Here is a 115,343-nt window from a genome sequence, read left to right as displayed (position 1 = left end):
AGCGGTTAGTATCCATGACTTTGTCAATACCGTTCATCGGTTGACGGCTTCGCAAACCAAGCTGGACTTCGGCGCCTATCCTTATAGAGAGCACGAACTCATGCATTCAGAGGCAAATTTGTCCGGCTTATTGGAACTGGGGTGGCGACGCCGTTATGACCTTGAAACGGGATTAAAACAAGTAATCGAGCTTGAAAGAAAATAATTATGAAACTTCTAATTACAGGCGGCTGCGGTTTCCTAGGTAGCAATCTGGCTGAAGACGCACTGTCTAACGGCAATGAATTGATCATATTTGACAGTCTTTATCGCGATGGCTCACGAGAAAATCTTGCTTGGTTGCAAGGTCAAGGCAACTTTCGGTTTGAACATGGCGATATTCGTAATCAAAATGACATTACCAGAGTAGTTCAGTTGTTTAAGCCGGATGTGATTTTTCATCTGGCTGGGCAGGTGGCGATGACTACATCAATAGCAAACCCGCGCATGGACTTTGAGGTAAACGTAATAGGTACGCATAACTTGCTGGAAGCGGTGCGCTTGTATGCGCCCGATGCGACCGTAGTTTATTCATCGACTAATAAAGTGTATGGCGATTTGGAGCAATACACTTATCAAGAAACCGATACACGCTATGAATGCATCGACAGGCCGAACGGTTTTGATGAAAAAACGCCGCTTGAGTTTCATTCCCCTTACGGGTGCTCAAAAGGAGCCGCTGATCAATACATGCTCGATTATGCACGTATTTTTGGTCTTAAAACCGTCGTTTTCCGACATTCATCCATGTACGGCGGTCGCCAATTTGCAACTTACGATCAAGGCTGGGTCGGTTGGTTTTGCCAGAAAACGATTGAAGCTAAACAGGCTGTAGCTAAGGAACCTTTCACCATATCCGGAACAGGCAAACAAGTGCGCGATGTGCTTCATGCGGATGATATGAAGCGCCTCTACATGGCAGCCGTTGGCAATATAGACCAAGTCAAAGGTCATGCTTTCAATATTGGCGGCGGCATCGAAAACAGCCTATCCCTGTTAGAACTGTTCTCATTGCTCGAAAAAATATCGAACATAAAATTGGACTATACCAACCTGCCTGTGCGCGAAAGCGACCAGCGTGTATTTGTTGCGGACTTCGCTAAAGCCAAACAACTGCTTAATTGGCAGCCAGTGATCTCAGCGCAAGAGGGAGTCGCGCGCATGGTTGAGTGGGTGAGTCAAGCACAATGAGTGAGGCTGTCTCAAAGGAGCGAACCCATAACTATGTGCGCCAGATAAAGGGTGCGGTCGTGTATAAAGCGGTCGCTATGGCGGCATCGTTCCTCGCTATCCCTTTGATGATTCGTTATCTTGGCCAAGAACAATTTGGTGTGTGGTCAACACTGCTGACAGTCATGTCGTGGATCGTATTTTTTGATCTAGGTGTCGGCAATGGTTTGCGTAACAAGGTGGCCGAAGCCTTGGCAAAAAATGATAAGGCGGAAGCCGCAAGTTACATTGCGTCCGGCTACAGCCTGATTGGGTTGATTGCTCTTATGCTGTGGGTATTGGTCACTGCTGCTTCATTTTTTGTACCTTGGCAAATAGTCTTTAATACTCACGCGATTCCGGAGGCGACATTGTGCCTGACGGTGCAGATTGCAACTTTCTTCGTGGTACTGAATTTCTGGATTGGCTTGATCGGTGCGCTACTTGGAGCGATGCAAAAAACCTCGCTGACTGCACTGGGCCAATTGATCTCAAACGTCCTAGCTTTGATGCTCGTTTTTGTTTTGACCAAAACAACTGATGCATCAATAAGTAATCTGGCCTTTGCCTATGGCATCTCGCTGGTAATCGCAAACGTTCTGTTGAGTCTGTGGCTCTACCAACGAAATCCAGAATTACGACCCAAAGCTTATTTGGACAAACAACATGTGCATCCATTGTTATCTGTAGGCATGCAGTTTTTTATCATCCAGATTGCCGTACTGATTATTTTTACAACCGACAAGATGTTAATCACGCAGTTATTTGGTCCGCAGTACGTCGCTCAATACGAGGTTGTATTCAAGCTCTTTAGTGTGATTACATTCGCGCACACACTCATCTCAGCGCCGCTCTGGTCTGCCTATACCGACGCCTATCATAGAAAAGACATCGTCTGGATTAAACGAATGCTTCACAAGCAGATAGCTATTTATTGTAGCGTTGTACTTGCCGTTATCTTCATGGGTCTATTGGCGAGATCCATAATTGCCGTGTGGGTAGGTCGTGAACTGGAAGTGACGTTGCCGTTGGTAATTACGATCGGGCTGTTTGTGTTGGTTTCTATTTGGAATAACATCTATGCCATGTTCGTGAATGGGATAGGTAGAATCAAAGCACAGCTCTATACAGCAGTGATTGCAATGCTGCTAAATATTCCCCTGGCTTTGCTTTTTACAAAACATTTTGGCTTCGGGTTAAGTGGCGTTGTGCTGGCGACTTGTGTAAGTTTGTTGATTGCAGCCGTAGTTCTTCCGATTCAAGTTCATTGTATAGTTCGTGACGGGATGAGAGGAATATTTAAGTGACAGAAGTTCAAGCATGCATGCCCAAAGTCAGCATCCTGATCCCGGTTTTCAATCGTAAGGACTACATCGCCGAATGCATTCAGTCCGCATTAGATCAAACATTTACAGATTTCGAAGTCGTGGTAGTGGATAACGCCAGTGAAGATGGGACATGGGAGATTTGCCAGCAGTTTGCCGCGAACGATCAACGGGTACGAATATTCCAAAACGACACTAATATCGGTCCGGTACGGAATTGGTTAGCCTGCGTGGAGAAGGCGCAAGGGGAGTTTGGAAAAATACTGTTTAGTGATGATTTGATGTTCCCCAGGTTTCTTGAGCACACGCTTCCGCATTTTGAATGTCCCGAAGTAGGTTTTGTTTCTACTGCGGCACTGATTGGAACGATCATCGAGAATGGGGTGATTAGATACTCAGATGCGAGCGAGGTACAACGCCTATCCAGTGAACGCTATTTTGAGTTGTTGCTGACAGCAAGAGTACCTTTTTCACCAGGAGCGGCTATTTTCCGCATGGCAGATATACGTGTAAATCTACGACCTTCATTTTCTACCTGTATGCCTCAAGATTTCACAAAAACCGGGGCGGGACCCGATGTGTTGTTGTATGCATTAACCGCGATAAATTACAAGTCCGTGGTCGTGCTTCCTATAGCTGATGTATTTTTTCGAGGACACGCTGATTCGTTCACTACAGCTAACAGCGACGAAGTCGCAAAAGGATACCGCGCCGCGCTTGCTTGGTTTTGTAAAACCAAATTAAGCAAAGATCATTGGACTAAATATGTTGCGCGAGCCTGGCTATCCAAAGCGATGAACACACATCGATTGACCTCTCTGACTAGGCACTGCTTAGCGCTTGAGGGAAGAGGAGACATCGTTGAAGCATCGGCGTTGTTAATGGCAATAGCGCGTATCGCCATCCTTGAATTATTTAAATTCGCATACAAAATCAAACGTAAGGGCGTTAAGAAATGAGCCTCTTTCGAACATTGAGATCATCTTCAGCCGCCCGCTCACGCACAACCAAAGATTTTCTGCATATAAACTCCACCATTTGCTCATTTTTTCCAGCGGTTCGTAAGATTCAAAAATTCAATATATAGTGTTTTCTTGGTTGGGAATAAAACAAGTCATCGCCCAGCGACAATTTGGTGTTAGAAACTTTAAATTCCCGGTCTAAAAAAATGATATACGAAACTGAGAATCGGCGTTTCCGGTCTGGTTTTTTCTATAAAACAGTATGAATCTATCGAATCGCTCTAAAAAATGAGACAGTCATGAGATAAACTGTAGCATTAAGACTCAATTGCCCTTAAAAACTTGTCCATCTCTCTTGCTGTCGGTTAAAATGAACGGCTATGTGGTCAGTCAGTGTGTCAATGTTTCTGTTCGCCAACAGGCATAGCGTTAACGTTGTTGATTGGCAGCAGGCTTCTCGGCAGGCCATAAAAAGGCGCAATTGCGCCATTAATATGTATTGTTTTGGCATGTATTATTGCTGAGAAAACAAATGTTTCAGGTATATTGAATGATTTTAGTAACGGGCGGTGCCGGGTTTATCGGTGCGAATTTTGTATTGGACTGGCTGGCACAATTCGACGAAACGGTCATTAATCTCGATGTGCTCACCTACGCAGGTAATCGCGAGAACCTTGCCTCAGTGGCAGGGGATGAGCGCCATCATTTCGTGCAGGGCGACATCGGTGATTCCACCCTGGTGGCCGGTCTCCTCGCCCAGTATCAGCCCCGTGCCATCATCAATTTCGCCGCAGAGAGCCATGTGGATCGTTCCATTCACGGCCCGGAAGATTTTATTCAAACCAACATCGTCGGCACTTTTCGACTGCTGGAAGCGGTGCGCGCCTACTGGGGCAATCTGCAAGGCGAAGCCAGGCAAAACTTTCGCTTCCTGCACGTTTCCACCGATGAAGTCTACGGCTCTCTCGCTAAAGACGATCCGGCTTTTACCGAAACCTACCGTTATGAGCCTAATAGTCCGTATTCGGCGAGTAAAGCCGCCAGCGATCACTTGGTGCGAGCTTATCACCATACCTATGGATTGCCTGTGCTCACCACTAACTGTTCCAACAACTACGGCCCTTATCACTTCCCGGAAAAGCTCATCCCGCTGATGATCGTCAATGCGCTTGCGGGCAAACCCCTGCCGGTATATGGCGATGGACAGCAAATCCGTGACTGGCTCTATGTCAAAGACCATTGCAGCGCCATTCGTCGGGTACTGGAAGCAGGCAAAGTCGGCGAGGTTTACAACATCGGCGGCTGGAACGAAAAACCCAATATCGACATCGTCCACACTGTTTGCACGCTGCTTGATGAACTCCGGTCTCAAGAAGACGGTAAGAGCTATCGCGAACAAATTACCTACGTTACCGATCGCCCCGGTCACGATCGCCGTTACGCTATTGACGCGAGCAAAATAGAGCGCGAGCTCGGCTGGAAGCCGGCCGAAACTTTCGACACCGGCATTCGCAAAACCGTCCAGTGGTATTTGGAAAACCAGAGTTGGGTTGCCAACGTCCAATCCGGCGCCTACCGCGAATGGGTGGAAAAAAACTATACAGGTCGTGCTGCATGATAAATATGCCGAGAGCGGGTTTGGTCGTATTCGCCGGAAAAATGTTGGGCATGGGTAGACTGGCATGACAAAAGCGTTGGGGCTGTATTTGCACGGAGTAGCCGCCCGAAGGGTGTCGAGCATGGATAGCCCGACATGAAAATCCTCCTGTTCGGTAAAGGCGGTCAAGTCGGTTGGGAATTGCAACGTAGCCTTGCGCCGTTGGGTGAGCTGGTGGCTTTGGGTACTGACAGTCAGACATTGTGCGGTGACTTCACCAATCCGGAAGGTATCGCTCAAGTCGTGCGCGCGGTCGCTCCGGATATCATCGTCAATGCCGCTGCGCATACTGCGGTCGATAAAGCCGAAAGCGAGTTAGAACTATGCCGAACCATCAATGCAACGACCCCCTGTGTGCTGGCTCAAGAAGCTAAACGTAGCGGGGCGTGGCTTGTTCATTACTCCACCGATTACGTGTTTGACGGCAGTGGCGACAAGCCATGGCTGGAAACCGACGCTACCGGCCCTCTGAGTGTATATGGTAAAACCAAGCTGGAAGGGGAAGAGGCCATTCGCGCTACAGGCTGCCAACACCTTATTTTCCGTACCAGCTGGGTTTATGCCGCGCGCGGCGGCAATTTTGCCAAAACCATGCTGCGGCTGGCGCGGGAGCGAGACAGCCTTACTGTCATCGACGACCAGATCGGCGCACCCACCGGTGCCGATTTGCTCGCGGATGTAACCGCCCACGCTATTCGCTCGGCTTTGCAGCGTCCTGATGTCAGTGGTTTGTATCATCTTGTGTCTGGAGGACAAACCTCTTGGTACGATTATGCCGGATTTGTAATTGAATCTGCTCGCCAAGCCGGTATCGACATCAAGGTTGCGCCGGAGGCAATTCAGCCCGTGCCTACCAGTGCATTCCCTTTGCCCGCTCCACGCCCCAAAAATTCGCGCCTGGATACCCGCAAATTGCAAAACACCTTCGGCTTGAATCTGCCCCATTGGCACAGCGGTATCACTCGAATGCTTACCGAAACTCTTGAAAGGCCATTATGACCCAACGCAAAGGCATTATTCTCGCAGGTGGCTCCGGCACCCGGCTCTACCCGGTGACCAAAGTAGTCTCCAAACAGCTGCTACCCATTTACGATAAGCCGATGATCTACTACCCGCTCAGCACCCTGATGCTGGCGGGTATTCGAGACATTCTCATCATCTCCACCCCGCAAGATACGCCGCGCTTTGAGCAGCTGCTTGGCGACGGCAGCGAGTGGGGTCTTAACCTGCAATACGCCGTGCAACCCAGTCCGGACGGCCTTGCCCAAGCCTTTATTATTGGCAAAGACTTCATTGGCAATGCCCCAAGCGCCTTGGTGCTGGGCGACAACATCTTCTACGGCCATGACCTGCAAACCCAGCTTGAGCAAGCCATGGTGCGCAAGCAAGGCGCAACCGTTTTTGCCTACCACGTGCAAGACCCCGAGCGATACGGCGTAGTCGCTTTCGACAAGCAAGGCCGTGCCACCAGCCTGGAAGAAAAGCCCTCCAATCCCAAGAGCAATTATGCGGTCACGGGCCTGTATTTCTACGACAACCAAGTCGTCGATATTACCGCCGATCTTAAGCCGTCTGCTCGGGGCGAGTTGGAGATTACCGACCTGAACCGCATTTACCTTGAGCGAGATCAACTCAATGTGGAAATCATGGGACGAGGTTACGCTTGGCTTGATACCGGCACTCATGAGAGTCTGATTGAAGCCAGCAATTTCATCGAAACCATCGAACACCGGCAGGGCTTGAAAGTGGCTTGCCCGGAAGAAATCGCCTACCGCAAAGGCTTCATCAATGCCGGTCAACTGGAAAAACTGGTGCAGCCGCTCGCTAAAAACGGCTATGGGCAATACCTGCAACGCTTGTTGACAGAAGGGGGGCAGTCGTGAAAGTTATCACCACAGCCATTCCCGACGTACTGATCATCGAACCCAACGTATTCGGCGACGAGCGCGGCTTCTTTTTTGAAAGCTTTAACCGCCGTCGATTCGCTGAGCTTACCGGGTGTGATGTCGATTTCGTGCAAGACAATCACAGCCGTTCGGTTAAAAATGTACTGCGCGGCCTGCATTACCAAATCCGGCAGCCGCAAGGCAAGCTGGTGCGCGTGGTGCAAGGCGCGGTCTTTGACGTGGCCGTGGACATACGGCGCAGCTCGCCCAGCTTCGGGCAATCTGTTGGGCTGGAACTGTCCGCCGAAAACAAACGCATGTTGTGGATACCTGAAGGCTTCGCGCATGGCTTTGTGGTTATTTCGGAAACCGCAGAGTTTCTCTACAAAACCACCGACTACTGGGCACCCGAATTCGAGCGCAGCATTGCCTGGAACGACCCCGCCATCGGCATCCAATGGCCCCTTCAAGGCGAGCCCGCGTTGTCCGTAAAAGATCAGCAAGCCACATCATTGGCGGAAGCGGAGCACTTCGCATGACCCACTCGGCAACAGCGATCAACCCCCACGCCGCCCACTCTATATCACTTGTGGTGCTATGCAAAAATTTCTGGCGCAACCGTCAACTTATCGTGCAAATGACCAAGCGCGAAGTGGTCGGTCGCTACAAAGGTTCTGTCATGGGCTTGGCTTGGTCGTTTTTCAATCCGGTGTTCATGCTGGTGGTATACACCTTCGTGTTTTCCGAGATTTTCAAATCTCGTTGGGGCGGGGTTGGTGGCGACGATAGCAAAACGCAATTTGCCGTGGTTCTTTTTGTGGGCATGATCGTGCTTAACCTGTTTAGCGAAGTACTTAACCGTGCCCCCGGATTGATTCTTTCCAACATCAATTATGTCAAGAAAGTGGTGTTTCCTATTGAAATACTGCCAGTCACTGCTATGGGGGCAGCGCTCTTCCACAGTCTCGTCAGTCTAGGTGTGCTGCTGGCGGCCTTTATGCTCTTTAACGGTTACTTGAACTGGACGGCAGTTTTTATTCCGCTTGTATTGCTGCCACTCGTCATTCTCACGCTTGGCTTGGCTTGGATGCTCGCATCCCTAGGCGTATTTCTGCGGGACGTCGGGCAAACCATCGGTATCATTACCACCGTGCTGATGTTCCTTTCCCCTGTCTTTTATCCGGTGACCGCAGTTCCGGAAAGGTTTCGTCCGTTTATCATGGCCAATCCGCTCACCTTCATTATTGAACAGGCGCGTGAAGTGCTGATCTGGGGATCCCAGCCCGATTGGGCGGGATTGGGCATTTACACTCTAGCTGCCACTGTGATCGCGTGGGTAGGCTATGCCTGGTTCCAAAAAACCAGAAAAGGTTTTGCCGATGTTCTCTAACGATATCGCTATCTGCGTCAACAATCGCAACAAATGTTAGGAAATCTACGACATTCCGTACGCTGGCTTAAGCCGTATGGTATAAAGTCCAGAAACGCTGTCTCAGCGAATTTGCTGCACCCAAAGATGTTTCGTTTGACGTCATAAAGGGACGGAATGCTGCATCATTGGGTGCAATGGTGAAGGCAAATCACTCGTGCAAAAATTTTCTGCGATACCTTGGTCTCAACCAGGGGAACGATCGAGGTCAATGGACGAGTGATAAGCCTTTCCCGAATTGGGCTGAAATATATCTATCCAAAAACATTGCTGTTTTTTCATCAATAAATATCGCATCACAATACTAAATATCCAAGGTTAAAAAAATGACAATCAAAGCTCAAGCCAGATCAGTATCTTTCTGTTGACTTACAACCATGAAAGTTATATTCGTCAAACTCTTAATGCTTTTTTTGGGCAAGTGATCTTTATGTCCAACTTTACTCATATTGCTGATTACCTACTTCCAATATTTTGGGGGGTAGCTAGTGCCTTGATTCCACTTAAACTCAAGCGTTTTATCGTCAGAGTTCTTCACCGAGATGCTGCATGAAATTGCCAACAGTTTCCGTCATTATGACGACTTACAATCATGCCGGTTTCGTCAAGCAAGCAATGGAGAGCGTGCTGGCGCAAAAGGAGGTGGATTTTGAGTTTTTGATTGCGGATGATGGATCTACTGATCGAACGAGAGAGATTGTTTCTTCAATTAAGGATGAAAGGATTCAGTTCTTTCCGAATATGAATAATCGGGGGGCATGTGTTGTCATAAACGAGTTAATTGAGCACGCTTTGGGCGAATTTATTGCATTAATTAACCCGGACGACTATTGGATCGATCAAGACAAACTAGCCTATCAGGTTCAGGTTATGCGAGAAAAGCCTAGTGTTGGCGCCTGCTTCGGCAGGGCAAGACTGGTCGATAAAGACGGACTGGATATTGATAAGGAATTACTTTCTCTCGCCTCTGTTGTTGATCAGGAAAACTGTTCGCAGGGGCAGTGGTTAAGACGATTTTTTGATTTAGGTCATTGTATTTACTATCCCGCAACGCTGATTCGTAAATCTTGCTATGTGGAGCTAGGTGGATATAACAATCGGCTTAAGCAATTAGCTGACTTTGATATGTGGATTCGCTTTGTTAAGCATTACGAAATCTTTATTTCCGATCGCGAGTTGATTAGCCTCAGATTTATACCAAGTGAAAACACAAGTAGAGAAACAAGAGCAAGCTGGATAAAAACTATTAACGAGCACTTTCTAATCGCAGAAAGCTTCTTTGAGAACGTCACTCGTGAGCAACTTATTGAAAGTTTTTCGGATTTGCTGGAGATTAAAGATATACCGAGCGAGCAGCATCTTGATATTGAAAAAGTGAGACTTCTTTTTGTTGAGAATCAGTATTTAGGAGCGGCCTATAAAATTGTCGGCTTGTTAAAGATGTATGAGTTATTACATAGCCCAATTCACCAAGATTTAATGATTAGTCAGTACGGGATAGATGACACCTGGTTTCAGCAGCAAATGAGTGAAGTTGATGTATGGATCCAAACTAAGGTCGAGCGCGATGGGCCGATTGCTGGATTGGTTCAAGCCGGGGGTGACAGGGAGGCCTATATTGGTAACCTCAAGCGTGTTTTAATTGAGCACGAAGAACAGATTGGCGGTCATATTCAGGCTTCCGAGATTCGTGGATCAAGCCGTTGGCGATTGACGAGTCCCATTAAATTCGTTGGCAGTCAGTTATTACGAATCAAGATAGTGCTAAGAGCCTCGCCTTATGCGTTGTCGACGTGCGGTGGGTATCGAGGATTAGTTAAGCATGCGTGGCGTACCTACAAAAGCGAAGGCATCAACGGTATCAAACGACGTATACTTTTCTCAGCTTCGCCTGGCGCAGCATCCCCCGTAATTGACTATGCGCAACCTAAGCACAACGATTATAGCGAGTGGGTGCGTCGTTACGACTTACTGACAGATCAAGATCGGAAGAAAATTAAAACTCAAATACGTCAGTTACACAAACCCCCGCTCATTTCGGTGGTGATGCCTGTGTATAACCCGCCCCTGAATATGCTTGAGGATGCAATTCGTTCAGTTCAAGGCCAGCTTTACCCGAACTGGGAGTTGTGCATTGCCGACGACGCATCGACCGATGTGGAAGTGCATAAGTTACTTCAGCGCTACATGGATAATGATTCGCGTATTAAAGTAGTGTTCAGGGAAAAAAATGGCCATATATCTGCGGCATCAAACTCTGCACTGGATCTGGTCAATGGTGAATATGTTGCGCTGCTTGATAATGATGACCTGTTGTGCGAACACGCTTTGTTTTGGGTTGCAGACGCGATTGTTACTAATCCTGATGCCGGGCTGATTTACTCCGACGAAGATAAGATAGATCAAGCAGGGCTGCGCTATGATCCGTATTTCAAGCCGGACTGGAACCCCGATCTGTTTCTTTCCCATAACATGATTTGCCATTTGGGTGCGTACCGCACTGATTTGGTCAAAAAGCTTGGCGGTTTTAGGGAGGGTTACGAAGGGGCTCAGGATTACGATTTGGCTTTGCGCTGTAGCGAACAACTTGCGCCACTGCAAATCGTGCATATTCCCAGAGTGCTTTATCACTGGCGCAGTCATCCGGGTAGCACCGCGCTAGCAGGAAACGAAAAGAACTATGCGCTGTTGGCCGGCGAGCACGCCTTGAACGATCATTTTGCGAGGACTCAAATTTCTGCAAAGATTGAGTTGCTGGATTTTGGCATGTACCGTGCGCGATATGCTATTCCAGAATCTGCTCCTTTGGTCAGTCTGATTATTCCCACACGTAATGGACTTAGTCTGGTTAAACAGTGTGTCGAAAGTCTGTTTGCCAAAACTACCTATAAGAATTTTGAAGTTCTTATAGTTGATAACAACTCAGACGATCCCAAGGCGTTGGACTATTTTGCCAGTCTTGCTAAAGATAATCGAATTCGGGTTCTTCGCGATGAACGTTCCTTTAATTACTCAGCTTTAAACAACATGGCTGTTCAGCAAGCACGAGGGGAATATATTGGACTAATCAACAATGACATCGAAGTGATTTCACCAGAGTGGCTGGACGAAATGATAGGCTTGGCTATCCAGCCTGGCATCGGAGCGGTGGGTGCTCGGCTTTGGTATCCAAACGATACTTTACAGCATGGTGGCTGCATTACCGGGGTCGGGGGAGTGGCTGGGCATTCCCATAAACATCTACCACGAGGTTGCTTCGGTTATTTTGCGCGTGCACAACTTATCCAAACTTTGTCCGTCGTTACGGCGGCATGCTTAGTCGTAAAGAAAAGCATCTTCCAAGAAGTGGGTGGGCTGGATGAAGTTAATCTGAAGGTGGCTTTCAATGATGTGGATTTTTGTCTGCGTGTTCGAGAAGCAGGCTACCGTAATGTCTGGACTCCCTATGCCGAGCTTTATCATCACGAATCTGCTACACGGGGGTATGAAGACACCCCGGAAAAACAATTGCGGTTCAGGAATGAGGTGCTTTACATGCAAAAGCGTTGGGGAAATTTGCTCAGGAATGATCCTGCTTACAGTCCTAACTTGTCATTGGATCACGAAGATTTTTCTTATGCATGGCCACCGCGAATTCCTAGAATTTAGCACGAATAATTTTTGTATATATTCAACATGATTTACCGAAAAAAATAAATCATAAGAGCCACTTGCAAAATACCACATGATGTAGGAATAAATTTGTAAACAACTATATATAGTGGTTTATCATTCAAAAAACCATGATATTGCAAGTTGCTCATAAGCTTTAAAATAATATAGGGCTACCAACATGACCAAAAACATACCAGCGCTTAAAGCCATCAACGACCTAAATCGACATATACAACCCTTACAATCTGAGCTGAATGCCGCCGTTTCTCGTGTTATTGCTAGTGGCTGGTTTGTGCTTGGTTCGGAAGTTAAAGCGTTTGAACAGGAATTTGCAAGCTATTGTGGAGTTCAGCATTGTGTGACATTAGCTAACGGTACGGATGCCTTAGAGCTTGCCTTACGCTCACTTAATATAAGCAAGAACAGCAAGGTGCTAACCGTTGCAAATGCAGGGATGTACAGTACAGCGGCGATACTAGCAACTAGGGCTACCCCAGTTTATGCCGATATAGACGCTGGCAGTTTATTGATAGATGTCGCTGATGCGACTCGTTTAATTACCAGTCAACACATTGATACCATCATTGTTACACATTTATATGGCTTATTGGCGGACGTGCAGCAACTTGTACAGCTAGCTAACAGTAAAAACATTCCTGTCATAGAAGATTGCGCCCAAGCACATGGTGCAATGTTTAATGAAAAAAAAGCAGGCTCATTTGGTGATATTGCTTGTTTTAGTTTTTACCCTACCAAAAATTTGGGTGCATTAGGCGATGGCGGAGCAGTTGTTACGCATCGTGATGATTTAGCACAACGGGTTCGCCAACTACGTCAATATGGCTGGGAATCTAAATACTGTGCCACCTTAGCGGGAGGACGTAATAGTCGCTTAGATGAAATGCAGGCAGCAATACTTAGGATTATGTTACCTTTATTGGATGGGTGGAATGCACGTCGGCGCGAGATTGCTACACAATATTCTAAGGGTATCAGTCATGAAAAAATCGTGACTCCAACTGTACACGGTGAAGAATATGTTGCACATTTGTACGTTATTAAAACAACGGATAGAGACAGTCTAAAACGGCATCTTTCTGAAGCGGGGATCCCAAGCGATATTCATTACCCCATTCCTGATTATCGTCAACCGGCTTATGCACATTTGTTTCCAGAGGTAAGCGAGCCAGTGACAGAACAGCAATGCACTCAGGTGTTAACTTTGCCCTGCTTTCCAGAAATGACAGATGCTGAGGTAGATATGGTTATCAACTGCATCAATACCTGGAAATAATAATGCTCTCTATCGTTATTCCTGTCTATCGCAACGCTGAATCCATCCCTGATTTACTTGCCGCATTGAGCAATATTGCAAACATCACACAGCGTGATTTTAATCAAGCAACAGAAGTAGTGTTTGTAGTGGATGGCAGTCCGGATAATTGTCATGACTTATTGAAACAAACATTACCTACTGCTTCATTTGCTTCCAAGTTGTTGCTACATTCGCGCAATTTTGGCTCTTTTGCGGCAATACGCACAGGGCTAATAGCGGCAACGGGCGATTATTTTGCTGTCATAGCGGCAGATTTGCAAGAACCACCAGAATTAGTATTACAGTTTCTTGAAAAATTGGTGTCTAGCGGTTGTGATGTGGTGGTTGGGCATCGTGAAGATCGTGATGACCCTGTGCTGTCACGGTTTGCTTCAAATACTTTTTGGAAGCTGTATAAAAAATTCGTCATTTCTGACATTCCTGAAAAAGGTGTGGATATATTCGGCTGTAATCAAGTGTTCCGTAATCAATTAGTTAGCCTTGAAGAAGCTAATTCTTCGCTGGTGGGGCTAATATTTTGGTTAGGTTTCAAGCGTGAAGAAGTTAGCTATACCAGAGTCGCTAGAAAACATGGTAAAAGTGCTTGGACATTTAAGAAGAAAATAAATTATTTGTTTGATAGTATTTTTTCTTTCACTGATTTACCTATTCGCTTGCTTACCTTATTCGGTTTTTTTGGGGTAGGTATTTCCATTTTGATGACCATCATTATTTTGCTGGCTAAGTTTTACGGCAGTATTGAGATACCAGGCTATGCGGCAACAGTTTTAACGGTTATTTTCTTTGGTGGAATTAATACGCTTGGACTGGGCATAGTAGGAGATTATGCGTGGCGTACCTATGAAAATACTAAGCGGAGACCATTAGCGGTAGTAATGAAAATACAGTCATTTGATGCTTTACCTGATTTTCAACTGGATAGAGGAAAATAGATGTTTGGCTTTAAACAATGTTGTGATGCGGGTGGTTATATTGAATTGGGAAAGCTTTGCAGTAGCAATTTGGATTATTGCTGGAATGCAATCAGACCAGTAGGTGCAATTCATCTCAGTGCAGCTATGCCGTATGGTCTCGCTCCCTTCAGTAATTTTTTACTGTTAATTTTATCCTTATTTTTAATTGCCTCTGAGTTAGATTTTAAACCAAGTCGCAAATCACTCATAGCCTTAATATTTAAAGCTTGTGGTTTGTTTGTTTGTTTTGCTTGAATTAATGTTCATCGGCTTGGCATCAGTAGATCTTACTGATGTTCCAGCGGGTGTTTTTGCGGCATTTTCTATACTGGGTTTTGCTAGAAAAAATGCTTTATTGTTTGCTCTTGCTGGTGGACTGAGTGCATTAATCAGGGCGGCTTATTTGTATCCAATGATAGTATTAGCCATCTATTTTTTAGTTGAATGTTTATATCAAAAACAGTATTGGAAGTCTCTGCTAACTAGTTTGTTTTTTGTCTGTATCGCACCACAATTTTTGTTGACATATCAACATACGGGTGTATTTTCTTTCTTTGAACCAACGCGTACAGCCTACTGGACAAACTATCATCTCACAACGCCTTGGTACGGTTACGACACTATTCTCATTCCTGAACTTGGATGGCATTATGCATCTCAACACCCCCACTACTTGACTTGGTAACCGCCTACAAACAAGAACAATGGGGAGACATCATTCATCTATTAATAGGTAAAATGGAATTTTATTTTTCCAGTTTTACCCTGTGGAGTAAGGCATATCTTGATTCCCCAAGTGAAAGGATATTTTCGCCTATAATATTTATTTTATATTTTGTGATGCTTGTTTTATCAAGTTTATGTTTGAGGCAGCGAAAAATATTATGGAGGGTAGGATTACCTTTGTGTTTAATTCTTGGACAAAGCTTGCTAATTATTCCTGAGCAAAGATTCGTTTTTATAATACAGTTATTTTTAATCGCATTTACTTATCTTTATTTTATTGAGATAGGAAATAATAAATTTATTTTTAAGCGTAAAAATATATGACAAAGCCCAAAGAAACAACACGTATTGTATTTTTAGATTATCTTCGTGTTTTTGCTTTTATCAGTGTATTGATTGGACATAAGTTTACTGTCGATATTGCTACTGCTATGGGAAATGACAAATTGCACGCAACACAAAATTATGGCTCTTCCCGATTTCGTGGGGTCATGACTGCATATAGATATTTAGATGCGGAGCTATAAAAGAAAGCGAGTCGCAATGCATTGACTTAATAACACAAAAAGTCATCTCAATGTCGTTTATGGTGACGCATGAAATCTACATATAGTGGCTACCCCACGAAATCGGGAAGAGCCAACAAATTGTGGCGAGTTATATCGTTAAAAGTAACTGAATTTAGGTTAGGGAAGTAAAAATGAAAAATTATTATGTTCATCCACAAGCTATTTGTGAATCTAATAATATTGGCACAAACACCCGTATTTGGGCTTTTGCACATATACTGCCTAACGCTAAAATTGGCGAAGAATGCAATATTTGTGATGGCGTCTTTGTAGAGAATGATGTTGTTGTTGGCAATCGAGTTACCATTAAGTGCGGCGTGCAATTATGGGATGGTGTTGAGCTTGAAGATGATGTTTTTGTCGGTCCCAATGTGACATTTACTAATGATAAATTTCCTAGAAGCAAAGTTTATCCTGAGAATTTTGCTCGTATTGTAATAAGTAAAGGGGCATCTATCGGTGCTAACGCAACTCTTTTGCCAAATATCACTGTAGGGGTAAATGCAATGATTGGTGCGGGTGCGGTAGTCACCCGATCTGTTCCGCCTAATGCGATTGTAGTGGGTAATCCAGCTAAAATCGTGGGTTATGTCGATGCAAAAAATGACAAAATTGCGAGTAGCGAAAAATTAAATCATCAAAAGCAGGGCAAGCTAGAAACAACAGTTTCTGGTGTGACGCTTCATAATTTCCGTGCAGTACCTGATATGCGCGGCAGCCTTTCTGTTGGTGAGTTTGAGCGAGAAATTCCTTTTAGACCACTGCGTTATTTTCTAGTCTTTGATGTCCCTACCGCTGAAACACGCGGTGAGCATGCCCATATAAAATGCCAGCAGTTTCTCATTGCGGTTAAGGGTTCAGTGCGGGTGGTTGCCGATGATGGTAAAAATCGTGAAGAGTTTTTGTTAGACCGCAATAATAGTGGACTCTATTTGCCAGCCATGACCTGGGGAATTCAATATCATTATTCCCCTGATGCAGTGTTGTTGGTATTTGCATCAGAATATTATGAATCAAGCGATTATATTCGAAATTATTCAGACTTTATTGAAGCGGCTAAAAATAATGAGCCTCTCTGAAAAGAAAGTAATAATACATCGATGGTTGCGATTTATTTTGGGTGGCGGCATTAATACGGCTTTTACCTATGGAATATATATAGCCTTAAATATGGTAATTAATTATCAATTGGCATATCTGATAGCTTATTCAACGGGGATTATATTCGCTTATTGGTTTAACGCGGTAATAGTATTTAAAACCCCTTTGTCATGGAAAGGGCTTTTTTTCTATCCGTTAGTCTATGTTATCCAGTATTTTGCATCTGCACTGATGTTAGGTGTTTTAGTGGAAACTTGGCATCTGAGCGAAGTTTTAGCACCTTTGATAGTAACAGTTGGAATGATTCCTATCACTTATGTGATGAGCAAGTTGATACTTACGCAAACGGGTCGTGGACATATTCTCTCAAAAATAATGAAAGCTTATTTTGATAAGTCCAAACAAAACCATAGGATAATAAAGTATATTATGTGTCATGAAAGCGAGTATTTGAATAACGCACCATTGAGTATTAATAGAGACAGGCCTCGCTCTGACAAGACCTGTCAGATTTTATTAGCTGTCACATATTTTTTTGTCGTAGCTATGTGGTCATCTATTATTAATTTTAACGGCGCACCTGATGAGTCCACTCATTTTTTTTTATTAGAGTATCTTCATGCGTTTAAAACAATGCCAACATCAGAACATCCATTGCTTGCCTTTACAGGATTGATATCTCACTATACATGGCCCCCTAAAATTTTTTGGTACTACGGCTTACCGTTTCCTCATGTAGTGGGTGGTCTTTTTACAGCATCTATAGGCTCGATGGTTTTACCTGAATCTTTTCTCTATATGGGGGTTCGTGCTTTCAATTGGATGCTGGCATCCTTGTTTGTGATTGCTCTGTTCCGCATAGCCCGTCAGGTAGGCCTGTCACAATCAACTTCGGTTATTTCAGTCATTATTGTTGCAATGATCCCTCAAGTATCTTTTATTTTTTCCTATTTTAATAGCGATGCCTATGGGCTAACCACTATCGCTTGGGCGTTGAGTTCTTTGCTACTCTATTGTGCATCGCCTACTTGTATGCGTTCAATTATTCTTGGTGCCAGCATTGGGCTTTTAATGCTTGCAAAAATATATTTTCTTCCAGCCTTAGTATTTTTAGGTGTCACTTTATTGATTGGTTCACTTACAGGGCGTATTAAATCACCTAGACATTACTTGGTGATGAGTGTCACTTGCACACTTTTTGCAGCTCCTATGCTTATTTTTATATACAGCCATTTTGGTGAAATATCAGGACTTTCTGGACAAATTGATTTTGTCAAACTGCACAAATCAAATCCCACTACCCTTTATGGAACCTGTTATTACTTATGTGAGCAAGGCTTAGTAGTCTGGGGTAATTTATCACCTTGGCTAGAAAGTACTGCGAAAAGTTATTTTTCAGTGACTGGTTGGATGAGTGTTTTGATTCCAAATTATTATTACTGGACAGCTTTATTATTAATATTAACCTTAATGATGTCATCTGTGATTTTGGCTATTTATATATGGAGAGCTGAAAGACGCTTTTCTTTTGACTATCATCTTCCGTTGATTATGATTTTAGGGCTTTTTCCATCAATTACTATGGTTTCTATTATGACTTCCCAAAATGGATTGCCACAAGCTCAAGGACGTTATCTTTTTGTAACGATTCCATTTGTACTGTATTTAATTGCTTTAGTTGTCAAAAGAGCAGAGATTGCTTTGAAAATTAAAATAAGTAATGATTAAGTTGATGGGAAAAATACATAAATTAATCTTATTACTAATTGCTATTTGGATGATTTTGACTAACTTTGTTTCATGGAAAACAACGTTTTTGGCAAGTTCTAATATAGAATCAACAATGCTGGTTCGTGCAGTTGATGATATATTTGACTCTACACTATTAACTTCGTATAGATTAAAAAATAGATTGAAAAAGGAAGATTTCATTCATCGTCTAACTATTCGTAAAGGTGAAGCATTATTAACAATTCCGTTAGATACAAAATCTGTACATTCAGCCATCGATATGGTTAGTCCTGTATTAGATGGGCTTTTAATTTCAGGTTGGGTTTTCATACCCTCAAAAATTGAAACAGTACAGTTTGTTGTTGCGATGTTAGGCGAGTCCATCGTGGGTGCTGGAGAAGTTGATAAATTACGTTCAGATGTTGCTGTTTCTTTAGGTGAGAAAAGAGCTGTATTGTCGGGTTTTTCTTTCTCCATTCCAGATATAACGGATTCACATAAATGTGATTTAAAGATATTTGCACTTACCCAGACAATGCACCTTTATCAGATTCCCTTTAATTGCGTGGTAACAAATACCGAAAAAGGGGGGAGACCCTTTTTAAAATAAGCATATTTACATTGATTCTGGTTTTTCTGTTAAGAGTCTATGGGGGGCAGGTCTTGCAATCATACATTTGATGCATCTGGACCAATGGTGGGTCAGGTTTGATTGAAAGCTCCTTCCTTGTAAGCGCAATATAGTAATGTCCTGTTTTAGCAAAGTAGAAATGTCCTCTCCGGTGTAAATTTACAGTTTTTTGTAAATTTACACCATGGATAACGACAGCTATGCAGGACATCATTACTATGAGCAACAAAGAATTACATCGCATAGAAATTCTACAAAAATTGATTGATAAACGGCTATTCGAACATGAAGCTGCCAAGCAATTAGGTTTGAGCGTTCGCCAGATCAGGCGGTTAAGAAAAGCGTATAAAGCTAATGGAGCCATAGGTGTTGTCAGCAAGAAACGCGGTAATCCAAGTAATCACAAGTATCCAGACTCGATTAAAGAATTGGCCATAGCTTATGTCAAACAATACTACGTTGATTTTAAGCCAACTTTTGCCTGTGAAAAATTAAGTGAAAACCATGAGCTAACTATTTCTCGGGAAACGTTACGAAAATGGATGATTGATGCGGAATTATGGATACCCCAAAGTAGTCGGTTAAAACGCGTCCACCAGCCTCGTAATAGACGTGAATGCTTTGGTGAGCTAATACAGATTGACGGCTCGCCACATGACTGGTTTGAAGGCAGAGCGCCTAAATGCACACTTCTTGTTTATATCGATGATGCAACGGGGAAACTCATGGAATGCCAATTTGTAAAATCAGAGTCAACGTTCACTTATTTTGATTCCACTCGCCGATATTTAGAGAAGCATGGCAAGCCCGTTGCGTTTTATAGTGATAAACACTGCGTATTTCGTGTTAATAAAACAGGTGAATTAGGTGGTGATGGTGTCACTCAATTTGGAAGAGCCTTAACCGAATTGAACATTGATATTATTTGCGCCAATACGCCGCAGGCCAAAGGCCGCGTTGAACGTGTCAATAGAACCCTGCAAGATCGTTTGATTAAAGAAATGCGGCTTATGAATATTTCTGGTGCCGAACAAGGAAATCAATTCTTGCCGGAATTTATGGATAAATTTAACAAACAGTTTGGAGTGGAATCAGTTGATTCCAAGAATATGCACCGTGAATTGCTGCCTCATGAAGAATTAAATGAAATTTTTTCATGGCAGGAAAATAGAACTTTGTCTAAAAATCTAACCCTGCAATACGACAAGGCACTCTACCTGATTGAGGATTCAATTGATAACAGAAGCCTGGCCCGGAATAAAGTGACCGTTTATGAATACTTCGATGGCACAATAAAAATCAAATGTGACAATCGCGAGCTCCCCTACCGCATATTCGATAAAATCAAAAAAATCGATCAAGGGGAAATAGTAAGTAATAAGCGATTGGGAGCGGTTCTAAATTTCATCAAAGAAAAACAGGATAAAAATGATGAAAAACGCAGTGCGGGCGCTCCATCAAGACAACACTTGGGCGAAGTGAGCACCACAATAATTAGAAATGGATGAAAACCCCACCTCCTCCTGATCGTGAGTAAAATTGGGTAGTGGAAAAAGAAAACCAATACAGGGGACACTTCTACTTTGCAGCATAGAGGACATTTCTAAATTGCGTTTACATGAAAGCTCCTTCCTCTTTCCACAATGGCTGGTTATGTTAAATCATGAAGACTTCTGTAGTTTCTCATTGATTTGAACTAAAATCGCAATTCTTAATTTGTTAGAGGTTCTCTATGCCAACTATCAGCATGTTTTACGGAATTCTTGTCTTGATGTACTTTCGAGATAATAGGCGTCACCATCTTCCACTCATTCATGTTCGCTACCAAGGCGAAGAGGCCGCAATATCCATTGCTGATGGCTCTGTCTTTGACGGACGTCTTCCTCCTAAGCAACTCAAAATGGTACAAGCGTGGATTGAGATTCATAAGGAAGATTTGAGGATACCTCAGAAGATACCTCAGGGTCTGACCCCTATTTAAAATAGACCCCTTTTAAAATAAACACATTTACATCAATTTTAATTCGATCATGTTTTGCCATTAAGTCACTTGTCTTGCAAAGAGGCTTTTGAAAAAGCGGGATTTATAGTCGAAGAAGTAATTCCCAAATTCGTTCCATTCTCAACGGCTAGTCAATTGCCGCAATGGCCTATTTTAGTGAGGCTTTATTTGACATTTCCACCAATATGGTGGTTTCTTGGAGGACAATTTGTAATTGTTGCGAGAAAAAATTAAATGCTTGGCAAGGATCGTGAGGTGAGGAACAAATCGCACCGATCGCGATGAGGTTTTGACATGGGCTATTTCGCCTTTTTTAAATTTTGAGAGGGTAATGATAAAAAAAAATTATTGCCACGATGTGTCGGCAGTGTTGGTTACCTATAATCCCGACACCGAAGCTCTTCGTGCTGCAATTCAAGCCGTTTCTGGTCAAGTATCTGATATTTTTATTGTAGATAATGCTTCGTCAAACTTTTCATCTGGCTGGTTCGATAAACTTGAAGATCAGGCAAATGCAAAATTTCACCTGCTCCGGCAGCAAGAAAATTTGGGAATCGGCGCTGCCCATAATATTGGGATTAGGCGCGCAATTGAGCAAGGCTCAAAATTTGTATTGTTGCTGGACCAGGACAGTCAGGTAGGGCCGGATATGGTGATTCGATTGCGATCCGCCTGTGCCGCATTGAATGAAAAAGGTTTTCAGGTAGCGGCAATTGGTCCTCAATACCGCGATGCAGAGAATGGTGTGTTATCTCGATTTGTAAAAGTCGGGATGTTTCGTTTTATTCATTGTGGATGCGAGAATAATACATCCTTTGTGGATGCGGATTTTTTAGTTTCTTCCGGGTCATTACTTTCAATTGCAGTGCTGGAAGTTGTTGGGCTAATGGATGAAAGCCTGTTTATTGATCATGTGGATACGGAATGGTGCTTTCGTGCAAAATCCAAAGGATTCCAAATATTCGGGCTATGTGGCGCGGTGATGATGCATGCGCTCGGAGAGCAGCGAAAGGAAGTTTGGTTTTTGCGTAAGCGGACGGTGCCTTTTCACAAGCCTTTTCGGTATTACTATATGTTTCGCAATAGCGTATTACTGTACCGTCGGAGGTATATGCCGTTGAGCTGGAAATTTGCCGATATTGCCAGATGTTTAAAAATCGCGGTTTTCTTTAGCTGGGCAGCAGAGAATCGTTTAACATGTCTTAAAATGATGTGCCTTGGTGTGATTGATGGCTTGAAGGGCAAAAACGGTATACGTAATGGCTTATGAATTACATAAGTATTGAGGCTTAGTTTTTGGATAACGGTCCCATTGCTTAACGGGTGAAAAAACTGGCCGGCTACAATTGCCAGAGAAGCCTGTTTTTCAGAAATCGCCGTTAGCATGAACCTCGCAATCTGGTGTAGAACTTTGCGAAAGACATGTCAAGTGTCTGTTTTGGTTGCTGTTGTTGAGGCAAGTGACGCAGAATCTGGCGAATACTATCTGCAAAGAAACGCCGATTTAATCAGCACCACCCCAATGAATACAACAAAACTTTGTAGAAAATATATATGAATGCCGTCATTTCGACAATCATCGTCAATTATAACGCTGGTGAGCTGTTGCGTAGCTGTGTCGATTCGTTGCTGAATTGTCCTTTGGAAATTGAAATTATCGTGGTTGATAACGCATCGACGGATGGCAGTTTGGATGCTTTGCAAGGCTTGCCATGCGTACAGATAATTAAAAATCCAACCAACGTTGGTTTTGCTGCGGCTTGTAATAGTGGGTCACGTGTTGCCTCTGCTCCGTTCCTGCTGTTTCTTAATCCGGACTGTTGCTTCAAACCGGGTACGTTGGCCAAGTTGTTGGAAGCTATACACGTGGATGAGCGCGTGGGTATGGTCGGGGGCTTGCTTGCTAATTCGGACGGAACCGAACAAGCAGGTGGCCGCCGGGCTATACCCACGCCTTGGCGTTCTTTTGTGCGCGCATTTTGGCTGGCACGTTTTTCGGATCATTGGCCGCATTTGTTCTTTGATTTTCACTTGCATAAACAACCGTTGCCGGATCACGCCATTGAGGTGGAGGCAATTTCTGGTGCCTGCATGATGGTCAGACGTGCGGCAATGCAGGATGTCGGAGAATGGGATGAGGGCTATTTTTTACATTGTGAAGATCTGGATTGGTGTATGCGCTTTGGACAACAAGGGTGGAGGATTCTGTTCGTTCCATCGGCGCAAATCACTCATGCGTTAGGAGTTTGCGGGAGAAGTCGGCCGGTGTTTGTCGAATGGCACAAGCATAAAGGGATGATTCGTTTTTACAAGAAGTTCTTTCGACACCAGTATCCGGGGGCGCTGATGGGGTTGGTTGTGGTAGGCGTGTGGCTGCGGTTTGGCCTCGTGGCTACTTACTATTCAGCCAAACGTGCCGGACAGGCGTTGGGGTTTGGGCATGGTTGATAATGCGACTCCCATGACCTCTCTCCCAGAGGGTGATGGATTACCGCTAAACCTTGTAGGTGTTCTTGGTGCGACCAGTTCGGTGGGGACCTGTTTGCTGCCGATGCTGACTGAGGCAGGGTGGCAGGTGACGGCGTTCTCGCGGTCGGCGGTCGGGCAGAGCGGAGATAGGGTGGCGTGGCGGCAGCTTGGCTTTTCTTCTCCAGCTCCCCTGATGGAATCATTAGCCATTCAGTCAGGCCATCAAGCGGCAACGACCCTGTCGCCGGCCCTTTCGCGTGCGGGTGAGGAGAGCATTTCGTTTTGGATTTGTGTCGCTCCTATTTGGGTGTTGCCGGATTATTTTGCCTTGCTTGATGCGCAGGGCGCGAAGCGTGTGGTGGTGCTGTCCTCCACCAGTCGGTTCACCAAGGAGGATTCCACCGACCCGGAGGAACAGGCCATAGCACTTCGGCTTACTGATGCGGAAGCGCGGGTGCGGGAGTGGGCGGAAAGCCGCGGGGTGGAATGGGTGATTCTGCGTCCTACGCTGATTTATGGCTTGGGGCGGGACAAAAATATTGCCGAGATTGCGCGATTCATCCGGCGGTTTGGCTTCTTTCCCTTGTTTGGCGAGGCAAACGGCCTGCGCCAGCCTATTCACGTAGCGGATGTAGCAGGTGCATGTCTGGCCGCTTTGCGGGCGCCTTGCGCAGCGAACAAGGCGTATAACATTTCCGGTGGCGAGACGCTCACTTATCGCAACATGGTCGCACGTGTGTTTTCTGCTCTCTGTCGTCGTCTGCGCTTGCTGACTGTCCCGCTCTGGACTTTCCGCTTGGCGGTGACTATGTTGCGCCGCTTGCGGCGTTATCGGCAGTGGTCGGCTGCCATGGCCGAGCGTATGAACCGTGATTTGGTGTTTGATCATGCTGACGCATCGCGAGACTTAGGATTCAAGCCCAGGGCGTTCGTGCTGTCGGCGGAGGATGTGGCACATGACACATTTTGAGGGTTACCATGTATAGAGATGTAGTGTCAGATTGTTGTGATTATGTGAACTCAGACCCCGCACTGTTTCGTTCGGTCGACCTGGTTTGGGGTAAGGGTGTGTTGACGATGCCTTCAGTAAATTAGTCTGACAGGCGAGTTTAAAATGCGTCATGTTGTGCGTAAAATGATAGAGTATACGCACATAGATTCTTTATTGCTAAATCCATGAGTCATAAGTCCGCATCTTTAATTTCCATTGTCGTTACCCCGTTTCCAAAAGCGCTAATATGATGTAAGAATGTATCGGTAGTGCCGTATAGCGGTATGGTACAGAAGGTATTGGTTAAAGCTGGCAATATTAAAATAAAAATCTTAAATTGCATGATGAAGTTAAGAAATGAACACTCTTCAAATATCCAAATCGATTTTAAACCATGGTGTTAAGTAGACGAAAATTTTCTACAGATGGCCGTCGGTTGGGCTTTCAACAAGGGAAAAGCATAAGTTCATTGAAAAGCGTGGTCGAATTGGTATGTGGCTTTTCAGTTTGTTATGGCTATAAAAATGCTTAGACATTTACTAAACTTTCTGCTGCTTATATTGCCGCCATCGCGGTGCTTTTGGTTTAGACGGCTATGCCTTAAATTAAGTCATGTTGAGATTGGCGAAAATGTCTCTGTATGTGGCCGAGGTTGGATATATGGTCGCGGCCAACTTCGTATTGGCCGTGATACGTGGCTGAGTCCTGGTGTGATTTTTTACACACACATGGAAGTTCCTATTTTGATCGGTGAGCGCTGTGACATAGGTCCGGCCGTTGAGTTTATTACGGGGGGGCATATCATTGGTACAGCATCGCGTCGGGCGGGTACTGGAACGGCAAAGCCTATAGTGATTAACAATGGCTGTTGGATTGGTGCGGGCTCCCGAATATTGGGAGGAGTCAATATCGGGCCTGGAGCGGTCGTTGCCGCCGGTTCGGTTGTAACACGTGATGTGCCGGCAGACGTACTCGTGGGTGGCGTGCCCGCCGTATTCAAAAAAAAGCTTACTTAAACGATGCGTAATCTTTTTTTTATTTGCAATGCTCTTGATGATGTAACGCGCCTCGAAAGAGGCATTGTAACGGATAGCCCCGCGGCCTCACGTAAGGTCTTTCTTTTATCTAAAGCTATGCGTAAAGCAGGGGTGCGTGCATTAGTCATTAGCTTGGGACGCGGCAAACAGAATAACTCTGGTCGTTATTTTCGCGGTAAGGTGTATCGGTTGGATGGTGTGCCTGTTATTTACTTACCTTTTTTTCATTTCCCGGTTCTTTCCGAGTTGCTGACATTATTTTCGTCCGTTCCAATACTCTGGGGTTTGCATAGAAAAAAGGTGAAGAAAACAGCTCTTTTTTATAATCGCATGTCGGCCTACTTGCCCATTTTGATTTTCGCAAAAATTTTTCGGATTGAGACGGCATTGGATTTGGAAGATGGCGCGATTGATTTAAACCTTTGGTCTGTATCCGGTATAAGGTCACGTATTTTAAGCCGGCTCTTCGATAAACTATGTTCACGAGGTGCGCTACTTGCGTGCCGGGCGCTTGAAAGCACGACCAAGCTGCGGCCCACCCAATGTTGTTACGGGACTACAGAAGCCCTGTCTACAATAGCAAGCTGGGATTTGTCGCCAATCACCGTTCTTTTGGGAGGAACAGTTTCATACGACACCGGCGCACCACTGCTAATCAACGCCATTAATATGTTGCGAGAGGAATCCCCGTCATGGGCGAAAAACATAAGCTTTAGGATTACCGGCAAGGGCGACTGTCTTGAGCAGTTTAAAGCGTTGGCGGACAGCCCCGGAGATCCCGAAGTCATTGTATACGGCCGCACAACAGACGAAGAATACAAGCAGATACTCGCGGGGACTCATGTTGGCCTTGCCCTTAAACCAAACTCAGGCGCACTTGCAGATACGACATTCCCATCGAAAGTCATTGAATTTGCCAGCCAAGGCATACTCGTCGTCACGACGGACATTAGCGATGTTCGAAAAGTGCTTGCTGAGGGCGCTATCTATTTGGAGGCTGACGATTCGGAACTGCTGATCGAGAAGCTGCGTTGGATTGTCGAGAATCGCGATGCCGCAAACGCTTTATCGCTAAGTGGTGTGCAGGCCGTATCGGCAGTATGCGCACCGGAAAGAGTGGGTCAAATGCTGAGCGAGTTCCTGTTTGAGTCTTCAACTGGAGCGCAACATTGAAAGTGGTCAGTTGGCATCCTATTTTAACGGATCATCAGTCATATACGTTGGAAGCGCTGCAACAGGCGGCAAAATGCCCTCTAACAGTGTATGTCGCCAAGACTGAACATCCATCGCGGCAATTACAAGGCTGGGTGAATCGACATGCGGCATCGCTTTCCCCCCAGCTGATTCCGCAAAAAGGGTGGGTCAAGTATATTATTCAGCAGCTTCTGGCGCATCGAGATGCTGTCCATCTTTTTGGCAGTCCATTTGAACAACCGAGGTTGATTGTTACGTTATTGCTGGCCATAGCAATGGGGCTAAGAGTGTTTCTAATCTCGGAGTCTTATTCTCCAATTTCTGCCGGTTATCTAACTGATAAGCATAAACTCATTAATTGGGCTAAAGCATTACTGCGCCCAATTTTATACCGTTTTTATGGTGCGATGCTGAGCCGCCGTATCGCCGGCGTCTTCGCTATTTCACCACTTGCGGCATCGCAATATCGAAGTATCGGCATAGCCAAGGAAAAAATCTTTCCCTTTGGGTACTTTGTGCCGCGTTCTGAACGCCTTCGTTCAGAACCGCCGGCGACCGATTCGAAAAAGACCGGTTTAAGACTGATTTTCATCGGGACATTGATTACAACCAAGGGATTGGATGTATTGATCGAGGCGGTTAGAAACCTGAATGGAAATGGAGCCGCGGTCACAGTTGATGCTTACGGTTATGGCGATTCCCATCAATTCGATTTCGACCAGTCTACCGTTCGGTATTGCGGCTTGATTCCTTTCGGAGAATCGCAAGCCGTTATTGCCGATTATGACGCTCTCGTGCTGCCGAGCCGATATGATGGTTGGGGAGTCGTCGTTAATGAGGCACTGATGGCGGGAGTTCCGGTTATTTGCAGCGACCGGGTGGGCGCGGGAGCAGTCATTGAAAAGTGGCGATGCGGCGTGATTTTCACCAGTGAAGATGTGTCTGATCTGGAGCATAAAGTGAATGCGTTTGCAAACGCACCAGAACATTTGGAAAAAATGCGTCTTGCGGCCCGGAATGCTGGTGCGGCGCTTGAGCCTGACGTGGCCGGTCGTTATATGTTCGATGTGCTCAGAGATGACTTGTCTAACGCAATGCAACCGAAGCCTTCTTGTCCTTGGTATGATTATGACTGAGCACGTCAGGGAAAGAAAGGCGGTTCGTCTTCATCTTACCAATATTGCAGGGCTTGGCGCTGTTCAATTAATTCAGTCCTTGCTGCCGAATTTTGAGCGGCTTTTGGATTATAAATTGGAAGCGGTTTACCTGCCGTCTCGGGGCGAGCTTTCCAATTACGAAACCGCTTGTCATGAAACCAAATTGATATGCTACAAACGATATTTACCCAATTCAATTTCAAGATTACTGGAATGTACGCTATTCGGCAGCAAGTTTGATGGCACTACTCCGTTGCTGGTGCTAGGCGATATACCTGTCAGGAGTAAAACGAAACAAACGGTCTTCGTTCAAACTCCCCTGCTGGCGCAAGGTGCAAGTACAGGCAGGCAACTTGGCGCTATCAAGTATTGGATAGCACGTTGGCTGTTCAAGCTCAACATAGGCTATGTTTCAACCTTCATTGTTCAAACTGAGGCCATGAAAGCGGCTCTTATTGATACCTACCCAGAAATAATAGGTCGCGTACATGTCATTGCGCAGCCCGCTCCACTCTGGCTACTTGAATCTCAACTTAAACGGACTCAAAGGAATATTCGGACAGACTCTGGTTTGCGGCTTTTTTATCCGGCTGCAGTTTACCCACACAAAAATCATCGCTTCTTAAGAGCGATTCAGGCTGATCGAGCAAACGTATGGCCTGTATCTGAATTATTACTTACAATTCCAGAAAACTTGAATCCAAACCCTGCAATAGCATGGATACATTGCGTCGATAGGCTTGCCCCGGATAAAGTTATAAAGGCATATGAAAATGCAGATGCACTTTTATTTCTTTCTCTTTCCGAGAGTTTCGGGTTTCCGCTTGTCGAAGCAATGTGGATAGGCCTGCCGATTATTTGCCCTGACCTGCCTTACGCTCGAACGCTTTGTGGGAATCAGGCGATTTACTTTAATCCTGAGGATTTGAATTCGCTGTATGTCGCTGTAGTAAATTTAAGCGAGCGTCTTGATTCAGGGTGGTGGCCGGAGTGGTCAGAAAACCTTAAGGTAATACCGCGAAACTGGGAAGAAGTTGCTGCTGCGATGTTGGGTCTTGCGACTGATGAAGGAGAGGCCGCTTGAAAGCAATAATTGCAGCCTCAGTGCATTCCGCGATAAAAAATGATCCTGACTGCAAACTTAACTGTTCATCCCAAACGCATAAGGTGGAGGGCGGATTACGTTCTCAAGGCATCTATAAGCATTCATTGCCGGGTAAGCCGTTAATCACGGTAATTACCGTAGTATTTAATGGTGCGGAAACAATACGGGACACAATAGAAAGCGTTATAAAGCAGAGTTATGAGAACATTGAACATATCATTGTTGACGGCGGCTCTAGCGATGCAACGGTTGATATTTTGAGACAGTACGATCATATCATCGATTATTGGAGTAGCGAAAAGGATGGCGGAATCTACGATGCGATGAACAAAGGTATATCCCTTTGTTCAGGAGAGTATGTTGGTATGTTAAATTCAGATGATATGTTTTCTGATGAAAATGTATTGCAAGACATAGCGGACAGGTTTTACATGGCGAAAGTAGATGCAGTTTTTTCCTGTCTCAATATTGTCGACAAAAATAATCTTAAAAAAATTCTACGGAAGTATCGGGTTGCCAAATTTAATTCTGCGTTACTGCGGATCGGAGTAATGCCCCCCCACCCTACCTTTTATTGCAAAAAATCTTGTTATGAAGAAGGTGGGATGTATAAAACGAATTATAAAATAGCTGCCGATTTTGAGATGCTGGTCAGGTTGCTGATCAGGCAAAAAATATCGTGGTCATTTATTGATAAGGTCACAGTGACTATGCGTTCCGGTGGATTGAGTAATAGCGGATTTATGTCGAGTGTTAAGCTGAATTGGGAAATTGTCAGGGCGTGCAAAGAGAATGGGTTATATACCAATATGTTATTTCTGGCGTTGAAACTCCCGATCCGCTTGTTTGAGTTAATACGGTGAGTTCGAGTATATGAAAATGTTGGTCTCGGGAGCTTCAGGTTTTATAGGTAAATCGCTCTGTGCTGAATTGTTTCGCCAAGGGCAATCCGTTCGTGCGGCATTGCGCCTTGAGAATTCACAAGTCGAAAATATTGAGACCGTGTCAATCGGCGAGATAAACGGCGAAACGGATTGGACGAATGCATTGCTCGGTATAAAAGTGGTTATTCATCTTGCTGCGCATGTGCATGTAATGAAGGATAGCGCAGCCGATCCGCTGGATGAGTTGCGTAAGATAAATATTGAGGGTGCCTGGAATCTTGCTCGACAGGCGGCCGATGCAGGCGTGCAGCGCTTCATTTTTATCAGTTCGATCAAGGTAAATGGTGAAGGTACGCTGTTGGGACGGCCTTATACCGTTGAGGATCAACCCGCACCAGTTGACCCTTACGGTATTTCCAAGCTCGAAGCCGAAGAGGCGTTACGACAATTGGCTGATGAAACCGGTATGGAAGTAGTGATCATTCGCCCGCCTCTGGTCTATGGGCCGGGCGTGAAGGCCAATTTTTACAGTATGATGCATTGGCTTGAGAAGGGTATCCCGTTACCTTTGGGCGCCATTCATAATAAGCGCAGTTTTGTTGCATTGGATAATTTGGTCGATTTGATCATAACCTGCATTGATCATCCGGCAGCGGCTAACCGGACATTTTTGGCGGCGGACGGTGAGGATCTGTCTACTACCGAACTGTTGCAACGCATGGGCAACGCATTGGGCAAGCCCGTCAAACTGTTTCCTATGCCTATCTGGATATTAAAAGCCGCCGCTATGTTGGTGGGTAAGCGTGATATGGCGCAGCGTTTGTGTAATTCACTTCAAGTTGATATTAGCGAAGCGCGTGATCTGCTGGGCTGGCAGCCTCCTGTGAGTGTGGATGATGCTTTGAAGAAAACGGCAACGGATTTTTTACAAAAATCATAGCCTGTTTGATTTTGGTAATATTCAAGTTAAGGCATTCGGTTTTTTACGCCGACGATTTTCTACGGGACCCGTTTTCAGTAAGTTCACGGAAATAATCTGCATTATCGGAGTTCTGGCTTCGGCAACTACTCCTGTGTCGCTCTACCTCCTCTATCCGTGGCGTCGTACCCCCCGCGTCCATATCCATACAGTCGTCAATGACTAAGTGAGGCACAAATGATTTTTTGGTGGTTTATTTTGCTAACGAGTGTAGCGTCTTGGGCGCTCACCGGTTTTTTGCGCCGGTACGCCTTGGCGAAGAACTTAATCGATATTCCCAATGAGCGCAGCTCGCACTCGGTGCCGACGCCCAGAGGCGGCGGTGTTGCTGTTGTGGTGTCGTTTCTGGCTGTTTTGCCCATTTTAAACACGTTTGATTTGCTTTCTACCCCTGTGTTTTTGGCTTTATGGGGCGCCGGGTTCGCCGTTGCGGTAACTGGTTTTCTGGATGATCACGGACACATTGCCGCGCGCTGGCGCTTATTGGTGCATTTCGGTGCGGCGGTTTGGGGGCTTTATTGGCTGGGCGGCTTTCCTCCGCTCGCGGCTTTTGGATATTCGCTGAATTTGGGATGGCTTGGGTATCTGTGTGCGGCGGTTTATATAGTTTGGTTGCTCAATCTTTACAATTTCATGGATGGCATCGATGGCCTTGCCGGTATTGAGGCGATTACGGTTTGTTGCAGCGGCGCGTTGATGGTCTGGCTTGTTGCGCCGGATTCAACGGCTTGGATGCTGACGGCCTTTCTGGCTACAGCCGTTTTGGGGTTTCTTTTTTGGAATCTTCCGCCCGCCCGTATTTTTATGGGGGATGCCGGTAGCGGTTTTTTGGGTATTATGCTGGCGCTGCTTTCGGTGCAAGCGGCGTGGATTGACCCCCGGTTATTTTGGGTATGGTTGATTTTGCTGGGCGTATTCATTGTTGATGCAACCGTTACCTTGTCTCGCCGCGTATTGCGGGGGGAGAAGTTTTATGAGGCGCATCGTAGCCATGCCTATCAATATGCATCACGCATCTTGGGCGCTCATCGCCCGGTTACGTTGGCAGTAGCCGCTATTAATGTTTTTTGGTTGATGCCTGCTGCCGGACTGGTTGCATTGGATAAATTGGACGGCATTGTGGGGCTCATGGTGGCGTATTTGCCGTTATTATTGTTGGCATATCGTTATAAAGCGGGTGATCGTCAGGCTCAAGCCAGGCAGGCCAAGTGAACTTATTTAATCGAGTATAATAAAACGGGTTATTGCGATAAATAAGTAGGACTAATTCATGAGATCACACACGCGCACTTGGTTTATTCTCCTTCCACGACAAAAGAAGGCCTTTATCCTCATTAGTGCTGATGTATTTTTTGCCATATTTGCTCTTTGGGCTGCTCTTTCTTTGCGCTGGGGAGAGCTGTATGTCCCCAAAAGCGACGAGTGGTATCTGTTTGCTGCTGCGCCTGTTATTGCTGTGCCTATTTTTATTAAGATGGGCTTGTACCGGGCGATTATTCGCTACATAGAGGTTAGGGCGTTATGGACCATTATTCAGGCGACTACGCTGTATGCACTGGTTTTTGCGTTTGTCCTGTATGAGTCCGGCATCAAGGGTGTTCCTCGGACGGTGTTGCCGTTAAATTGGTTGAATATGATGCTGCTGGTGGGTAGTAGTCGTTTTTTTGCACGTTGGTGGCTGGGAGAGCTTTATTTAAACTTGGGGGGAGGCCGGGGGGTAAAAAGTCATAGCAAAAAAAATGTAGTGATTTACGGCGCGGGAAACGCCGGGGTGCAGCTGGCTTCCGCATTAGGCTATGGGCGCGAATTCAGGCCCATAGCGTTCATTGACGATGACGTGTTGTTACAAAAACAAAAGGTCAACGGCCTGCGGATTTATCCGCTCAGTTCCTTAAGGTACTTGATAGAAAGGCATCAGGTTTCAGATATTCTGTTGGCTATGCCATCGGCTAACCGGGCGCGTAAAAGTGAAATTATTCGTTTATTAGAGCCTTTTGCCGTTCATGTCATGTCCATGCCTGGCTTGTCTGATATTGCCCAAGGCAAAGTCACCGTTGATGCGCTACAGGAGGTTGATATTGCCGATCTCTTGGGACGCGACGCAGTAGCGCCCGATCAGTCGCTACTGCATGCCAATATTGCCGGAAAAGTGGTGATGGTAACCGGCGCAGGCGGTTCTATCGGCTCCGAACTTTGTCGGCAAATTATCCGGTTGCAGCCGAATTCGCTGATTCTTTTTGAAATAAGCGAGTTTGCGCTTTATGCCATAGAAAAAGAGTTGCAGCATCTGTTAACCAAACGCCGCGCCGGTTCACGACTGGCCGACGGCACACCCGCCATCCCCGGCGATATAAACAATGCTGAGGAAATAAAGCTTATTCCCGTGTTGGGTTCGGTCACGAACGCCAAGCGCTGCGAAAAAATATGCAATACTTTCAAGGTGCAAACAATCTATCATGCGGCCGCTTATAAGCATGTGCCGATGGTCGAAAGAAATCCGGGCGAAGCGGTCTGGAACAATATCTTTGGCACTTTGCATGTGGCACAGGCAGCGATAAAGGCGGACGTTGAAACCTTTGTGCTTATTTCAACGGATAAGGCCGTCAGGCCAACTAATACCATGGGAGCGACCAAGCGCTTTGCTGAATTGATTTTGCAGGCGCTCAGTTTAAATGCCGTTAATAATCTTCGGACCCGTTTTACGATGGTGCGGTTTGGTAATGTATTAGGTTCTTCCGGATCCGTTGTGCCGTTGTTTAAAGAGCAGATCGCAAGAGGCGGGCCGGTAACGGTGACTGATGAAAGAATCATTCGCTATTTTATGACCATACCTGAAGCGTCGCAGTTGGTTATTCAGGCGGGTGCAATGGGCCATGGCGGCGATGTGTTTGTGCTGGATATGGGCGAGCCTATTCGTATTGTTGACTTAGCCAAGAGAATGATTCATTTGAGTGGTTTGGAAATCAAGGATGCTGAGCATCCCGACGGCGATATTGAGATTAGCTATACGGGTCTAAGGCCTGGAGAAAAACTGTATGAAGAGCTGTTGATTGGCGATAATGTTTCCAAGACCGATCACGCAAGAATTATGCGCGCACAAGAGCACGTTATTCCCTGGGCCGAGCTGGAGAAAATGCTGGCAACCTTGGAGCAGGCAACAGAAGACGATGATTTTGAGCGGGTCAGGGGCGTTTTGGCCGATGCCGTTACCGGTTTTATACCGCAGTGTGAAATTGAAGACGTGTTATGGAAAGAAGATAGGCGGCTGGTGAATGGATAAAAGCGATTTAGGCAGTCAACTATGCAAGGATATTTGTTGGATACAATATAACGTATAATGAAGCTATTATTTTGATTATAAGAAACAATTGGCTTTGTTAAACCGGTCACCCTTTTCAGGATTTAAAGAGATAACCCCATGGATAAATTAACCAGCATGAACGTTTTCGTTCGCGTGGCAAAGGCCGGAAGCTTTGCTGGTGGTGCGCGTGACCTGGATATTTCCAGGGCCATGGCAACCAAACATATCATGCATCTTGAGGGTGTGCTGGGTACGCGATTATTCAACCGGACCACACGCAGCTTAAGCCTGACCGACGTGGGCGCATCCTATCTGGAACGATGTCAGCAAGTGTTGCTTGAGGTTGAGGAAATGGAAGCCGCGGTAACGCATCTACAGACGGAGCCGAGAGGCGTTTTAAGGATCAGTGCGCCGCCGGTAATCGGCTCGACGCATATCGCTCATGCCGTATCTGAATTTCTGAAAATACACTCCGATTTAACCATTGAAATGATTATACAGAGCAGCCCCGGCGATTTGATAGATGAGGGGATCGATGTCGCTATTTTTCTGGGCGCTTTGGATGATACCAGTATGTTTGCCCGGAAATTAGCCAGTTCGTCGCTGGTTGTTTGCGGATCACCGGATTATTTTGAGCAATACGGTATCCCCGAGACGCCGGAAGATTTGGAAAATCACAGCTGTCTGGTTAATTGGGCCATTGCACCGAGAAATAAATGGCTCTTTAAAGGCGAAGCCGGATATACAGGAATCAATGTTTCCGGAAGAATGCAGGCCAATGTCGCCGATCCGATACGAATCGCTGCAATTAGCGGCTTGGGGCTGGTGATGTTACCCACTTATATTGTCGGTCGGGACATTGAAAAGGGCAGGTTGAAAGTTGTTCTGGAAGATTATACGTCGCCGCCTTTGGACGTTCATGCGGTATATCCGCATCGAAAGTATTTGTCAGCTAAAGTAAGAAGCTTTATGGACTTTTTGCAGGAATGGCTGGAGCATCGGGTGAGTGTTATCCCGCCGGTAATGGAATAAGAATGGTGATCAGCAGGGCATTTTGGCGGTGATTGCCTGATATTTTGTTTGTTGTGATGAGTTATATAGCGGCTTATGCGGATTAGCCAAAGCCTCTGCTGATGACCTAGCCGTATCCCTGTCGGTAAGGGCTAAACACTAATACTTGGCAAGAAAAACGTAGCCATTCTGAATGTATAAAGCGGCTTTGATGGCATTGTCATGAGTTGGTTTCTTGACCGTGGCCTAAGGGATGAGATAATAGGCAGTCATAAACCATGGATTTGGGCTTTTATGCGAGAAAAAGCAGTGGCGTAGGACAAACGTAGTGATGTTGAGCTTATTACAGCGATGCGCTTCGTGCCCGTAACCTGATAGCCCTGACGCATGGACGCAAAAAGTACGATTGCCGGGAGCAATTGCCGAGAGCGTCAAAAACGCACATAGAGATTAAACACGATGATAGAAAATTTAGATCCGCAACAGGCATGGGATTTGTTACAAAATAATTCCGATGCCGTGTTAGTGGATGTAAGAACAAAAGTTGAACATTCCTTTGTAGGACACCCTCCCGGCGCAATATCAATTCCCTGGAAGGAAGCGCCCGATTGGCAGGTTAACCCACAGTTTGTTGCCGAAGTTAAAAAAATTGTACTTGATCGCAATGCGCCGATTTTATTGCTTTGCCGTAGCGGCCAACGTTCGCTGGATGCGGCAAAAGCGTTGGAAGAGGCCGGTTATCAGTTGTTGATTAACATTGTCGACGGTTTTGAAGGCGCCTTGGATGAGCACAAGCATCGAGGCAATCTTGGCGGCTGGCGCTTTCAGGGCTTGCCTTGGGAGCAGAGTTAACCTTATCTCCAAATTGGACCAAGCAGGGTGCGTCCAACAAAATCTAAACAGCAGTCATGACGGCATGTCGTCCTTTCTTTCCCCGCAATTAACCCATTAGGGTGCTTCCGCACTCATCATGCTTAAAAGAATGCGCACAACGCCTTCTACATTTGTTTATTTAAACCTTAGAGACCATAAAAGTGATCGAAAAATTAAGAAATATTGCAATTATTGCGCACGTTGACCATGGTAAAACGACCCTGGTTGATAAATTATTGCAACAGTCCGGCACGTTTGCCGCTCATGCAAAAGTAACTGAGCGCATTATGGACTCTAACGATATTGAAAAAGAACGCGGTATCACCATTCTGGCCAAGAATACGGCGCTGGATTGGAACGGCTATCATATCAATATCGTCGACACCCCAGGCCATGCCGATTTTGGCGGCGAAGTAGAGCGGGTATTATCGATGGTCGACTCGGTATTGTTACTGGTTGATGCGGTGGACGGCCCAATGCCGCAAACCCGATTCGTTACCCAAAAAGCGTTTGCTTTGGGCCTGAAACCGATTGTGGTCATCAATAAAATCGACCGCCCGGGCGCACGTCCGGATTGGGTTGTCGATCAAACTTTCGATTTATTCGATCGCTTGGGCGCAACCGATGAACAATTGGATTTTCCTATTGTTTATGCTTCGGCAATCAATGGCTATGCCGGATTGGAACACACTATCACCGGCGGCGATATGACTCCGCTGTTTGAAACGATTATTTCCAAAGTTAGCCCTCCGCCGGTTGATATAGACGGACCTTTCCAAATGCAGGTTACCAGCCTGGATTACAACACTTACACCGGCGTTATCGGTATCGGTCGGATTCAGCGCGGCACTATCAAGCCGAACATGCCGTTGGTTATTGTTAATCGCGAAGGTGTTGAGCGTAAAGGTCGTATGCTGCAAGTCTACGGCTTTCATGGTTTGGATCGCGTTGAAGTTCAAGAGGCCCGCGCCGGCGATATTATTGCCTTTGCCGGTATCGAAAAGCTGGAAATATCGGACACCATCTGCCATCCCGATAGCGTAGAAGCCATGACACCCTTGTCGGTTGATGAACCGACGGTAACCATGACTTTTCAGGTCAATAACTCGCCGTTTGCCGGACGCGAAGGCAAATTTGTCACTACGCGCCAAATTCGCGACCGGTTAGACAAAGAACTGCAACATAACGTCGCGCTAAAAGTTGAAGATACCGGAGACCCGGATAAATTCAAAGTATCAGGTCGTGGTGAGTTGCATTTATCGGTATTGATTGAAAACATGCGCCGCGAAGGCTTTGAAATGGGCGTATCGCGTCCTGAAGTTATTCTGAAAGAAATTGACGGTAAAAAGTGCGAACCGTTCGAAATGGTCACCATTGAAGTGGAAGAAATCCACCAAGGTACGATCATGGAAAAATTGGGCGAGCGTAAAGGCGACTTAACCAATATGGTTCCTGACGGCAAGGGACGTATCCGTTTGGAATACATGATGCCGTCGCGTGGTTTGATCGGTTTCCAAACCGAGTTTATGACCGCTACTTCCGGTTCCGGTTTGCTGTACCATGTATTCGACCATTACGGTCCGATGAAACCGGGCGAAGTGGGCAGTCGTCAGCGTGGTGTGATGATTTCAATGGTTGCTGGTAAAGCCGTCACGTATTCATTGCATCCGCTACAGGAGCGTGGTGAGTTGTTGTTGGTGAATGGCGATGAAGTTTATGAAGGCATGTTAGTGGGCTTGCATTCACGCAGTAATGATCTAACCGTCAACCCCTGCAAACCGAAGCAATTAACCAATGTTCGCGCATCGGGTACGGATGAAAGTTTGGTGTTAGCCAGAATTCAGAAAATGACTTTAGAGCAAGCATTGGAATTTATTGCTGAAGATGAATTGGTTGAAGTCACGCCAAAATCAATACGCTTACGCAAGAAATACTTAACTGAAAATGAGCGCAAGAGAGCGTCCAAGGGATAAGTCAGGGAAATAATGTTGTTGGCTTGCTCGATCATCGGGCAAGCCAACGCTTAATTCTTGTATTAAAAACTATCGCTAAATCAGGAGTGCCCGGTCGGCGCACCCTTTATGCCTGCCTTTGATTGTAAAGGTAGTGTTGAATGCCAAATCAGCCTGAATTCTTTGGGCGAATTCAATCCATAAACCGTTGGGTTAATCCCGCCCTGCAAACGTTCAGTATAAACGTGCGAAGCTTTCGATTTTGCCCATTCCCGCTCCTCTATCCCTGCAAGCGCAGTATTTTGATAATTTTTAATGCTCAAAATCCATCAAAGCAGGAAGATTTCTGTCGTTACACGCATAACGAGCCGGTTCGCATAGGTATATAATCGCGTGGAATTATACGCATAAGGTTTTACACATGAATCGATACGATCAGGTTAAAGATAAAAAAATCGGCGGGGGCGTGATCTTGGTGGCGATTATTTTGATCGCTTTGACGGGGGGAGGATGGTTTTACTTTGAGCATCTGCAAAGCAATGCCGTAACAGGACCTGAAACACGAATTTTGGCGCTTCCTCCAGGTTCCAAAGAGACAGGGACGGTTGATCCGCTGTCGCTCAGTGAAGCGATAGACGGAGTGACTACGACAGAAGCGGTTCCCGGAGCAGCGACTGACACTCTTGTAGAGCTACAGCAGGATGCCTCGTTTATTTTGCCTGATCTTGATCACAGTGACGCGCTGTTGCGAGAGGAAATGACGGGTATTTCTCCCATGCTTTCCGGGTGGCTGAATACTGACCAGTTAGTCAGAAAATATGTGGTTATCGCAAACGATTTTTCGCAGGGATTGCGTCTTGAAAAGAATTTGCGCTTTCTTGAGTTGGATCAGCCGTTTGCAGTCGATCAGGATAATGAAAACCTGTTTATCGCCACGAAAAGTTATCAGCGCTATGACCGGCTGGCTGCGGCAATAAATGCGCTGGATGTACAGGCAACGTTGGCAGTGTATAAAAAATTCAGGCCGTTATTGGTGCAGGTTTTTAGGGAGTTTAGTTATCCGGACGAGTACAGTCTGGAAGATATTTTCACAAAAGCGGCGGCGGTAATCCTTGCCGCGCCGGCTAGAGACGGGCAAATTGCATTGGAAAGACAATCGGCACGCTATAAATTTGCCGATCAGCAACTTGAGGCATTAAACCCGGTACATAAACAGATGCTGCGCATGGGGCCTGATAATACCCGCATCATCCAAAATAAATTGCGCTTGTTTGTTGCAGGTTTGGCTAACTTAAAAGAATAGTTTTATCGTTCGGGTAGTTACGCCGTAAGGTGGATCGCCAGATACGATCCGGAAGGGCGGGAGAGCGCAATTCAGGCGAGATGAATGTGGGCTTGGCACTCCCGAGTACTGGCTGATTTCAGACGTTATCTCGTGCCAAACACCACAATGGTTTTGCCGTGCGCGGTAATCAGTTTTTTATTTTCCAGTTCTTTTAAAACGCGCCCGGCCATTTCTCTTGAGCAGCTGACCATGCGACCGATTTCTTGTCTGGAGATATGCAGTTGCATGCCGTCAGGGTGTGTTATCGCTTCGGGACTTTTACACAAATCAAGCAAGGTTCGGGCAATCCGCCCTTCTACATCCATAAACGCCAGATCACTTAAATTGCGGCTGGTGTTTAATAACCGTGTCGATAATTGCTCACCGAGCATGAACAATATGTCATGTCCATGCTCCATGAGATCTTTTTTCAAGACCTGTCGGAGTCGTTCGTAGCTTATTTCGGCCAAATGGCACTCGCCACGTGTTTTAACGCTGACTTTTCGCGTTTCGGCGACCTTAAAAATGCCGATTTCACCGATAAATTCATTTTTATTTAAGTAGGCGAGAATCAGTTCATGCCCGCCTTCGGCATCTTCCACGCAAACACTGACGGATCCGTCTATGATAAAATACAGCCGGTCGCCTGTGTCGCCAGGACGAATAATGGTAGTCTTGGGAGGGTATTTTTTTATATGGCAAAAACGAAGGAAATGTTCCAGCGCTTCTTTATAGGGGGTTTCTTGGTATTTCAGTATCATAGCAACAAGTTATCTATCATCAGTGCCGGGTTAAATTCCACTCACAATGCCGGATTTTAACAAAAAAATCAACATTGTTACTCTGGCAATAAGCGTTTTTATGCTACTCTATGCGTCATTTTTAACCGGGAAAAAAAATGCAAGTAACAGTTAAATGGGTCGATGGTGTGATGTTCGTCGGCGAAACCGGCAGCGGACATGCCGTAGTTATGGATGGCCCTCCCGACCACGGCGGTCGTAATATAGGCATGCGCCCCATGGAAATGCTTCTGCTGGGCGTGGGTGGTTGTTCGTCTTTTGATGTGGTGCAGATTTTGCAAAAAGGCAGGAATAACATTGTAAACTGTGTGACTGAGGTCACCGCCGAACGAGTTGATGCCATCCCGAGCGTGTTTAGCAAGATTCATCTGCATTTTATCGTCACCGGTCATGATTTAAAGGCGTCGGCTGTTGAAAGGGCGGTAAAATTATCCGCAGAAAAATATTGCTCCGCATCCATCATGCTCAGCAAAGTGGTGGAAATCACCCATGATTTTGAAGTTATCGAGGTTTAACTATTTTGAATAAATTGCAATTACACGGCTTTAATAATTTAACAAAGTCGCTCAGTTTCAATATCTATGACATCTGTTATGCGCCAGCTGAACAGCAACAGGCTTATATCGAGTATATCGACGAAGCTTATAATGCCGATAAACTGACCCAAATTCTTAAAGATGTTGCCGAAATCATCGGCGCACAAGTTCTTAATATCGCCCGCCAGGACTATGAGCCGCAAGGCGCCAGCGTTACCATGCTGATCTCCGAGGGCGAAGCGCCGCCGCCGCCGAGCATGAACAGCCAATCGCCCGGTCCCTTGCCTGAAACGGTGTTGGCGCATCTGGATAAAAGCCACATTACTGTGCATACTTATCCTGAAAGTCATCCCGATAACGGCATCAGCACCTTTCGCGCGGATATTGACGTTTCCACCTGCGGCAGGATTTCGCCGTTGAAAGCGCTCAATTACCTGATTCACAGCTTTGAGTCCGATGTGGTGACCATGGATTATAAAGTGCGCGGTTTTACCCGCGACATTTCAGGCAAAAAGCATTATATCGATCATAAGATCACGTCTATTCAGGACTATATTGCCATCGATACGCAAGAAAGTTATCAGATGATTGATGTGAATGTGTATCAGGAAAATATTTTTCATACCAAAATGATGCTCAAGGAAACCGAGCTGGAAAACTATTTGTTCGAAAAGGAATGCGACTTGTCCGCCGATCAAAAAGCGGCAATAGAAAGTAAGCTGCATAAGGAAGTGACTGAGATTTTTTACGGCCACAATTACCGTCAGCGTTATGAGGAAGTTAAGGCCTAACTCTTGGGACGGCCCGGATAGGCCGTCCTCTGTCTACCTTAGTTATTCGACACCTCGCAGGTTGGGCTAAAATCTGACCTGCGAGGGTTTCTTGGTCGGTTACTTTAATTGCCGCGCAATTAAAGTAACCGGATGAAGCACTTCCAGCGCAATTCCCCGTTCCCTGAGTCCCGCCGATATATGCAAAGCACAGCCTATATTGGAGCTGACCAGATATTCAGGCTGGTCTTTTAAAGCAACACCCAACAGGTCGCTTAACAACGCTTGCGCCATTTGCGGATGATCCAGCATATAACTGCCCGCCGAACCGCAGCATTGTATCGATGCAGGCAGCGGCGTCATTTTAATCTCAGGGATTTGTTGCAGCAGCTTTACCGCCCCTTGCTCCTCGCGCATGACGTTTTTTAACGAACACGGCGTATGCAGACATACCGATGCCGCCAATGGCTGTAGTTGCTCGCTGAGATCGCAGCCTGATTTGATTAAAAACTGGCTAATATCAACCACCTTTCCGGCAAACTCAGCCTGCTGGTATTCCTGCATCTGACTGCCGCAACCGCTGGCGATGGTGATTATCGCATCCAGGTTTTTATCCGCAAAAGCGCTGCAATTGGTTGCGGCCAACTGTCCCGACGTTTCATTATCGCCGTCATGCAAATCCAGTGCGCCGCAACAGGTCTGCTGTTCGGGTATGGATACATTGAATCCCGCCGCAGTTAACACCTTGATTGCCGCATTGACGGTCTCATGATCCAGCAAAGAACCCATGCAGCCGATAAACAAGCCTACATTGCCTCTCACTTCGGCAGTCGTCGGGTAATGCGGCGCCAACGGTGTTGAGTCATGATAATCGGGTAATAGGCGATCGATTTTATCGAGTCTTAATAATTCGGGTAATCTTAGGAATCGTGCTGTTTTTTGCAAGGCAGTGGTTTGATAAAACTTTAAACCCGATTGTGCCAAGCGACCGGCGGTTTTATTGTGGGACACTCTTTTCAGCAGCGACACCGACAGCGTAGTATCGCGCTCGCCCTTTATTTGTTCGCGGAAATCATTAATCAACCGCCCGTACGGCACTACCGCAGGACAAACCCGCTCGCAGGAGCGGCATAACAGGCAGTTGTCGATATGCTCAACCAGCTTTTTCGATGTTTCCAGGTGCTTGCCCGCCCAGGCTTGAATTAACGCAATACGGCCGCGGGGCGACTCATTTTCGTTTTGGGTTTTATTGTAGGTGGGGCAGTGCGGCAGACATAAACCGCATTTGACGCAGAGGTCAGCGTCGGCTAATAAGTTATTCATGGCTTTGTGCAGAGATTGCGTCAATTATTTCGGAGTATTCACTGACTTTCGGCTGGTATAAAAACAGCCCCAGCGCCGATAGCCCGGTGAATATGTACAAGGTGTTGAAACCATCGCCCAGCATGAACATGACCAGGCCGAAAATTCCGACAACTTCAACCAGCGACATCGAAACGATGACGGTCACCAGATAGCGGCTTTTTGCCGTAGCAACGGCTCCCTGTGTCGCCGGGGAACAAGGCATGGTTTGATTCAAGCGAAGCTGAATGTGCCGGATCAGGTTGGTCAGCGGAAAAGTTACGATAGCAATAACATAAAGTATTGTTCTGACCAGCACCCGCTGGGCTTCCGGCAACGGCTGTTGCAACTGCTCGCCCACGGTATGACAGATAATGATATAAGCCGCCAGCATCGCAAGCATCATGCCTACAATGACCCAAGGCAGGATAAGATCGGACTTTAAATGTTCGCGTTCAACCTGGTTTCCCATGTTGTTTCCTGTTAAGTGGATGTAGCTGGGTATGATACCAAAACCGGTTGCTATGGAGTTTGAATTTGTTGGTCTGCGAAAATATTCAAAAGAAATATCAAGTTGTCGGTTGTAACGTGAAAGACGAAAGACGAAAGACGAAAGACGAAAGACGAAAGGCGAAAGGCGAAAGGCGAAAGGCGAAAGGCGAAAGGCGAAAGGCGAAAGGCGAAAGGCGAAAGGCGAAAGGCGAAAGGCGAAAGGCGAAAAAAATCAGGCTTCAAATTCCGGCACCTTTAGCCCTGAGCCTATAGCCCCTTTTTTAAACATAAAACCTTTTGACAATATGAGACAACCGGTCGTATTATTTAGCCATGCATGAAACTACAAAAAAACAAATTAACCGGGAAAACCTGTTAAATCAGGGTGTAACCTTGCTTATGGAGCAGGGCTACCACGGCACTGGGCTGAAAGAGATTCTGGATGCGGTGCAGATTCCCAAAGGCTCTTTTTATAATTACTTCGGCAGCAAAGAAAATTTCGGCGCGGAAGTCATTCAGCACTATATCGAACCGTTTATTAAACAATTGACCGGGCACTTGCAACGGTCCGAAGGTGACGCGCTCGGCGCGCTACGGCGTTATTTTGATGAGGGAATTGCCGATCTTGAGAAGGCGGACTTTAAAGGCGGCTGTCTGTTGGGCAATTTAATCGGCGAAATCGGCGATACCAGCGATATTTGTCAAAAGTCCCTGCAATCCGCCCTCAATCGTTACCGGGATTTATTGCAATCAGGCCTTGCCAAAGCACAGCAACAAGGTACGGTAAGAACCGACAAATCGGCTGAAGATATGGCCGACCTGCTGGTGAACACTTGGCAGGGAGCCTTATTAAGAATGAAAATAGAAAAATCCTCCGCGCCGCTTAAACAGTGTTGCCAAGAGTTATTAGGGGATTTTTTTAAAGCGTAACATTGATTGCGCTTTAAAAAGCCACCCCATCGTTTTTACCATCAACCAGGAGACCAACATGCCAAAATATATTATCGAACGCGAAATTCCCGGCGCAGGTTCATTAGCTTATCGCGAGTTACAAGACATCTCGCAGAAATCATGCGGCATCCTTAGCGAAATGGGCCCCAAAATCCAGTGGGTGGAAAGCTATGTGACCGACGATAAAGTCTATTGCGTCTACATCGCACCGGATGAAGAAACGGTTAGAGAACACGCCGAAAAAGGCGGATTCCCGGCCAACCGTATTTCCCAAATCAGATCCATGATCGACCCCACCACTGGAGAATGATCCAATCCCTACCGTAACGCCTAGAAGACCGGCCGGACCGCACAGGTGTCCGGCTCGTCAGCTAATCAATAATCAGAGACACTACGATGAAAACAAGACAACTAATAAAAGCAGCTTGTTCCGTGCTTGCCTGCTCCGCACTGCTTAGCCCGGTGCCGGGATACGCAGAAATATTGGCGATGGTGAATTATGAAAGCAAACCGGGCCAAACCCCGAGACGCGAAGGCATCGCGATTATCGACGTCGATCCTGCATCGAAAAGCTTTGCCAAAATCCTCAATGACATCCCGCTGCCGGATGATTTAGTCGCCCATCATATCTTCTACAACAAAGACCTCAGCAAGGCTTACATCACCTCGTTGGGCAACGGCGCGCTGCATGTGATGGACATGACGCATGTTCCTTATCGCCCCAAAAAAGTCGATATGCCTGACTGTAAAGTTGCTGAAGACGTGGTCTTCTCCAAAGACAACAAGACTTGGTACATGACCTGCATGGGCTCAAGTAACGTGATTGTCGGCGATGCGCAAACCGACAAACAGATCAAAGTGATTGCCGCCGATTCGGAAAACGCTTTTATCCGTTATCCGCACGGCATCAGCATCAATGACGACATCGACCGCATCATGGTCACCAGCACAGTGCGTCCGTCGGACCTTGGCGATGCTGGAGAAACCGTAACCGTTATCGAAGCGTCGAGCGGCAAAGTGCTATCCAGCCATAAATTGTCCGATAAACCTTCTCCTTCCGGCGTGTCGCCCGTTGAGGCGGTTTTCCTGCCCGAATCGAATCCGCCGATGGCTTATATAGACACCATGTTTGGCGGCGCGCTTTGGACGGGTACATGGAATGCGGGTAACAAGAACTTTGATTTTCAGCAGGTGTTCGATTTTAATGCCGTTAAACAGGGCGTGCCGTTGGAAATCTACTTCAATGACAAGCATGACCGCATGTACATCACCACAGCCAACCCCGGTTATCTCAATATCTTCGACATCAGCCAATCCGCCCAGAAACCGGCCTTGATGAAAGCCATACCGACTGCGGGCGGCGCTCACCATGTGGTGCTTACACCCGATGAGCAGTATGCCATTGTGCAGAACAGTTTTTTAAACTTGCCGGATATGAGCGATGGTTCAATTACCGTGATCGACCTGAATAAACAGGAAGTGAAGGCCACTATCGATACGTTTAAGAAACAGGGACTTAACCCTAACTGTATTATCATGATGCCGAAATGGCATCATGATGTTGCGCATTAAAAACTGCGTAGGCCGGAATAAGGCTACCCAAGCGTAGCGCGAGGTCGCGTTTCCGGCTTGTTGAGCAGCGTATTGCCGGAAACGCCCGTTCTTGCTGACGCTCGAACAGGCTTATTCCGGCCTACATGACTGAATATTTTTCAGCGCGGTATCTTTGGCTTTTCCTTCGAGTTCTTCGTAGTAAAAACTCTTAACTTACAAATGCCGCTGCTTAATAGCCAGCGCCAACTGATGCACCGCCATCGCATACTTGTCGCTGTTATTGTATTTCTTGATCACCTTAAAATTGGGATGGACGCGCCAGTATTCACTGCCGTTAGTTGCGCCCAGTTCAATAGTCGATTCGCCGCTATAGCCTCTGGTCGGTTCCGCTACCGGCATGTTGCGTTGCCAACCGTTACGCGCAAAATAATGCGCTACGCTGCCGACCGCATCGCATTGATCCCAAAGGTTGCGATGGCCGTCGTTGTTGAAATCGACCGCCAAGCGGCGGAAACTGCTGGGCATGAACTGGCCTAAACCCATTGCGCCCGCCCAGGAGCCCACCGGTTGCAGCGGCTCGTAACCTTCTTCGCGGGTCATCAGCAAATAATTTTCCAGTTCTGTAGTAAAAAACTTGGCGCGCCGTTGGGTGTCGAATGCCAGCGTAGTCAGGGCATCTAAAATGCGCGTTTTCCCGACATTGCGGCCGAAAAAAGTTTCCACGCCGATAATCGCAACGATATATTCGGGATCGACGCCGTAAGTCACGCTGGCTTTTTGGATAGCGTCCGCATTGTTGCTCCAAAAGGCTACGCCATTATTGATATGCGCCTCGGTAATGAATTGCTGGCGGTAGCGCGTCCAGCCTCCCGACTTGGGGTGAGCAGGCTTGGGGCCGAAGTCTGGTGGTGGGTTTTCCAGACGGATGACGTAATCCAAACGCTTAGCCTTGGAAAACAAGCTGTTTAAATAGCTTTCCGAAAAGTGGTGTTCAAGCACCATGTGTCGGATAAAGTTCTGCACAGCCAACGAGTTGGCGTAAGTTCCGGTTAAACCTAAACTCTGTGTTTGATATTCAGGGGCATGATCGTGGATAGTGGCGGTATTATTGGGATACGGCGCGTCGGTTTTGACCGCCGGATTGCCGGCGCAGCCGGTAAGCGCTAATGCCAAAGCCAGTTTAAATAAGCGTTTATAGCCTGTGTTTTTCACGGTTGTCTCTTGTTATTAAACGTACATCGATTATTCGGAAGTTAATATGCGCTCTGCACCACGAGCATCTATTTCATTTGCATCTTTAAGCCTGCACTGCAAAAAAACACCTGATCGCAATGCCGGCCCATCAATTGAGCGGCTTTGCCGGACAGGTCGACAAACTGCCTAGCCAAGCGATTGTCGGCGATTACACTCAGACCGACTTCATTATGCACCAGCACCATGTCGCAAGATAACTGTAGCACCGCTTCCAGTTCTTGCAAAATGTCCGTTTCGGGGATTTGGTGATAAAGCTGGTTGTTTAGCCACATCGATATGCATTCAACCAATACCGGCCCCCGGCATTTCTGCAACGCTTCAAATAGTTTAACGGGTTCTTCGATAGTGACAAATAAATCTTGGCGGCGTTGTTGATGAATCAGGATGCGCGTCTGCATCTCGTCATCAAAAAACTCGGTAGTCGCCAGATAGTACGGCTTATCCGTTGCCGCTTGCTCTAAAATATACGCTTCCGCCAGCCGGGATTTGCCGCTTTTGATGCCGCCTATAAACAGTGTTTTCATGACAATACGGCTCCGATTGTTAATAGACCCAGAACGATCAGGTTAATGCCTGTTTTCATTTGCAATGCTCGGGTTAATGTCGATTTATCGACCGGATTGAGAGGCAAGCCCAGTGTCGGTTTATGTTTGATTTGTCCGTGGTAACTGGCGTCGCCGCCCAACGCAACGCCCAAGGCACCGGCCATTGCCGCAATCGGGAAGCCGGCGTTGGGGCTTTCCAGTTTATTACCGTCGCGCCATAGGCACTGCCAGGCGCGTTGCTTGTCTTTTGCCAATGCGACAATCAGCAAGGCGGTCAGTCGGGCAGGAATGTAATTGGCAATATCATCGACTATTGCAGCGGTTTTGCCGAAATAAAAATAGCGCTCGGTTTTATAGGCAATCATCGAATCCATGGTGTTGATGGCTTTATACACGGCAATCCCCGGCAAGCCGAACAGCAGCAGGTAAAACAGCGGCGCGATAACGCCGTCGCTGAGATTTTCCGCCCAGGTTTCAAGGCCTGCTTTATAGACTTCGGTTTCGGTCATGTCTTTGGTATCGCGGCTGACCAGATAGCTTAACGCCTGCTTGGGTTGCTCTGCGGTTAACAGTGCGGCGACGCTGTCGTGCAACATATTCATGGCCAGCCCGGTGGAAGCGAATATCGCCAAAACTATCAGCGACAGCCACGTCGGCAAAAGGCCGCACAGGTAAACCAGGGTGGTGCTGACCAATAAGGCCAATGTGATTAAACCGACCACCAATAGCGCGCCGGGCAATATCCGGTCGCTGTAAAACCGCCGTTCAAACCCATTAATGAAATCGCCCATCAATACTACCGGGTGTTTGCAGGGGAATTCGCCAAAAATCATATCGACAAGATATGCCAAAGCTGCCAATTCAAAAAACATTGTAACTATTCAGTCCTTCTCATGCTGTGTAGCTGTCCATACCGTTAAACCGTAAAGCCGGATTTAAACGACCAAAGCAAGCTTTGGACTCCAAAAAACACAGAGTCAGGAGTTCAAAGCTTGCTTTGAAGTTTGTGATTCTAAACATCAGCTCGCCTGTAACGCTTGCAAAATGGCGGCTATATCCAGATTTTCCGCGACCATATCGGCAAAGCCCTGAATTTCGGCTTCGCGATAATGCGCATAGGCATAGCCCTGATACTGCGGATTGATGGTTTTAAAGTAATCGGTGCGGAACTCATCGTGATCGAAAACCCCATGCACATGGGTTCCGGCGACTGCCAGGGATGGCGGAAGTGTCGCAATCGATAGGGAATCGATGCGACCGAACAGGCCGCCCTGATAATACAGCGGGTATTTGTCCATGCGGCCGCAATGGATTTCATAGCCGCTGATCCCGGCGTATGTAAACAGTTGGTAATGTCCTCGCGCCAGTATTTTTGGGCTTTGGTAAAGCACCGTATCGTCGATAAAACTCAAGCCGGTTTCCACAATCGCGGATTCATGTTCAATCGCATCAGGATCGTGCAAACTTTGGCAGAGCATTTGATAGCCGCCGCAGATACCGAACACCGGCTTGTTGAATTGCAAAATCTCCTCGAACAAGCCCTGATTTTTCAGCCATTGCAAATCGCGAATCACGGTCTTGCTGCCCGGCAACAGCACCATATCGAAGCTTTCCAGCGGACGGTAATCGTGGATCAGCTCGACATAAAGTTCGGGGTCGCCCATCAACACATCGAGGTCGTTATAATTGCTGAGGCCCGGATAGGCGATCACCGCAACGCGGATTTTGGCATCAATCAGTCGTTGCCGGTAATTGCGCAACGACTGGGAATCTTCCATGTCGATATTCAACGGCTTAAACGGCAGAACGCCTAAGACAGGAACGCCGAAACGCTCGGCGATGATTTTTTCGCCTTCGTCAAAAAAACGCCGGTCGCCGCGAAATTTGTTGATCACTACCCCGATCAGGTTGCTGCGCATGACCGGATCCATCAGTTCCAATGTGCCGTAAATCGATGCAAACACGCCGCCCCGCTCGATGTCCGCGACCAGGATATTTTTGGTATTGAAACTGTTGGCGACAAAGGTATTGGACAAATCCTTGTTCAGCAAATTCAACTCGACCGGCGAGCCTGCGCCTTCCGCAACTATCAGGTCATAGTCCTGTTGTAATAATGAAAACGCCTGTTTGACCTGCTGTTTCAACCGGTCGATTTCAGCGTAATAGACCGCAATCGACTGGTTTTGATAAACCAGCCCGTTCACAATCACCTGCACCGAACCGTTGCCATGCGATTTAAGCAATACCGGATTGAACAGGTAACTCGGCTCGACGCGCGCGGCTTCGGCTTGCAGGCATTGCGCCCTGGAAATCTCCCGGCCTTCTTTGGTGACCGCAGAATTATTGGAGACGTTTTGCGCCTTAAACGGTGCGACCTTCAAGCCTTGGTCGGCAAAAATCCGGCACAAGGCCATGACCAGCGTGGTTTTTCCGGCATCTGAACTGGTGCCGAATACGGCTAATGGTTTCATTTTTTTAGTTTCATTTAGATATATGCACCACGAAGGCACGAAGGACACGAAGAAAAGATATAAAAACTTCGTGTCCTTCGTGCCTTCGTGGTGAATTTTTTATTTTTTAACGTTTTTAAAGCTGTGAGCAAGTTGGGAAATGGTTAATTCATCCTTGACCGCAAAACGCACATGGCTTTTATCCAGGCCCTCGAAATTGTCGCAGACGCGGATTAAAATCCGCGACGGTTCCAATTGCGCTTGTAACCGGTAACCATCACCGCCGTTTGCCATGCGAGCCAGCAAAAAATTGGCCTGTCCCGGATAAATCTTATCGAACAAACCGGAACCTTGCAGCGATTGATACAGCAAATCGCGTAAATACGCGGTCTGCTCGAGGGTCTGTTCGATGAACGCGTTATTTGCCAACGCCTGCTGCATATAGGCCATGTCCAGGCTGGATAATTTCCATGCCGGTTCAAAACGATGCAGCTCCTTTATCGCCGCTGTTGCCGCCAGAATAAAGCCGATGCGGATACCGGCGCAGCCGTAAAACTTGCTTAACGATTTGATCACATAAAGTTTATCGTAATGCGCGATGCGTTCTGCAACCGAATCGGCTGAGCAGAAGTCCAGGAACGATTCATCGATGATAATAGTGCAATCTGCCGCCTGCCATGCTGCCAACAACTCTTGCAGGTCATAAAGCCGGCCGTCCGGCGTGGACGGATTAACAAAAACCACCGTGCTGCGTTCGGGAACATCCGCCAGTAAGTGATTAAACCGGTTGATGTTATGTACCGCGCAACCCAGCTCCCCGGCAATATGCGCATATTCGCCGTACAAAGGCGTATACAAAACCAGGTCTTTCGGCTGCAAGCCGCGCAACAGGGCGAAGATAGCCGCACTTGCACCATTAAACAGTTCAATATCAACGCCCGCAGGAATCGGGTAGCGCCGATCGAGCGCCTGTTTTAACAAGCCATAATCGGGATCGGCATACGGTGTAAGCTGAACGCCTTGCAGGCAATTTAAATCGACCGCCTGCTTCGGGTTGATGTTGGCCGAAAAATCCAGCACCTGTTCCGGCAGGCAGCCGAGCCGTCGGGCGAACTGGTAAATATTGCCGCCGTGGTTCATTTATAGATTGATGTATTCGATGTAAAGGTAATCGTCAGCCTGCCGCAGTTTATGCACGGAGCCTGAATCGATCCGCAGTTGAAACGAATTGGCTAAGGGCAGATTCAACGCACGCGCCAGCAAAGCGCGGATGACGCCTGCATGAGTTATCACCAAAACCTGCTCGGCTTCGGTAGCCAACAAGTCCTGCCAAAAATTGCCCGCACGCTGGTACAAATCCTCAAAATTTTCGCCTTTGGGCGGCGCGGCGGTCACAAAGTTGTTCGTCCAATGCTGCAAAACAGCGGCGTCGATGTCGTCAAAACGCTTGCCTTCCCACTCGCCGAAATCAAGTTCCTGCAAGCGGGTATCGGTAGTCACCGTGTCTGAAAAGGTCTCGGCCAATTGCAAACAGCGCGTTAACGGGCTGCTGAAAACGGTGCAGTCGTCGTCGAACTCGGGCAGTTTGTCGTGCAGGTTTGCCATCTCGTTGGGAAAACTGTCCGCCAGGGCAATATCGCTTTGCCCGTAACACAGCCCCGGATCGGTAGCGGTTTGGGTGTGGCGAATTAAATAAATATCCATAAGGCACTCACGCTTAAATAAAAAATAGTCTCGGCAACTTGCTGGCTTGCGCCCAGGCAATCGCCGGTATAGCCGTCGATACGGCGGTAAAAATAATGTCCCAGAAGCAGGGTTGCAACCAATACGGGGATGATTGCCAACATACACAAGGCGGGCAACAAGGCCAACGGCAACAACGCTATCACTGTAGCAAAAGCCAATTCCCGGAAACTGGGTTGATAAACCGCGCCCGAGGCTTTGCTGTCATTGCCACGCGCATAAGTATAGCGCTGCATCAGCAACAGCGGCGACAAGCGGCTGATGCTGTGCCCGGACAGTAACACTAAAGGTATGGCGGTAGGCATTTCGGCTAGCATGCTGATCTTCAACAACAGCATCAACAGCAGCCCGAGCAATCCGTAAACCCCGATATGGGAGTCTTTCATGATTTCCAGGATGCGCTGTTTATTCATGCCGCCGCCGAAACCGTCGCAGACATCGGCAAAGCCGTCTTCATGCAATGCGCCGGTCAGCAAAATGCCGGTGATTAGCGCGAGGATCACCGCCGTAGCCTGCGGCCAAACTAAATCCGCCAGATAAAATACTAAGGCGCAGATGCCGCCAACCAGCCAGCCGATCAACGGCAAATAGATAGCCGCCTGAGGCAACCGTTTGTAATCCAATGCTTGAGGGTGGGGCAGGCGGTCGCATCGGTTCCCTACCGCTTGCGACACTTCCGCCATCCCTGGCAGTCGGGTGTAAAAGCTGAGGGCTAGAAAAAATAGCATCTTATCGTTCCCACGCTCCGGCGTGGGAACGCATCCGGCAACGCTCCAGCGTTGCCAAACGCGACGCCGGAGCGTCGCTAACTGCATTCCCACGCTGGAGCGTGGGAACGATGGTATTTTCATTTTGCTCTCCCGAGCGAGACGGGGTTTGCACCCCCGTCCCTACTATTTTCGATAATTACTGCCATATCTTCATTCGTCAAACGTTTCGGACGGGGTTGCAAACCCCGTCCAGCCACAGAGAATGCACCACGAAGACACGAAGAAAAACAATCTGTTTAATTCAATACATTGAAAACTTCGTGTTCTTCGTGCCTTCGTGGTGAAAAATGTTTTTAGCCTAATTTGGATAATACTTTCACAGTCTCCGGAGCGTGGGAACGATGGTATTTTCATAGGTATTTTTGCATAACCGCTTCATAACTTACCGTTTTGAGTTCACCCGCCTTATAGGCTTGCCATCTTTCTTGCGCTTCTTCACGCCAGATGGCATCAATTCCAGGATTAGGTGTATCTAAATCGGCAAATGATTTTAAAGCAGGCGAAAGATTCAAGGTAAAAAGCCTTGCGTCTTTCGCCTTGAGCCCTTCGCCTGCTTTTTTAATGATCAACCCCAGCCTCAGCAAACGTAGCCATCTCGTTCAAAAACACGACTGCCGATTGCAGCAGCGGGTAGGCCAAGGCAATGCCCGAACCTTCGCCCAAGCGCAATTCCAGATTCAGCAAGGGTTTGGCGTTGAACTGGTTTAACAACGCCTGATGCCCCTGCTCGCTGGAAACATGGCTGAATACGCAATAATCCAGCACGTGAGGATGCAGTTTGCTAGCGACTAACAGTGCCGTGCCGGCAATAAAGCCGTCGACTAAAATAAGCATGCCCAGTTCGGCGGCTTTAAGATAAGCGCCGACCATCATCGCGATTTCAAAACCGCCGAATGTGGCCAGCACGTCTAAAGGCTCTGTTGCGTCTTTATGCTTATTTAGCGCCCGCTGCAATACGACCAGCTTATGTTGCAACTGCCCGTCATTTAAGCCGGTGCCGCGGCCTACGCAGCGGACTAACGACAGGCCGGTTAAACGATGCATCAGCATTGCTGCGGATGAGGTGTTACCGATACCCATTTCGCCAAAGCCGATGCAGTTACAGCCGCTTTCATATTGCCGAAAAACCTGATCTGCACCGGCTTGCATGGCTTTGGTGCATTCTTCGGCGGTCATCGCAGGCTGGGTTAAGAAGTTCCGAGTGCCTTTGTCGATCTTTGCATCAATCAGCTTTGGATGACTGCTCAAATCAGCGTTGACTCCCGCATCGACAATCAATAATTCTATGTCGTGTTGACGGGCGAAAACGCTGATCGCCGCGCCGCCATCCAAAAAATTGGCGACCATTTGCGCGGTCACGGTTTGCGGATAAGCGCTGACCCCGGATTCAACAATGCCGTGGTCTCCGGCAAAAATAAGGACGCACGGCTTGTTTAAACGCGGGGTCAGGCTGTTTTGGCACAATCCAACCTGTAAAGCCAGGGATTCCAATTGCCCCAGAGAACCCAGCGGCTTGGTTTTCTGGTCGATTTTGGTTTGTAAAGCAGCGCGGAGTGTTGAGTTGAGCTGAGGGATGACAAAATTTAGCGGCACGGTGTATTCCAAACGTTTTCAAATAACAAATCTTTAAGGTCTTTACGATCCGCCCATTGCTCTTGTTCCAGCATCGGCTTGTCGTAGAATTTATCGACATGTCCGAGACATAAAACCGCGAACGGCTGGCTATCTTCGGGCATGTTTAACAGGGTTTTCAAGGCTTCCGGCTCGAACATCGACACCCAGCCCAGGCCGATGCCTTCCGCTCTTGCCGCCAGCCACATGTTTTGTATCGCGCAGGCCAGTGAGGCCAAATCCATTTCCGGCAAGGTGCGACGGCCGAATATATACTGTTCCCGCTGCTCGCACAAGGCGGCAACCAGCACTTCCGGGCATTCCAGTATGCCTTCCACTTTCAGCTTCATAAACTCGTCTTTGCGTTCATCTAAAGCCTCGGCGGTGCGGATACGCTCCTGTTCGACCAACAGGTGTATGGCTTTGCGAAGATCCGGGCAGCTGATGCGCATAAATCGCCACGGCTGCATAAAGCCGACGCTGGGAGCGTGATGCGCGGCATTAAGCAGGCGGAGTAACAGCTCGGGATCGATGGGATCGGGCAAAAAATGGCGCATATCACGACGCTCAAAAATGGCGCGATAGACGGCGGCGCATTCCGCATCAGAGTAGCGATTTTGGGTCATGTTATAGATAAAAGGCGAAAGGCGAAGGGCAAAAAGCGTTTTTTTCGCCCTTCGCCTTTCGCCTGATGGTATCAAACATTATACGGATGAACAGCCTCAAAACCATGCACTTTGGCTTTGGTGGTAAAGACCGGCGGCGTCCAGCTGTCCTGTTTTTGTCCGGACAGGAATTCCGCCAGCCACAAGGCCTGATTACGTATCGGCAAAATGAAGGCGTACAGTTTTCCGTTCGGCAATTCGGCCACATCGCCCAGCGCGTAAATGGATTCGTCACTGGTCTGCAAATAGGGGTTAACCTTGATGCCGCGACCTATTTCGAGGCCGGCCAGTTCCGCCAACTCGGTGCGCGGTTTAAATCCGCAAGCGACTATCAGTCCGTCAAACTCGGCCGTCACTTCGGTTCTTACGCAAACCTTGTCCCCGGCAACTGCTCCCTGCGTTGCTCTACCTCCTGCATCCATGCAGTCGTCTTCCTTGATAAATTCCTGTACCGCCTGATTTAGCAGTACCTTAACGCCGGAGTCCTGCAATACCTTAAGCAACAAAGCCGAATCCTCGGCCACCAGTTGACGCTCCATTAACCGGTCCATGGCATGAAACAGGGTCACGTTATCGCCCGCCGCGGCTAAATCGGACGCTACTTCGCAACCGATTAAACCGCCGCCGACAATCGCCCAGTTAGGCTGTTGGTTTTGGCTTAAAAAATCTTGCCGAAATTGTCGCAAGGCTTTCAAATCGACAAGGCTGTTCAGACTAAAAAACAGCTTGTCATAGGGCCTGAAGGGCGGCGGAATGAACGCGGAAGAACCTTGTGCAATGATCAGTTTATCGTATTGCAGCTCTTTTTCCTGGCAGGAACCGTTGATCGCAATGGATTTGTCTGCACAATTAATAGCCGTTACTTCGGCGCCGCAGAGCACATTGATATTGTTTTCGCGCAGCTTATCAAAGGGCTTGAGGATGATGGATTGTTCAATATCGGTCTTGGTAAAACCGCGGGACAGCAGCGGCCGCGAATAATAGCCGTCATGTTCCCGAGTTACCAGCGTAATCTCGTCATCATCGGCCGATAATGCGCGGTATTTTTCGGCAAAGCTGACTCCGGCTATGCCTGAGCCGATTATAACAGTCTGCATATTGTTCCCCGGTAAGGATTGATTAAGCCATTAAATCATATTCGCTTTTTTCTACGCCGCACTCGGGGCAACGCCAATCATCGGGAATATCTTTCCATAAAGTGCCCGGCGCAATACCGGCATCCAGGTCGCCTTCCGCTTCATCATAAATATGGCCGCAAGTGCCGCACTGGTATTTTTTGTAATCAGGCATGATTATTCCTTATTTGGTGTTAAAAGCACGCCTGACTTTAACAGGTCTGGTTTTATTTTCAATCCGAATCTACAGCTTTCCGTCGATAGTTTTTAGTCGATAGCTTTCAATCTATATAGCGCCGAAATATCCTCATCGCCGTAACCTTCCGCCATTAACCGCTCGTAATCGGCAAGGGTCATGTCGATCAGCGTAGCCGATGCGCCGGATTGTTTCGCCATACGTTGGCAGATTTTCAGGTCCTTATGGTGCAGTGCAAGTTTAAAGCCCGGAGCAAAGACGCCTCCTGTCATCGTGGAGCCGCGATGCTGTAAAAACCAGTTGCCCGATGCGCCGCCGGAGATGACCTCGATCACCTTATCCATCGGCAAACCCTGGGCCTGTGCGAAAGCCAGCGCTTCAGTCACCGCCTGATTGATGCCCGCGCCCATGATTTGATTGACCGCCTTGGTGGCTTGACCTGAGCCGGTTGCGCCCATGTGCATGATGCAGCGGGTCATGGTTTCCAGCACCGGGCGGGCTTGTTCCAGTGCCGCTGAATTTCCACCGACCATCATCGCCAGCGTGCCGTTTTTAGCGCCCTCAATGCCGCCGGATACCGGGGCATCGAGAAAAGCGACCTGTTTTTCGGCCAATATAGCCGCGGCTTGCTTGGCGGTATCGCTGCTGACCGTGGACATATCGACGACGATGGAACCGGGCTTGATGGTAAGAGCTATCGCCTCAACCATTGCCAGCACATCCTGATCGGCGGAGACGCAAATCAGCACTATATCGACGTTCGCGGCGAGCTCTTCCGGCTGAGCGAAGGCTGTGACATTCAATTCTTCGGCCAGACTTTGCGCCTTTGCCGTCGTGCGGTTATAAACGCCGGTTAAGTATCCGGCCTTGGTGATATTGCTCGCCATGCCGATGCCCATTGCACCCAAACCGATCATGCCTGTTTTCATAATTATTTCTCCAAGGTTATTTAATACGATCAGTTTAACTGACTCGCATTACTTGGGGCATCCTTCCATTTTATAAATGGCGTAACCCTTCTTGTCGATGTCCGCTCTCATATCGGCCGGGGCTTCGAGGCTGTGATAGAAGTAACAGTTTTCCGGGGTCACGACGGCATCTTCCAGATCAATGCTGACCAGCCATTGTTTGGCACAGCTAAGCGCTTTTTGTTGGTCCTCTTCATCCAATATCACATTAAAATGCAGTTTTTTGCCTTGTGCGGTTTTTGCGTAAGTGTCGAATACATGTGAGAGGGGCATCAGTTTTCTCCCTTGTTGTTGGACCGGATAGGGTTGAGCAGGGCACGTTCGCGCAACATGTAAAAGTAAGAAATCTTCTATTTAGCCAAATAAGTATAAGACGTCAACCCCGCAATCAGCTCCTGCTCATAGTCCTGCCGCTGTTGCTCGCTAAGATCGCTGTTAGCCAGTTTTTCCCGGTAGGCGGTTTTCAAATCTTCGCTGTTGATATGCACATAGTCCAGCAGGTCATCGACATGTTCGCCTTCATGCAGGTCGTAAAAATGGTAGCCCTGATCGTCTAGCTCTATGTTGATCGAATGGGTGTCGCCGAACAGGTTGTGCATGTCGCCCAATATTTCCTGGTACGCGCCGAGCATAAAAAAGCCGATCAGATACGGCTCATTGCTGTCGATTTCATGCACCGGCAGGGTTTTTTCAATATTTTGCCCGTCGATATATTGGTCGATGCGGCCGTCGGAATCGCAGGTTAAATCCTGGATCACGGCGCGGCGCGTGGGCTGTTCGTCCAGCCGGTGTATCGGCATGATCGGGAAAATTTGATCGATGCCCCAGACGTCGGGCATGGACTGGAACAGCGAGAAATTGCAAAACACCTTGTCGGCCAGTTTCTCGTTCAGCTCCTGCAATATCGCGGCCTCGCTTTGATTGTTGGGATTCAGCTTAAGGACCAGCTGGCGGCACAGCAGCGCATAGTTATTCTCCGCCTCGGCCAGTCCGGTAATGCTCAGTTTGTCCTGGGTAAATTGAGCCCGTGCTTCCGATAAATCGAACTGCGCATCGTGGTAATGCTCGACCAGATTGTGCGGTTCCGGCAAGGCTTGCAGCTCGGCGTGGTTGGCGTAAACCGATTCAATATCGGTCACATTGGTGATCAATACCGCATGATGAGCGGTCAGCGCACGGCCCGATTCGGTGATGATGTCCGGCTGCGGAACCTGTTTTTCGGCGCAAATATCGGCAAAACTGCGCACGATATTCTGGGCGTATTCATCCAGGCTGTAGTTGATCGACGATTCGCGCCGCGAATGGCTGCCGTCGTAATCCACGCCCAGCCCGCCGCCGGCATCGACGATTTTCACGTTAGCGCCCAGACGATGCAGCTCGACGTAAAACTGCCCGGCTTCTTTTAATGCTATTTTGATGTCGTGAATGTTGGCGATTTGCGAGCCCATGTGAAAGTGCATCAGTTTCAAGGTATCCAGCAAACCGGCTTGCTTAAGGCGCTCGATTAATTGCAGCACTTCAGGGGCATGAAGACCGAATTTGGATTTTTCGCCGCCGCTGTTTTGCCATTTCCCGGCGCTGATGCTGGACAGCCTGATCCTGACGCCCAGTTGCGGCTTGATGTTAAGGCGCGCCGCTTCCTCGATAATCAGTTCCAGTTCCAAGGGCTTTTCAATGACCAGATACAGATTCAGCCCCATTTTCAGGCCGATCAGCGCCAGACGGATGTAAGCGCGATCCTTGTAGCCGTTGCAGACCACCACGCCTTTATTGGACAGGGCCATAATCGCCAGCAATTCCGGCTTGCTGCCCGCTTCGAGGCCGATGTTGTCGGCCGCCAGAATGCCTTCGACCACCTTGCGTTGCTGGTTAACCTTGATCGGATAAACCGGCGTGTAGTTGCCCTGATAATCGTTATTGACGCAGGCTTTTTGGAAAGCGTTGGATAGCTGGGTAACGCGGTCTTTTAAAATATCGGTAAAACGCACCAGCACCGGCAAGGATAGCTTTTTGTCGTTCAGCGATTGGGCGATTTCGTACAAATCCAGTTGCACATCCTTATCGGAACTGGGCTTTACGCTGACATGCCCGGCGGCGTTGATCGAAAAATAGCCTTGTCCCCAACTGTCTATCGCGTAGGTTTGGGCGGATTGACTGGTCGTCCAGGTATTATTCACTGCTTATCTCCGTTTGGGTAAATACTATGAAATTCACAAAAAACATCGGCTAAAAAATTAAAAGATCATCACCACGAAGAGCAAAACATAAACTTCGTGTCTTAATGTAGGGTCAAATTCCACGGACTTATGGAATTCAAACGAGAAAGTAAATGCCCGCGGCCAGCCATGTCAGCAGCAGTAGCAGCCAAGGAAGCCAGTGCTGTCGATAAACTATACTCTGTTGTATTTCAGTATCATCCGACTCTATCGATTGCTGCTTTTGAGTTGATACTTTCTTGAGCTTTCTGCTCAAGTCCCTGGCTTTTTCTTTTTGCTGTTTTTTATAGAGATCAATGCCTTTTTGAATGCCTTGAGCAATCAGCCTGGTTTGCTCTTTGGTTTGAGCGGGACGCTGAGTTCCTCGGGCTATTTTCAGCGCGTCCTCTTGAGTCTGCGGTGAGGGTTTTTGATAACTGTTTTTGGTCATGATGGTATTTTGATAATGAATGCTTCATTAAATTATACTGTGTACGGTCACGGATGAGGATAATCAAATTCCCCATGTCGCTGTTCAACGCGAAACACAACATTCCTTTCTAACAAGCTTCCAGCGATGCGTTGACTAACCCGCCTACAAAAGAAGCATTACTTCCTCGGCAGCGTAAATTTAATGGGACAATAGAACACATTTTCATTACCACAGTAAGTACAATGCTACAAACTCAAAGGACAACATGATAAGGGCGAACTTAGAAGCCAGGTTGATAAAATAGGGGGCAGTTAAGGTGATTAAGCTGATTGATGGGGTTAATCGGAATGCGTTGGTTGCTGGTAAAGCGGCTTAATGAGGGGCGTTGAAAAGCCGGAAACGGGGCAAGCTGCTAATCAACTACTTCACATTCATGTAACTTGATTCCGGCATAATGAAACATGGCGCTGTGAATATGCGCTGCGGCCAATAGCCGCAATCCGTTGTGCCGTGGCTTGCCAAATCTAATATAATGCCCAAATCTTTATTTTTCCAGGAACCTATACCATGAACCCAACCGAATGGTTTACCGAGCAACACGCAGACGCCGGCTCGGCCTTTTCGCTAAAAATTAAACAAAAGCTGCACGAGGAGCAATCCGAGTTTCAACACCTTGAAATCTATGAAACCGAAACCTTCGGTAATTTGATGATTATTGACGGTTGCACGATGGTATCAACCCGCGACAACTTTTTTTATCATGAAATGATGAGCCATCCGGCGTTATTCACTCACCCCGATCCAAAAAGGGTGTGGATTATCGGCGGCGGCGACTGCGGCACGTTAAGAGAGGTGTTAAAGCATCCATCGGTAGAACAAGCCGTGCAGATTGACATCGACGAGCGGGTCACGCGTCTGGCGGAAATTTATTTCCCCGAATTATGCGAATCCAACAACGACCCCAGAGCCGACTTGAAATTTATCGACGGCATTAAATGGGTAAAGGATGCCGAGCCGAATTCGGTGGATATTATCATCGTCGACAGCACCGACCCGGTCGGTCCGGCTTTAGGCTTGTTCAGCGAAGAGTTTTACCGCGACTGTTTTGCCTGTCTGTCTGAAAACGGCATGGTCGTGCAGCAAAGCGAGTCGCCTCTGTATCACATGAAACTGATCGGCGAAATGCGCGACGCGATGAGCAATGCCGGTTTAAGTCATCTGCAAACCTTGTTCTTCCCGCAATGCCTATATCCGTCAGGCTGGTGGAGCGCTACGATTGCCAGCAAAGGCGATCTGAGCAAGTTCAGGGAATCGGACAGTGCGAACAAGCCGTTCGACACGACTTACTACAACGTTGATATACACAAAGCAGCTTTGGCTCAGCCTGAGTTTGTTAAAAAAGCGTTTAATTTATAAGTAGATTTTTTCACCACGAAGAACACGGAGAAAAGCAAAGTAAAAAACTTCGTGTTCTTCGTGTCTTCGTGGTGATGCTTTTATTAGGTTACTCGGTTACCCCTTTTACTATGAGATTGCCATAATGTTTGATCCTAAATCCCTTGATGATATTGCCAACCGTTTGGCGGGCGCCATACCTCCCGGCTTGAGCAGCCTGAAAGACGATCTTGAAAAAAGTTTCCATGCCATTTTGCAGGGTGCGTTAAGCAAACTCGATTTGGTGACCCGCGAAGAGTTTGAAGTGCAAAAGCTGGTGTTGGCAAAAACCCGCTCAAAGCTCGAAGACCTGGAAAAGCGCGTCGCCGAGATGGAACAGCAGCAGATAAGCAAAGAAGATATGTAGGCTTTAGGATAAAGCCGCCATGTCTTCTTTAGCGGTTGTTTACAGCCGCGGTCGCTCCGGTATAGAAGCGCCTTTAGTGACCGTTGAGGTTCACATTTCCAATGGCTTGCCTGCACTCAATATTGTCGGCCTGCCGGAAACGGCGGTTAAGGAAAGCAAGGATCGCGTTCGCGGAGCGATATTAAACTCCAAGTTTGAGTTTCCGATGCAGCGCATCACCGTCAATCTGGCACCTGCTGACTTACCCAAAGAAGGCGGGCGATTCGATTTGGCTATCGCGTTGGGCATTTTGGCCGCATCCGGCCAGATTCCGATCGCTCACCTTCATCACTACGAGTGTGTCGGCGAGCTGTCGCTGGGCGGCGAACTGCGGTCTATCAACGGCGTTTTGCCGATCGCCATACAAGCCCGGAACAACCACCGAAAACTGATACTGCCCAAGGAAAATACCGCCGAAGCGGCGCTGGTCAAGGATATTGAAATCATCCCGGCCATGCATTTGCTGGAAGTCTGCGCCCATCTGACTGGCCAGCACCTGATACAGATCGAGTTTCAGCAGGAAGAGCAGGCCGTACCGATTGCCGATATAGACTTTGCCGATGTCCACGGCCAATATCACGTCAAACGGGCTTTCGAGATTGCCGCCGCCGGTGCGCATAACCTGATCATGCTGGGGCCGCCCGGCACCGGCAAATCGATGATTGCATCGCGCTTGCCGACCATCCTGCCGCAGTTGACCGAGCAACAGGCGCAGGAAACTGCCGCGATTGCATCGATCAGCGATCAGGGGCTGGATGTCGCCAATTGGCTCAAGCCGCCGTATCGCGCGCCGCATCATACCGCCTCGGCAGCGGCTCTGGTCGGTGGAGGCAGCAATCCAAGACCCGGCGAAATTTCGCTGGCGCATAACGGCACCCTGTTTCTCGACGAACTTCCGGAATTCGACCGTAAGGTTTTGGAAGTGTTAAGGGAACCGCTGGAGACCGGGCACATCACCATTTCCCGCGCTGCAAGGCAAGTTGATTTCCCGGCGCGCTTTCAGTTGATTGCTGCGATGAATCCATGCCCTTGCGGCTTTCTGGGCGATGCTTCGGGTCGTTGTCATTGCACGTCAGAGCAAGTGATGCGCTACCGGGCCAGAGTATCCGGGCCATTGCTGGACCGTATCGACATGCATCTGGAAGTACCCAGAATATCGCATGAAGTGTTGCGCAAAGGTTCGCCGGATGGCGAAGAAAGCAGCGAGCAAATCAGGGCGCGCGTGGTCGCGGCCCGCAACTTGGCCGTCGCGCGTAGCGGTAAGGCCAATTCGGCGTTGACGGCCAAGGAAGTTAAGCAGCTGTGCGTACTGTCCGAACCCAGCCATCAGATTTTAGAGCTGGCGATGGATAAATTCGGTTTGTCGCATCGGGCTTATCACCGGATTTTAAAACTGGCGCGCACCATTGCCGATCTTGCCCAATCGGAAAATATTGAAACCGCGCATTTAAGCGAAGCGATTAGTTATCGCAAGCTGGATCGTAGTGTTTAAAATACTCGCAGGGACTGTGGATTCGTACATAAAACTTTTCAGTTAGGCAGATATATAAATGACTATTGTCGTTGCTATGAAATTTGACGAACGCATCTTAGTGATGTCAGACACTATGATTTCTGATCCAACAGATCGTGCTGATAATATACTTCCGGGCAGACTTAAATCTATCGTAATCAATAAGTGGTTAACTATTTCGTATGCTGGACTGTCTAATCAAGCAATCCATATAATTCGAGGTATAAAAAAACTTTCTAATATCTCTACAGAATTAGTTGTAAACATACTTGCTGAGGCTTCTCGTAACCATGGCGATGATCTAGATTTTATACTTTGTTCCCATGAAAACGCCGCCAGACTAATTAAAATTTCCAGCGGGGAAATATTTGAAGGAGCAGAATTCCACTGGATTGGTAACCGACAAGCCGTTTCGGAGTTATCTAAATTAGAAATTCCAAAAGTGGAAATCAATGATCTGCCGGAATACATGAGTCAAAATGAAATTATTTTTACAAATACTTTTTTAAACTACATAAGGGATGGACGGTGCAAGGGTGTTGGTGGTGTGGTTATCAACTGTTTGTGTTCCGAGTTTGGGCATTGCTATCAAGATCATGCAGGGGCGTTTTCATGGGATACGATTATCATAGGACAAGATGACTATGTTAAACGGCAGGAACTGAATCAAACAGGAATGTATTGCTATACATACAATGTCTGCGCACCAGCTGAGCGAGGGCAAGCAATAATCGGTTTTTACCTCGCTCAATCTAATGTTGGTTATATATACGACCCATTGAATTATAATGACGCTCGGAAGATCAAAAACATGGATCTTCAAGCTTTCTCACAATTAGTGCAGGATGCAGGGGAAGTGCTGGCTCGTAGGGAACAGTGAGGTACCAACTAAATTCGCAAACTCCCAAGCGGGGTGGGGTTTGCAACCCCACCCCTAACGTTTCGCGATATTTCGGTACAGCAGTCTCACCTAGCCAACGAAAAACATCTAGGACGGGGGCAACATGCCCCGTCCAGCTTGGAGATAAAGGAAAATATAAAACTTCGTGCTCTTCGTGTCTTCGTGGTGAACTTTTTTATAGGCATCAATGTCCAAACTAAACCCCCAACAACAAGCCGCTGTTAAAGCGATTGATCATCCCTTATTGGTGCTGGCCGGAGCCGGCAGCGGCAAGACGCGGGTGATTACCGAAAAAATCGCCTACCTGGTTAAGCAAGGCCTGCCTGCGCGTCATATCGCGGCGGTGACTTTCACCAACAAAGCCGCGCGGGAAATGAAAAATCGGGTATCCAAACTATTGGATAACAATCAACAGCGCGGCCTACGAGTCTCTACCTTCCATTCGTTGGGCCTGGATATATTGCGGGCAGAGTCCAAGACGCTGGGCTACAAAGCCGGAATTACGCTGTTCGACGAGCAGGACAAGTACACGCTGCTGCGTAACCTGATCAGCCACGGCGCAAAAGATTGCGACATCGACAACATCGATAGCTATTCCCGGCAAATCGGGCAATGGAAAAATGCCTTTGTCACGCCGGAACAATCCATAGCGATTGCGGCAGCCACCGAATACCCGGCGGCGCATCTTTACGTGGACTACACCCGCAGCCTAAAAGCCTACAATGCCGTCGATTTCGACGACCTGATTCTGTTGCCGGTGCTGCTGTTTCAACAACATCCGGCCATTCTGGAAAAGTGGCAAAACAAGATCCGCTATTTACTGGTCGATGAATACCAGGACACCAATATCACCCAATACCAGCTGGTGCGCTTGATCGCCGGTAACCTGGGCCGGTTTACCGTGGTCGGCGACGACGACCAATCCATTTATGCCTGGCGCGGCGCACAGCCGGAAAACTTGGCGCAACTGCAAAAAGACTATGCCCGTCTGCAAGTCATCAAACTGGAGCAGAATTACCGCTCCACTGGGCGCATCCTGAAAGTCGCTAACCAGCTGATCGCCAACAATCCCCATGCCTTTGAAAAACGCCTGTGGAGCGAGCTGGGTTACGGCGATCCGCTCCGGGTTTTAAGCCATAAAGACGAGCAGATAGAAGCCCAGCAGATTGTGTCCGAGATCATCCATCACAAGTTCAAGACCGGCAGCAATTATCAGGACTATGCGATTTTATATCGCGGCAACCATCAGTCCCGGTTATTCGAGAAGGGCCTTCGGGAAAACAACATCCCGTATTTCATCAGCGGCAGCACCTCGTTTTTTGCCTATTCGGAAATCAAGGACATCCTCGGCTACCTGCGCCTGTTTGTTAACCAGGACGACGACGCGGCGTTTTTGCGCGTCATCAACACGCCCAAGCGCGAAATCGGCCCGAGCACTTTGGAAAAGCTCGGCGCGTATGCCAACGAGCGACATATCAGCCTGTTTGCGGCCAGCACCGAGTTCGGCCTGAGCCAAAAGCTGTCCGAAAAAGCCATGCACCGGCTGGAAAAATTCCGCGACTGGGTCATCGACACCGCAGACCGCATCGATCGGGGCGATACCTTCGCGGTCATCGAACAGTTCATCGATCAAATCGGTTATTCGCAGCATTTGCAGGAAGAAAGCAAAACCAAGGAATCCGCCGACCGCAAACTAAAAAATGTCTACGAACTGGTTGAATGGCTGAGACGCATCGCCGACAAGGAAACCGACGGTCAAAAACCGCTGGCGGAAATCGTCGCCAAAATCATGCTGATGGACATCATGGAACGCAACCAGGAAGACGAGGCCAGCGACCAGGTCAGCCTGATGACTCTGCATGCCGCCAAGGGACTGGAGTTTCCGCATGTGTTTTTGATCGGCATCGAAGAAAACATCCTGCCCCATCAAAACAGCATCGAAACCGACAACATCGAAGAAGAGCGCCGTCTGGCCTACGTCGGCATCACCCGCGCCCAGCGCACCTGCACGTTCAGCTACTGCACCCATCGCAAACGCTACGGTGAAGTCGCCGAATGCGAGCCCAGTCGGTTTTTAAGCGAACTGCCCGCCGATGATCTGGAATGGGTCAACAAAAAACAGCTGGACCCGGAAGTCATCAAAGAGCGCGGCAAGGCGAGCCTGGCGCACTTGAAAACAATGTTGTCGTAATTGCAGCGCCGATCGGTTAGAATACACCCCACGCGCCCGTAGCTCAGCTGGATAGAGTACAGCCCTCCGAAGGCTGTGGTCAGAGGTTCGAATCCCCTCGGGCGCACCATTCTTCCCCACTTCCCCCGCCTTATATTTGCCTAATCTAAGTTTGGTGACCAAGCGTTATTAGATGCATTTTCTTCAATGAAGAATCTGACCTCAGTCCTTGGCGACTAAAGACAGGCTTCATTTAGCTATTCTCTGTTCTTCAATTTTGCATTCAAAATAAGTACGCAACTTGTCCAAGTTGTCTGTCGCTGTGCAGTGTCCCCAATGATTAATCATTAGTTCCAGTTGAATCCGCTAATTCATTAATTGTGATTCGGCTGTTCTCACTAAACTCCTTTTTTTCTATCAATTCTTTAATCTTAAATCGCAACATTTCTTAAACTCTCAAAAGTATTTTTAATTTTGGATAGAGCATCCGGCACGTAAATTCCCGAAAAATCCTTAATTTAATGGCAGTGACGCGCTACGTGGGAGCGATATAATTTATCTTGAATTAGTGCTTCGCAATGGTAGATAGTAACAGCGCAGCAGTATGTAGATATGACGGGGAGTTCACATCATTTATTGGGCTCTGCTAATATTCTGAATTTGTACTCGATCTTGATTACAACCATTGTTAATGGAACTTTACCTTGAAAAATATCGTGCGTGTCCGTTTTTTGGTTTCTTTGCTGCTGTGGATGTGTGCAGCCGATGTTTACAGTGATGAAAATCACCTCATAGCGTGCGGCTCCTTCTATAGGACATTGGGCGACTTGAAGGTGCAGCAACCGCCGCGGCGAGTACTGCTTGTGCCTTTACTGAGCAGGGATCCGCATACGACGGAGAGCCCAAGGTGGTCTGAGCAACCCGCCCGTACTCTGGAAGCCTTTTACCGGAACCGGTTCAATGCGGACGTTACGCAACTGCGGGATGTCTGGAGCTGGACGGATTATTACCGGCAGGTCGATCAACTGGTGCGGCAGTCGCCCACTTTCGATCGGGTTATGTTTATCAGTCATGGCGGTTTCGACGGCCCGGTACTCAAAAATGCCGTGTTTTGGCAAAACTTTCGAGTAACGGGGAGCAAAGGCGAATTGCTTCAGTACTCCGAGGCGCAACCCGGACTCAAGAACGTGTTGTCCATCACCTATGATGTCGAAAAAAACCGCGTATTCAGCGGTTATATGGCCTCGCACTGGCCGGAGCTGACGCCGATGAAATCGGACGATATCAGGCATCTGCTTAAGGGGCTGGAAAAACAGATACAGCCGCTGGATCATGCTTGTTTTCAAAATTATTGTTCGCAGGAGAGTTTGGCTACCAGCCCTGAACAGCAGCGCGGATACCGGCTCGATCTCTGCGAACTCATTTGCCGCGAACCGCTGTTCGAGCAAAAGACATCGGTTGAGATCTCTGCGGAACGGTTCTTCCATTTCACAAAATCCCTGAGTTCGCTGGTAACGGCAGACGGCTTGATTTTTTTCGGCGCCTGCAATCCGGGCAGTGCGGCACCGGTAAAAACGCTGGAGAAGGATGAAACCGAGTTGTTAATCAACTCAACCCTTGCGGGCGGGCCGCACAATAGTTACGTGCATTTGGTTGGCGCAGTTACCGATCGGGTCACCGCCGGTCCGATAGGACAAAGCAGCGCCGATGACATTGTAAATCGAATTATCATGTTTGAGACCAGTCGTCCTCAGCACAATTTATGCGTGGTCGTCCCTGAAACGAAGTGATTTTGTAAGAAAGCCACAATCATTTGGGGAATGAATAGCTCTCTCAACCATGAACAAGGGGCGCTTTGCCAGTGGGCCTGAAGGATATGTTGTCCGGCTTATTCAAACAATAAGTGCTAATACCTAAAACGGCTTTATGTGCGCCACCGTACCGACTGCCTCTGGTTTTGTAGTTAGCCTAGACATTGGCGGATGAAAAAGCACAGCAATACCTTAAGATCAGCCGCCTAATCCTAGGGGAATATCATAAGCACACAGCCTATTCGCCGTTGCAATATCTTGCCGCGGCGTTTTTTTATATTGTCGGTCTCACTGCCGACAGATGCGCAACCTGCGGAAAAAGCGCTAATTAGGGATTTCATGACTACATCTCCAGTTAAGCGGCCGTTTCAGCAGGCTTCAGGGAAAACGTTCTACAGAGATAGGACTTAAATACAAAAAACAAGCCGACTAAGATTCCAAAAACCTCAAAGCTACTTTAGCCGCAAAATTTGCTGCAGGCCGGTACGGTAGAGCGCATGCTGGAAGTGAGGATACCTTAAGCTGTAACAGGGAACCCTGCTGAAAAACAGCATCGAATGTTTTCTACATTCAGCGTCAGTAATAAGATAAAAATAAGTGATGGAAACCTTTGGCGCCCTGTACTGACAAAACAGGCAAATTTTCAATGCTTTTTGATACTCTCGACTTCATTTTTGATGCGTAACAGCAGCGTCTCCAGATCTTTTTCCTTTTCGCTATACAAATAAGTTAGCGCTATCAGGCTCAGGCAATGTATGCCGATGGTTTGGGCAAGGGTCTGGAGTTTATCCAGCGTGGGACTTTTTTGACCTCTCTCCAGTGAACTCAGATAAGTCCGGCTGGAAACGCCGGAGAAGTCTTCTTGGGTTAATTCACGCGATTTTCTGGCGTTTTTCAATGCCTTGGCAAATGCAACTCTCATTATTATCGATCCTTCTTATTGTAAAGCGGCTGCATATCTAGCCAAAATGAACCCTATAAGGCTACAATCTATAGTATTCATTTTCATTTTTGAATTACAGAGTTAAGGGGTAGCTCATGCCGGAGATGCCCCTTAATCTGAAATCCAGAAGGTAACCGGCTGTGGGGTCAGAATCGCCGCAGACCCTATGTGGAGACGGTATACAGTCGGTTCAGTATAATCGCCGCTGTGGTTTTTTGCCGGAATCACCCTTATAACCGGTCACAGTGACCGACAAAGTGCCGCCTTCAAGCGGGATTAAAACATTTATTAATGCAGACAAGACTGAAACATTTATCGCGGCTAGGTGTTTGGGCTTTGATTGTCGCCGAGTCGGCGTCGTCATTTGCCCGAACTGATAATTCCGGCGTCGATGCGGAAACTGTCGCTCTCGATGACATTCTGGTCGTCGGCAAGCGCGCCAGCCTTGTCTCAGCACAAGAGATCAAGCGCGACAAGATGGAAATCGTCGATTCGGTGGTCGCCGACGACATCAACAAACTTCCCGACATTAACGTCACCGACGCACTGTCCCGGATTACCGGGGTACAGATTCTTCGCGACCGCGGCGAGGGCGCCGGTGTGGCGATTCGCGGCCTTACCCAGATGGAAACACTGTTGAACGGACGGGAAGTCTTTACCGCCGGTTCGGGGCGCACGCTCGATTTTGCCGACATCCCTTCCGAAATGCTGGGCGGCATTGATGTTTATAAAACCTCATCGGCCAACCACATCGAAGGCGGCGTCGGCGGCACCATCGATTTGCGGACGCACCGGCCTTTTGACTTTGACGGTCGTCAGCTACTAGGTTCCGCACGGGTAATCCACGGCGATCTGGTGGACAAAGAGGAACCGCAATTCTCTACCTTGCTGAGCGACCGCTGGAAAACGGAAAGCGTCGGCGAATTCGGTGCGCTGGTGAATTTTGCGTATCAGCGGCGCGCCTGGCGGGAAGATCAGAAAAGCGCGGGTAATCCCATTGCCCGTAGCAACATTATTCCCGGACAGTCTGTCATCGTGCCCAACGGCACCTCGGAAACGACCAGTCTCGGTCATCGCGAACGCAGCGCCGGCAGCCTGGTATTGCAATGGCGGCCGTCGGATGCGCTTGAGCTCTATGCCGAAGGCAACTATGCCGAGTTAAAGACCCTTCAGGATTCTTACCAGATTAACGTCACGCCGTCTTCGAGCTTTGTCGCCGGTAGCCCACGGTTGTTTCCGGGCACCAACGATCTGCAAAGCATCAGTTGGACCAACGCGCCTATCTCCATTCTCAGCTTTGCCCGCGACACGGTGGACAGGACCCAGCAGGCGGCGGTCGGCGGCAGCTGGAACAACGGCGCACTGACGCTTAAAACCGACCTGAGTTATACCAAAAGCTTTAACAGCCTGTTTTTCTCAGGACCGGTATTTAGCGGCAGAGCCGCGCAATTTAACCAGGATCTGTCCGGTCAGGTTCCGACTACCAGCGTTAGCGGAACCGATTTGCTCAATCCCGCCAATTTTCAATATGCGAGCATGGCTTACCGCACCCGGCCGTTTAACGGCGAATTGTCTACGGCCCGGCTCGACGGCGATTACCAACTGTCCAGTGGCTTCATCAAATCGGTTTCCGCCGGGTTCCGTTACGCCAAGCGTAGAGCGGGCAACGCTCCCGGCCTGATTTTTGCCGATGCCGCAGTGACCGGTATTTCGGCGGCAGACAGGCCAAGCTATATCATGGCCAATCCCGCCGATAATTTCCTGGGCGGGGAAGGCGGCAGCATCGGCAGCTATAGCGTCGGCAACCTCGATTCCGCCCGCGGCGCGGCCGGATTGCGCAATGCTTTCGGCATTACCGCGCCGATTCCCTCCGCCGGCAGCCCGCTGGGTATTTGGGGTATCAGCGAGGAAACCCAAGCCGGCTACTTGATGAGCAAATTCGAAGCTACAGGCTTTCCCCTGGACGGCAACATCGGCCTGCGCGCAGTGCAAACGTCGGAGTCGGTAACCGGCAGCCAGTCAGCGCCAAGCACCGGTGCGGTTCTTCCCATTAACATCGACAGCACCGACATCGACTATCTGCCCAGCCTGAATCTGCGTTATCAGCTGATGAAAGGCTTGTATCTGCGCGGCGGCATATCCAAATCCATCACTCGGCAGAATTTCGATCAGCTGTCGCCGTCGCTGACCTTGATCCGCAATACCGTCACCCCGTCGTTGAATCAGGGGGGCGCCGGTAATCCTCAGTTGAAGCCGATCCGCTCCGACAATTTCGATCTGGCGGTGGAAAAATACTTCAATCCGACTACCTCGGTTTATATCACCGGCTTTCTGAAACAGGTCGACGGTTTTGTCAGCAACGTCAGCAACGCGGAAGTCCACGACGGTTTTACCTATCAGGTCAGCCGCCCGCAAAACGACACGACCGCGACCATCAACGGCTTCGAGGTCGGCTACCAGCAGTTTTACGATTTCCTGCCGAGCTGGCTGAGCGGTTTCGGCACACAGGCCAATTACACCTATATCGACAGCGAAACGCCGAGCAGCATTTTGGGCCAGAAAGTCCCGCTGCAAAACCTCTCCAAACACAGCTACAACCTGATCGGCATGTACGAGAAAGGCCCATTTTCGGCCCGGGTCGCCTACAATTGGCGCGACACCTTCCTGAGCGGCGTTACCAATATCGTCGGGGTCGGCGCATTACCGATTTATACGAATAGCTACGGCTGGCTGGATGCCTCGGTGGGCTATCGCATCAACGAGCATTTTTCCTTCACGATTGAAGGCATGAATCTGCTAAATACGTTGCGAAGCTCCTATTACGGCGTGGAAACCCGGCCGCAGAGCGTTTGGGTCAACGATACCCAGGTCGGCGCGACGATGACAGTACGGTTGTGATGGCGACGGTGGGCAATTCTTATCGTTCCCACGCTCTGCGTGGGAATGCCGTGCAGGACGCTCCAGCGTCACGCAACGCTGGAGCGTTGCTGACTGAATTCCCACGCCGGAGCGTGGGAACTATAGTGATACTGATTTTCGCACTGTGCGGATTGGCGCATGCCGACAATGCACTGGAACAATGGCGCAGCAAAGCGGGCGAGATACGTATGCTGGCGGAAAATGATACGCAACGCGCCTATGCCGAAGCCGAGCGTTTGCAGGCCGATTTCCCCGCCTACGCTAGTCCTGCCGATCGGGCGCGGCTGTTGAATCTGTTGGCGCGCATCGAAATTTATCAGGCGCAAACCGAAAAAGCGGCAGCGCATATCCAGCATGCCATGGAGCTCGCCAAGCAACATAACGACCCGGTCGGGCAGGCCGAAGCCGACCTCAATACCACCTTAAACGCGATCAATCAGGCCCGGGTCGACGATGCCATCGCCGCCTCGATTCACGGTTTGGCCGTGCTGGACGGCGTGGACCGGCCGGATCTGCTCGGCGAAGCGCTGTTAAGAATGGCAATGATGTACCGCCGCACCGACCAGCTCGACGAATCGATCACCATGTCGATGCAATCGTTGGATATTGCCCGGCAAAGCAACAATCCGCTGGCGCTGGTCTACGCCTATCATGGCTTGGCAATTGCCTACGAACTGAGCGACCACTTTAGCGAAGCGGGCGAATATTATCAGCGAATGCTGGAGCAAGCCCGGATCGCCGGTTCCAGACTGATGGAAGCCTATGCGCTGTTAGGGCTTGGCTATACCCATAACAATCGTGGCGATTTGAAAAGCGCGGAGCCGTTGATTCGCGAGGCGGTTGCGGTGTTCCACGCCATCGACGTCCCTTTCAGCGTCAATTTTAGTCAGTTCGCTCTCGCCGATAACTTGCGCAAGCAGCAACGTTATGCCGAAACCTTGCCGATATTCGACGAAGTAATCGAGCGTTATCAGCGCTATCCCAACAAGATCGGCCTGTGGTGGGTGCTGAACGCTCGCAGCACCCACCAAATGGCGTTGGGTCATATTGCCGACGCGCACCGCGATGTCGAACAGGCTTATAAACTGGCCAAGGAAATCGGTGTTCCCTTGTATCTGACCGACAGTGCGAAACGGCTGGCGGAAATCGCCGCCGCCAAAGGCGATTACCGCCAAGCCTACCGGTTTATGTTCGATGCGAGCGACACGGCGGCCAAGGCGGCAAAAGACACCGCCGCCACGCGGATGTTGCAGCTGACGCGCCGCTACCAAACCGAAAGCAAGCAACGCGAGATCGATAAACTCAACCGCCGTAACCAGCAACAGGCTGCGGAACTGAAGCATCGCACCCTCGAACAACGGTGGCTATGGACCGTGCTTGGCGGCAGCGTCATCATGTTGACCGGCGCCGCTTTTTTCCTAGTGCGCCTGCGGCGTTCCCACCGACGGCTGGAAGCGCTCAATACGCAAGTGCTGCAAGCCAAGAACAAACTGCAAGCCACGCTGGATACGATCCCTGATCTATTGTTCGAAATAGGGTTGGACGGACGCTATTATGATTATCATTCGCCGTGTACCGAGCTATTATTAGTCCCAGCCGAAGACCTACTCGGCAAAACAGTGTCGGATGTAATGCCCGCCGAGGCGGCAAAAATCGTCATGTCAGCTTTGCGCGAAGCGCATGACCAAGGCATTTCAACCGGCAAACAGTTTCAATTGCCGCTACCGCACGGCGACTTCTGGTTTGAGCTTTCCGTAGCGATCAAGCCTACCCTCGATAAGGAAGAAGCACACCTTATCGTGCTGTCCCGCAATATCACCGAGCGCAAGCACATGGAAGCGCAAGTGCTGCAACGGGAACAGGAGTTTCGCGTGCTGGTCGAAAACTCGCCGGACTTGATCTTCCGTTACGACAAAGAGTGCCGCCGTATTTATACCAACCCGGCCGTGGCGCGGCTCGTTGGCCGGCGGGCTGACGCCCTGCTGAACATGTCGCCGTCGGAAGCGAAAATACTCAGCGCCGGTGAAGCCGACAAGCTGATGCAGATGATTCGGCAAGTGCAGGCGACAGGCCGGCCTGCCGAGAGCGAGGTGGAATGTCTGGGCGCCGACGGGCAGCTGCATTATTTCCATAACCGTTATGCGCCCGAGTTCAATGCGCATGGCGAAGTGGTTGGCGTGATTTCCATTGCCCGCGACGTCACCGAACGCAAGCAGGCCGCGGAAGCGCTGGCTGCCAGCGAGCGTGAATTCCGCACGCTCGCGGAAAGTTTACCGGACAATATTGTCCGTTACGACCTGGAGGGACGAGTCATTTACGTCAACCCGGTGCTCGAAAAAACCTTAGGCACCATCGTTTCAAAAATGCTGGGCACGACAGTCCGCGAACGGTTCCCCAATGGCGAGTACGACGATTATGCACAGCTTTTGGATGCCGTTCTCACCAGCGGGGAGATCGGCGAAATCGAAAAAATAGTCACACCTCCGTATAGCAACTTGCATTTGGTTCACAGCATCCGCATGATTGCCGAGTGCGATGAGAACGGCGAAGTCATTGGAGTGCTAGCTATCGGCCGCGACATCACCGAGCGCAAATTGGCGGAACAAGCCTTGCGGGAGAGTGAAGAGAAATACCGAACTTTGATCCAGAAGATCCAGGCCGCAGTGGTTGTGCATGGAGCCGATACGCAAATCCTCACATTCAATCTAGTGGCACAAGAAATACTTGGACTTTCGGAAGACCAATTGTATGGAAAAACGGCGATTGATCCGGTCTGGCATTTTTTCCACGAAAATGGCTGCGCTGCATCTCCGGACGAGTATCCGGTAAACAAAGTTTTGGCATCGGGCAAAGCGCTCAAAAATTATGTTTTAGGTGTGCATCGCCCCGGCCGTCAACAAGATGTATGGGTGCTGGTCAATGCCGACCCGGTGTTCGGAAAAGACGGCAAAATAACTCAGGTCATAATCACTTTTATCGATATTACCCAACGCAAACAAGCCGAGCAGCGCCTGTGGCTGGTGGATTTTGCGCTGAACCAGGTCCGCGAAGCGGTATATATCATCAACCTGCAAGATCATCGCTTCCTGAACGTCAACGCCGAAGCCAGCAGGGCTCTGGGTTACAGCACCGAAGAATTGCTGGATCTCACAATCTATGACATAGATCCCGATGCCGACTCCGAAGGCATGGAGAACCTCCAACGCGAGATAGACGCCGGCAGTCTGTCGGTGTTCGAGCGCCGCCATAAAACCAAGGACGGACGCATCTTCCCGGTGGAAATCAATGCCCAAGTTTTCGAATACGAAGGCCGACCGACCAGTATCGCGTTGGTTCGAGACATTACCGAACGCAAGCGTGTCGAGGATGAAGTTCGCGCACTCAATGCCGATCTGGAGCTACGGGTGCTGGAACGTACCGAAGCGCTACGGCTCCAGACGCGCTATCTGCGCACTCTCATCGACACGCTGCCGATGTTGGCTTGGCTCAAAGACAAGGAAAGCCGGTTCCTGGTCGTCAATCAGACGATGGCATTGGCTTGCACTCTTAGTGTGGACGAAATGGTCGGTAAGTCTGACCTGGATTGTTGGCCGCGCGAATATGCCGAGTCTTACCGTGCCGTCGATTCGGAGGTGATGGCTACCGGTCGGCGCAAGACCGTGGAAGGACCCTTTTTCGATGCGCATGACGGCGTCATCTGGGTAGAAACCTTCAAGGCGCCGGTCTTGGATGTGGACGGCAGCGTGTTGGGAACGGTGGGTATTGCCCTCGACATCAGCGATCGTAGAGCCCTGGAAATGGCACGGGAAGCGGCTTTGGCCGAGGCGGAACGGCTGGCTCGACTGCGTAGCGAATTTATGGCGCGGATGAGCCACGAACTGCGTACGCCGCTAAACGGCATTTTGGGTTACGCCCAGATATTGTTGGGAGAAAGCCGGGGGAACGAACGCCAGAGCGCGATGCTGAACGTCATACAGCAAAGCGGCGAATATTTGCTAAACCTGATCAACGATATTCTGGATTTTGCCAAGATTGAGGCGGGCAAGCAGGAATTGAGCTTGAGCGATATTCAGTTGCCGAGCTTCCTGCGTAATCTCGCCAGTATCATCACTATCAAGGCGGAACAGAAGGCGTTGGTTTTTGTTTGCGATATTGCAGCCGATGTGCCTGCGGGAATACGCGCCGACGAGACGCGGCTAAGGCAGGTACTGCTCAATTTACTGTCCAACGCCATCAAATACAGCGAACGAGGCCAGATTAGCCTGAAGGTAACCGTATTGGAACCGGGGCGATTACGCTTTGAAGTTCAGGATAGCGGTCTTGGTATCGATACCGGGCAGCTGGACACTATTTTCCAAGCTTTTGAGCAAGCCGGAGACTGGCAGCATCGCACCGGCGGCACCGGTCTTGGATTGCCGATCAGCCGCGAGCTTGTTCGAATGATGGATAGCGATATTCATGTCACCAGTCGAGTTGACGAGGGCAGTACCTTTTGGTTCGATCTTGATGTCACGGTTGTTGAAGTCTGTGACGACATCATGGTTGCCGAACAGCATATAGTCGGATACCAAGGCTTGCGACGGCGTGTGCTGGTGGTGGATGACGCCAATGAAAACAGGACATTGCTGATTGATATACTCGGTCGATTGGGCTTTGAAACCTTCGAGGCGGCAAACGGCAGGGCGTGTCTGGATAGCGTTGAGGCCCAAACGCCGGATCTTATTTTGCTGGATATGGTCATGCCCGAGATGGATGGATTGGAAACCACGCGCCGTCTGCGGTGTATGCAGGGGTTCGGGCAAACGCCGATTATCGCTGTTTCGGCCAGCGCCTCCGGTAGCGATGTTACCGAAGCCATGAAAGCCGGGGTCAACGTCTTTCTGTCCAAGCCTATCGATATAAAAAGACTGATGGTGCAAATCGCCGTTCTGTTAAAGCTCGACTGGATTTACGCGCTGCCTGAAGCCGATGCACCACTGCGACAGCGGCTTAACGAGGCTCTGGTTGTGCCGCCGCTTGAGGAAATGGCTATTTTGCATCGTCTGGCACAGGAAGGCAGTATGCGCGATATTATCCTCCAAACCACGTATCTGGAGGGGCTGGATCAGAGCTATCGCCCGTTTGCCGCGCAGTTACGCGCTTTAGCTCAAGACTATCAATCCAAAGCTATCCTGGATTTGGTGGAAGGTTATATCGACAGTATCGTAACTACTCAGCGTTCTCAATGGAACGCAGATGCCAAAAGTAGGCGCCTCTAGGCGACGCAGATGATTATGATAAACACGGATAATCCATTTATAGTTCCCACGCCGGAGCGTGGGAACGATGCAACGATTCAGCCGCAGATTGATACGGATGCACGCTGAGAGCAAAATTTTTTTAATCGATTTTTTATGGATATACCTGTGAGCAATGAAGCGTTACTCAATAACCCCACCATTTTAATTGTCGACGATACCCCGACCAACCTGGGCGTTGTCGTGGAAAGCCTGGAGAGCCGCGGCTACCGGTTGGTGGTTGCCCAGGACGGCATGGAAGGCCTGCAACGCGCCGCCTTCGTAAAGCCGGATTTAATCCTGCTGGATGTGATGATGCCGGGGATGGACGGCTTTGAAGTCTGCCGTCACTTAAAGGCTAATGCCGACACGGCCGAGATACCGGTGATTTTTATGACGGCCCTTGCGGAGACCGAACATAAAATCACCGGCTTCAAAGTAGGCGGCGTCGATTACATTACCAAACCCATGCAGATAGATGAAGTCATCGCGCGGGTGGGCACGCATCTCAACTTGAAAACCATGCAACGCCAACTGCAAGTACAGAACGCGCAATTGCAACAGCATCAGGCAGAACTGGAACAGCGGGTTATGCAGCGTACCGCCGAACTGAGCATCAGTAACCGCTTGCTGCACGAGGAAATCGACGAGCGCAAACGGACGGAAGAGGCGCTGGCGTTACGCGAGCGCGAATTTCGTACCCTGGCTGAAAATTCTCCTGACGTGATCGTGCGTTATGACCGGGAATACCGGCGGATTTACTTCAACCGGGCTTACATGAGAGCGGCGGGCATAGAGGCGGTCGATGCACTGGGCAAGACGCCGCAGGACTGCTGGTGGCTGGCATTGCCTTCCGCCGAGGAGTATATCGCGCGTTTACAGCAGGCGATGGATTCGGGCGAAACGGACGAACTGCTGACGGAAATGGTTGATCCAGAGGGTAAGCCGGTTTACCGCATCATGTTTCTGGTGCCGGAATTCGACAAGGATAACCGCGCAGTGAGCGTACTTTCGATCAGTCACGACGTTACCGGCATCAAGCGCATGGAGGCCATGCTGCGCAAAAGCGAACTGGAATTTCGCACGCTGGCGGAAAATTCGCCGGGTATGATCCTGCGTTACGACCGGGACTGTCGTCGTATCTATATCAACCCGGCCTACGAGCGTCAAACCGGGATCCCGCTGGAAACGGCATGGAACAAGAAGCCGAGCGAGATTTGGAAACCGCTGATGTCGTCCGATGAATATATGGCTCGCCTTAATCGCGTGATGGCGAGCGGAGAGCCGGATCGTATCCTGCTTGAATGGCATGATCCGGACGGCAACCTGGTCAGTCATGACATGCATGCGGTGGCGGAATACGACGAAGAGCGGCAAGTCATCGGCGCGCTGGTCATCGGCCACAACATTACCGAACTCAAGGCGACCGAACGGCGATTGGAAGAGTCGCGTGCCCAGTTGCGCACGCTGACCGCCAAGCGCGAAGAGGCCCGCGAAGAAGAGCGAAAACGCATCGCCCGTGAAATTCACGACGAGTTGGGCCAACTGCTTAACGTGCTGCGGCTTAACGTCACCACTCTCGATTTCCGCTTTGGCGACGCTAACGCCGATTTGCGCGATAAGACCCATAAAATGGTCGGCACCATAGATCAAGCTATCCTGATGGTACGCAACCTTGCCACCCGCCTGCGACCTGCGGTGTTGAGCGCCGGAATCGTTTATGCCCTGGAATGGTTGGTGCAGGAATATGCCGAAAGCACCGGCATTGTTTGCGATTTACATTTGCCTGTCGACGAAATTTCCCTTGATGAAGACCGGGCAATGATGGTATTCCGCATCGTTCAGGAATCGCTGACCAATGTACTGCGTCACTCCGGGGCGGATCGCGTCGATATTACCTTATGCAGTACAGCGGATAGCTGCGAAGTGGAAGTGCGCGATAACGGCAAGGGTTTTGATCCAGACCGTGTCGACAAGCCCAATTCCTTCGGTATTGTCGGCATGCGCGAACGCGCGCTGATATTGAAAGGGACTATGGATATTGAGAACGCGAAAGCGGGCGGTACGGTATTGAAATTGTGCATACCGATTGAATAAAAGCTAAAGGCCAAGAGCCGGGCGTAGGCCGGAATAAGACCATCCAAGCGCGTAGCGCGAGGTGGCGTTTCCGGCGAAATTGGATAATGTAGGTAGGAAACAGGCCGATAGGCAGACCTTCCAGGTTTTTAAAACCTGGAAGGTCTAATTTCATGCACGTTCCTTAGGCATTTTTTATAAACAAGAAAAACAGATGGAGCAAACAATTATGATACGGTTATTGATCGTCGACGATCATGCGCTGATGCGCGAAGGGCTTAAACAGCTTTTCGAGGGTGAAGGCGATATTGCGGTCAGCGCGGAGGCCGGTAACGGCGAAGAAGCGTTAACAATGCTGCAAAATGAAACGGTTGACTTGGTTTTGCTCGACATTACCATTCCCGGTATTCATGGCGTAGAGCTGATAACGAAAATCAGGGAGCGTCCAAGTAGTCCGCCGATTCTGGTGTTGAGTATGCACAATGAACCGCAGATCGCCAAACGCAAGCTCAAAGCAGGCGCTTCCGGCTACATCACCAAGGACAGCTCGCCAAAGAATCTGCTGGAGGCGATACGCAAGGTCGCTTCCGGGGGGCGATACATCGCGGCCGATATTGCCGAAAAAATCGCTTTTGAAGTCAGCACTGCTGCGCCGCTGGTTCTGCATGAACTATTGTCCGGCCGGGAACTGGTCATCCTGCGCATGCTGGCTAAAGGCAAAAAGGTCTGCGAAATTGCTTTGGAACTCGACATCAGCAGCAAGACCGTCAGTACCCACAAGGCGCGTTTAATGCAAAAAATGCATATCGACAGCGATGTCAAACTCATGAAATACACCATCGCCCATGGTATGACGGTATAAATTTTGTTGCCACAGATTCACATATTAACTTTATGAAATATTCAGAAGTAATAAAAAGAGTCATTTTTATAATATGTGAATCTGTGGCGTTTTATTTTTGCTGCTGAGTAGTTACATTTTTTCTATCATTTAATAACTTCACTCATATAATCCCTAAGCAAGCTATTTACCAATACCTGATATTTGATGTGTTTTTCACTCGCTTGTTTTTTTAAAAACAACAAAATATCGTTATCCAATTGTAGCGTCGTGCGAATTTTTTTGGGTTTGTAAAAACGCCCCCGAATGCCATCGCTAAAATCATAATTATCTTCTAGTTCATAATCATCAAATTCAGCTCTTTGTTCAACATTTTTCATAATTTGCCCTCTCTTTTGGATTCGCATATCGTGCTGAGATAATTCTGATTATTTCTTCGCCATCATCAGTAAAAAACAAATTAGCAACAACCAAAATGTGTGCATTTTGAGTTGCCCCAATGGTTATCCATCTTTCTTCAAAATAGCTAAATTTGTGATCTAATTTCGAGATTTGCAGTGGATCATCGAAGACGTTTTTGCATCTTCAAAAGCGACACCGTGCTTTTGTTGATTTAGCTTATTTTTATTTTCGTCCCATTCAAATTGCATGAACTTTTCCGTTGTAAATTCTTGGTCAAAAGTATATCACAATAAAAAATCGGCCCAGTTTCCCAAAGGCGGTTTGTTCAACCGATGTTTAACCGTGAAACGGTTGGCAAAAAAGCCTGCTTATCCTCCTGGGCTGGGACAATAAAATGTAAGTGTGCTTGACAGCCGGAAGGAGCACATTATTGTGTTCAAAAATGCAAAAATGCAAAAATGCAAAAATGCAAAAATGCAAAAATGCAAAAATGCAAAAATGCAAAAATGCAAAAATGCAAAAATGCAAAAATGCAAAAATGCAAAAATGCAAAAATGCAAAAATGCAAAAATGCAAAAATGCAAAAATGCAAAATGCAAAATGCCAAGACCTGGAACTTTTTGCGCTACACGTACGGGTTTTACACGGCGTAGCGCGCCATTCTAGCTATAAAAATCATCTTATTGTAGTCCATTCCTGATAAGCATTGAGGCGTTTCAATGTAGGCCAATCCTTATTCAAATTCGGTATCCGCCGATTGCGACTGCCGACGCTATCGTTCAAATTAAACGCGCCTAAATCGACCGGTTCAACCGGGAACGCTTTAGGTTTTGGGCGATAAGTGTTCGGGCAAATCGAACAGGGTTTAATGGATCTGCACATGATTGCATGTAGTGGGTTCGAATCCCCCTGTTCTGTTTTTCCTGCCCCTTGCTAAAGCATGGCACTGGCATCGTCCGGTTAATAATCCTTACTCGTCAGGAATTACCATGTGCATTTGTCTATGTTTTGATGTTTCCAAGTCAGAAATAAAAAAGGCCATTAGAGACGGTTACGATTCAATAGAAAAGCTGTCTGAACAACTACAGGTTGGCAGTCATTGCGGCGGCTGTATTGGGCGTATCGAGGAAATCCTGGAGAAGCAAAAAAACCGCAGTTTCTTGTGGTCATTACACACATTGTAATCAGCGCCTGGCAGCGTTAAAAAACTCCCCGGTAACCATCGAAGAAAATGTTTAATCGATCCGATTAGCAAGCTGTTTCACGGCGACATAAAGTCCGTTATTCCTGCTGGGAAGCCGGGCACATTAGAGCGTGAAGCAAATCCATCCGCAGGAATGAGCAAGCTTACAGGGGGCATCCGGCGTTTCGAATCCATGCGCCCACTGCAGCGGCCTGCTTGGGCTGTGCCTGAAAGTAAAGCGTAAGTTCCGGGTTCACTGCCCAACGCTTCGCTGTGCAAATTATTGCTTCAATGTAGTCCATTTCCTATAAGGCTCTCTGTCATTATTGTAGGGCAATTCCTATTCAAATTCGGGACGCGCCGATTGTGGGCTAAGCCTGATAAGTTCAGGCTTAGCTATCCATTGGATAGCTAAGCCGGATTGGCAGACCCGATAGGGGTGCTAGAATTTTTCTCAAGATTTCCGACTGGCGGCGGTTGTATCGACCGCTCATAAATGAACATTGTTAATCAAGGATCACTGAGAAAATTGCAATATGAAAGAACCGATAAAAATTAATCGGAATGACGATTGGTCGGCGTTTCCATTATGGGTATCCGGCCTGGCCGGCGTATTAGGCATCGTCATTTCCAGCGGCTTTGCACTGATTGGCTTGGTCATGGCGGCCGTCTTGAGCGTTGTGACTGCCGGATTGTATTTCTGGAACAGGAACCGCTATCGGATGTCGTTGCAGGCTATCGAACAGGGTTTAATTGAAGGATTGCAACAGAAAAACGAGGAAACCATCAAAGCCTTGCAGGATGCGCATCATGAAGCCGTTTTGCAGGCCGGTGCCCATCAAGTCGAGGCGGAGCGCAAGCATCTCAAGACCTTAATCACCGATCTGGCGCACCGTTTCGACGCATTACCCAAACGTCTCGGCGGGCAGGAAGAAACTAAGCCAGCCGAGACTATGTCTTTATCGGTCGAAGCGCAGATTACCGGTTTGGCGCAGCGTTTCGATGCCTTGCTCAACCATCTCGACCAGCAGCCGAGCGGCGATGAACAACAGGAACACGGCATCAATGGACTGGACTCGCTCTGCCAAAAAGTGCTGCCGATCTGGTCAAGCCAGGTCCAGATGGCCCGCGTGCATACCGAAGACTCCATCGCCGATCTGGCGCAGCGTTTCGACGCCCTGTCAAAGCGTCTCGATGCCGCCGTTATGGCGTCCCAAAACACCGTCGGCGGCGATAACGGATCGACGGGCGGCATCGTTGAGCTGTTGCGGGACAGCCAGCTGGAGTTGGGCAGCATCACCCAAGCGCTGGGCGCCTCGCTGGAAGAAAAGGAAAAACTGCTGCACGCCATCGAGGGCTTGTCCGGCTTTACCGAACAACTGGGCAAAATGGCCTCGGAAGTCAGCAGCATTGCCGCCCAGACCAACCTGCTGGCGCTGAACGCCGCCATCCAGTCGGCACGGGCCGGCGATGCCGGGCGCGGCTTTTCCGTGGTGGCCGACGAAGTGCGGAAATTATCGCGCTCGTCCGGCGATGTCGGCAAAAAGATTACCGAGACCATCGACTCGGTCAGCGAAGCGATTGAAGACACCCTAACCATCTCCCGGAAATTCGCCAAACAAGACGAACAGACCCTGAACAACGCCGAGCAGATCATCGCCTCGGTATTGAGACGCTTCAGCCGGGCCGCGTCCGGATTGTCCGACTCCGAAGAACTGCTGCGCACCGAAAACAACGCCATCAACTACGAAATATCCGACGTATTTGTCGCCCTGCAGTTTCAGGACCGGGTCAGCCAGATACTGGCGCTGGTCTGCGACGACTTGAACAAACTCGAACAGCATCTGAACGCACTTAACAACGAACAAAGCGACGAGGGGACGCCCCGCTCAGTCAATGTAGAGCAATGGCTGGAAGAACTGGCCATGACCTACACCATGGAAGAACAGCTTACCGCCCACGATGGCGCGAAGGCCGAGATCAAGACCCCGCAAACCAACATTACATTTTTTTGAGGAACACAACATGGCCAAAACAATATTATTTGTAGAAGACTCCGCCTCCGTCAGGCAAGTGATGAACAGCACCCTGACCCGCGAAGGCTACGACGTGGTCCTGGCCAGCGACGGCCAGGACGCCTTGAGCAAACTGGACGGCACCAAAATACACCTGATCATCAGCGACGTGAACATGCCCAACATGGACGGCCTCACCTTCGTCAAAAAGGCCAAACAACTGCCCGCCTACAAATTCACCCCGATCATCATGCTGACCACCGAAACCCAGGAAGACAAAATGAACGAAGGCAAAGCGGCCGGCGTCAAAGCCTGGATCGTCAAGCCCTTTCAGCCCGCGCAACTGCTGGCTGCGGTTTCGCAGCTTATCCAGGCGTAAACCTAAAAACAGCATAACGACTCAGCCGTTAAGAACCAGAAAAAATGGAACGCGGATAACGCAGATGAATAGGATGAACCTACTGCCGGACGGGGTTGCAAACCCCGTCCCGCTCGAATTGTAGAGCGACCAAAGCTTGCTTTGGAGTTCAAAACAGGGGGCGGGAACCTGCGAGAGTGAGTAGTTACGATTTTTTCAGCATAAACAACAGGAGCCATCGATGGCGAACGTGAAAAACAAAAAACAGCAGCCCGGCCGCATCGCCATAACCGGCGAACTGACCATCTATACCGCCCTGGAATTGAAAGACCAATTGCTTACAGGACTGGCGGAGGCCGAAGAGCTGGAGCTGGACTTATCCGAAGTGGGCGAAATCGATGCCGCCGGATTGCAACTGCTGGTGATGATCAAACAGCAGGCGGCAGTGTCCGGCAAAGCCCTCAGCTTCACCGGCCACAGCCCGGTGGTACTGGATCTGCTGGATTTGTCCGGCCTGGCCGGATTTTTCGGCGATCCGCTGCTGATCGTCCGCAAGCCCCTATAACCCGGTAACTCGACATGATCCCAGACGAATATCTACAAACCTTTGTTGTCGAATGCAAAGAACTGCTCGAACAAATGGAAGAAGCCCTGCTCATCGTAGAACAGGCCGAACAAGACCCGGAAATCATCAACGCCATCTTTCGGGCCGCGCATACTATCAAAGGCTCGGCGGGCATGTTCGGCCTCGACCCCGTCGTCGAATTCACCCATGCCGCGGAAAGCGTGCTGGACCGGGTGCGTAGCGGCGAGGTAGCAATGACTTCGGTATTGGCGGCCTTATTCATCGAAGCGCACGACCATTTGAAAGAATTGATCGGCCATGTTGCCGAAGGCAGCCACCCGGCCGAAGCAACCGACAACCACGGTAAAACCTTGATAGCCCGGCTGGAAGCCTATCTGGGCGAGACCCCGGCGGAGCAACCGGGCAACTCGGGAAGCTCGGACAACTCCGGCGAAATGCCCGTCATCCAGACCGCCAACGTCGAGCGCGAACACAGCGACGCCGTGGTCGGCACCGACCTGTGGCACCTATCGTTACGCTTTGGCCCCGAGGTGTTCAGGAACGGCATGGACCCGTTTTCGTTCGTACGCTGCCTGGCCTCGCTGGGCAGCATCGAAGAACTGGTGACCGTCATCGACGCCATCCCGGCCGCCGCACAGATGGACCCGGAATCCTGCTACCTGGGCTTTGAAATCAGCTTCAGCAGCGATGCCGACAAACTCGCCATCGACAGCCTCTTCAACTTCGTCCGCAGCGACTGCTTCATCCGCATCCTGCCGCCGCGCAGCAAAGCCTCCGAATACCAGCGCCTGATTCAGGAATTGCCGGAACAGGAAATGCGCCTCGGCGAAATCCTGGTCAAGTGCGGTACCTTAACTCCGGAAGAGCTGGACAACATCCTGCGCCTTCAATCCCAGCACGGCGACGCCCCGCAACGGCCGATCGGCGAAGTGCTGGTCGAACAGCAGATGGTCAGCTCGCCGGTGGTCGAAGCCGCACTGGCAAAACAACAACAGGTCAAAGACAACAAAAAAAGCGAAGCCAGCCTGATCCGCGTCGATGCCGAAAAACTCGACGAACTGATCAACTTGGTCGGCGAACTGATCATCGCCGGAGCCGGCACCAACCTGATCGCCCGGCGCGCGGGCATGGCCGAGCTGATGGAATCTACCGCCACGCTGTCCAGGCTGGTCGAAGACGTGCGCGATTCGGCACTGGCGTTGCGCATGGTGCAGATCGGCGGCACCTTCAACCGCTTCACCCGCGTGGTGCGCGACGTCAGCAAAGAACTGGGCAAAGACATCGACCTGGTGATCAGCGGCGGGGATACCGAACTCGACAAAACCGTCGTCGAAAAAATCGGCGACCCGCTGACCCACCTGGTGCGCAACTCCATGGACCACGGCATCGAAGCCGCCGAACTGCGTCTTGCCAGAGGCAAGTCCGCCAAAGGCACCCTCAGACTCAACGCCTACCACGACGCGGGCAGCATCGTGATCGAAGTCAGCGACGACGGCGGCGGCCTGAACAAAGAAAAAATCCTCAACAAAGCCATCGAACGCGGCTTGGTCGCCGAGGGCGCAAACCTGAGCGACAAAGAAATCTACAACCTGATCTTCGAAGCCGGCTTCTCCACCGCCGATGCGGTCAGCAACCTGTCCGGCCGGGGCGTCGGCATGGACGTGGTGAAACGCAACATCCAGGCCCTGCGCGGCAGCGTCGACCTGGACAGCATCGAAGGCCAGGGCAGCACCATCCGTATCCGCCTGCCGCTGACCCTGGCCATCATCGACGGCTTCATGGTCGGCGTCGGCAACGCATCTTACGTCATCCCGCTGGATATGGTGGTCGAATGCGTCGAATTAAACGCCTGGGCCAGCGACGAAGGGGATGGCCAATACCTGAACCTGCGCGGCGAAGTGCTGCCGTATCGACGTTTGCGTGACCACTTTGTCATAGACGGCGACATGGTGCAGCGCGAGAACGTCGTCGTAGTGCGCTACGGCGAGCACAAAGCCGGCTTGGTCGTGGACAAACTGATGGGCGAATTCCAAACCGTGATCAAACCGCTGGGCAAGTTGTTCAGCAGCGAAAAGAGCATCGGCGGATTTACTATTTTGGGTAGTGGAGAGGTCGCGCTGATTGTTGATGTGCCGGGGTTGATGGGTCAGATAGAACATGAAAGGGAGGCGGGGGAGGTCGTACCGTTCACACGCTCCGGCGTGGTAATGCATTAGTTCCGGGAACGCCAAGCCCTAGCTTGGCGCGAAACAATCAGAAAGTTGAAAATTAAAAGCCGAGCTGGGGCTCTGCGTTCCCAGGACTGGGGCGGGACGGGGTTTGCAACCCCCGTCCCGCTCGAGAATAAGCGTTGCTTACATGACTGAATTTGGAGAGATAAACTGAGATGACTTATTACTTTGTAGGCGATGAGCTTATCGCGCCCACGCCGGGGTGTCGGAATGATGGGCGCATTGCTCCTGCGGCACGAGAGGAGCCCATTCCGGGCAAGACTGTACGGCGATCTGTCATGACAAATCGATTTTTAGCCGTTGCCGGGCTGTTCATGGCGACAGGTGTTGCCGGAGCGGAAGAACCGCAAGTCACGCCTTACCGGTCAACCGTTTCCAATCCGGCGGTTTTGCCGGTACCGGGTATGCCGGAAATCGAATTGGGCGGGATGCATAGTGCCGGCGGCTCCGAGCAACAGCGCGATCCCGTGCCGTTTCTTGCCAAGTACGCGTTTAATTCCGATTGGGGCGTAATGGTCGGCGCCGATCTTTTATGCCCGCGCCATTTCGTTGGAGGACGGCATCGAAGCGAACGGCTTTGGCGACACCCTGCTGCGGTGAAAAATAGCGGTAAATTTTGAAAATCCATAAGAGGAATAAAAATGTTTAAAAATATGAAAGTCGGGATGCGTCTCGGATTAGGTTTTGGCGTGGTGTTGCTGTTAATGATTACCGTGATTTACAGCGGCATCAGTGCCATGTCGTCTCAGAATGACAAGATGGATCAAATCGTTAACGAAAACGCCTATAAAACCGCGTTAAGTAATACCATGTCCGAAAATGTCCACATTGTTTCACGTATTTTACGTACCATCACTTTGTTGGATGATCAGGCTGCCATGCAGGTGGAAAAGGCGAAGATGGATAAGGCGCGAGCCGCCTATAACAAGGCTTGGGACGATCTGGAAAAGACCCCGGCCAGTGAAAAAGGCAAGGCGATTCGCAAAGCTATCGAGGAAGGGGCGGCAGCAGCCCGTGATGTGAACAACAAGGTCCTCGAATTGGCGCTTGAGAACAAAGATGCAGAAGCTGTGCATTTGCTGATGGGCACGGCTGCGCCACTGGTGGCTAAATGGCAGGAGGCTCTTGATGAAAACCTGGAGCGTCAGGCGGAGAATAACAAAGATGATGCCAAGGATGCAGCGGAGGCTTATATCGAGTCGCGCAACTTGATGTTCACGCTGGGCGGAATAGCCATCGTTTTGGGGATAGGTATCGCTTTTTGGGTGACCCGCTCCATCACGCTACCGCTGAACATGGCGAGGGATGTCGCCCAAAAAATCGCCGAGGGCGACCTGACATCGAATATTCAGGTTGCCAGTACGGATGAAACCGGCCAATTGCTCGCTGCGATGAAAAACATGAGCGACACCCTGAAAGGCTTGCTGACAGACACAGACGTCCTGGTCAGGGCGGCGGCAGAAGGCGAGCTCGACGCCCGTGCCGATGCCAACAAATACCAAGGCGACTTCCGTAAGCTGGTGCAAGGCATCAACGACACGCTGGACGGCGTGGTTAATCCTGTCAACGAAGCGGTCGACGTCCTCAAGGAGATGGAACAAGGCAACCTGACCCAAACCGTCAACGGCGACTACAAAGGCCAGCTCAAGGACTTCAAGGACACCGTCAACAACACCATCGCCAAACTGTCGCAAGTCATCGGCGAAGTCAACGCTGCCGCCTCCAACATCGCCGGGGCCAGCGAGGAAGTCAGCGCCACCGCCCAGAGCATGAGCCAGGCAACCAGCGAGCAGGCCGCATCGGTTGAAGAAACCAGCGCTTCCGTCGAACAGATGTCGGCGTCGATCAACCAGAACACCGAAAACGCCAAAGTCACCGACGGCATGGCGGCCCAAGCCAGCGGTGAAGCGGTGCAAGGCGGCGAAGCGGTTAAAGAGACGGTCAGCGCGATGAAGAGCATCGCCGGAAAAATCGGTATCATCGACGACATCGCCTACCAAACCAATTTGCTGGCCTTGAACGCGGCGATTGAAGCGGCACGGGCGGGCGAGCACGGCCGGGGCTTTGCGGTGGTCGCCGCCGAAGTGCGGAAATTAGCCGAACGCAGCCAGATCGCCGCGCAGGAAATCGGCGAACTGGCCGAAAGCAGCGTCGATATGGCCGAAAGCGCCGGTAAGCTGCTGGATACCATCGTGCCATCAATCAAGAAAACCTCCGACTTGGTGCAGGAAATCGCTGCGGCCTCCGAAGAACAGTCGGCAGGCGTAGGTCAAATCAATACGGCGATGGATCAGCTCAACCAAATCACCCAGCAGAACGCCAGCTCGTCGGAAGAGTTGGCCGCCACCTCGGAAGAGATGAGCGGACAGGCCGCGCAACTACAGGAACTGATCGCGTTCTTTACCGTGAGTGGCGGCGGCGCTACATCGGCGTCTTTCACTGACAAGTCTTCCAAACCGGCGGTTAAAAAAACGGCGGCGGCAAAACGGGCGACTAACGAAGTCGAATTCGTCAGGTTTTAGGAGACGGACATGAATGCAATCGTACAAGCAGCACAGGCGCTCCCGGCTATGGACGGAAGTCAGGGACTTGAGGAACAGCAGCAATACCTGACCTTTATGTTGAGCGGTGAAACTTACGCGATCAGCATCCTGCGCATCAAGGAGATCATCCAATACGGCCAACTGACCGAAGTGCCGCGGATGCCGGATTTTATCCGCGGGGTTATCAACCTGAGAGGGGCGGTGGTGCCGGTGATCGACCTGAGCGCGCGTTTCGGCAAACAGCCCACGGCGATTGGGCGGCGCAACTGCATCATCATCATCGAAGTGGCGCTAGGGGCTGAAACCCAGAGTGTCGGGGTGATGGTGGATGCGGTCAACGCGGTGATGGAGATTCCGGCTAGCGAGATCGAACCGGCGCCCACGTTCGGCACCAACATCCGCGCCGACTTTATTGCCGGCATGGGCAAAATCAACGGCAAGTTCGTGATCATCCTGAACATCCAGCATGTGCTGTCGATGGACGACATGGCTGCATTGGCTACGGCGGGTTCTGCGCCGTCTGCCGAGCTGGTGCAGGCGGGGTGATGTCAACACGGTTGATTTGTGTCTACGCGGGTTCCCAAGCTTCAGCGCTTATCGTTATACTCATCTTGAGCCGGTTCCTAAATCTCCAGTCTGGGAATCAGCGCAAAGGGTTTGCGCTAGTTCCCAAGCAGGAGCTTGGGAACTAGCGTAAGGTCTAGCTTACGCCGGTTCTTGGAGCCGGACGGGGTCGCTCGCATTCCCACGGGCTCCGTGGGAATGAGAAAAAACGATGGGGACGGGGTGCAACTCCCGTCCTGCTCAGTTTCGATGCGTTCTTCATCGGCGGTTCCGGTTGCCGATTTGGTGTAGGCGGAGTAATTGTAGGGCGCGCCGAGCGACTTTTTTTGGGTTTTTATGCGTTGCGTAGAAACGAGGTAAATTAAATTAAATGACTGTAACAAAAAAGATGGCATTGTTGGTTTGTACGGCTTTATTCGGTTTAGCCGGGCTAACTGTTTTTAGTTATTCCCAGATAGAACGAGTATTCACGGCAGCTAATTTCGCCAGCGAAAACAGCGTTCCGGCTTTGATTGCTGTAGACAAGGCAGTAAAAAACTTCGGGCAAGTGCGAGTTCGGTTGTATCGGCACGTACTCAATTCGGACGCTACTAAAATTGCTTCGTATGAAAAAGAGCTTGATGCATCGCGCACTGCCTTAGCGGCAGCGTTGAAAGAGTATGAGCCGACCATTACAGATGCCGAGGACCGGCGTTTATTCAATGCAAACAAGGCAGCCTTGGCCGCTTACGAGCCGGGCATCGAGCCGGTGTTGGCGCTATCTCGCGCCAATAAGAAAGACCAAGCGAAGGATGCCTTGAATGGACTCACCGCTACCGGAAGAGTGCTGCAAGATGCACTGGATGCACAGGTGAAATACAACATTGATCTTGCCCGGAAGAGCGTCGACGATGCCGTTGAGATCAAACGCAAGGCCTTGATCCAATCGGCGGCGATTGCCGTAACTGCATTCTTGATGACTGCGGTAATGGGCTTTTTTATTACCCGCAACTTGATGAACCAGTTGGGCGGCGAACCGGATGAGGCCGCAGATATTGCCAATAAAATCGCAGTCGGCGACCTTTCTAGCCAAATCCACCTGAAACCCGGCGACACCGCCAGCGTATTTGCCGCAATGAAAAACATGAGCGACACCCTGAAAGGCTTGTTGGCCGACACCGACGTCCTGGTCAAGGCCGCAGCCGAGGGCGCGCTTGATACCCGTGCCGATGCAAGCAAATACCAAGGCGACTTCCGCAAACTGGTTCAAGGCATCAACGACACCCTGGACGGCGTGATCGACCCCGTCAACGAAGCGGTTGAAGTGCTGAAAGAAATGGAGCAGGGCAACCTGACCCAAACCGTCAACGGCGACTACAAAGGCCAGCTCAAAGACTTCAAGGACACCGTCAACAACACCATCGCCAAACTGTCGCAAGTCATCGGCGAAGTCAACGCTGCCGCCTCCAACATCGCCGGAGCCAGCGAGGAAGTCAGCGCCACCGCCCAAAACATGAGCCATGCAACCAGCGAGCAGGCCGCATCGGTTGAAGAAACCAGCGCTTCGGTCGAACAGATGTCGGCGTCGATCAACCAGAACACCGAAAACGCCAAAGTCACCGACGGCATGGCGACCCAAGCCAGTGGCGAAGCGGTGCAAGGCGGCGAAGCGGTAAGAGAAACCGTGGGCGCGATGAAGAGCATCGCCGGAAAAATCGGCATCATCGACGACATCGCCTACCAAACCAATTTGCTGGCCTTGAACGCGGCGATTGAAGCCGCCCGGGCCGGTGAACACGGCAGGGGCTTTGCGGTAGTCGCCGCCGAAGTGCGCAAACTGGCGGAACGCAGCCAAATAGCCGCCCAGGAAATCGGTGAGCTTGCGGAAAGCAGTGTCGATATGGCCGAAAGTGCCGGTAAGCTGCTGGATACTATCGTGCCTTCGATCAAGAAAACCTCCGACCTGGTGCAGGAAATTGCCGCGGCCTCTGAAGAGCAGTCGGCAGGTGTCGGCCAAATCAATACCGCGATGGATCAGCTCAACCAGATCACCCAGCAGAATGCCAGTTCATCGGAAGAGTTGGCCGCCACCTCGGAAGAGATGAGCGGACAAGCGGCGCAACTACAGGAGCTGATGGCGTTCTTTACCGTGGGCGATAGTGCCGGTGCGCTATTTAAGGCGCCCAATGTCAAGCCTTTCAAGCCTGCGATTAAAAAAGCAGTGATCGCAAAACAGGCGCCTAACGAAGCCGAATTCGTAAGATTCTAGGGGGCGGGCATGAAGGCAATCACACAAACGGCACAAACCTTGTCGGCCACGGCCGACAGTCAGGCGCTTGAGGAACAACAGCAATATCTCACCTTTATGTTGAGCGGTGAAACCTATGCTATCGGCATCCTGCGCATCAAGGAGATCATCCAATACGGCCAACTGACCGAAGTGCCGAGGATGCCGGATTTCATCCGCGGCGTCATTAACCTGAGGGGAGCGGTGGTGCCGGTGATCGACCTGAGCGCCCGTTTCGGCAAGCAGCCCACTGCGATAGGTCGGCGCAACTGCATCATCATTATCGAAGTAATGATGGGAGAGGAAACCCAGAATATCGGGGTGATGGTGGATGCTGTCAACGCAGTGCTGGAGATTCCGGCCGACGAGATCGAACCGGCCCCGACTTTCGGCACCAACATCCGCGCCGACTTTATTGCCGGCATGGGCAAAATCAACGGCAAGTTCGTGATCATCCTGAACATCCAGCATGTGCTGTCGATGGACGACATGGCTGCATTGGCTACGGCGGGTTCTGCGCCGTCTGCCGAGCTGGTGCAGGTGGGATGATGTCAACACGGTTGATTTGTGTCTACGCGGATTCCCAAGCTATAGCGCTCATCGTTATACACATCTTGCTCCGGTTCCTAAATCTCCAGTCTGGGAATCAGCACAAAGGATTGTCAAGGAAGTTGCCGAGCGTTGGAGTGCAGGCTTCGCCTGCAAGCGCAAGCAAAGCTTGCACTCCCGTTGCAATCAGTCGTAACGATGAACATAGGCTTACACAGGAACGGAGACGTCTCGGTCATTCTTACCGGATGACGGCATCCCATAGGCACTTATATATAAAGATGAGAGCTCCAGCGAGGGAACCCGGAAAACGAAGCTTCGGCTTCGCGAGACGGGAAGCCGAATTCCCGGCAACTAGCGCAAATCGATTTTTAATCGCTGCCGGACTGTTGATGGCGGCAGGTGTTGCCGGAGCCGAAGAACCGGAAGCCACGCCTTACCGGCCTACGGTTTCCAACCCGGCGGCCTTGCCGGTGCCGGGTATGCCGGAAATCGAACTGGGCGGGTTGCATACCAGCGGCGGCTCCGAACAGCAACGCGACGGCGTGCCGTTTCTTGCCAAGTACGCTTTTAATGCCGATTGGGGCGTCATGGCCGGAGCCGACCTTTACGATCGCGCCATTTCGTTGGACGGCATAGAAGCGAATGGCTTTGGCGACACCCTGCTGACCGTCAAACACCATCATGACGTGTTCGAAAATCTTGAGTTGGGGTTTGAAGCAAGCGTCAAACTGCCTTCTGCCAAGTATGCCTTGGGTAGCGGCAGAACCGATGAAACACTCAACGGCATCGTCAGTACGCGTTTAGGATCGGCGGCAGTGGATATTAACTTGGGCGTGACTCGGCTGGGAGCGTATGGCGAAGGCGAAAGCCGTTATCAAGTGACGTGGGCAGCCGCAATAGCGCAGCCGGTGACCGAACGCTGGACGGTGTCGGCCGAGATGTCGGGTGCGGATCGCCAGGGCACGCGCGGTACCGCGCAGTTTCTGGCCGCGCTGAGTTATGCGTTAAACACGCGAATCGTGCTGGATGGCGGCTTTGCGCTGGGCGTTGGCTCTACCGCGCAGAACTTGAGTTTGTTTACAGGGATGACGATGTTGTTGGGGGACTGAGTTTTTCGCTTCTGTATTCCTGCTGGGGAATACGGCCATTACCCATTGCCTGACGGCATTGCACAGGTTTTTTTACAGTGACGTTCAACTTACTTAAACATAAAGCGCCCATGAACGAATTAAAAGCTATCGCGGCAATCAATGAGGAAATCAAGAGCATTGTTTACGCGGCGGAAAACATCAGCCTGACTGCGACCAATGCAATGCTGGTCGCGAGGCAAGCGGGCACCAATGCCGTGGGCTTCAGCGTGGTCGCGCGCGAACTGCGAACGTTTAGCGAGAATATGGCGACGGCCATGCAAAGCCTATCCGGGTTGATTGACTGGCAGGTAGAAGTAAGCGCAGGCTCGGAGCGGAATAAGGATTTTTTCGCTCCGGCATGTGTTGACGCCCAGGCTGATAGAGATGAAATCGAGCAACTTATTGTGAGTCAAGTGTGCGAGTTGCAGATCAGGGTGATGCGCACCGCAAAGCAATGCGCAACCGGCTTGCTGATTGCGCAATCGGTCGACATGGAGACATCTCCCGGCGGCACGATGACACTGGAATTGCGCCGGATTACGCAAGAGGTGGAAGAGCGCGTCGGGAATATTGCCCTGAGTGTCAGGAAGCTTGAATCGCGACTGGCAGAGGCGGGGTTATGGAAAAACAACGATTATTTATTAATCCGGTTAACGCCGATGAATACCGGATGATCGACGGTACTGCGGCGTTGTTGACTGACCCTCTGGATGGCTAGGAAGTTTTTGCAGATATTACCGCAATCTGTGAGGCGTTCGATGTTGACGCAGGAGGGGCGTATCGTTTTGCAGACATTGCTGATGTTATGTGGGAATGAACGGGGCTATTACAAATTACCTGAGGGCATTAAACCGGTGTTTTTACAGTGATATTTTTAAATTAAATCGTTAAGTGGACATATGAACGAATTAAAAGCTATTGCGGCAATCAATGAGGAAATCAAGAGCATTGTTTACGCGGCGGAAAACATCAGCCTGACTGCGACCAATGGAATGCTGGTCGCGAGGCAAGCGGGTATCAATGCCGTGGGCTTCAGCGTGGTCGCGCGCGAACTGAGGATGTTCAGCGAGAAGATGGCGGCCGCCATGCAAGAGCTAGCGAAGCTGATTTACCGGCAGGTGGTGGTCACCGCAAGCAAGCGTCACCGCTCGCGCAGCGTGGTTCTGTTCGCCCGGACCGGAGCTTATGGCGAGTTGGCGCAGGCCCGTATCGCCCCGGCCTATGCACGCAGCCAAGCCGATGTGGATGAAATGGAGCGACTTATCGCGGGCATGCTGCGCGAGTTGCAGATTACGATGAGGCGCACCGCAAAGCAATGCGCAACCGGCTTGGTGATCGCCCGTTCGGCCGGTATTGAGGCGGCTCACGGCGGCGCCATGACGCCGGTGTTACGCCAGATTGCGCAGGGTGTGGAGGACGTTGTCGGCAATATCGCCGAGCGCGTAAGGAAACTTGAATCACGACTGACAGAGACCTGATTATGAAAAAAGCGACGATTATTTATCAATCAGGGCAACACCAGTGGATTGCCGTAGCGCGGGACCCGGAGCGGCCTAATTATTTGATCGACACCAACGAATACCTGATTACCGACGGCAATACCGCACTGTTGACCGATCCGGGCGGTTCGGAAATCTTTTCAATGGTGTTTGCAGCTATTTGTGAAGCGTTCGATCCGGCGGACATCGGCGTGCTGTTTGCGTCCCATCAGGACCCGGACATTATCTCATCGCTGTCGCTGTGGCTGGATTTTAATCCGGAACTCAAATGTCATCTCAGTCGTTTGTGGACAACCTTTGTCCCGCATTTTGGCGGCACTGACGAAACCTTTATAGGGATTCCTGACGAGGGCTCGACGATTGCGGTCGGCAAGTTGAAGTTGCAAGCCGTGCCTGCGCATTACCTGCATTCTTCCGGAAATTTTCATCTATATGATGAAGCCGCGCGGCTATTGTTCTCGGGCGATATTGGCGCGGCGATGCTGCCGGACGACATGAATGATTTATTCGTTAAGGATTTTGATCGACACATTCAGTATGCGGAGGGCTTTCATCGCCGCTTTATGGGCTCGCCGGAAGCCAAGCGCCTGTGGTGCGAGCGCGCCGCCGCCATGGAAATCGACATGCTCTGCCCGCAGCACGGCGCGGTTTATCAGGGCGCGGATGTCGAGCGTTTCATCAATTGGTTTTCGGAGTTGCAAGTGGGTTCCGGGTTGATATGAAGCAACGCAACGGTGATTTCGCCTTGTTCCTACGTGCCATTAATTAGTGAGTGCTAGTTCCCAAGCTCCAGCTTGGGAATTCGGTGTGGGAAGCTCCAGCTTCCCGTCTCGCGAAGCTGGAGCCTGGGAACCAGAGCGAAGAATTTTTAAGGAAGTCGCCGACAGCGGGAGTGCAGGCACCCAAAGTAGGCGCTTTAGGCGAAGCTTGCACTCCCGTTGCAATAAGTCGTCTTCAATACATAACGATGAACATAAGCTTGCACTTGATGAGCGCCGCAGCGCGGGAACGATAAAAGGAGTGAACAAAATGACTGGATACGCAAGTAACAAACCCAATCTTCTCGCCGTGGTGTTGCACGAAAAGGAATTCGCACAGTTCCGCGACCTGATCTACCGCATCGCCGGCATCAGCATGTCGCCCGCCAAGAAGCCGCTGGTGACCAGTCGCTTGGCGAAACGCCTTAAACATCATGGCTTGGGAAGCTACGGCGAGTATTTCCAGATGATTACCGCAGCCAACGGCAAAACGGAATTGCAAATGGCGGTGGATTTGCTGACCACCAACGAAACGCACTTCTTCCGGGAACCCAAGCATTTCGAGTTCCTGCGCCAAAGCGTTTTGTCGGCGCGGAAACCCGGCAAACCCCTGCGCATTTGGAGCGCCGCCTGCTCCAGCGGCGAGGAACCCTACAGCATTGCGATGCTGCTGGATGAGGTGTTAGGCACAGCGCCGTGGGAAATCGTTGCCTCCGACCTCAGCACGCGGGTGTTGGAAAAGGCGCGCACCGGCCTTTATCCTATCGGGCGGATGCCGGAAATCCCCCGGCATTACTTGTCAAACTACTGCCTTAAAGGCACCGGCACCCAGGAAGGAACGTTGCTGATCGAGCGCAAGCTGCGCGAACGGGTGCAGTTCATGCACTATAACCTCACCGAAGCGCCGCCGAAACTGGGCGAATTCGATGTGATATTCCTGCGCAACGTCATGATCTATTTCGACCTGGATACCAAACGCCAGGTAGTCTCACGCCTGCTGTCGCTGCTGCGCCCCGGCGGACATTTCCTGGTCGGCCATTCCGAGACGCTGAACGGCATAAGCGAAGACGTACGCCTGGTGCAACCGGCGGTTTACCGGAAACCCTGAAATGATAAGGCCTTTGCATCCTGTAGAGATATTTCTCCAGCCCGGCGATCATTATTTTGCCGACCGGGATACTCGTATCCGCACCGTACTGGGATCTTGTGTGTCAATGACCTTTTGGCATCCTCAACTTCTGGTCGGGGGGATGTGTCACTACATGCTGCCGGAACGTGGCGGCGAACGCAGGGAAGGCGACTGGCCTGCGCCGGACGGGCGTTATGCCGATGAGGCGATTGCCTTGTTGATGAAGAAAATGGATGCGGTCGGCGCTTCCCATAAGGAATATCAGGTTAAGTTATTTGGCGGCGGCAATATGTTTCCCGAAACGAATAAAAATATGAATGTGATGTCCCAAGTCGGCAGCAGGAATGTGCAAGCGGCGCGGCGACTGGCGAAACAACACGGTTTTACCTGCGTGGCCGAGCACTTGGGCGACATCGGACATCGCAACGTGATTTTTGAGGTGTGGAGCGGCGAGGTTTGGGTTAAGCACACTAATGTGGTGTCCATAGCCGGGCTTGAACCGCTAAACAGGAGGTTAGGATGACCAGGATCAAGGTGCTGATCGTGGATGATTCCGCCGTGGTGCGCCAGGTGTTGACCGCAAACCTGTCGCAAGATCCGGGTATTGAAGTGATCGGGGCCGCTTCCGACCCGGTGTTCGCCATGGCCAAGATGGCGGCGCAATGGCCGGATGTGATCGTGTTGGACGTGGAAATGCCGCGCATGGACGGCATCACCTTTTTGAAAAAGCTGATGGCCGAACGGCCCACGCCGGTGGTCATCTGTTCCACGCTGACCGAGAAAGGCGCGGAAACCACCATGCAGGCGCTGGCGGCGGGCGCGGTAAGCATCGTCACCAAGCCCAAGGTAGGGCTCAAGCAATTTTTGCAGGACGACTCGGAAAGCCTGGTTAACGCCGTCAAAGCCGCCGCCCGCGCCAACCTGCGTCGACTGGGCGTATCAGCCGTTGCCGTGCCGGTGCAGGCCAAATTAACCGCCGATGCGATCCTCCCTGCCGGTAGCCATGCGATGGCCGAAACCACCGACCGGGTTGTCGCCATCGGCACCTCCACCGGCGGCACGCAGGCGCTGGAAGTGGTGCTGACCGCCTTGCCGCGCGTCTGCCCCGGCATCGTTATCGTGCAGCATATGCCGGAAAAGTTTACCGGGGCTTTCGCCGATCGTTTGAACAACTTGTGCCAAATTGAAGTGCGCGAAGCCGTTAATGGCGACCGGGTGTTGCCGGGACTCGCACTGATTGCGCAAGGCGGGCGGCACATGTTACTCAAGCGCAGCGGCGCGCACTACCGTGTCGAGATCGTGGACGGGCCGCCGGTCAGTCGCCATCGTCCGTCGGTCGATGTGTTGTTTCGGTCTGTCGCCAAATGCGCAGGCAAGAATGCACTGGGCATCATCATGACCGGGATGGGCGATGACGGTGCCAAAGGCCTGAAGGAAATGCACGACATGGGCGCGCGCACCGTGGGGCAGGATGAAGACAGCTGTGTGGTGTACGGCATGCCGAAAGAGGCGGCAAAGCTAGGTTCCGTGGATAGGGAGCTGCCGCTGGGCCGGATTGCTTATGAGATTGTGGCCTATGGCGGCGGACGATAGTTTGTCCTACAGCGGGCGGGGCGCGATATGCAGGACGTAGGCCGGAATAAGCCCGCCCGGCGTAAGCAAGGGCGGGTGTTTCCGGCGAAACTGCGGAACAAGCCGGAAACGCCACCTCGCGCTACGCTTGGGTGGCCTTATTCCGGCCTACGTCGAGATGTGTATAACGACGAGCGTAGCGGATGGGAACGAGAGGTAAAAAATAAAAAATGGGACAACAATTAATCAATGTACAAAAACAGGACGTAGGCCGGAATAAGCCCGCCTGGCGTAAGCAAGGGTGGGTGTTTCCGGCGAAACTGCGGAACAAGCCGGAAACGCCACCTCGCGCTACGCTTGGGTGGCCTTATTCCGGCCTACGTCGAGATGTGTATAACGACGAGCGTAGCGGGTGAGAACGAGAGGTAAAAAATAAAAAATGGGACAACAATCAATCAATGTACAAAAACAGTCTTAAAACCTGCATTTTAGCGCTGGCGCCAATGTCGGTGTTGGCGGAAACCCTGCCGCTCGACACCCTGGTGGTTACCAGTACTGCCAATCCGCTCTCCAGCATACGCTCCAGCGTTGCGGTCAGCACGCTGGACTGGGAGCAAATACAGCAATCCGCGCCGAGCAGCGCCGCCGATATTTTGCGCAATGTGCCCGGCGTCATTTCCCAGGCTTCCGGCGGCGAAGGCAACGCCAATGTTTCGGTGCGCGGCCTGCCGATCGGCGGCGGCGCCAAGTTCGTGCAATTTCAGGAAGACGGTTTGCCGGTGTTCGATTTCGGCGATATCGACTTTGCCACCGCCGATACCTTTCTCAGATCCGACTATAACCTGGAGCGGCTGGAAGTGATACGCGGGGGCGCGGCGGCGACTTTTGCCAGCAATGCGCCGGGCGGGGTGTTCAACTTTATCAGCAAGACCGGCGCAACCAAGGGCGGCAGTGTTGGCGTCAGTCGCGGCCTGGACTTCGATCATACCCGCGCCGACTTCGATTACGGCAGTCCGATCAATGATCAATGGCGCTTCCATGTCGGCGGTTTTTACCGGGGCGGGGAGGGGCCGAGGACGGTCGGCTACGACGCCGAAGACGGCGGACAGATCAAGAGCAACATCACCCGCGATTTCGACAAGGGCTTCATCCGCCTCAACTTCAAGGTGCTGGAGGATAGGGCACCTGTTTATCTGCCGGTACCGGTCTCGATCACCGGAACCAACAGCAATCCGCAGGTTGCATCCTTGCCCGGTTTTGATATACGCAACGGCGCGATGCAGTCGAAATATTTCCGTACCGATTTGGCGGTCAACAAAGACGGCCAAGTCGTGAAGACTAATATTGACGACGGTTATTACTCGTCGAGCAAGGTTATCGGCGGCGAGGCGATGTTCGAGCCTGCGGACAATTGGAAGATTAACGACAAGTTCAGGATTGCCGCAACCTCCGGGCGTTTTGTCGGGCCGTATCCGGCGCAAGTCGATACCGCGGCAGCGCTGGCGACATCAATCGGCGGAACCGGCGCGACCTTGCGCTATGCCAACGGGCCGTTGTCTGGACAAGCCCTTAGCGATCCCAACGCCTTGGCGGTCGGCACGCATTTGTTCAATACCGAACTCAACGATCTCGGCAATTTCGCCAACGACCTGAACCTGACCCGAACCTTCGACAGCGAAAATTTCGGCGCCACCCGCGTCACCGCCGGTTATTTCAAGTCGGGGCAGGCTATCGTCCAGGACTGGCACTGGAATACCTACTTGCAGGAAGTTAAGGGCAAGGATTCGGCATTGCTCGATGTGATCGACGCGAACGGCAATAAGGTCACCCAAAACGGCCTGAGTGCCTATGGCGAATCGTATTGGGGCAACTGTTGCGTGCGTTCCTATGACCTGTATTACGACACCGATGCGCCTTACCTGGCGTTGGGCTGGCAAAAAGGCGACTTCAATTTCGACGGCAGTTTGCGCTACGACATTGCCCACGCTTCGGGCAGCTATGCCGGTTCGACCGGCACGCAAACGCTGGATGTCAACGGCAACGGCGTGATCGAAACGCCGGAAAAGACGGTGCCGGCGGTTAACAATAATTCGGCATTGCCGGTCGATTACACGGTGCGTTATTTGTCGTATTCGTTCGGCGGTAATTACTTGCTGAATCCGAATCTGGCGCTGTTCGCGCGCGTCAGCGAGGGCGGCCACGCCAATGCCGAACGCATGTTGTTCGGCGGCGGCATCAGAACCGACGGCAGCATCGCCGCCAAGGTCGCGGTCAACAAGGTTCAGCAGGTTGAGGGCGGCCTGAAGTGGCGGGGCAATGATTTTAGCGTGTTCGCTACCCTGTTCCATGTCACCACTGCGGAAGTCAACCAGGACATTACCGCCGGTTCCGGGGGGTACAGGTTTACCAACCGCAACTTCGAGGCTCAGGGCGTGGAGCTGGAAACGGCTTATTATTTGGGCGATTTCAGTCTCAACGGCGGCGTGACCTATACCCGCAGCAAAATCGTCAAGGATGAGATCAACCCGGCCAATGTCGGCGACCCGATCAGCCCCGAATTCATATACCAGTTTACGCCTGCTTACCAAATCAGGCATTTCAACGCCGGGCTGAATTTTATCGGCAACAGCGATGCGCCGACCGGCAAGATGGTCAATCCCGGTTATGTCCAGGTCAATGCCTTTACCGGTTATGAAGCGGTCAAAGGGCTTTGGCTGTCGGTCAACGGCAATAACCTGTTCGACACTATCGGTTTGACTGAAATATCCAATAGCGGCGGCATTTCCGCCAACGGCTTGAATGCGGCACGGTCGATTAACGGCCGGACTGTTATCGCTACGGTCAGGTACTCGTTTTAACTATTCAGATACAGATGCGCACTGATAAACCGAAATCACTTTTACCTTGTTCCCACGCGCTGCGTGGGAATGCAGTCAAGGCGCGCTGCGCCGCGAGTCACACTCAACGTCTTGTGTATACAGGACGCGGCGCGTCCAGCACTACATTCCCACGCAACGCGTGGGAACGAGGGGTAACGTCTCGCCTGTGCGCTAGTTCCCAAGCTCCGGCTTGGGAATTCAGTGAGGGAAGCTCTAGCTTCCCGTCTCGCAAAGCTAGAGCTTCGTTAAGTGGGTTCCCAAGCTGGAGCTTGGGAACCAGCGTAACGCTAGGTAAGGGACTGTCGGAATGACGACAGCCAGTAGACACTTGTGTATAACGATGAGCGCGCCGCGTGGGAATGAGGTCAAGGCCTGTCCTGAGCTGTGCCGAAGGGCGCGCTACGGCATGAGTCATGAACAATGTTTTGCGTATACAGGACGCAGCGCGTCCAGCACTGCATTCCCACGCAGCGCGTGGGAACGAGGGGGGCGCATAACAAGCAGGCAAAGCCTGCACTCCATCCTTATTTTCAGTCTGATCTTGATTGTGTTCGCCTTGGGTATTGACGATGCGTATAGCGCTAATGAAAAACGCTCCGTAGCGGATAGCGGCGTAAAAACCGTCAGCCTATGGTCGTATTCAGGAAGCAATACCGCCGAATACTTGGCCCTCAAAGCATCGGTAGACCGTTACAACGCCGGTCGGCACGGCTATCGCATCGAAGCGCTACCTACCACCTTCAAACGCTACGACGAGCATATTGACGACGCGGCGGAGACCGGGGCGCTGCCTTGTCTGCTGCAAGCCGACGCGTCGCTTTTGTATGCCATGGCCTGGAGCGGCTATTTGCAGCCTATCGAGCAATTGATGCCGAAGCCGCTGCTGGACGATGTGCTGCCGTCGATTCTGGCTCAGGGCCGTTACGACGGCCGACTGTATAGTCTTGGCCAGTTCGACTCCGGTCTGGCGCTGTGGGGCAATCGCCGCTTGTTGGTTAAAGCCGGGGTTCGTATCCCGACTTTGCAAGCGCCGTGGACGCTGGCGGAATTCGAGCAGGTTCTCGACAAGCTCAGCAAGCTGCCGGGCGCGGTCGCGGCGATTGATATGGGGGCTTTTTCGGGTAGCGGCGAGTTTTACTCTTATGCCTATTCGCCGATCCTGCAAGGTTTCGGCGGCGATTTGATCGAGCGTAACAGTTACCGTTCGGCAAAAGGCGTGCTTGACGGCCCGCAATCGGTGGCGGCTATGACCCATTTTCAGCAGTGGCTGAAAAAAGGTTGGTTTAGGAGCGAGGTGGTAGCCGACGATTTCGTCAACGGCAAGGTGGCTTTGGCCTGGTTTGGGCATTGGCAATATCCCTGGTACAGTGCGGAACTGGGCAAGGATCTGGTACTGCTGCCGATGCCGGATTTCGGCCACGGCATCAAGACCGGCATGGGCTCGTGGAGTTGGGCTATTTCCAGCACTTGTAAAGAACCTGAGGGCGCAGCGGATTTTTTGGGCTATTTAATGTCGGAACGGGAAATTCTGCGTATGACCGCTGCCAACGGAGCCGTTCCGGGGCGGCGTTCGGTTTTGGCGAAATCGCCGCTGTACGGCGAGCGCGGGCCGTTAAGATTGTATGCGCAGCAACTGAATGCCGGTCTGGCGATACCTCGCCCCCAAACCCCGGCTTACAGAATGATCAGTAAGGTGTTTTCCATCGCTGCCATAGCGATTATCGCCGGGGCCGATGTGCAAACCGAATTGAGCCGGGCGGCGGCGCTGATCGACCAGGATATTATCGAAAATAGGGGTTATTCGAATGATTGAGTCATGTAGGGTACGCTGTGCGTACCCTTTTTTATCGTCACTTCTTAGACAAAAGGTACGCACGGTGTACTCTACGCGGCTTATCCATATTCGCGGTATTTTCAGCCTAATGTTGGCTGTGCTTGTTTTGAACGTTGACGCTGCCTACAGCGCTAATGAAAAACGTCCGGCGAAAGCTGCCGTAAAAACCATCACCCTCTGGACGCATTCCGACACCACTATCGGCGAACATACCGTCCTTGAGGCCTCGGCGGCCCGATACAACGCAGATCGACACGGTTATCGCATCGAGATTCAGGCATTCGATAAAACTGATTATGACGGCCAGGTCAACAAAGCGGCGGCGAACGGTTCGTTGCCTTGTTTGCTGGAAGCCGACGGGCCGTACCTGTATACGCTGGCATGGCGCGGTTATTTGCAACCTATCGAACAATGGCTGCCGAAATCGTTATTGGACGATGTGCTGCCGTCGATCCTGGCTCAGGGACATTACGAAGGCCGTCTTTATAGCCTTGGGCAGTTCGATTCGGGTCTGGCGCTGTGGGGTAATCGTCGCTTGCTGAATAATGCCGGTGTACGTATCCCTACATTGCAAGCGCCGTGGAAGTTGGCCGAATTCGAGCAGGTTCTCGACAAGCTCAGCAAACTGCCGGGCCTCGTCGCGTCGATTGAAATGGGCACGTACTCCAGTTCCAGCGAGTTTTATGCTTACGCTTTTTCGCCGATTCTGCAAGGTTTCGGCGGCGACCTGATCGAGCGCAGTCACTATCGTTCGGCAAAAGGCATGCTTGACAGCCCGCAGTCGGTGCAGGCATTGACGCATTTCCAGCAATGGTTCAAGAACGGCTGGGCCAAGCAGGATATCGTATTAACAGAGGTTAACGGCCAACGCAAAGTCGTTTTGAGTCGATTCGATCAGCTGGCTACCGACTATTTCGCCAACGGCAAGACAGCCTTGTCCTGGATGGGGCATTGGCGGTATCGCGGATATAGCCTGGAGCTGGGCAAGGATTTGATACTACTGCCGATGCCGGATTTCGGGCACGGCATTAAAACCGGCATGGGCTCGTGGAGCTTTGTTGTTTCCAGCACCTGTAGCGATCCTGCGGCGGCTGCGGATTTTTTGAGTTTTTTGATGTCGGAGCAGGAGATAAGGCGTATGACCGATGTCAACGGAGCCGTTCCGGGGCGGCGTTCGGTTTTGGCGAAGTCGCCGTTGTACGGTGAGCGCGGGCCGTTAAGGCTGTATACGCAACAGCTCAATGCCGGTTTGGCGGTGCCGCGTCCCCAAACCCCGGCTTACAGCACGATCAGTAAAGCGTTCTCCAACGCCGCCGTGGCAATCATTGCCGGTGCCGATGTGCAAACCGAATTGAGCCGGGCGGCGGTGTTAATCGATCAAGATATTGCCAAAAACCTCGGTTATCCGGAGTATTAGAAAAGATGGTATTTCAGTTCGTTATCGTTCCCACGCAGCGCGTGGGAACGAGGGGTAAGTTAAGCAGCACAAGAGACCGTAGGAGCGGGCCGCGCCCGCGACATTGTTCTCGTTCCCACGCGCTGCGTGGGAATGCGGTTCCTGAGCGGGACGGGGTTTGCAACCCCGTTCCTAACGTTTCAGTAACTATTGCAACTGCTTCGTCCGTTAAACGTTTCGGACGGGGTTGCAAACCCCGTCCGGCATGTGGAGTACGCGGTGCGTACCATTTTCTACCGCCGCTCCCTAGTACGAGACTAATTGCTGGAGTGCAGGCTTTGCCTGCCGGCGCAAGCAAAGCTTGCACTCCTCATTTTAATCTTCCCGGCAAGGCAAAATCATGAAGCTGGGTTTAAAGCGCAAAATAGTATTAGTCTTCATCGGCGTACTGGTCGCGGTGACCGTGCTGGATGCATTGCTGGCCTCTTATTTCACCAACCGGCAAAATCAGGATGCCGCTTTTGCCACGCTCAAGCGCGATCTTCTGACTTGGCAGGATGAATTGCAGGATACAACGGTGCATATGCGCACGGTGGCGCTATCTGCGATCGGCGAAACGGTGGCCTTGAATCAGTTATCCGTACTCACGGCACTGGAATATAAACTGGCCGATGCCTTGGACAAGAACAAGGAGGTTAAAGAAGCGGCAAGAACCCTGGCTTTCAGCAAGTCGGTTTCGCTGAATCGGTTGCATCTGGTGTTGCGTACCGGCGGTTTTTCGGCGATTGCGGTTTATATCGACGGTAAGCTGAGCCACCAGGTTTCGGTATCCGAAGTGGGGATGTTCGTGCAGCGGAGCAATGGCGCGCGGGTGTGGGTTAAGGCGGCCGCAGACGGCAACGGTAATCTGCCGCTCCGCAGTTGGCCGGCTTGGGAAGAAGGGGTGCCGCCCGCTGTTGTCGACTCGTTAGCGTCGGTCGATAGGCCGCAGGTCGCCTTTACTTACCCTTCGGCGGACAGCATGTTAATCGAAGTGGCGGTGCCGGTTGAAGGCGTTATCGAACAGTCGCTGCAGCAAGGTGAAGGGCAGCCGCCGGAGCTCTCGGTGATCGATCCCGGTATTGCCGGTTCGGCAAGCGATCCTTCCCTATTCGCCACAAACCGGCCGCCCTCGCCGTTCGCGGTGGTGGTTTTCCAAAAACGGGTCGATCAGGACTTTTTGCAGGCAGTTGAACGGAAAACCGGCATGTGGCCGCTGCTGTTCTCGCCGGACGGCCAACACAGCCGGCAGATGGGGCCGTTAAATTTAAGCTTGCAGGAATTGTTGCCGGACCTTGCAAAGGCTTCAGCCGGGATTAAAGCGAAGACCGTATCCACCGGACAAGGTTCGTTTTATGCTGCGGCATTGCCTTGGCAATTCGAGCAGCAGCCGGGTTTTGTACTGGCTTTGGTGGCTTCGCAGGACAGCACCTTGCAAAACATCCGGCAAACGGTGGCTGCTATTTTGACGGTTACCAGTCTGATATTGGCGCTTAGCATCGGTATCGGCATATTTTGGGTCGGACGTTTTATCGATCCGATTATCGCACTGACGAATGCGGTGAAGGCGATCGGACTGGTGAGCCGATTGGAGCGAGACAGGCAGTCCGATTACCGGTTGACGGCTGAAAATTTGCGCCCGCTGGCTATCCAGGCGCCCGGCGAAATCGGCGATTTGGCCTGGGCGTTCGATGTCATGATCGGCGAGCTGCACCATTCGTTCGATTCATTGGAACAGCGCGTAGAAGAGCGTACTGCGGAATTGCGCGCCTTGCACCAAGTGCTGGAAGAGCAAAACCTGCAACTGGAGGAACAGAGTTTTGAGCTGGGTGCCAGCAATAGCTCGTTGCTGGAAGAAATCGGCGAGCGCAAATTAATAGAAGATTTGCTGCGCCTGCGGGAACAGGAGTTTCGCAGCCTAGCGGAAAACTCGCCGGACAATATCGCCCGTTATGATCGGGACGGCCGGATAAAATATATGAATTCGCAATTGCATGCCGCGCTGGGCCTCGACGAGGCGACCGCCAGGGCGGCTATCGGCAAGAAATCAACTGAGCTGTATCCCGACGGCGACTTCGATGCCTATGAACAAACCATTAAGAGCGTGATCGAAAGCGGGCAGGTGAGCGAACTTGAAGTGGTGTTGCCGGATACCGGCGACGGCATCCGCTATCACTGGGTGCGGATGGTCGCCGAGCGGGAGCCGTTTGGCGAGGTGATCGGGGTGCTTGCCTTGGGGCGGGACATCACGGAAACGCGCGCGTTGCAACAGCGGCAGACGCAATATTTTGCGATGGCTCCCGGTTTGTTTTCGACGATAGAACATCGGGCGGATGGCTGCTACGCCATGCCTTTCGTCAGCGACGGTGTCCGCGAGCTGTTCGGCCTTGAGCCGGAGGAGGTGATGCGGGACATTGGGACGCTAGTGGCGCGGGCACACCCAGACGATATAGAGATGACTTTCCGCAAGACCGAGGAATCGGAACGAGATCTGACGCCCTTCCATGTCGAATACCGTATTATTCATCCGAGCAATGGGCTGCGCTGGATCGAGTGTAATTCCATGCCGCAACGCCTGCCGGATGGCGGTACGCGCTGGATGGGTTTTTATCATGACGTCACCGAGCGCAAGGCCATAGAAAACGCGCTTCAAGACAGCGAGCAAATGCTGCAAGAAGCCCAGCGTATCGCCCATGTCGGCAGTTGGGATGTGGATATGGTGAACGATAAGCTGGTCTGGTCGGATGAGATCTTCCGTATCTGGGAAATCGACAAGACGAAATTCAAAGCGGACTTCGTGGCGTTCCTCGAAACGGTGCACCCGGAGGATAGGGATCGAGTATCGCAGGCCTACAACGAAGCCGTTATTAACCGCTCGCTCTACGAGGTCGAGCACCGCCTGCTGTTCCCGGATGGACGGGTTAAACATGTTCTGGAGCGGGGCGAGCCGCAATACGACGCGCAGGGAAAACCGGTGCGTTTCATCGGCACCTCGCTGGATATTACCGAGCGTAAGGCCATCGAAAAGCAGCTCGCCCTGTTGAACTATGCTCTCGACCATGTCAAAGATACGGTCTTGCTGACAGGCGAAGATGCGCATTTTTATTATGTCAATAAAGAAGCCTGCACTACTCTGGGATACAGTTACGATGAAATGCTCGGTTTAGGCGTTCCTAATATCGATCCCGTCTATCAGCAGGACCATTGGCCCGACCATTGGCGCGACCTTAAGGCAAACGGTTCGCTGACCTTTGAGAGCCGCCACAGGACAAAAGACGGCCGTATCTTTCCTGTAGAGATCAACGCCAATTACTTCGAATTCGACGGGCAGGGCTACAATTTGGCCTTGGCCCGCGACATCAGCGAGCGCAAGCAAATGGAAGACGCCTTGCGCAAAAACCGGCAAATTCTGACCGAGGCTCAGCGCATCGCTCATGTCGGAAGTTGGGAGATGGATCATGTGGATAATGTCCTCAGTTGGTCGGATGAGATTTTCCGCATCTTCGAGGTTGACCCGGAGCAGTTCGGCGCAACCTATGAGGCCTTTCTCAATGCCGTTCATCCCTATGACCGTGCGGCGGTAGAGCGCGCCTATACCGAGTCGCTGAAAAGTCGGGAGCCTTACGAAATCGAGCACCGTCTGCTGATGGCGGACGGGCGGGTCAAATATGTCCTCGAACGCTGCGAAACCGCTTATGCCGACGACGGCAAGCCTCTGAACTCGCTGGGCACCGTGCAGGACATCACCGAGCGCAAGCGCATGGAGGCCGAACTGATTAGCCAGACGGATTTCCAGCAAACCATTCTGAACGCCGTAGCCGATGCCGGTATGCAGGTGATGATGATCGAAGAGGGCCGCATTATCCATGTCGGCAATCGCAAGCTGGCCTACGAGTTTGGGTTTACCGATGAAGACATCGACACTCACCCTGCACTCGCCGACATTATCCATCCCGACGACCGGGATCGGATAATTGATTACCACGTTCGCAGGATGGCTGGCGAAGCGGTTTCCGCCAGCTATGAACTGGGCTTGGTCACACGCAACGGCGAGCGGCGCGAATACGAAACTTCCGTTGCTATCGTACCGGGCACCGATCCTGTCCGAGTAATCACTGTCGGCAAAGACATCAGCGAGCGCAAGCGCATGGAGACCGAACTGCTTAGCCAGGCCGATTTCCAGAAAACAATAATAAATGCTGTATGCGATGTCGGCATGCAACTGATAGTGATCGAGAATGGCCGCATGATCCATTTCGGCAATCAGCTATTGGCACGGAAGTTCGGTTTTACCGACGAAGACATTGATGGGTATCCCTCGTTCATCGATTTCGTTCATCCTGACGACCGGGCGCGGGTGATAGGCTACCATGTCAGCCGGATGAAGGGTGAAGCGGCGCCCAACAATTATGAGCTGGGCTTGGTTGCCGGTAACGGCGAACGGCGCGAATACGAGACTTCCGTCGCTGTTGTGCCGGATACCGATCCTGTCCGCTTGATCGCGATCTTCAGGGATATTACCGAACGCAAACGCATGGAGGAAGCGCTGGCCAACCGCGAGCAGGAACTTTGCGCCCTCAATGCCAGCCTTGAGCTGCGGGTGTTGGAACGTACCGAAGAGCTACGCCAGCAGACGCGCTATTTGAGGACAATGATCGATACGCTGCCGATGTTTGCCTGGCTTAAAGATACGGACAGCCGATTTCTGGTCGTCAATCAGGCCTTGGCAGCTGCTTGCTCCCATAACGTGGACGAGTTGGTCGGCAAGTCCGACCTGGATGTCTGGCCGCGCGAACATGCCGAGACCTACCGCGCCGACGACGCGGAGGTGATGGCGACCGGTCAGCGCAAGGCCGTGGAAGAACCTTTTGTCGATGCGCGCGACGGCGCTATTTGGGTTGAAACCTTCAAGGCTCCCGTGGTGGATGAGGATGGCCGCGTACTGGGAACGGTGGGCGTCTCCCGCGACATCAGCGAGCGTAAGGCAGTGGAGGCGGCGCGGGAAGCAGCTTTAGTCGAGGCCGAAAGGTTGGCGAGACTGCGTAGCGAATTTATGGCGCGGATGAGCCACGAACTGCGTACGCCATTGAACGGCATTTTGGGTTACTCTCAGATATTGCTGGGAGAAAACAGGCTGAACGAGCGCCAACATGTGATGGTGAACGTTATGCAGCAAAGCGGCGAACATTTACTGAGCCTGATCAACGATATTCTGGATTTTGCCAAAATTGAGGCGGGCAAGCAGGAGCTGAGCTTGAGCGACATTCATCTGCCGAGCTTCCTGCACAATCTCGCCGACATCGTCAGCGTCAAGGCCGAACAAAAGCAGCTGGCTTTTATCTGCGACATTGCAGCGGCTGTGCCTGAGGGGATACGCGCCGATGATATGCGGCTAAAACAGGTGCTGCTCAATCTGTTGTCCAATGCCGTTAAATACAGTGAACAAGGCCAAATCAGCCTGCGGGTGACGGTGTTGAAAAAGCCCTTTTCAGAGGGAGCGCCTGTCGAATTGGGCCGTTTGCGTTTTGAAATACAGGATAGCGGTATCGGTATCGAGGCAGGGCAACTGGAAAGCATTTTCAAGCCTTTCGAGCAGGCGGCTGACATACAGTACAGCGGCGGCGGCACCGGCCTGGGATTGGTGATCAGCCGTGAGCTGGTCAGGCTGATGGGCAGTGAAATTTTCGTCAGCAGTCGGGTTGGCGAGGGCAGCACCTTTTGGTTCGATCTTGACGCCCCGGTTGTTGATGTCAATGGGGATATTATGCGGGTCGAACAACATATCACGGGGTATTTGGGGCCGCGTCAGCGGGTGCTGGTGGTGGACGATGCCGAGGTAAACAGGGCGTTGTTGATTGATATGCTCTGTCGCTTAGGTTTCGAAACCGACGAGGCAGCCAACGGCAGGGTGTGTCTGGACAGCGTCGAAACCCGGAAGCCGGATCTGATTCTGCTGGATATGGTCATGCCGGAAATGGGCGGTCTGGAAACCGCTCGTCGTCTTCGACAAATGCCGGGGTTCGGGCAAACGCCGATTGTCGCTGTTTCGGCCGGCGCTTCCGGCATAGATGTTGCGGAAGCCATGGCAGCCGGGGTTAACGTCTTTTTGACCAAGCCTATCGAGATAAAAAGGCTAATGGGGCAAATCGCCGGGCTTTTAAAGCTCGACTGGGTTTATGCGTTGCCTAAAACCGAACCATCACCGAAACATAAGCCTGACGACTGGCTGGATGCGCCGCCGCTGGAGGAAATGAGGGTTTTGCGTCAACTGGCAGCGGAAGGCAGTATGCGGGATATTATCATCCAGGCCGATTATCTGGATGAACTTGATGCAAGCTATCGCCCGTTTGCCGAGCAGTTACGCAGTTTGGCTAAAGGCTACCAATCCAAAGCCGTTCTGGATTTGGTGGAACGATATATCGACAGGAATTGTAATTATTCAGCCCCGGGTTTTACAGATGAACACTGATAAATTGAAATATTTCTCGTTCCCACGCGCTGCGTGGGAATGCAGTATCGGCGCGCTGCGCCGCGAGTCACGACCAACGGCCAAGGTATTGCGTATACGGGACGCAGCGCGTCCAGCACCGCATTCCCACGCAGCGCGTGGGAACGAGGTAAAAACAATCTGTTTAATCTATGTTGATATGCGGCTGAATAGTTACAAACTTTGGATCGGGAGTGAATCATGAACAGCGCAACAGCCACAGCCGATATGCCCACCATTTTGATTGTCGATGACACGCCGGTCAATCTGGGCGTGGTGGTGGAAAGCCTGGAAAATCGGGGCTACCGCTTACTGATAGCCCAGGACGGTACAGAAGGGCTGAAACGCGCCGCTTTCGTAAAACCGGACCTGATTCTGCTGGATGTGCTGATGCCGGGGTTGGACGGCTTCGAAGTTTGCCGACGTTTAAAGGGTGATGCCGACACAGCCGATATACCGGTAATTTTTATGACTGCTCTGGGAGATAGCGACCATAAAATCACCGGATTCAAGGTGGGCGGCGTCGATTACCTTAGCAAGCCCATGCAGATTGACGAAGTCATTGCGCGGGTCGGTGCGCATTTGAACTTGAGAGCTATGCAGCGGCAACTGCAACTGCAGAATGAGCAATTGCAAAGGCATCAGGAGGAGCTGGAGCAGAAAGTTGCCCAGCGCACCGCTGAGCTGAGTATCGGCAACCGCTTGCTGCGCGAGGAAATCGAGGAACGCAAGCGGGTCGAGAATATGCTTAAATTCATCGCTCAGCGCGGCTGGATGGAAGGCGGCGAGACGTTCCTGACCTCGCTGTCCCGGTATTTGGGGCGGTTGCTGGAGGTGGATTATGTGATTATCGACAAACTGTCCGCAGAGCCGAGCCACGCCGAAACGGTTGCCATCTACGCCAAGGGCGAAGTGCTCCCTAACCTGCGATACAGTCTCGAACACACGCCTTGCGAGAATGTTATGGCGGGTGGGCTGTGCTGTTATCCGGGGGATGTGCAACAGCAGTTTCCCGAAGATACTCTGCTGGCGGATATGCAGGTCGAAAGCTATATCGGCCTTCCGCTTTGTGATTCCACCGGCAAGGTCATCGGCCTGATTGCGGTGATGGACGGCAAGCCGATGTGCAATGAGCTTGCCGTCACATCAATGCTGCAACTGGTGGCGACCAGCGCTGCGGCGGAACTGGAGCGTCGACAGTCGGAGCAGGCGATATTTGAGTCGCGGCAGTTCCTGGTCAGGGTCATCGACGCCATTGCCGACCCGGTGTTTGTCAAGGACAGGGAACATCGCTGGCTTTTGCTTAACCAAGCGTGTTGCGAGCTTATCGGTCATTCCCGCGCCGAACTGCTGGGCAAATCCGATTCGGATTATTTCCCGGAGCACGAGGCGCGCGCATTACAGGAGGGTGACGATGCGGTGTTCGACAGCGGGCTGGAAAACGGCAGTGAAAACGAAATTACCGATGGACAGGGCGTAAAGAGGACGATTTCTACCACGAAAAGCTGTTTTTTGGATAATAACGGACAACCTGTTCTGGTCGGTATCATCAGGGATATTACCGAGCGCAAGCAGTATGAATTGAATCTGCTCAAACGCGCGCAACTCGAAGAACAACTTTCCTGTCTGGCAGACAGTGTGCCTGGCTTCATCTACACTATTCGCCTGAGCCTGGATGGACACGCCAGCTTCCCGTTTGCCAGCGCAGGCATCGAAGCGCTGTTCGGGTTGAGCCCCGAAGATATTCGTGACGACGCAGAAGTGCTACGTGCGCGCTACCACCCTGAGGACTTGCCGCGCGTGATTGCTCAACTGGAAAAGTCAGGGCGGAAGCTGTCGCCGTACCGTATCGAAATCCGAATTCTTCACCCCCACAAGGGCTTGCGCTGGATAGAAATCCGTTCTACACCGCAACGGCAGCCGGATGGCAGTACCGAGTGGCATGGGCTGATGATCGACATCACCGAGCGTAAAGCAAGCGATGAGCAACTTGCTTTGCTGGATTACGCGCTCGATCATGTCGGCGAAGCCGTCTACCTGACCGATGAAGATTCCCGCATTCTTCAGGTTAACGAAGAAGCGAGCCGGATGCTGGGGTATACGCGGGCTGAATTGCTGGAGATGCGGATAGTCGACATCGATCTTGATTTAGGCCCGGAACGGTGGCGGCAGCATTGGGGCGAGTTGATCTCAGGAATGAGCACGATCACGTTGGAAACCCGGCATCAAACGAAAGAGGGCGGTATTATTCTGCTGGAAGTCAACGCCAATCCTATCGTCTATCAGGGCCGATACTACAATTTTGCCTTGGTGCGCGACATCACCGAACGCAAGCAGATGGAAACGGAACTACGGCAACGGGAACTGGAATTTCGTGTATTGGTGGAAAACTCGCCCGACCCCATCTTTCGTTACGACAGGGATTGTCGCCGTATTTACGCTAACCCGGCGGTGGAAAAGCTGGTCGGATGCCCCGCCTCTCAACTGATAAACAGGATGCCGTCGGATGCGTCGGTGGTCAGTGCATACGAAGGAGAAAAGCTGGTGCAGGCGATCCGGCAAGTGCTGGAAACCGGCTTGACTGCCGAGAGTGAGGTGGAGTTTATCGCTGACGATGGACAGCGGCATTATTTCCATAACCGCTATGCACCGGAGTTCGGCCCGCAGGGCGAGGTGGCAGGGGTGATCTCAATTGCCCGCGACATCACCGAACGCAAGCAGGCAGAAAATCTACGACATCAACGTGAGCGGGAATTGCGGACGCTGGTGGAAAATCTGCCGACCATGGTGGTGCGCTACGACCGTAACTTCCAGCGCATTTACGTCAATCCGGCTTATTCGCAAATCATCGGCCGCACCGAAGCGGAAATGTTCGGCAGTCCGCTCAAAAAATCATGGCGGGCTACTAATATTTCTGCGGAATCCTACCAAGCTATTCTGTCCGGCGTGATGCGTAGCGGCAAAAAAGCCGAGGTATCGTTGGAATGGACAGACGGCGACGGTCGCCTGATCAGCCACGTAATGAAAATAGTGCCGGAATGCGATGCCGATGGCAAAATCGATAGTGTGCTGGCGTTGGGTTTCGATTTAAGCGATCGCCGCCAGCAACAAGTTGTTGAGGCCAACCGCCAGCGGGTGTTCGAGAAAATGGCGCACGGCGACAATATTAACGGTATTTTGGAACAGGTGGCTTTGTATGTCGAATCCTCAAAGTCCGGGCGGTATTGCGCTATTTTGTTGCTGGATGAGGAGCAAAAACACTTGCAAACCGTGGCCGCGCCTTCGTTTCCCGCATCGTATAAGGCAAAGCTTAATCCGCAGATGCTGGACGAGGAGAGCGGGAATTGCCACGGCTGGGTTGCATCGGCGTTGAGTGGCGAAAGGATAATCGTGGCCGATATGACAAAGCACCCGTGCTGGTCGCTTTGCCAGTCGTTTATCCGCGAAATCGGTGCGGTCGCCTGCTGGTCGGAGCCGATTTTTTCCTCATCGAACCAATTGCTGGGGGTTGTGACCCTGTACCTTAACCAGAGCGGTGTGCCCGATGAGGCTGATTTGAGCCTGCTGCTGCAAGCCGGGCATTTAAGTTCCATCGCCATTGAGCGCAAGCGTATCGAACAGCAAATGTACCGCCAAGCCAGTTATGACCAGCTGACCGGCTTGCCTAACCGGCGCTTGTTCGGTAACCGCCTGCGCGAGGAAATCGTCAAGGCCGAACGCGGCGCTTATAGTCTGGCGGTGCTGTTTATCGACC

Annotated in this window: 99 protein-coding genes and 1 tRNA gene (2 of these 100 only partly in view); 76 read left to right on the top strand and 24 right to left on the bottom strand. The window is 50.5% G+C overall.

Annotated elements, in window-relative coordinates:
• From METTU_RS08625 to typA, 35 genes are all read left to right on the top strand, one after another.
• Positions 1-205 carry the 3' portion of an NAD-dependent epimerase/dehydratase family protein gene (locus METTU_RS08625; protein WP_006890978.1) on the top strand. The gene continues 668 nt to the left of window position 1, outside the view, so 205 of the gene's 873 nt are visible here — the last part of the coding sequence; its start codon lies beyond the left edge, outside the window; its stop codon occupies positions 203-205.
• Positions 206-207: 2 nt separating this feature from the next.
• Entirely contained in the window at positions 208-1,230 is a 1,023-nt protein-coding gene (locus METTU_RS08620) for a GDP-mannose 4,6-dehydratase (protein WP_006890977.1), read from the top strand.
• Positions 1,227-2,555, top strand: a complete 1,329-nt coding sequence (locus METTU_RS08615) for a lipopolysaccharide biosynthesis protein (RefSeq protein WP_006890976.1) — start codon at positions 1,227-1,229, stop codon at positions 2,553-2,555. Before METTU_RS08620 ends, METTU_RS08615 begins: the two co-directional genes overlap by 4 nt.
• Entirely contained in the window at positions 2,552-3,532 is a 981-nt protein-coding gene (locus tag METTU_RS08610; protein ID WP_006890975.1) for a glycosyltransferase family 2 protein, read from the top strand. The genes METTU_RS08615 and METTU_RS08610 overlap by 4 nt, the downstream gene beginning before the upstream one ends.
• Before the next feature lie 553 nt (positions 3,533-4,085).
• The gene (gene rfbB / locus METTU_RS08605) at positions 4,086-5,153 is read left to right on the top strand and encodes a dTDP-glucose 4,6-dehydratase (RefSeq protein ID WP_006890972.1); all 1,068 of its coding nucleotides are present in this window, start codon (positions 4,086-4,088) and stop codon (positions 5,151-5,153) included.
• Between the two features lie 135 nt (positions 5,154-5,288).
• The gene (rfbD, locus tag METTU_RS08600; RefSeq protein WP_006890971.1) at positions 5,289-6,191 is read left to right on the top strand and encodes a dTDP-4-dehydrorhamnose reductase; all 903 of its coding nucleotides are present in this window, start codon (positions 5,289-5,291) and stop codon (positions 6,189-6,191) included.
• A complete protein-coding gene (gene rfbA, locus METTU_RS08595; RefSeq protein ID WP_006890970.1) occupies positions 6,188-7,075 on the top strand; it encodes a glucose-1-phosphate thymidylyltransferase RfbA in 888 nt (295 codons plus the stop codon). Before rfbD ends, rfbA begins: the two co-directional genes overlap by 4 nt.
• Entirely contained in the window at positions 7,072-7,617 is a 546-nt protein-coding gene (gene rfbC, locus METTU_RS08590) for a dTDP-4-dehydrorhamnose 3,5-epimerase (protein ID WP_006890969.1), read from the top strand. The genes rfbA and rfbC overlap by 4 nt, the downstream gene beginning before the upstream one ends.
• Positions 7,614-8,468, top strand: a complete 855-nt coding sequence (locus METTU_RS08585; protein WP_006890968.1) for an ABC transporter permease — start codon at positions 7,614-7,616, stop codon at positions 8,466-8,468. The genes rfbC and METTU_RS08585 overlap by 4 nt, the downstream gene beginning before the upstream one ends.
• Before the next feature lie 588 nt (positions 8,469-9,056).
• Positions 9,057-12,155, top strand: a complete 3,099-nt coding sequence (locus METTU_RS21725; RefSeq protein ID WP_006890967.1) for a glycosyltransferase — start codon at positions 9,057-9,059, stop codon at positions 12,153-12,155.
• A 184-nt stretch (positions 12,156-12,339) separates the two neighbouring features.
• On the top strand, positions 12,340-13,455 hold the full coding sequence (locus METTU_RS08575; protein ID WP_006890966.1) for a DegT/DnrJ/EryC1/StrS family aminotransferase: 1,116 nt from the start codon (positions 12,340-12,342) through the stop codon (positions 13,453-13,455).
• A gap of 2 nt (positions 13,456-13,457) precedes the next feature.
• Entirely contained in the window at positions 13,458-14,429 is a 972-nt protein-coding gene (locus METTU_RS08570; RefSeq protein WP_006890965.1) for a glycosyltransferase family 2 protein, read from the top strand.
• Positions 14,430-14,705 (top strand): hypothetical protein, encoded by a 276-nt coding sequence (locus tag METTU_RS08565; protein ID WP_006890963.1) that lies wholly within the window; start codon positions 14,430-14,432, stop codon positions 14,703-14,705. It abuts the gene before it with no gap.
• The gene (locus tag METTU_RS23155) at positions 14,689-15,135 is read left to right on the top strand and encodes a hypothetical protein (RefSeq protein WP_169624877.1); all 447 of its coding nucleotides are present in this window, start codon (positions 14,689-14,691) and stop codon (positions 15,133-15,135) included. Before METTU_RS08565 ends, METTU_RS23155 begins: the two co-directional genes overlap by 17 nt.
• Positions 15,129-15,500, top strand: coding sequence for a hypothetical protein (locus tag METTU_RS24005; protein ID WP_150107764.1), 372 nt, complete (start codon positions 15,129-15,131; stop codon positions 15,498-15,500). Before METTU_RS23155 ends, METTU_RS24005 begins: the two co-directional genes overlap by 7 nt.
• Complete coding sequence (locus tag METTU_RS08555; RefSeq protein ID WP_040579718.1) at positions 15,497-15,703, top strand: hypothetical protein; 207 nt, start codon at positions 15,497-15,499, stop codon at positions 15,701-15,703. The genes METTU_RS24005 and METTU_RS08555 overlap by 4 nt, the downstream gene beginning before the upstream one ends.
• 173 nt (positions 15,704-15,876) lie before the next feature.
• The gene (locus tag METTU_RS08550; RefSeq protein ID WP_006890961.1) at positions 15,877-16,824 is read left to right on the top strand and encodes a WxcM-like domain-containing protein; all 948 of its coding nucleotides are present in this window, start codon (positions 15,877-15,879) and stop codon (positions 16,822-16,824) included.
• Entirely contained in the window at positions 16,754-18,574 is a 1,821-nt protein-coding gene (locus METTU_RS22355) for a GtrA family protein (protein WP_169624875.1), read from the top strand. Before METTU_RS08550 ends, METTU_RS22355 begins: the two co-directional genes overlap by 71 nt.
• Entirely contained in the window at positions 18,567-19,187 is a 621-nt protein-coding gene (locus METTU_RS21720; protein WP_050897740.1) for a hypothetical protein, read from the top strand. Before METTU_RS22355 ends, METTU_RS21720 begins: the two co-directional genes overlap by 8 nt.
• Positions 19,188-19,408: 221 nt before the next feature.
• Positions 19,409-20,716: an ISNCY family transposase gene (locus tag METTU_RS08535; protein WP_006889414.1), complete on the top strand. Its 1,308-nt coding sequence runs from the start codon at positions 19,409-19,411 to the stop codon at positions 20,714-20,716.
• 224 nt (positions 20,717-20,940) lie between these two features.
• A complete protein-coding gene (locus METTU_RS08530; RefSeq protein ID WP_040579717.1) occupies positions 20,941-21,189 on the top strand; it encodes a DUF4160 domain-containing protein in 249 nt (82 codons plus the stop codon).
• Positions 21,190-21,541: 352 nt separating this feature from the next.
• Positions 21,542-22,480, top strand: coding sequence for a glycosyltransferase family 2 protein (locus METTU_RS08525; protein WP_006890960.1), 939 nt, complete (start codon positions 21,542-21,544; stop codon positions 22,478-22,480).
• Positions 22,481-22,764: 284 nt separating this feature from the next.
• On the top strand, positions 22,765-23,658 hold the full coding sequence (locus METTU_RS08520; RefSeq protein ID WP_006890958.1) for a glycosyltransferase family 2 protein: 894 nt from the start codon (positions 22,765-22,767) through the stop codon (positions 23,656-23,658).
• The gene (locus METTU_RS08515) at positions 23,651-24,649 is read left to right on the top strand and encodes an NAD-dependent epimerase/dehydratase family protein (protein WP_006890952.1); all 999 of its coding nucleotides are present in this window, start codon (positions 23,651-23,653) and stop codon (positions 24,647-24,649) included. The genes METTU_RS08520 and METTU_RS08515 overlap by 8 nt, the downstream gene beginning before the upstream one ends.
• A gap of 533 nt (positions 24,650-25,182) precedes the next feature.
• Positions 25,183-25,686 (top strand): acyltransferase, encoded by a 504-nt coding sequence (locus METTU_RS24940; protein WP_217182862.1) that lies wholly within the window; start codon positions 25,183-25,185, stop codon positions 25,684-25,686.
• 3 nt (positions 25,687-25,689) lie between these two features.
• Positions 25,690-26,880 (top strand): glycosyltransferase, encoded by a 1,191-nt coding sequence (locus METTU_RS08505; protein WP_006890950.1) that lies wholly within the window; start codon positions 25,690-25,692, stop codon positions 26,878-26,880.
• A gap of 2 nt (positions 26,881-26,882) precedes the next feature.
• A complete protein-coding gene (locus tag METTU_RS08500) occupies positions 26,883-28,037 on the top strand; it encodes a glycosyltransferase family 4 protein (protein WP_254257942.1) in 1,155 nt (384 codons plus the stop codon).
• Positions 28,030-29,142: a glycosyltransferase gene (locus METTU_RS08495; protein ID WP_006890948.1), complete on the top strand. Its 1,113-nt coding sequence runs from the start codon at positions 28,030-28,032 to the stop codon at positions 29,140-29,142. The genes METTU_RS08500 and METTU_RS08495 overlap by 8 nt, the downstream gene beginning before the upstream one ends.
• On the top strand, positions 29,139-30,026 hold the full coding sequence (locus METTU_RS08490) for a glycosyltransferase family 2 protein (RefSeq protein WP_006890947.1): 888 nt from the start codon (positions 29,139-29,141) through the stop codon (positions 30,024-30,026). Before METTU_RS08495 ends, METTU_RS08490 begins: the two co-directional genes overlap by 4 nt.
• A 10-nt stretch (positions 30,027-30,036) precedes the next feature.
• On the top strand, positions 30,037-30,987 hold the full coding sequence (locus tag METTU_RS08485; protein WP_006890946.1) for a UDP-glucose 4-epimerase family protein: 951 nt from the start codon (positions 30,037-30,039) through the stop codon (positions 30,985-30,987).
• A gap of 291 nt (positions 30,988-31,278) precedes the next feature.
• On the top strand, positions 31,279-32,238 hold the full coding sequence (locus METTU_RS08480) for an MraY family glycosyltransferase (protein ID WP_254257841.1): 960 nt from the start codon (positions 31,279-31,281) through the stop codon (positions 32,236-32,238).
• A gap of 58 nt (positions 32,239-32,296) precedes the next feature.
• Complete coding sequence (locus METTU_RS08475; RefSeq protein ID WP_006890944.1) at positions 32,297-34,306, top strand: polysaccharide biosynthesis protein; 2,010 nt, start codon at positions 32,297-32,299, stop codon at positions 34,304-34,306.
• Between the two features lie 138 nt (positions 34,307-34,444).
• A complete protein-coding gene (locus METTU_RS08470) occupies positions 34,445-35,359 on the top strand; it encodes a LysR family transcriptional regulator (RefSeq protein ID WP_006890943.1) in 915 nt (304 codons plus the stop codon).
• Between the two features lie 438 nt (positions 35,360-35,797).
• Entirely contained in the window at positions 35,798-36,190 is a 393-nt protein-coding gene (locus METTU_RS08465) for a rhodanese-like domain-containing protein (RefSeq protein WP_006890942.1), read from the top strand.
• Positions 36,191-36,372: 182 nt separating this feature from the next.
• A complete protein-coding gene (gene typA, locus METTU_RS08460) occupies positions 36,373-38,184 on the top strand; it encodes a translational GTPase TypA (protein ID WP_006890941.1) in 1,812 nt (603 codons plus the stop codon).
• 80 nt (positions 38,185-38,264) lie between these two features.
• Here typA and METTU_RS23150 read toward each other — a convergent pair whose 3' ends face one another.
• The gene (locus METTU_RS23150; protein WP_150107762.1) at positions 38,265-38,486 is read right to left on the bottom strand and encodes a hypothetical protein; all 222 of its coding nucleotides are present in this window, start codon (positions 38,484-38,486) and stop codon (positions 38,265-38,267) included.
• A gap of 98 nt (positions 38,487-38,584) precedes the next feature.
• Between METTU_RS23150 and METTU_RS08455 the strand changes: the two genes are divergently transcribed.
• Positions 38,585-39,466 (top strand): DUF3014 domain-containing protein, encoded by an 882-nt coding sequence (locus METTU_RS08455; RefSeq protein ID WP_006890940.1) that lies wholly within the window; start codon positions 38,585-38,587, stop codon positions 39,464-39,466.
• 125 nt (positions 39,467-39,591) lie between these two features.
• On the opposite strand, the gene crp is transcribed toward METTU_RS08455, so the two are convergent.
• Positions 39,592-40,248, bottom strand: a complete 657-nt coding sequence (gene crp / locus METTU_RS08450; RefSeq protein WP_006890939.1) for a cAMP-activated global transcriptional regulator CRP — start codon at positions 40,246-40,248, stop codon at positions 39,592-39,594.
• 137 nt (positions 40,249-40,385) lie between these two features.
• Here crp and METTU_RS08445 point away from each other — a divergent pair, with 137 nt between their 5' ends.
• Both METTU_RS08445 and speD read left to right on the top strand, forming a co-directional pair.
• On the top strand, positions 40,386-40,802 hold the full coding sequence (locus METTU_RS08445) for an OsmC family protein (RefSeq protein ID WP_006890938.1): 417 nt from the start codon (positions 40,386-40,388) through the stop codon (positions 40,800-40,802).
• Between the two features lie 5 nt (positions 40,803-40,807).
• Positions 40,808-41,614 carry an adenosylmethionine decarboxylase gene (speD, locus tag METTU_RS08440; protein ID WP_006890937.1) on the top strand — a complete coding sequence of 269 codons (807 nt, stop codon included), beginning with the start codon at positions 40,808-40,810 and terminating at the stop codon, positions 41,612-41,614.
• Between the two features lie 99 nt (positions 41,615-41,713).
• Here the strand turns inward: speD and METTU_RS08435 are convergent, their stop codons facing one another.
• Entirely contained in the window at positions 41,714-42,916 is a 1,203-nt protein-coding gene (locus tag METTU_RS08435; protein ID WP_006890936.1) for a (Fe-S)-binding protein, read from the bottom strand.
• On the bottom strand, positions 42,909-43,406 hold the full coding sequence (locus METTU_RS08430; protein ID WP_006890935.1) for a hypothetical protein: 498 nt from the start codon (positions 43,404-43,406) through the stop codon (positions 42,909-42,911). Before METTU_RS08430 ends, METTU_RS08435 begins: the two co-directional genes overlap by 8 nt.
• Before the next feature lie 353 nt (positions 43,407-43,759).
• Between METTU_RS08430 and METTU_RS08420 the strand changes: the two genes are divergently transcribed.
• The 3 genes from METTU_RS08420 (at position 43,760) to METTU_RS08410 (ending at position 45,949) form a co-directional block, all read left to right on the top strand.
• Complete coding sequence (locus METTU_RS08420; RefSeq protein WP_006890934.1) at positions 43,760-44,356, top strand: TetR/AcrR family transcriptional regulator; 597 nt, start codon at positions 43,760-43,762, stop codon at positions 44,354-44,356.
• 58 nt (positions 44,357-44,414) lie between these two features.
• Positions 44,415-44,687: a DUF4242 domain-containing protein gene (locus METTU_RS08415; RefSeq protein WP_006890933.1), complete on the top strand. Its 273-nt coding sequence runs from the start codon at positions 44,415-44,417 to the stop codon at positions 44,685-44,687.
• Between the two features lie 86 nt (positions 44,688-44,773).
• Positions 44,774-45,949, top strand: coding sequence for a YncE family protein (locus METTU_RS08410; protein ID WP_006890932.1), 1,176 nt, complete (start codon positions 44,774-44,776; stop codon positions 45,947-45,949).
• 195 nt (positions 45,950-46,144) lie between these two features.
• Here METTU_RS08410 and METTU_RS08405 read toward each other — a convergent pair whose 3' ends face one another.
• The 16 genes from METTU_RS08405 to METTU_RS08330 all read right to left on the bottom strand — a co-directional run bounded on the left by METTU_RS08405 (position 46,145) and on the right by METTU_RS08330 (position 59,894).
• Entirely contained in the window at positions 46,145-47,143 is a 999-nt protein-coding gene (locus tag METTU_RS08405) for a lytic murein transglycosylase (RefSeq protein ID WP_006890931.1), read from the bottom strand.
• Positions 47,144-47,211: 68 nt separating this feature from the next.
• A complete protein-coding gene (locus METTU_RS08400) occupies positions 47,212-47,709 on the bottom strand; it encodes a bifunctional adenosylcobinamide kinase/adenosylcobinamide-phosphate guanylyltransferase (protein ID WP_006890930.1) in 498 nt (165 codons plus the stop codon).
• The gene (gene cbiB, locus METTU_RS08395; RefSeq protein WP_006890929.1) at positions 47,706-48,602 is read right to left on the bottom strand and encodes an adenosylcobinamide-phosphate synthase CbiB; all 897 of its coding nucleotides are present in this window, start codon (positions 48,600-48,602) and stop codon (positions 47,706-47,708) included. Before cbiB ends, METTU_RS08400 begins: the two co-directional genes overlap by 4 nt.
• Before the next feature lie 147 nt (positions 48,603-48,749).
• Positions 48,750-50,201 carry a cobyric acid synthase gene (locus tag METTU_RS08390; RefSeq protein WP_006890927.1) on the bottom strand — a complete coding sequence of 484 codons (1,452 nt, stop codon included), beginning with the start codon at positions 50,199-50,201 and terminating at the stop codon, positions 48,750-48,752.
• 99 nt (positions 50,202-50,300) lie between these two features.
• Complete coding sequence (locus METTU_RS08385; RefSeq protein WP_006890926.1) at positions 50,301-51,320, bottom strand: aminotransferase class I/II-fold pyridoxal phosphate-dependent enzyme; 1,020 nt, start codon at positions 51,318-51,320, stop codon at positions 50,301-50,303.
• Positions 51,321-51,884 (bottom strand): alpha-ribazole phosphatase, encoded by a 564-nt coding sequence (gene cobC, locus METTU_RS08380; protein ID WP_006890925.1) that lies wholly within the window; start codon positions 51,882-51,884, stop codon positions 51,321-51,323.
• Complete coding sequence (gene cobS / locus METTU_RS08375; protein ID WP_006890924.1) at positions 51,869-52,774, bottom strand: adenosylcobinamide-GDP ribazoletransferase; 906 nt, start codon at positions 52,772-52,774, stop codon at positions 51,869-51,871. Before cobS ends, cobC begins: the two co-directional genes overlap by 16 nt.
• Positions 52,775-53,043: 269 nt before the next feature.
• Entirely contained in the window at positions 53,044-53,262 is a 219-nt protein-coding gene (locus METTU_RS21715) for an addiction module protein (protein WP_050897739.1), read from the bottom strand.
• Complete coding sequence (cobT, locus tag METTU_RS08365) at positions 53,252-54,286, bottom strand: nicotinate-nucleotide--dimethylbenzimidazole phosphoribosyltransferase (RefSeq protein WP_006890923.1); 1,035 nt, start codon at positions 54,284-54,286, stop codon at positions 53,252-53,254. The genes METTU_RS21715 and cobT overlap by 11 nt, the downstream gene beginning before the upstream one ends.
• Positions 54,277-54,930 carry a 5,6-dimethylbenzimidazole synthase gene (bluB, locus tag METTU_RS08360; protein WP_006890922.1) on the bottom strand — a complete coding sequence of 218 codons (654 nt, stop codon included), beginning with the start codon at positions 54,928-54,930 and terminating at the stop codon, positions 54,277-54,279. The genes cobT and bluB overlap by 10 nt, the downstream gene beginning before the upstream one ends.
• A 71-nt stretch (positions 54,931-55,001) precedes the next feature.
• Positions 55,002-56,066, bottom strand: coding sequence for an NAD(P)/FAD-dependent oxidoreductase (locus METTU_RS08355; RefSeq protein WP_006890921.1), 1,065 nt, complete (start codon positions 56,064-56,066; stop codon positions 55,002-55,004).
• A 22-nt stretch (positions 56,067-56,088) separates the two neighbouring features.
• A complete protein-coding gene (locus tag METTU_RS08350) occupies positions 56,089-56,259 on the bottom strand; it encodes a rubredoxin (protein ID WP_006890920.1) in 171 nt (56 codons plus the stop codon).
• 92 nt (positions 56,260-56,351) lie between these two features.
• A complete protein-coding gene (locus METTU_RS08345) occupies positions 56,352-57,209 on the bottom strand; it encodes an NAD(P)-dependent oxidoreductase (RefSeq protein WP_006890919.1) in 858 nt (285 codons plus the stop codon).
• Between the two features lie 48 nt (positions 57,210-57,257).
• On the bottom strand, positions 57,258-57,521 hold the full coding sequence (locus METTU_RS08340; protein ID WP_006890918.1) for a DUF2024 family protein: 264 nt from the start codon (positions 57,519-57,521) through the stop codon (positions 57,258-57,260).
• Between the two features lie 77 nt (positions 57,522-57,598).
• The gene (speA, locus tag METTU_RS08335; RefSeq protein ID WP_006890917.1) at positions 57,599-59,425 is read right to left on the bottom strand and encodes a biosynthetic arginine decarboxylase; all 1,827 of its coding nucleotides are present in this window, start codon (positions 59,423-59,425) and stop codon (positions 57,599-57,601) included.
• 136 nt (positions 59,426-59,561) lie between these two features.
• Positions 59,562-59,894, bottom strand: coding sequence for a DUF2956 domain-containing protein (locus tag METTU_RS08330; RefSeq protein ID WP_006890916.1), 333 nt, complete (start codon positions 59,892-59,894; stop codon positions 59,562-59,564).
• A gap of 549 nt (positions 59,895-60,443) precedes the next feature.
• Between METTU_RS08330 and speE the strand changes: the two genes are divergently transcribed.
• The 7 genes from speE to METTU_RS08295 all read left to right on the top strand — a co-directional run bounded on the left by speE (position 60,444) and on the right by METTU_RS08295 (position 68,090).
• Positions 60,444-61,292: a polyamine aminopropyltransferase gene (gene speE, locus METTU_RS08325; RefSeq protein ID WP_006890915.1), complete on the top strand. Its 849-nt coding sequence runs from the start codon at positions 60,444-60,446 to the stop codon at positions 61,290-61,292.
• 124 nt (positions 61,293-61,416) lie between these two features.
• Positions 61,417-61,677: a ubiquinone biosynthesis accessory factor UbiK gene (gene ubiK, locus METTU_RS08320; RefSeq protein WP_006890914.1), complete on the top strand. Its 261-nt coding sequence runs from the start codon at positions 61,417-61,419 to the stop codon at positions 61,675-61,677.
• 19 nt (positions 61,678-61,696) lie between these two features.
• Positions 61,697-63,208, top strand: a complete 1,512-nt coding sequence (locus METTU_RS08315) for a YifB family Mg chelatase-like AAA ATPase (protein WP_006890913.1) — start codon at positions 61,697-61,699, stop codon at positions 63,206-63,208.
• Between the two features lie 58 nt (positions 63,209-63,266).
• Positions 63,267-64,109: a hypothetical protein gene (locus METTU_RS08310; RefSeq protein WP_006890912.1), complete on the top strand. Its 843-nt coding sequence runs from the start codon at positions 63,267-63,269 to the stop codon at positions 64,107-64,109.
• A 208-nt stretch (positions 64,110-64,317) separates the two neighbouring features.
• Positions 64,318-66,321, top strand: coding sequence for a DNA helicase Rep (rep, locus tag METTU_RS08305; RefSeq protein WP_006890910.1), 2,004 nt, complete (start codon positions 64,318-64,320; stop codon positions 66,319-66,321).
• Between the two features lie 32 nt (positions 66,322-66,353).
• A tRNA-Arg gene (locus METTU_RS08300) sits at positions 66,354-66,430 on the top strand.
• Positions 66,431-67,004: 574 nt separating this feature from the next.
• Positions 67,005-68,090, top strand: a complete 1,086-nt coding sequence (locus METTU_RS08295; RefSeq protein ID WP_040579714.1) for a hypothetical protein — start codon at positions 67,005-67,007, stop codon at positions 68,088-68,090.
• 233 nt (positions 68,091-68,323) lie between these two features.
• Here METTU_RS08295 and METTU_RS24815 read toward each other — a convergent pair whose 3' ends face one another.
• The gene (locus METTU_RS24815) at positions 68,324-68,452 is read right to left on the bottom strand and encodes a hypothetical protein (RefSeq protein ID WP_302050578.1); all 129 of its coding nucleotides are present in this window, start codon (positions 68,450-68,452) and stop codon (positions 68,324-68,326) included.
• Between the two features lie 302 nt (positions 68,453-68,754).
• Positions 68,755-69,033, bottom strand: a complete 279-nt coding sequence (locus METTU_RS08290; RefSeq protein WP_006890905.1) for a helix-turn-helix domain-containing protein — start codon at positions 69,031-69,033, stop codon at positions 68,755-68,757.
• A gap of 312 nt (positions 69,034-69,345) precedes the next feature.
• On the opposite strand from METTU_RS08290, the gene METTU_RS08285 reads away from it, so the two are divergent.
• From METTU_RS08285 to METTU_RS08270, 4 genes are all read left to right on the top strand, one after another.
• Positions 69,346-71,952 (top strand): TonB-dependent receptor, encoded by a 2,607-nt coding sequence (locus tag METTU_RS08285; RefSeq protein WP_150107761.1) that lies wholly within the window; start codon positions 69,346-69,348, stop codon positions 71,950-71,952.
• Positions 71,904-77,231: a PAS domain S-box protein gene (locus tag METTU_RS21710; protein ID WP_169624870.1), complete on the top strand. Its 5,328-nt coding sequence runs from the start codon at positions 71,904-71,906 to the stop codon at positions 77,229-77,231. Before METTU_RS08285 ends, METTU_RS21710 begins: the two co-directional genes overlap by 49 nt.
• A 147-nt stretch (positions 77,232-77,378) precedes the next feature.
• Positions 77,379-79,346: a hybrid sensor histidine kinase/response regulator gene (locus METTU_RS08275; protein WP_169624868.1), complete on the top strand. Its 1,968-nt coding sequence runs from the start codon at positions 77,379-77,381 to the stop codon at positions 79,344-79,346.
• 208 nt (positions 79,347-79,554) lie between these two features.
• Positions 79,555-80,187 carry a response regulator gene (locus METTU_RS08270; RefSeq protein WP_006890896.1) on the top strand — a complete coding sequence of 211 codons (633 nt, stop codon included), beginning with the start codon at positions 79,555-79,557 and terminating at the stop codon, positions 80,185-80,187.
• Between the two features lie 125 nt (positions 80,188-80,312).
• Here METTU_RS08270 and METTU_RS08265 read toward each other — a convergent pair whose 3' ends face one another.
• Positions 80,313-80,546 carry a BrnA antitoxin family protein gene (locus tag METTU_RS08265; RefSeq protein ID WP_006890895.1) on the bottom strand — a complete coding sequence of 78 codons (234 nt, stop codon included), beginning with the start codon at positions 80,544-80,546 and terminating at the stop codon, positions 80,313-80,315.
• Positions 80,533-80,718, bottom strand: coding sequence for a BrnT family toxin (locus tag METTU_RS08260; RefSeq protein ID WP_367301502.1), 186 nt, complete (start codon positions 80,716-80,718; stop codon positions 80,533-80,535). Before METTU_RS08260 ends, METTU_RS08265 begins: the two co-directional genes overlap by 14 nt.
• 282 nt (positions 80,719-81,000) lie before the next feature.
• Between METTU_RS08260 and METTU_RS23135 the strand changes: the two genes are divergently transcribed.
• The 24 genes from METTU_RS23135 to METTU_RS21690 form a co-directional block, all read left to right on the top strand.
• On the top strand, positions 81,001-81,234 hold the full coding sequence (locus METTU_RS23135) for a hypothetical protein (RefSeq protein WP_150107760.1): 234 nt from the start codon (positions 81,001-81,003) through the stop codon (positions 81,232-81,234).
• A gap of 323 nt (positions 81,235-81,557) precedes the next feature.
• Positions 81,558-81,752: a (2Fe-2S)-binding protein gene (locus tag METTU_RS08250; RefSeq protein ID WP_006890892.1), complete on the top strand. Its 195-nt coding sequence runs from the start codon at positions 81,558-81,560 to the stop codon at positions 81,750-81,752.
• A gap of 535 nt (positions 81,753-82,287) precedes the next feature.
• Positions 82,288-83,766 carry a methyl-accepting chemotaxis protein gene (locus METTU_RS21705; protein WP_006890891.1) on the top strand — a complete coding sequence of 493 codons (1,479 nt, stop codon included), beginning with the start codon at positions 82,288-82,290 and terminating at the stop codon, positions 83,764-83,766.
• Between the two features lie 10 nt (positions 83,767-83,776).
• On the top strand, positions 83,777-84,145 hold the full coding sequence (locus METTU_RS08240) for a response regulator (RefSeq protein ID WP_006890889.1): 369 nt from the start codon (positions 83,777-83,779) through the stop codon (positions 84,143-84,145).
• A 220-nt stretch (positions 84,146-84,365) separates the two neighbouring features.
• Complete coding sequence (locus tag METTU_RS08235) at positions 84,366-84,689, top strand: STAS domain-containing protein (RefSeq protein ID WP_006890888.1); 324 nt, start codon at positions 84,366-84,368, stop codon at positions 84,687-84,689.
• 14 nt (positions 84,690-84,703) lie between these two features.
• The gene (locus METTU_RS08230) at positions 84,704-86,926 is read left to right on the top strand and encodes a chemotaxis protein CheA (protein ID WP_006890887.1); all 2,223 of its coding nucleotides are present in this window, start codon (positions 84,704-84,706) and stop codon (positions 86,924-86,926) included.
• A gap of 293 nt (positions 86,927-87,219) precedes the next feature.
• Positions 87,220-87,561: a hypothetical protein gene (locus METTU_RS08225; RefSeq protein WP_040579711.1), complete on the top strand. Its 342-nt coding sequence runs from the start codon at positions 87,220-87,222 to the stop codon at positions 87,559-87,561.
• 21 nt (positions 87,562-87,582) lie between these two features.
• Positions 87,583-89,463 (top strand): HAMP domain-containing methyl-accepting chemotaxis protein, encoded by a 1,881-nt coding sequence (locus METTU_RS08220; protein WP_006890884.1) that lies wholly within the window; start codon positions 87,583-87,585, stop codon positions 89,461-89,463.
• A gap of 9 nt (positions 89,464-89,472) precedes the next feature.
• Positions 89,473-90,030 (top strand): chemotaxis protein CheW, encoded by a 558-nt coding sequence (locus METTU_RS08215; protein WP_006890883.1) that lies wholly within the window; start codon positions 89,473-89,475, stop codon positions 90,028-90,030.
• A gap of 388 nt (positions 90,031-90,418) precedes the next feature.
• A complete protein-coding gene (locus tag METTU_RS08205) occupies positions 90,419-92,296 on the top strand; it encodes a HAMP domain-containing methyl-accepting chemotaxis protein (RefSeq protein WP_081466888.1) in 1,878 nt (625 codons plus the stop codon).
• Between the two features lie 9 nt (positions 92,297-92,305).
• On the top strand, positions 92,306-92,863 hold the full coding sequence (locus METTU_RS08200; protein WP_006890879.1) for a chemotaxis protein CheW: 558 nt from the start codon (positions 92,306-92,308) through the stop codon (positions 92,861-92,863).
• 281 nt (positions 92,864-93,144) lie between these two features.
• Positions 93,145-93,975 (top strand): hypothetical protein, encoded by an 831-nt coding sequence (locus METTU_RS08195; RefSeq protein ID WP_050897737.1) that lies wholly within the window; start codon positions 93,145-93,147, stop codon positions 93,973-93,975.
• Positions 93,976-94,085: 110 nt separating this feature from the next.
• Positions 94,086-94,670 (top strand): hypothetical protein, encoded by a 585-nt coding sequence (locus tag METTU_RS21700; RefSeq protein WP_050897736.1) that lies wholly within the window; start codon positions 94,086-94,088, stop codon positions 94,668-94,670.
• Positions 94,671-94,895: 225 nt separating this feature from the next.
• Positions 94,896-95,474 carry a hypothetical protein gene (locus METTU_RS08185; protein WP_040579709.1) on the top strand — a complete coding sequence of 193 codons (579 nt, stop codon included), beginning with the start codon at positions 94,896-94,898 and terminating at the stop codon, positions 95,472-95,474.
• Between the two features lie 2 nt (positions 95,475-95,476).
• Positions 95,477-96,217: an oxygen-binding di-iron domain-containing protein gene (locus tag METTU_RS08180; protein WP_006890876.1), complete on the top strand. Its 741-nt coding sequence runs from the start codon at positions 95,477-95,479 to the stop codon at positions 96,215-96,217.
• A gap of 307 nt (positions 96,218-96,524) precedes the next feature.
• On the top strand, positions 96,525-97,361 hold the full coding sequence (locus tag METTU_RS08175) for a CheR family methyltransferase (RefSeq protein WP_006890874.1): 837 nt from the start codon (positions 96,525-96,527) through the stop codon (positions 97,359-97,361).
• 1 nt (position 97,362) lies between these two features.
• The gene (locus tag METTU_RS08170; RefSeq protein WP_006890873.1) at positions 97,363-97,905 is read left to right on the top strand and encodes a chemotaxis protein CheD; all 543 of its coding nucleotides are present in this window, start codon (positions 97,363-97,365) and stop codon (positions 97,903-97,905) included.
• On the top strand, positions 97,902-98,975 hold the full coding sequence (locus METTU_RS08165; RefSeq protein ID WP_006890871.1) for a protein-glutamate methylesterase/protein-glutamine glutaminase: 1,074 nt from the start codon (positions 97,902-97,904) through the stop codon (positions 98,973-98,975). Before METTU_RS08170 ends, METTU_RS08165 begins: the two co-directional genes overlap by 4 nt.
• Before the next feature lie 209 nt (positions 98,976-99,184).
• On the top strand, positions 99,185-99,370 hold the full coding sequence (locus METTU_RS23125) for a hypothetical protein (protein ID WP_150107758.1): 186 nt from the start codon (positions 99,185-99,187) through the stop codon (positions 99,368-99,370).
• A 42-nt stretch (positions 99,371-99,412) separates the two neighbouring features.
• Entirely contained in the window at positions 99,413-101,812 is a 2,400-nt protein-coding gene (locus METTU_RS08160) for a TonB-dependent receptor (RefSeq protein WP_006890870.1), read from the top strand.
• Between the two features lie 361 nt (positions 101,813-102,173).
• Positions 102,174-103,646 (top strand): ABC transporter substrate-binding protein, encoded by a 1,473-nt coding sequence (locus METTU_RS08155; protein WP_254257840.1) that lies wholly within the window; start codon positions 102,174-102,176, stop codon positions 103,644-103,646.
• A 64-nt stretch (positions 103,647-103,710) separates the two neighbouring features.
• On the top strand, positions 103,711-105,084 hold the full coding sequence (locus METTU_RS08150; protein WP_254257839.1) for an ABC transporter substrate-binding protein: 1,374 nt from the start codon (positions 103,711-103,713) through the stop codon (positions 105,082-105,084).
• A 379-nt stretch (positions 105,085-105,463) separates the two neighbouring features.
• The gene (locus tag METTU_RS21695; protein WP_006890865.1) at positions 105,464-111,571 is read left to right on the top strand and encodes a PAS domain S-box protein; all 6,108 of its coding nucleotides are present in this window, start codon (positions 105,464-105,466) and stop codon (positions 111,569-111,571) included.
• A 219-nt stretch (positions 111,572-111,790) separates the two neighbouring features.
• Positions 111,791-115,343, top strand: partial view of an EAL domain-containing protein gene (locus METTU_RS21690; RefSeq protein WP_006890863.1) — the 5' portion only. The gene runs 1,166 nt beyond the window's last position; the window shows 3,553 of its 4,719 coding nt (coding positions 1-3,553); its start codon is at positions 111,791-111,793; its stop codon lies beyond the right edge, outside the window.

The organism is Methylobacter tundripaludum SV96 (genome assembly GCF_000190755.2).
Classification (GTDB): domain Bacteria; phylum Pseudomonadota; class Gammaproteobacteria; order Methylococcales; family Methylomonadaceae; genus Methylobacter_A; species Methylobacter_A tundripaludum.
This window is presented reverse-complemented; position numbering and strand designations above follow the sequence as displayed.

What these genes read in the sequence shown, in the direction of transcription:
- METTU_RS08620 (WP_006890977.1), top strand. Translation starts at nt 208, where the DNA reads ATGAAACTTCTAATTACAGGCGGCTGCGGTTTCCTAGGTAGCAATCTG.
- METTU_RS08615 (WP_006890976.1), top strand. Translation starts at nt 1,227, where the DNA reads ATGAGTGAGGCTGTCTCAAAGGAGCGAACCCATAACTATGTGCGCCAG.
- rfbB (WP_006890972.1), top strand. Translation starts at nt 4,086, where the DNA reads ATGATTTTAGTAACGGGCGGTGCCGGGTTTATCGGTGCGAATTTTGTA.
- rfbD (WP_006890971.1), top strand. Translation starts at nt 5,289, where the DNA reads ATGAAAATCCTCCTGTTCGGTAAAGGCGGTCAAGTCGGTTGGGAATTG.
- rfbA (WP_006890970.1), top strand. Translation starts at nt 6,188, where the DNA reads ATGACCCAACGCAAAGGCATTATTCTCGCAGGTGGCTCCGGCACCCGG.
- METTU_RS08585 (WP_006890968.1), top strand. Translation starts at nt 7,614, where the DNA reads ATGACCCACTCGGCAACAGCGATCAACCCCCACGCCGCCCACTCTATA.
- METTU_RS21725 (WP_006890967.1), top strand. Translation starts at nt 9,057, where the DNA reads ATGAAATTGCCAACAGTTTCCGTCATTATGACGACTTACAATCATGCC.
- METTU_RS08575 (WP_006890966.1), top strand. Translation starts at nt 12,340, where the DNA reads ATGACCAAAAACATACCAGCGCTTAAAGCCATCAACGACCTAAATCGA.
- METTU_RS08570 (WP_006890965.1), top strand. Translation starts at nt 13,458, where the DNA reads ATGCTCTCTATCGTTATTCCTGTCTATCGCAACGCTGAATCCATCCCT.
- METTU_RS08565 (WP_006890963.1), top strand. Translation starts at nt 14,430, where the DNA reads ATGTTTGGCTTTAAACAATGTTGTGATGCGGGTGGTTATATTGAATTG.
- METTU_RS08555 (WP_040579718.1), top strand. Translation starts at nt 15,497, where the DNA reads ATGACAAAGCCCAAAGAAACAACACGTATTGTATTTTTAGATTATCTT.
- METTU_RS08550 (WP_006890961.1), top strand. Translation starts at nt 15,877, where the DNA reads ATGAAAAATTATTATGTTCATCCACAAGCTATTTGTGAATCTAATAAT.
- METTU_RS22355 (WP_169624875.1), top strand. Translation starts at nt 16,754, where the DNA reads ATGAATCAAGCGATTATATTCGAAATTATTCAGACTTTATTGAAGCGG.
- METTU_RS21720 (WP_050897740.1), top strand. Translation starts at nt 18,567, where the DNA reads ATGATTAAGTTGATGGGAAAAATACATAAATTAATCTTATTACTAATT.
- METTU_RS08535 (WP_006889414.1), top strand. Translation starts at nt 19,409, where the DNA reads ATGCAGGACATCATTACTATGAGCAACAAAGAATTACATCGCATAGAA.
- METTU_RS08530 (WP_040579717.1), top strand. Translation starts at nt 20,941, where the DNA reads ATGCCAACTATCAGCATGTTTTACGGAATTCTTGTCTTGATGTACTTT.
- METTU_RS08525 (WP_006890960.1), top strand. Translation starts at nt 21,542, where the DNA reads ATGATAAAAAAAAATTATTGCCACGATGTGTCGGCAGTGTTGGTTACC.
- METTU_RS08520 (WP_006890958.1), top strand. Translation starts at nt 22,765, where the DNA reads ATGAATGCCGTCATTTCGACAATCATCGTCAATTATAACGCTGGTGAG.
- METTU_RS08515 (WP_006890952.1), top strand. Translation starts at nt 23,651, where the DNA reads ATGGTTGATAATGCGACTCCCATGACCTCTCTCCCAGAGGGTGATGGA.
- METTU_RS24940 (WP_217182862.1), top strand. Translation starts at nt 25,183, where the DNA reads ATGGCTATAAAAATGCTTAGACATTTACTAAACTTTCTGCTGCTTATA.
- METTU_RS08505 (WP_006890950.1), top strand. Translation starts at nt 25,690, where the DNA reads ATGCGTAATCTTTTTTTTATTTGCAATGCTCTTGATGATGTAACGCGC.
- METTU_RS08495 (WP_006890948.1), top strand. Translation starts at nt 28,030, where the DNA reads ATGACTGAGCACGTCAGGGAAAGAAAGGCGGTTCGTCTTCATCTTACC.
- METTU_RS08485 (WP_006890946.1), top strand. Translation starts at nt 30,037, where the DNA reads ATGAAAATGTTGGTCTCGGGAGCTTCAGGTTTTATAGGTAAATCGCTC.
- METTU_RS08475 (WP_006890944.1), top strand. Translation starts at nt 32,297, where the DNA reads ATGAGATCACACACGCGCACTTGGTTTATTCTCCTTCCACGACAAAAG.
- METTU_RS08470 (WP_006890943.1), top strand. Translation starts at nt 34,445, where the DNA reads ATGGATAAATTAACCAGCATGAACGTTTTCGTTCGCGTGGCAAAGGCC.
- METTU_RS08465 (WP_006890942.1), top strand. Translation starts at nt 35,798, where the DNA reads ATGATAGAAAATTTAGATCCGCAACAGGCATGGGATTTGTTACAAAAT.
- METTU_RS08455 (WP_006890940.1), top strand. Translation starts at nt 38,585, where the DNA reads ATGAATCGATACGATCAGGTTAAAGATAAAAAAATCGGCGGGGGCGTG.
- crp (WP_006890939.1), bottom strand. Translation starts at nt 40,248, where the DNA reads ATGATACTGAAATACCAAGAAACCCCCTATAAAGAAGCGCTGGAACAT.
- METTU_RS08445 (WP_006890938.1), top strand. Translation starts at nt 40,386, where the DNA reads ATGCAAGTAACAGTTAAATGGGTCGATGGTGTGATGTTCGTCGGCGAA.
- METTU_RS08435 (WP_006890936.1), bottom strand. Translation starts at nt 42,916, where the DNA reads ATGAATAACTTATTAGCCGACGCTGACCTCTGCGTCAAATGCGGTTTA.
- METTU_RS08430 (WP_006890935.1), bottom strand. Translation starts at nt 43,406, where the DNA reads ATGGGAAACCAGGTTGAACGCGAACATTTAAAGTCCGATCTTATCCTG.
- METTU_RS08420 (WP_006890934.1), top strand. Translation starts at nt 43,760, where the DNA reads ATGCATGAAACTACAAAAAAACAAATTAACCGGGAAAACCTGTTAAAT.
- METTU_RS08415 (WP_006890933.1), top strand. Translation starts at nt 44,415, where the DNA reads ATGCCAAAATATATTATCGAACGCGAAATTCCCGGCGCAGGTTCATTA.
- METTU_RS08410 (WP_006890932.1), top strand. Translation starts at nt 44,774, where the DNA reads ATGAAAACAAGACAACTAATAAAAGCAGCTTGTTCCGTGCTTGCCTGC.
- METTU_RS08400 (WP_006890930.1), bottom strand. Translation starts at nt 47,709, where the DNA reads ATGAAAACACTGTTTATAGGCGGCATCAAAAGCGGCAAATCCCGGCTG.
- cbiB (WP_006890929.1), bottom strand. Translation starts at nt 48,602, where the DNA reads ATGTTTTTTGAATTGGCAGCTTTGGCATATCTTGTCGATATGATTTTT.
- METTU_RS08390 (WP_006890927.1), bottom strand. Translation starts at nt 50,201, where the DNA reads ATGAAACCATTAGCCGTATTCGGCACCAGTTCAGATGCCGGAAAAACC.
- METTU_RS08385 (WP_006890926.1), bottom strand. Translation starts at nt 51,320, where the DNA reads ATGAACCACGGCGGCAATATTTACCAGTTCGCCCGACGGCTCGGCTGC.
- cobC (WP_006890925.1), bottom strand. Translation starts at nt 51,884, where the DNA reads ATGGATATTTATTTAATTCGCCACACCCAAACCGCTACCGATCCGGGG.
- cobS (WP_006890924.1), bottom strand. Translation starts at nt 52,774, where the DNA reads ATGAAAATACCATCGTTCCCACGCTCCAGCGTGGGAATGCAGTTAGCG.
- bluB (WP_006890922.1), bottom strand. Translation starts at nt 54,930, where the DNA reads ATGACCCAAAATCGCTACTCTGATGCGGAATGCGCCGCCGTCTATCGC.
- METTU_RS08355 (WP_006890921.1), bottom strand. Translation starts at nt 56,066, where the DNA reads ATGCAGACTGTTATAATCGGCTCAGGCATAGCCGGAGTCAGCTTTGCC.
- METTU_RS08350 (WP_006890920.1), bottom strand. Translation starts at nt 56,259, where the DNA reads ATGCCTGATTACAAAAAATACCAGTGCGGCACTTGCGGCCATATTTAT.
- METTU_RS08345 (WP_006890919.1), bottom strand. Translation starts at nt 57,209, where the DNA reads ATGAAAACAGGCATGATCGGTTTGGGTGCAATGGGCATCGGCATGGCG.
- METTU_RS08340 (WP_006890918.1), bottom strand. Translation starts at nt 57,521, where the DNA reads ATGCCCCTCTCACATGTATTCGACACTTACGCAAAAACCGCACAAGGC.
- METTU_RS08330 (WP_006890916.1), bottom strand. Translation starts at nt 59,894, where the DNA reads ATGACCAAAAACAGTTATCAAAAACCCTCACCGCAGACTCAAGAGGAC.
- speE (WP_006890915.1), top strand. Translation starts at nt 60,444, where the DNA reads ATGAACCCAACCGAATGGTTTACCGAGCAACACGCAGACGCCGGCTCG.
- ubiK (WP_006890914.1), top strand. Translation starts at nt 61,417, where the DNA reads ATGTTTGATCCTAAATCCCTTGATGATATTGCCAACCGTTTGGCGGGC.
- METTU_RS08315 (WP_006890913.1), top strand. Translation starts at nt 61,697, where the DNA reads ATGTCTTCTTTAGCGGTTGTTTACAGCCGCGGTCGCTCCGGTATAGAA.
- METTU_RS08310 (WP_006890912.1), top strand. Translation starts at nt 63,267, where the DNA reads ATGACTATTGTCGTTGCTATGAAATTTGACGAACGCATCTTAGTGATG.
- rep (WP_006890910.1), top strand. Translation starts at nt 64,318, where the DNA reads ATGTCCAAACTAAACCCCCAACAACAAGCCGCTGTTAAAGCGATTGAT.
- METTU_RS24815 (WP_302050578.1), bottom strand. Translation starts at nt 68,452, where the DNA reads ATGAAATCCCTAATTAGCGCTTTTTCCGCAGGTTGCGCATCTGTCGGC.
- METTU_RS08290 (WP_006890905.1), bottom strand. Translation starts at nt 69,033, where the DNA reads ATGAGAGTTGCATTTGCCAAGGCATTGAAAAACGCCAGAAAATCGCGT.
- METTU_RS08285 (WP_150107761.1), top strand. Translation starts at nt 69,346, where the DNA reads ATGCAGACAAGACTGAAACATTTATCGCGGCTAGGTGTTTGGGCTTTG.
- METTU_RS08270 (WP_006890896.1), top strand. Translation starts at nt 79,555, where the DNA reads ATGATACGGTTATTGATCGTCGACGATCATGCGCTGATGCGCGAAGGG.
- METTU_RS08265 (WP_006890895.1), bottom strand. Translation starts at nt 80,546, where the DNA reads ATGAAAAATGTTGAACAAAGAGCTGAATTTGATGATTATGAACTAGAA.
- METTU_RS08250 (WP_006890892.1), top strand. Translation starts at nt 81,558, where the DNA reads ATGTGCATTTGTCTATGTTTTGATGTTTCCAAGTCAGAAATAAAAAAG.
- METTU_RS21705 (WP_006890891.1), top strand. Translation starts at nt 82,288, where the DNA reads ATGAAAGAACCGATAAAAATTAATCGGAATGACGATTGGTCGGCGTTT.
- METTU_RS08240 (WP_006890889.1), top strand. Translation starts at nt 83,777, where the DNA reads ATGGCCAAAACAATATTATTTGTAGAAGACTCCGCCTCCGTCAGGCAA.
- METTU_RS08235 (WP_006890888.1), top strand. Translation starts at nt 84,366, where the DNA reads ATGGCGAACGTGAAAAACAAAAAACAGCAGCCCGGCCGCATCGCCATA.
- METTU_RS08230 (WP_006890887.1), top strand. Translation starts at nt 84,704, where the DNA reads ATGATCCCAGACGAATATCTACAAACCTTTGTTGTCGAATGCAAAGAA.
- METTU_RS08225 (WP_040579711.1), top strand. Translation starts at nt 87,220, where the DNA reads ATGACAAATCGATTTTTAGCCGTTGCCGGGCTGTTCATGGCGACAGGT.
- METTU_RS08220 (WP_006890884.1), top strand. Translation starts at nt 87,583, where the DNA reads ATGTTTAAAAATATGAAAGTCGGGATGCGTCTCGGATTAGGTTTTGGC.
- METTU_RS08215 (WP_006890883.1), top strand. Translation starts at nt 89,473, where the DNA reads ATGAATGCAATCGTACAAGCAGCACAGGCGCTCCCGGCTATGGACGGA.
- METTU_RS08205 (WP_081466888.1), top strand. Translation starts at nt 90,419, where the DNA reads ATGACTGTAACAAAAAAGATGGCATTGTTGGTTTGTACGGCTTTATTC.
- METTU_RS08200 (WP_006890879.1), top strand. Translation starts at nt 92,306, where the DNA reads ATGAAGGCAATCACACAAACGGCACAAACCTTGTCGGCCACGGCCGAC.
- METTU_RS08195 (WP_050897737.1), top strand. Translation starts at nt 93,145, where the DNA reads ATGAGAGCTCCAGCGAGGGAACCCGGAAAACGAAGCTTCGGCTTCGCG.
- METTU_RS21700 (WP_050897736.1), top strand. Translation starts at nt 94,086, where the DNA reads ATGAACGAATTAAAAGCTATCGCGGCAATCAATGAGGAAATCAAGAGC.
- METTU_RS08185 (WP_040579709.1), top strand. Translation starts at nt 94,896, where the DNA reads ATGAACGAATTAAAAGCTATTGCGGCAATCAATGAGGAAATCAAGAGC.
- METTU_RS08180 (WP_006890876.1), top strand. Translation starts at nt 95,477, where the DNA reads ATGAAAAAAGCGACGATTATTTATCAATCAGGGCAACACCAGTGGATT.
- METTU_RS08175 (WP_006890874.1), top strand. Translation starts at nt 96,525, where the DNA reads ATGACTGGATACGCAAGTAACAAACCCAATCTTCTCGCCGTGGTGTTG.
- METTU_RS08170 (WP_006890873.1), top strand. Translation starts at nt 97,363, where the DNA reads ATGATAAGGCCTTTGCATCCTGTAGAGATATTTCTCCAGCCCGGCGAT.
- METTU_RS08165 (WP_006890871.1), top strand. Translation starts at nt 97,902, where the DNA reads ATGACCAGGATCAAGGTGCTGATCGTGGATGATTCCGCCGTGGTGCGC.
- METTU_RS23125 (WP_150107758.1), top strand. Translation starts at nt 99,185, where the DNA reads ATGGGACAACAATTAATCAATGTACAAAAACAGGACGTAGGCCGGAAT.
- METTU_RS08160 (WP_006890870.1), top strand. Translation starts at nt 99,413, where the DNA reads ATGTACAAAAACAGTCTTAAAACCTGCATTTTAGCGCTGGCGCCAATG.
- METTU_RS08155 (WP_254257840.1), top strand. Translation starts at nt 102,174, where the DNA reads ATGAGCGCGCCGCGTGGGAATGAGGTCAAGGCCTGTCCTGAGCTGTGC.
- METTU_RS21695 (WP_006890865.1), top strand. Translation starts at nt 105,464, where the DNA reads ATGAAGCTGGGTTTAAAGCGCAAAATAGTATTAGTCTTCATCGGCGTA.